The 93403-nt window shown below is 58.6% G+C and carries 85 protein-coding genes, 3 pseudogenes and 1 riboswitch (1 of these 89 cut by a window edge); of the genes and pseudogenes, 25 read left to right on the top strand and 63 right to left on the bottom strand.

Annotated features, from left to right (window positions below):
- Nucleotides 1-1414, bottom strand: partial view of a succinate dehydrogenase flavoprotein subunit gene (gene sdhA / locus PV407_RS28310; protein ID WP_332093359.1) — the 5' portion only. 347 nt of this gene lie to the left of the window's left edge; only the first 1414 of its 1761 coding nucleotides appear in the window; its start codon is at nucleotides 1412-1414; the stop codon falls past the left edge of the window.
- A 16-nt stretch (nucleotides 1415-1430) separates the two neighbouring features.
- Complete coding sequence (locus tag PV407_RS28315) at nucleotides 1431-2096, bottom strand: succinate dehydrogenase cytochrome b558 subunit (protein ID WP_332093360.1); 666 nt, start codon at nucleotides 2094-2096, stop codon at nucleotides 1431-1433.
- 320 nt (nucleotides 2097-2416) lie between these two features.
- On the opposite strand from PV407_RS28315, the gene PV407_RS28320 reads away from it, so the two are divergent.
- Complete coding sequence (locus tag PV407_RS28320; protein ID WP_442951720.1) at nucleotides 2417-3322, top strand: LysR substrate-binding domain-containing protein; 906 nt, start codon at nucleotides 2417-2419, stop codon at nucleotides 3320-3322.
- A 14-nt stretch (nucleotides 3323-3336) separates the two neighbouring features.
- Here the strand turns inward: PV407_RS28320 and PV407_RS28325 are convergent, their stop codons facing one another.
- The 3 genes from PV407_RS28325 to PV407_RS28335 are packed head-to-tail and all read right to left on the bottom strand — an operon-like array spanning nucleotide 3337 to nucleotide 6647.
- On the bottom strand, nucleotides 3337-4590 hold the full coding sequence (locus PV407_RS28325; RefSeq protein ID WP_332093361.1) for a cation:proton antiporter: 1254 nt from the start codon (nucleotides 4588-4590) through the stop codon (nucleotides 3337-3339).
- A 24-nt stretch (nucleotides 4591-4614) separates the two neighbouring features.
- The gene (locus PV407_RS28330) at nucleotides 4615-5283 is read right to left on the bottom strand and encodes a potassium channel family protein (protein WP_332093362.1); all 669 of its coding nucleotides are present in this window, start codon (nucleotides 5281-5283) and stop codon (nucleotides 4615-4617) included.
- Nucleotides 5284-5297: 14 nt separating this feature from the next.
- A complete protein-coding gene (locus PV407_RS28335; RefSeq protein ID WP_332093363.1) occupies nucleotides 5298-6647 on the bottom strand; it encodes a TrkH family potassium uptake protein in 1350 nt (449 codons plus the stop codon).
- Nucleotides 6648-6762: 115 nt separating this feature from the next.
- A riboswitch (cyclic di-AMP (ydaO/yuaA leader) is annotated at nucleotides 6763-6912 on the bottom strand.
- 277 nt (nucleotides 6913-7189) lie between these two features.
- On the opposite strand from PV407_RS28335, the gene PV407_RS28340 reads away from it, so the two are divergent.
- Nucleotides 7190-8800: a CPBP family intramembrane glutamic endopeptidase gene (locus PV407_RS28340; RefSeq protein WP_332093364.1), complete on the top strand. Its 1611-nt coding sequence runs from the start codon at nucleotides 7190-7192 to the stop codon at nucleotides 8798-8800.
- Nucleotides 8801-9079: 279 nt separating this feature from the next.
- Here the strand turns inward: PV407_RS28340 and uvrC are convergent, their stop codons facing one another.
- Nucleotides 9080-11080, bottom strand: a complete 2001-nt coding sequence (uvrC, locus tag PV407_RS28345) for an excinuclease ABC subunit UvrC (protein ID WP_332093365.1) — start codon at nucleotides 11078-11080, stop codon at nucleotides 9080-9082.
- Between the two features lie 154 nt (nucleotides 11081-11234).
- Nucleotides 11235-11552, bottom strand: coding sequence for a thioredoxin (gene trxA, locus PV407_RS28350; protein WP_332093366.1), 318 nt, complete (start codon nucleotides 11550-11552; stop codon nucleotides 11235-11237).
- Between the two features lie 325 nt (nucleotides 11553-11877).
- On the opposite strand from trxA, the gene PV407_RS28355 reads away from it, so the two are divergent.
- Together PV407_RS28355 and PV407_RS28360 are read left to right on the top strand one after the other, a co-directional pair.
- The gene (locus PV407_RS28355) at nucleotides 11878-12012 is read left to right on the top strand and encodes a YqzM family protein (RefSeq protein WP_332093367.1); all 135 of its coding nucleotides are present in this window, start codon (nucleotides 11878-11880) and stop codon (nucleotides 12010-12012) included.
- A 305-nt stretch (nucleotides 12013-12317) separates the two neighbouring features.
- Nucleotides 12318-13127, top strand: coding sequence for a helix-turn-helix transcriptional regulator (locus PV407_RS28360; RefSeq protein WP_332093368.1), 810 nt, complete (start codon nucleotides 12318-12320; stop codon nucleotides 13125-13127).
- 347 nt (nucleotides 13128-13474) lie between these two features.
- Here the strand turns inward: PV407_RS28360 and PV407_RS28365 are convergent, their stop codons facing one another.
- From PV407_RS28365 to PV407_RS28395, 7 genes are all read right to left on the bottom strand, one after another.
- Complete coding sequence (locus tag PV407_RS28365; protein WP_332093369.1) at nucleotides 13475-14833, bottom strand: ABC transporter substrate-binding protein; 1359 nt, start codon at nucleotides 14831-14833, stop codon at nucleotides 13475-13477.
- A 210-nt stretch (nucleotides 14834-15043) separates the two neighbouring features.
- Nucleotides 15044-15202: a hypothetical protein gene (locus PV407_RS28370; RefSeq protein WP_332093370.1), complete on the bottom strand. Its 159-nt coding sequence runs from the start codon at nucleotides 15200-15202 to the stop codon at nucleotides 15044-15046.
- On the bottom strand, nucleotides 15199-15585 hold the full coding sequence (locus PV407_RS28375; protein ID WP_332093371.1) for a hypothetical protein: 387 nt from the start codon (nucleotides 15583-15585) through the stop codon (nucleotides 15199-15201). Before PV407_RS28375 ends, PV407_RS28370 begins: the two co-directional genes overlap by 4 nt.
- Nucleotides 15586-16508: 923 nt before the next feature.
- Nucleotides 16509-17468: a primosomal protein DnaI gene (gene dnaI, locus PV407_RS28380; RefSeq protein ID WP_332093372.1), complete on the bottom strand. Its 960-nt coding sequence runs from the start codon at nucleotides 17466-17468 to the stop codon at nucleotides 16509-16511.
- A gap of 96 nt (nucleotides 17469-17564) precedes the next feature.
- Nucleotides 17565-19061: a DnaD domain protein gene (locus tag PV407_RS28385; RefSeq protein ID WP_332093373.1), complete on the bottom strand. Its 1497-nt coding sequence runs from the start codon at nucleotides 19059-19061 to the stop codon at nucleotides 17565-17567.
- Nucleotides 19062-19242: 181 nt separating this feature from the next.
- Nucleotides 19243-20130 (bottom strand): alpha/beta fold hydrolase, encoded by an 888-nt coding sequence (locus tag PV407_RS28390; RefSeq protein WP_332093374.1) that lies wholly within the window; start codon nucleotides 20128-20130, stop codon nucleotides 19243-19245.
- Nucleotides 20131-20238: 108 nt separating this feature from the next.
- Nucleotides 20239-20553 (bottom strand): YuiB family protein, encoded by a 315-nt coding sequence (locus PV407_RS28395; RefSeq protein ID WP_442951721.1) that lies wholly within the window; start codon nucleotides 20551-20553, stop codon nucleotides 20239-20241.
- A gap of 190 nt (nucleotides 20554-20743) precedes the next feature.
- On the opposite strand from PV407_RS28395, the gene PV407_RS28400 reads away from it, so the two are divergent.
- Entirely contained in the window at nucleotides 20744-21370 is a 627-nt protein-coding gene (locus PV407_RS28400; protein ID WP_332093376.1) for a DUF3298 and DUF4163 domain-containing protein, read from the top strand.
- A gap of 134 nt (nucleotides 21371-21504) precedes the next feature.
- Nucleotides 21505-22251 carry a hydrogen peroxide-dependent heme synthase gene (gene hemQ / locus PV407_RS28405; RefSeq protein ID WP_332093377.1) on the top strand — a complete coding sequence of 249 codons (747 nt, stop codon included), beginning with the start codon at nucleotides 21505-21507 and terminating at the stop codon, nucleotides 22249-22251.
- Between the two features lie 73 nt (nucleotides 22252-22324).
- Here the strand turns inward: hemQ and sda are convergent, their stop codons facing one another.
- Both sda and PV407_RS28415 read right to left on the bottom strand, forming a co-directional pair.
- The gene (sda, locus tag PV407_RS28410) at nucleotides 22325-22462 is read right to left on the bottom strand and encodes a sporulation histidine kinase inhibitor Sda (RefSeq protein WP_332093378.1); all 138 of its coding nucleotides are present in this window, start codon (nucleotides 22460-22462) and stop codon (nucleotides 22325-22327) included.
- Entirely contained in the window at nucleotides 22459-22692 is a 234-nt protein-coding gene (locus PV407_RS28415; protein ID WP_332093379.1) for a hypothetical protein, read from the bottom strand. The genes sda and PV407_RS28415 overlap by 4 nt, the downstream gene beginning before the upstream one ends.
- Before the next feature lie 679 nt (nucleotides 22693-23371).
- Between PV407_RS28415 and PV407_RS28420 the strand changes: the two genes are divergently transcribed.
- Entirely contained in the window at nucleotides 23372-24367 is a 996-nt protein-coding gene (locus tag PV407_RS28420; RefSeq protein WP_332093380.1) for a helix-turn-helix transcriptional regulator, read from the top strand.
- Between the two features lie 91 nt (nucleotides 24368-24458).
- Here PV407_RS28420 and PV407_RS28425 read toward each other — a convergent pair whose 3' ends face one another.
- Nucleotides 24459-24635 (bottom strand): hypothetical protein, encoded by a 177-nt coding sequence (locus PV407_RS28425; RefSeq protein ID WP_332093381.1) that lies wholly within the window; start codon nucleotides 24633-24635, stop codon nucleotides 24459-24461.
- Nucleotides 24636-25797: 1162 nt separating this feature from the next.
- On the opposite strand from PV407_RS28425, the gene PV407_RS28430 reads away from it, so the two are divergent.
- Genes PV407_RS28430 through PV407_RS28440 form a run of 3 tightly spaced genes read left to right on the top strand, consistent with a single transcriptional unit; the run spans nucleotide 25798 to nucleotide 28669 of the window.
- On the top strand, nucleotides 25798-27033 hold the full coding sequence (locus PV407_RS28430) for a sensor histidine kinase (RefSeq protein WP_332093382.1): 1236 nt from the start codon (nucleotides 25798-25800) through the stop codon (nucleotides 27031-27033).
- Nucleotides 27030-27689, top strand: coding sequence for a response regulator transcription factor (locus PV407_RS28435; RefSeq protein ID WP_332093383.1), 660 nt, complete (start codon nucleotides 27030-27032; stop codon nucleotides 27687-27689). The genes PV407_RS28430 and PV407_RS28435 overlap by 4 nt, the downstream gene beginning before the upstream one ends.
- Nucleotides 27690-27691: 2 nt before the next feature.
- On the top strand, nucleotides 27692-28669 hold the full coding sequence (locus tag PV407_RS28440) for a polyprenyl synthetase family protein (RefSeq protein WP_332093384.1): 978 nt from the start codon (nucleotides 27692-27694) through the stop codon (nucleotides 28667-28669).
- A gap of 11 nt (nucleotides 28670-28680) precedes the next feature.
- On the opposite strand, the gene PV407_RS28445 is transcribed toward PV407_RS28440, so the two are convergent.
- Together PV407_RS28445 and PV407_RS28450 are read right to left on the bottom strand one after the other, a co-directional pair.
- Nucleotides 28681-29547, bottom strand: coding sequence for an AraC family transcriptional regulator (locus tag PV407_RS28445; RefSeq protein ID WP_332093385.1), 867 nt, complete (start codon nucleotides 29545-29547; stop codon nucleotides 28681-28683).
- A 76-nt stretch (nucleotides 29548-29623) separates the two neighbouring features.
- Entirely contained in the window at nucleotides 29624-30523 is a 900-nt protein-coding gene (locus PV407_RS28450; protein WP_332093386.1) for an alpha/beta hydrolase family protein, read from the bottom strand.
- Nucleotides 30524-30795: 272 nt separating this feature from the next.
- Between PV407_RS28450 and PV407_RS28455 the strand changes: the two genes are divergently transcribed.
- The 3 genes and pseudogenes from PV407_RS28455 (at nucleotide 30796) to PV407_RS28465 (ending at nucleotide 34683) form a co-directional block, all read left to right on the top strand.
- Nucleotides 30796-32844, top strand: a complete 2049-nt coding sequence (locus PV407_RS28455) for an alpha-galactosidase (RefSeq protein WP_332093387.1) — start codon at nucleotides 30796-30798, stop codon at nucleotides 32842-32844.
- 448 nt (nucleotides 32845-33292) lie between these two features.
- A pseudogene (locus PV407_RS28460) lies at nucleotides 33293-34233 on the top strand (SulP family inorganic anion transporter); the annotation flags it as partial.
- A 228-nt stretch (nucleotides 34234-34461) separates the two neighbouring features.
- Nucleotides 34462-34683 (top strand): sodium-independent anion transporter, encoded by a 222-nt coding sequence (locus PV407_RS28465; RefSeq protein WP_332093449.1) that lies wholly within the window; start codon nucleotides 34462-34464, stop codon nucleotides 34681-34683.
- A 91-nt stretch (nucleotides 34684-34774) separates the two neighbouring features.
- On the opposite strand, the gene PV407_RS28470 is transcribed toward PV407_RS28465, so the two are convergent.
- From PV407_RS28470 to PV407_RS28525, 12 genes are all read right to left on the bottom strand, one after another.
- Nucleotides 34775-35278: a hypothetical protein gene (locus PV407_RS28470; RefSeq protein ID WP_332093388.1), complete on the bottom strand. Its 504-nt coding sequence runs from the start codon at nucleotides 35276-35278 to the stop codon at nucleotides 34775-34777.
- A 40-nt stretch (nucleotides 35279-35318) separates the two neighbouring features.
- Nucleotides 35319-36008: a response regulator transcription factor gene (locus PV407_RS28475; protein ID WP_332093389.1), complete on the bottom strand. Its 690-nt coding sequence runs from the start codon at nucleotides 36006-36008 to the stop codon at nucleotides 35319-35321.
- A complete protein-coding gene (locus tag PV407_RS28480; RefSeq protein ID WP_332093390.1) occupies nucleotides 36005-37528 on the bottom strand; it encodes a sensor histidine kinase in 1524 nt (507 codons plus the stop codon). The genes PV407_RS28475 and PV407_RS28480 overlap by 4 nt, the downstream gene beginning before the upstream one ends.
- Before the next feature lie 61 nt (nucleotides 37529-37589).
- Complete coding sequence (locus tag PV407_RS28485) at nucleotides 37590-38342, bottom strand: ABC transporter permease (RefSeq protein ID WP_332093391.1); 753 nt, start codon at nucleotides 38340-38342, stop codon at nucleotides 37590-37592.
- Nucleotides 38326-39072 carry an ABC transporter ATP-binding protein gene (locus tag PV407_RS28490; RefSeq protein WP_332093392.1) on the bottom strand — a complete coding sequence of 249 codons (747 nt, stop codon included), beginning with the start codon at nucleotides 39070-39072 and terminating at the stop codon, nucleotides 38326-38328. The genes PV407_RS28485 and PV407_RS28490 overlap by 17 nt, the downstream gene beginning before the upstream one ends.
- Before the next feature lie 182 nt (nucleotides 39073-39254).
- Entirely contained in the window at nucleotides 39255-40217 is a 963-nt protein-coding gene (locus PV407_RS28495) for a hypothetical protein (RefSeq protein ID WP_332093393.1), read from the bottom strand.
- A 220-nt stretch (nucleotides 40218-40437) separates the two neighbouring features.
- On the bottom strand, nucleotides 40438-41847 hold the full coding sequence (locus PV407_RS28500; RefSeq protein WP_332093394.1) for an MATE family efflux transporter: 1410 nt from the start codon (nucleotides 41845-41847) through the stop codon (nucleotides 40438-40440).
- Between the two features lie 93 nt (nucleotides 41848-41940).
- Entirely contained in the window at nucleotides 41941-43053 is a 1113-nt protein-coding gene (locus tag PV407_RS28505) for a Ger(x)C family spore germination protein (protein ID WP_332093395.1), read from the bottom strand.
- A complete protein-coding gene (locus tag PV407_RS28510) occupies nucleotides 43050-44150 on the bottom strand; it encodes a GerAB/ArcD/ProY family transporter (RefSeq protein ID WP_332093396.1) in 1101 nt (366 codons plus the stop codon). Before PV407_RS28510 ends, PV407_RS28505 begins: the two co-directional genes overlap by 4 nt.
- A 5-nt stretch (nucleotides 44151-44155) precedes the next feature.
- On the bottom strand, nucleotides 44156-45640 hold the full coding sequence (locus tag PV407_RS28515) for a spore germination protein (protein WP_332093397.1): 1485 nt from the start codon (nucleotides 45638-45640) through the stop codon (nucleotides 44156-44158).
- 125 nt (nucleotides 45641-45765) lie between these two features.
- Nucleotides 45766-46353 carry a DUF975 family protein gene (locus PV407_RS28520; protein WP_332093398.1) on the bottom strand — a complete coding sequence of 196 codons (588 nt, stop codon included), beginning with the start codon at nucleotides 46351-46353 and terminating at the stop codon, nucleotides 45766-45768.
- A 227-nt stretch (nucleotides 46354-46580) separates the two neighbouring features.
- A complete protein-coding gene (locus tag PV407_RS28525; protein WP_332093399.1) occupies nucleotides 46581-47879 on the bottom strand; it encodes an ABC transporter substrate-binding protein in 1299 nt (432 codons plus the stop codon).
- A 279-nt stretch (nucleotides 47880-48158) separates the two neighbouring features.
- Here PV407_RS28525 and PV407_RS28530 point away from each other — a divergent pair, with 279 nt between their 5' ends.
- Entirely contained in the window at nucleotides 48159-49052 is an 894-nt protein-coding gene (locus tag PV407_RS28530) for an AraC family transcriptional regulator (RefSeq protein WP_332093400.1), read from the top strand.
- A 119-nt stretch (nucleotides 49053-49171) separates the two neighbouring features.
- Here the strand turns inward: PV407_RS28530 and PV407_RS28535 are convergent, their stop codons facing one another.
- The 8 genes from PV407_RS28535 to PV407_RS28570 form a co-directional block, all read right to left on the bottom strand.
- Nucleotides 49172-49882, bottom strand: a complete 711-nt coding sequence (locus PV407_RS28535; protein ID WP_332093401.1) for a PIG-L deacetylase family protein — start codon at nucleotides 49880-49882, stop codon at nucleotides 49172-49174.
- A 54-nt stretch (nucleotides 49883-49936) separates the two neighbouring features.
- A complete protein-coding gene (locus tag PV407_RS28540; RefSeq protein WP_332093402.1) occupies nucleotides 49937-50896 on the bottom strand; it encodes a GNAT family N-acetyltransferase in 960 nt (319 codons plus the stop codon).
- Nucleotides 50897-50963: 67 nt separating this feature from the next.
- Nucleotides 50964-52145, bottom strand: coding sequence for an exo-beta-N-acetylmuramidase NamZ family protein (locus PV407_RS28545; RefSeq protein ID WP_332093403.1), 1182 nt, complete (start codon nucleotides 52143-52145; stop codon nucleotides 50964-50966).
- 274 nt (nucleotides 52146-52419) lie between these two features.
- Nucleotides 52420-53286 (bottom strand): MurR/RpiR family transcriptional regulator, encoded by an 867-nt coding sequence (locus PV407_RS28550; RefSeq protein WP_332093404.1) that lies wholly within the window; start codon nucleotides 53284-53286, stop codon nucleotides 52420-52422.
- 34 nt (nucleotides 53287-53320) lie between these two features.
- Nucleotides 53321-54031: a PIG-L deacetylase family protein gene (locus PV407_RS28555; protein ID WP_332093405.1), complete on the bottom strand. Its 711-nt coding sequence runs from the start codon at nucleotides 54029-54031 to the stop codon at nucleotides 53321-53323.
- A 51-nt stretch (nucleotides 54032-54082) separates the two neighbouring features.
- The gene (locus tag PV407_RS28560) at nucleotides 54083-54958 is read right to left on the bottom strand and encodes a carbohydrate ABC transporter permease (protein ID WP_332093406.1); all 876 of its coding nucleotides are present in this window, start codon (nucleotides 54956-54958) and stop codon (nucleotides 54083-54085) included.
- Nucleotides 54958-55860 (bottom strand): carbohydrate ABC transporter permease, encoded by a 903-nt coding sequence (locus PV407_RS28565; protein WP_332093407.1) that lies wholly within the window; start codon nucleotides 55858-55860, stop codon nucleotides 54958-54960. The genes PV407_RS28560 and PV407_RS28565 overlap by 1 nt, the downstream gene beginning before the upstream one ends.
- A 370-nt stretch (nucleotides 55861-56230) precedes the next feature.
- A complete protein-coding gene (locus PV407_RS28570) occupies nucleotides 56231-57556 on the bottom strand; it encodes an ABC transporter substrate-binding protein (protein WP_332093408.1) in 1326 nt (441 codons plus the stop codon).
- Between the two features lie 549 nt (nucleotides 57557-58105).
- Here PV407_RS28570 and murQ point away from each other — a divergent pair.
- The 4 genes and pseudogenes from murQ to PV407_RS28590 all read left to right on the top strand — a co-directional run bounded on the left by murQ (nucleotide 58106) and on the right by PV407_RS28590 (nucleotide 62367).
- Complete coding sequence (murQ, locus tag PV407_RS28575) at nucleotides 58106-59041, top strand: N-acetylmuramic acid 6-phosphate etherase (RefSeq protein ID WP_332093409.1); 936 nt, start codon at nucleotides 58106-58108, stop codon at nucleotides 59039-59041.
- Between the two features lie 600 nt (nucleotides 59042-59641).
- Nucleotides 59642-60079 (top strand): annotated as a pseudogene (locus tag PV407_RS29710) (RNA polymerase sigma factor); the annotation flags it as partial.
- Nucleotides 60080-60602: 523 nt separating this feature from the next.
- A complete protein-coding gene (locus tag PV407_RS28585; RefSeq protein WP_332093411.1) occupies nucleotides 60603-61154 on the top strand; it encodes a hypothetical protein in 552 nt (183 codons plus the stop codon).
- 154 nt (nucleotides 61155-61308) lie between these two features.
- Nucleotides 61309-62367, top strand: coding sequence for an ABC transporter substrate-binding protein (locus PV407_RS28590; protein WP_332093450.1), 1059 nt, complete (start codon nucleotides 61309-61311; stop codon nucleotides 62365-62367).
- A gap of 62 nt (nucleotides 62368-62429) precedes the next feature.
- Here the strand turns inward: PV407_RS28590 and PV407_RS28595 are convergent, their stop codons facing one another.
- Together PV407_RS28595 and PV407_RS28600 are read right to left on the bottom strand one after the other, a co-directional pair.
- Entirely contained in the window at nucleotides 62430-63767 is a 1338-nt protein-coding gene (locus PV407_RS28595; RefSeq protein ID WP_332093412.1) for an FAD-dependent oxidoreductase, read from the bottom strand.
- The gene (locus PV407_RS28600) at nucleotides 63764-65083 is read right to left on the bottom strand and encodes an ABC transporter substrate-binding protein (RefSeq protein WP_332093413.1); all 1320 of its coding nucleotides are present in this window, start codon (nucleotides 65081-65083) and stop codon (nucleotides 63764-63766) included. Before PV407_RS28600 ends, PV407_RS28595 begins: the two co-directional genes overlap by 4 nt.
- 285 nt (nucleotides 65084-65368) lie before the next feature.
- Here PV407_RS28600 and PV407_RS28605 point away from each other — a divergent pair, with 285 nt between their 5' ends.
- Nucleotides 65369-66181 (top strand): AraC family transcriptional regulator, encoded by an 813-nt coding sequence (locus PV407_RS28605; protein WP_332093415.1) that lies wholly within the window; start codon nucleotides 65369-65371, stop codon nucleotides 66179-66181.
- A 218-nt stretch (nucleotides 66182-66399) separates the two neighbouring features.
- On the opposite strand, the gene PV407_RS28610 is transcribed toward PV407_RS28605, so the two are convergent.
- The 5 genes from PV407_RS28610 to PV407_RS28630 form a co-directional block, all read right to left on the bottom strand.
- Entirely contained in the window at nucleotides 66400-66714 is a 315-nt protein-coding gene (locus PV407_RS28610) for a hypothetical protein (RefSeq protein WP_332093416.1), read from the bottom strand.
- Nucleotides 66702-67034, bottom strand: a complete 333-nt coding sequence (locus PV407_RS28615; protein ID WP_332093417.1) for a hypothetical protein — start codon at nucleotides 67032-67034, stop codon at nucleotides 66702-66704. The genes PV407_RS28610 and PV407_RS28615 overlap by 13 nt, the downstream gene beginning before the upstream one ends.
- Before the next feature lie 727 nt (nucleotides 67035-67761).
- Nucleotides 67762-69027 carry an alpha-L-fucosidase gene (locus PV407_RS28620; RefSeq protein WP_332093418.1) on the bottom strand — a complete coding sequence of 422 codons (1266 nt, stop codon included), beginning with the start codon at nucleotides 69025-69027 and terminating at the stop codon, nucleotides 67762-67764.
- Between the two features lie 28 nt (nucleotides 69028-69055).
- Nucleotides 69056-71350 (bottom strand): glycoside hydrolase family 95 protein, encoded by a 2295-nt coding sequence (locus tag PV407_RS28625; RefSeq protein WP_332093419.1) that lies wholly within the window; start codon nucleotides 71348-71350, stop codon nucleotides 69056-69058.
- Nucleotides 71351-71564: 214 nt separating this feature from the next.
- Nucleotides 71565-72734: an ABC transporter substrate-binding protein gene (locus PV407_RS28630; RefSeq protein ID WP_332093420.1), complete on the bottom strand. Its 1170-nt coding sequence runs from the start codon at nucleotides 72732-72734 to the stop codon at nucleotides 71565-71567.
- Nucleotides 72735-72839: 105 nt separating this feature from the next.
- Between PV407_RS28630 and PV407_RS28635 the strand changes: the two genes are divergently transcribed.
- Nucleotides 72840-73439, top strand: coding sequence for a helix-turn-helix domain-containing protein (locus PV407_RS28635; RefSeq protein WP_332093421.1), 600 nt, complete (start codon nucleotides 72840-72842; stop codon nucleotides 73437-73439).
- Nucleotides 73440-73772: 333 nt separating this feature from the next.
- Here PV407_RS28635 and PV407_RS28640 read toward each other — a convergent pair whose 3' ends face one another.
- Together PV407_RS28640 and PV407_RS28645 are read right to left on the bottom strand one after the other, a co-directional pair.
- Entirely contained in the window at nucleotides 73773-74030 is a 258-nt protein-coding gene (locus PV407_RS28640) for a hypothetical protein (RefSeq protein WP_332093422.1), read from the bottom strand.
- Nucleotides 74031-74075: 45 nt separating this feature from the next.
- Complete coding sequence (locus tag PV407_RS28645) at nucleotides 74076-75266, bottom strand: NAD(P)/FAD-dependent oxidoreductase (protein WP_332093423.1); 1191 nt, start codon at nucleotides 75264-75266, stop codon at nucleotides 74076-74078.
- Between the two features lie 322 nt (nucleotides 75267-75588).
- On the opposite strand from PV407_RS28645, the gene PV407_RS28650 reads away from it, so the two are divergent.
- Nucleotides 75589-76590: an NAD(P)/FAD-dependent oxidoreductase gene (locus PV407_RS28650; protein ID WP_332093451.1), complete on the top strand. Its 1002-nt coding sequence runs from the start codon at nucleotides 75589-75591 to the stop codon at nucleotides 76588-76590.
- A 144-nt stretch (nucleotides 76591-76734) separates the two neighbouring features.
- Nucleotides 76735-76986 carry a hypothetical protein gene (locus PV407_RS28655; protein WP_332093424.1) on the top strand — a complete coding sequence of 84 codons (252 nt, stop codon included), beginning with the start codon at nucleotides 76735-76737 and terminating at the stop codon, nucleotides 76984-76986.
- 61 nt (nucleotides 76987-77047) lie between these two features.
- On the opposite strand, the gene PV407_RS28660 is transcribed toward PV407_RS28655, so the two are convergent.
- From PV407_RS28660 to PV407_RS28680, 5 genes are all read right to left on the bottom strand, one after another.
- Nucleotides 77048-78190 carry an ABC transporter permease gene (locus PV407_RS28660; RefSeq protein WP_332093425.1) on the bottom strand — a complete coding sequence of 381 codons (1143 nt, stop codon included), beginning with the start codon at nucleotides 78188-78190 and terminating at the stop codon, nucleotides 77048-77050.
- 38 nt (nucleotides 78191-78228) lie between these two features.
- Nucleotides 78229-79194: an ABC transporter ATP-binding protein gene (locus tag PV407_RS28665; RefSeq protein ID WP_332093426.1), complete on the bottom strand. Its 966-nt coding sequence runs from the start codon at nucleotides 79192-79194 to the stop codon at nucleotides 78229-78231.
- A 64-nt stretch (nucleotides 79195-79258) separates the two neighbouring features.
- A complete protein-coding gene (locus tag PV407_RS28670; RefSeq protein WP_332093427.1) occupies nucleotides 79259-80044 on the bottom strand; it encodes an ABC transporter permease in 786 nt (261 codons plus the stop codon).
- Nucleotides 80041-80754: an ABC transporter ATP-binding protein gene (locus PV407_RS28675; protein ID WP_332093428.1), complete on the bottom strand. Its 714-nt coding sequence runs from the start codon at nucleotides 80752-80754 to the stop codon at nucleotides 80041-80043. Before PV407_RS28675 ends, PV407_RS28670 begins: the two co-directional genes overlap by 4 nt.
- A complete protein-coding gene (locus PV407_RS28680) occupies nucleotides 80751-81158 on the bottom strand; it encodes a GntR family transcriptional regulator (protein ID WP_332093429.1) in 408 nt (135 codons plus the stop codon). The genes PV407_RS28675 and PV407_RS28680 overlap by 4 nt, the downstream gene beginning before the upstream one ends.
- 239 nt (nucleotides 81159-81397) lie before the next feature.
- Here PV407_RS28680 and PV407_RS28685 point away from each other — a divergent pair, with 239 nt between their 5' ends.
- Entirely contained in the window at nucleotides 81398-82117 is a 720-nt protein-coding gene (locus tag PV407_RS28685; protein ID WP_332093430.1) for a queuosine precursor transporter, read from the top strand.
- Between the two features lie 211 nt (nucleotides 82118-82328).
- On the opposite strand, the gene PV407_RS28690 is transcribed toward PV407_RS28685, so the two are convergent.
- The 3 genes from PV407_RS28690 to PV407_RS28700 all read right to left on the bottom strand — a co-directional run bounded on the left by PV407_RS28690 (nucleotide 82329) and on the right by PV407_RS28700 (nucleotide 84660).
- Entirely contained in the window at nucleotides 82329-82934 is a 606-nt protein-coding gene (locus tag PV407_RS28690) for an RDD family protein (protein WP_332093431.1), read from the bottom strand.
- 80 nt (nucleotides 82935-83014) lie between these two features.
- Nucleotides 83015-83917, bottom strand: a complete 903-nt coding sequence (locus PV407_RS28695) for an amidoligase family protein (protein WP_332093432.1) — start codon at nucleotides 83915-83917, stop codon at nucleotides 83015-83017.
- A 95-nt stretch (nucleotides 83918-84012) separates the two neighbouring features.
- Complete coding sequence (locus PV407_RS28700) at nucleotides 84013-84660, bottom strand: TetR/AcrR family transcriptional regulator (protein WP_332093433.1); 648 nt, start codon at nucleotides 84658-84660, stop codon at nucleotides 84013-84015.
- A 223-nt stretch (nucleotides 84661-84883) separates the two neighbouring features.
- Between PV407_RS28700 and PV407_RS28705 the strand changes: the two genes are divergently transcribed.
- Complete coding sequence (locus PV407_RS28705) at nucleotides 84884-85642, top strand: SDR family oxidoreductase (RefSeq protein ID WP_332093434.1); 759 nt, start codon at nucleotides 84884-84886, stop codon at nucleotides 85640-85642.
- Nucleotides 85643-86605: 963 nt separating this feature from the next.
- On the opposite strand, the gene PV407_RS28710 is transcribed toward PV407_RS28705, so the two are convergent.
- The 4 genes from PV407_RS28710 to PV407_RS28725 form a co-directional block, all read right to left on the bottom strand.
- Nucleotides 86606-87292, bottom strand: a complete 687-nt coding sequence (locus PV407_RS28710; protein ID WP_332093435.1) for a class I SAM-dependent methyltransferase — start codon at nucleotides 87290-87292, stop codon at nucleotides 86606-86608.
- 86 nt (nucleotides 87293-87378) lie between these two features.
- Complete coding sequence (locus PV407_RS28715; RefSeq protein WP_332093436.1) at nucleotides 87379-88407, bottom strand: MerR family transcriptional regulator; 1029 nt, start codon at nucleotides 88405-88407, stop codon at nucleotides 87379-87381.
- A 59-nt stretch (nucleotides 88408-88466) separates the two neighbouring features.
- Nucleotides 88467-88613 (bottom strand): sporulation histidine kinase inhibitor Sda, encoded by a 147-nt coding sequence (locus tag PV407_RS28720; protein WP_332093437.1) that lies wholly within the window; start codon nucleotides 88611-88613, stop codon nucleotides 88467-88469.
- 551 nt (nucleotides 88614-89164) lie between these two features.
- A complete protein-coding gene (locus PV407_RS28725; protein ID WP_332093438.1) occupies nucleotides 89165-89347 on the bottom strand; it encodes a hypothetical protein in 183 nt (60 codons plus the stop codon).
- 129 nt (nucleotides 89348-89476) lie between these two features.
- Here PV407_RS28725 and PV407_RS28730 point away from each other — a divergent pair, with 129 nt between their 5' ends.
- Nucleotides 89477-90418: a dienelactone hydrolase family protein gene (locus PV407_RS28730; RefSeq protein WP_332093439.1), complete on the top strand. Its 942-nt coding sequence runs from the start codon at nucleotides 89477-89479 to the stop codon at nucleotides 90416-90418.
- Between the two features lie 59 nt (nucleotides 90419-90477).
- Here the strand turns inward: PV407_RS28730 and PV407_RS28735 are convergent, their stop codons facing one another.
- The 3 genes and pseudogenes from PV407_RS28735 to PV407_RS28745 form a co-directional block, all read right to left on the bottom strand.
- Nucleotides 90478-91032 carry an HXXEE domain-containing protein gene (locus tag PV407_RS28735; protein ID WP_332093440.1) on the bottom strand — a complete coding sequence of 185 codons (555 nt, stop codon included), beginning with the start codon at nucleotides 91030-91032 and terminating at the stop codon, nucleotides 90478-90480.
- A 373-nt stretch (nucleotides 91033-91405) separates the two neighbouring features.
- Entirely contained in the window at nucleotides 91406-92032 is a 627-nt protein-coding gene (locus tag PV407_RS28740) for a TetR/AcrR family transcriptional regulator (RefSeq protein WP_332093441.1), read from the bottom strand.
- Nucleotides 92033-92540: 508 nt separating this feature from the next.
- A pseudogene (locus PV407_RS28745) lies at nucleotides 92541-93403 on the bottom strand (sugar-binding protein); the annotation flags it as partial.

Here is a 93403-nt window from a genome sequence, read left to right on the forward strand (position 1 = left end):
GCTTGGCGTTCGTGCGAACGACCGTCATATTGTTCGTCATCCACTCGCCCAGTTCTTTATGCAGCACGTAGGCGTTTTCGGTGCCGTCCATTTTGAGCAGGCTTTCGTATTTGTCGACATTGCGCTTCGTTTCGCGGTCGAAGACGGCGCTCGACACGTCTTCCGCGGACTTCTTGAGACCCTTGATATATTCGATCGCCTTCGGACCGGCGACCATGCCGCCGAAAATGGCCGACAAGAGCGAGTTCGCGCCGAGTCGGTTCGCGCCGTGATATTGGTATTCGCATTCGCCGGCGGCGAACAGGCCCGGAATGTTCGTCATTTGGTTGTAGTCGACCCACATGCCGCCCATCGAGTAGTGAACGGCCGGGAAAATTTTCATCGGAATTTTCCGCGGGTCGTCGCCCATGAACTTCTCGTAAATTTCGATAATGCCGCCGAGCTTGACGTCGAGCTCCTTCGGATCTTTATGGGACAGGTCGAGATACACCATGTTCTCGCCGCCCACGCCGAGCTTCATGTCGACGCAGACGTGGAAAATTTCCCGGGTCGCGATATCGCGCGGCACGAGGTTTCCGTACGCCGGATATTTTTCTTCGAGGAAGTACCACGGCTTGCCGTCTTTGTACGTCCAGATGCGGCCGCCTTCGCCTCGCGCCGATTCGGACATGAGGCGCAGCTTGTCGTCTCCCGGGATCGCCGTCGGGTGAATTTGAATGAATTCGCCGTTCGCGTAATGGACGCCTTGCTGGTATACCGCGCTCGCCGCCGTACCGGTGTTGATGACCGAGTTCGTCGTTTTGCCGAAAATGATGCCGGGGCCCCCGGTCGCGAGAATGACCGCATCCGCGCGGAACGTTTGAATTTCCATGCTGCGCAGGTTTTGCGCGCAGACGCCGCGGCAGACGCCGTCGTCGTCGATGACGACCGACGTGAACTCCCAATGCTCGTACTTCGTCACGAGCCCTTCCGTTTCCCGGCGGCGCACTTGCTCGTCGAGCGCGTACAGCAGCTGCTGGCCGGTCGTCGCGCCCGCGAACGCGGTGCGGTGATACTGCGTGCCGCCGAACCGGCGGAAGTCGAGCAAGCCTTCGGGCGTACGGCTGAACATGACGCCCATCCGGTCCATCAGGTGAATGATGCCGGGCGCCGCTTCGCACATCGCCTTGACGGGCGGCTGGTTGGCGAGGAAGTCGCCGCCGTAAACCGTATCGTCGAAGTGCTCCCACGGAGAGTCGCCTTCGCCTTTCGTATTGACCGCTCCGTTGATGCCCCCTTGGGCGCAAACGGAGTGAGAACGTTTAACCGGAACGAGCGAGAACAGGTCGACGTGAACGCCGGCTTCGGCCGCTTTGATCGTAGCCATCAGCCCGGCAAGACCGCCGCCGACGACGATAATTTTGGAATTTGCCATTGCAGTTCAGTCCCCCTTAATGTTTGCCGGCCGCATCCAGCACGGACGTATCCTGGAACGAAGCGTCGGTGAAAGCGACCATCGACAAGATGAACATGATGGACATGACCACGAATACGCCCATCCAGATGACGCTCGACACGCGCTGCGCGCGAGGGCCGATCGTAATGCCCCAGCTGACCAGGAACGACCACATGCCGTTCGAAAAGTGGAACGTCGCCGCCAAAACGCCGATCAAATACATCGTGAAATAAACGGGGTTCGTGAAAACTTCGTGCATCAGCACGCCGAGCGAATCGTGCGTTTGGTTGCCGAGCGTCACTTGGAAGCGGGTCGTGAAAAAGTGCCAGGCAATGAAAATAAGCGTAATGACGCCCGTCACCCGCTGCAGCGTAAACATCAGGTTGCGGAAATAACCGTACCGGCCCACGTTGCTGTTCGATTGGAACGCCACGTACAGCCCATAGACGCCGTGATACAAAATCGGCAGCCAAATGCCGAACAGCTCCAAAAAGAAGATGAGCGGCAAACTGTTCAACCACCGGACGGAATCGATGAACGCCTGGTGTCCGCCGTTGAAAGCTTCATAGTTCGTAATCAGATGCTCGACCAGGAAAAAGCCGACGGGTATTACTCCGAGCAAGGAATGAAGCTTTCGGTAGTAATAGGAATTACCGGTCATGGAAACGAGGTCCCCCCTAGAGAAATATGACAACGTGTGCAATGCAAACCATCTCTCATTGTACTCCCGAGTCTGACAAGCGTCAACAAATTGTGAACGTTTCGGACAAAATGCGCATACACGCTTAGTTTGCCATCGAACGGTTCGTTTAAAACCCGGAATGTGAACAATGTTCGAATTTTTGCTCCCTTGACAGCTTTCATGTTACTCCCATTGGCCTTATAATGGAAGTGCCGTTTTTTTATAATTCGTTATACAATAAACGCATAAGGTAACGACAACGCGCTCATCTCGCAGCGCTCGGAAAGGAAGAGGTACGCATGCTGCCGAATATGGACGTATTTGCCGACGTCGTCGAACACGGAAGCTTGAACCGGGCCGCCCAGGCGCTCAACATTTCGCAGCCGGCGCTGTCCCGCAAAATCGCCCAGCTGGAGGAGGAGCTCGGCATCCTGCTGTTCGACCGCAAAGGCAAAAAGCTGGAGCTGACCCGCCTCGGGCAAATCGCCTACGAATACGCCGTCGAAATGCGCGAGATGGAACGGAAGCTGCTGCAGCGCATCGCCGAGCATCATTCTTCCTTTAAAAGCATTACGATCGGCGCGAGCCTGACGACGCTGCAATCGACGCTGCCGGACCTGATCGCGCTGTATACGCGGGACTTTCCGGAGACGGACATTAAAGCGATTACCGGGAAAACGCACGAAATCGTCAGCCTCGTCAAAGAAAATAAAGTCGATCTCGGACTGGTGGCGTCCAAAATCGACAATCCCGACTTGACCTGCATTCCGCTGTTCGACGATCATTTGTGCCTCGTCCTTCCCGCGAACCATCGCTGGGTCGACAAGCCGGGCATCGAAATCGGCGAGCTGCGCGAGCTGCCGATGATTTTGTTTTCCAAAGGCACGTGGTATCGCATCCTGATGGACGAGCTGTTTCACCGGTACACCGTCTACCCCGACGTGAAAATGGAAATCGATTCGTTCGAGGCGATTCTCCGGCTCGTCTCCACCTGCAACGTCGCCACGCTGCTGCCGAAATCGTATTTGCGGCCGTCCGTGCTCGACAACAACGGTCTCGTGCTGCGCAACATTCCCGAGCTGCAGGAGACGACCCGGACGACGTCGCTGCTGTTCGGCCGCGAATCGTCGCTGAACGCCTCGACGCGCGGCTGGATCCGCAAAGCGAAGGAGCATTATTCGCCCGGCGGCTCCGGATTGCTGTAGCGCCGGCTCCGGCCTTACGTCGCTCGGCCCTCCGCATGTCCGTCGGAAACTTCCAGGCCGAGCTTTTTGGCCGCATAGGCGGTCGTGCTCGCCTGCACGACGATCGTCATCAATATCGCCATGAACGTGACCGCCGATATGACGTCGGCATGGGCGATTCCCGCGCCTGCGATCATGCCGGACAGCGCCGCCGGAATGACGCCGGTTTCGCGCACCCAGCACATGAACAGCAGCTCGCTGCGCCGCCAGCTCGCCTTCCGGTCCGGCCATGCGCAGACGAACACCGTAATCGGCCGGGCGACGAACATGAAGACGGCGATCACGGCAAGGCCGGGCAGCAAATAGGCGAACACGACGCGGAAGTCGACCTGGCTCCCGAGCAAAATGAAAATGAGCATCCGCATAATGACGGTGACGTTATCCGAGAAATGATCCATTTCCCGCAGCTTGTCCTCCATCTTCAGGCCGAACGTCCCGGAATTGCCCCAGATGAGACCGGCCGTAAACGTCGCCATAAATCCGCTCACCTGCAGCTGCTCCCCGAGCAAATAGGCGCCGAGCGCCGTAACGACCATCGCGATCGTCGTATAATCGCGCAAAATGCCGAGGCGGAAATGCGCCACCAAATAGGTGAGCAAAAAGCCGACGGCCAGTCCGAGCAGAATGCCTCCCGCCGCCGATACGACGAAGTCCGCCGCCGCGCCCCCGAGCGTCACCCGTTCCGTGCCGAGAATGACGGCCATGACCGAGAACGTCAAAATCGAACCGGTCGCGTCGTTGAACGCGGATTCGCTTTCCACCGTCTCGCGCACCTTTTCCCGGATGCGGACTTGGCGGAACACCGGGATGATCGTCGCCGGATCCGTCGAGCTGATGATCGCTCCGAGCAGCAGCGCGTACAGCCACGGCAGGCCGAGCACATAATGGGAGGCCGCGGCGACGATCGCCGCCGTGATCAGGACGCCCGGGACGCTCAGCATCGTCAGCGTCACCCACACCTTTTTCAGCCCGGTCAGCTTAATGTTGCGGCCGCCGTCGAACAATATAAGCGCCGAGCCGACGGTCAGGATGAATTGGTTCGTGAACGAGCCGCTCGTTTCCGTAACGAGATGCAGCCCTTGCCCGACGACGATCCCCGCGACGAGAAACAGGGCGACGTCGGGTATTTTCAGGACGGAGGCCAGCTTGCCGGACACCATGCCGAGGCCGAAGATAAGGACGAGCAAAAACAGGACGTGATGGATGACCAGTTCGGTGCCGTTTTCCATGACGGGCGCTCCTTTCGCCGGACGCTACGCTTCTTCCCCGAGCTCTTCCTCGAACGATTCGATCTGCTTGTTCGTCCCGATGATGACCATCACGTCGCGCTCGTTGATGACGTCCGTGGCGGCCGGAGCGATAATGACGCCGTTCTTCTTGTTGATCGCGACGACGCTGCAGCCGTATCTCGCCCGCGGATCGAGCTCCTTGAGCGAAACGCCGTTCAATCGTCCGGGTACGGACAGCTCGGCGATCGTATAATCTTTCGACAGCTCGATATAGTCGAGCAAATTCGGATTGGCCAGCTGGTGCGCCACGCGGATGCCCATATCGCGTTCGGGATAAATGACCCGGTCTACGCCGAGCCGTTCCAGCACTTTGCCGTGCAGCTCCGTCAGCGCTTTCGCCACGACCGTTTTCACCCCGAGATCCTTGAGCAAAATGGCGGTCATGATGCTCGCCTGGATGTCGTCGCCGATCGATACGATCGCGCAGTCGAAATTGCGGATGCCGATCGAGCGCAGCGTCTCCTCCTCCGTCGAATCGGCGACGATCGCGTGCGTCAAAATATCGGCCATTTCGTCCACCGCTTCCTCGTCGCGGTCGATGCCGAGCACCTCGAGACCCTGATTGACAAGCTCCCTCGCCAGACTGGCGCCGAACCGGCCCAAGCCGATGACGGCAAACTGTTTCATTTTCATCGCATTCGCAGCTCCTATCCGATAATGATTTTGCCTTCCGGATGTCTGTACAGCTCTTTATCCGGCTTCGGCTGCAGCGCGTAGGCGAGCGTTACCGGCCCCAGCCTTCCCGCGAACATCGTAAGCATGATCATGATTTTGCCGAAGGTCGTCAAATCGGGCGTCAGTCCCATCGACAGGCCGACCGTGCCGAAAGCCGACGTCGTCTCGAACAAGATCATCAAAAAGGGATGATCCTCCGTCGTGGACAGCAGCATCGCCACGAAGATGACCAAAAAGATGGCGAACAGCGTAAGCGTAATCGCTTTATAGATGCGGTCTTTCGCAAGACGGTTATGAAACAGCACGATGTCTTCCTTGCCGCGAATCATCGCGACCATCGCCCCGATCAGCGTCGTAAACGTCGTCGTCTTGATCCCGCCGCCCGTCGAGCCGGGAGATGCGCCGATAAACATCAGGATGATGATGAAAAATTGCGTCGCCTGCCGCAGTCCGGCGATATCGACGGTATTCGCCCCCGCCGTCCGCGGCGTCACCGATTGGAAAAACGCGGCGAGCACTTTGCCGGTTCCGTTCAACGAGCCGAGCGTGCGCGGATTCGTATATTCGAACAGGAAAATGACGATGGCGCCGAACACGATCAGAAAGCCGGTCATGCTGAGCACGACCTTCGAATGGAGCGACAGCTTTCGTTTCTTCCTGAAATCCATCGCGTCGGACATGACGATGAAGCCGATCCCGCCCAGCACGATCAGCGACATCGCGACGACGTTGACCAATACATCGTCGGCGTACGGCATCAGGCTGCGAAATTCGCCGGACAAGTCGAAGCCGGCGTTGTTGAACATCGAAACCGCATGGAACAAGCCGCGGTATACGGCTTCGCCGACCGGAAAATCAAGCGACCAGCGGATCGCCAGCAGCAGCGCCGCGACGAGCTCGATCGTCAGCGAGTAGACGAGCACTTTGCGGATGAGCCGGACGATCCCTTCCATCGATCCTTGATTGAGCGCTTCCTGCAAAATGAGCCGTTCCCGCAGCGAAATGCGTTTGCGCAGCACGAGCGCGATCAGCGTCGACATCGTCATGAAGCCGAGTCCGCCGACCTGGATGAGCGCCATGATGACGATTTGCCCGAATACGGAAAAATAAGTGCCCGTATCGACGACGACAAGCCCCGTTACGCAGGTCGCGGACGTGGCCGTAAACAGCGCGTCGACGAACGGCAAGCCTTGGCCGTTCGAAGTCGACACCGGAAGCGACAGCAGCACGCCTCCGAGCACAATGATCGCCGCGAAGCCGATAACGAGAATTTGCGGCGGCGTAAGCCGTTCGAATACCGTTCTGGTTCGGTTGCTTTTCAAAGGGGTCACCTCCGGCGGTTGAACGAGCTCGAATCGGTGCGGGTCCAGGGAGAAAACCGCCTTTTTGGGAACAACAAAAAAAGGCACTGGAAGACCAGGTGCCGTTTTCGCGGATTGGTTTCCTGACTGGAGCCTACGAGGTTAGCTGACGGATTCGGGTTGTTAGGCACCCTATTCGCGACGGCCGCCGGAGCGGCTTATGCGAAATTCACCCCAAAATACATGGTTCCCCCGTTTTCGCAAAGAAATTCGGCTCGTTATGGTTGATAAGGTCTGACGAAGTGATTATAATCCTGCGGCGGCAATAGTACAAAGCCGCAATTTCATGAAAAAACCGTTGAAAACGCGAATGAAGTCAAATTCCGGAGCGTGTCGGACCGTTTTCGCGGTCGGCACCTTCCTTGCTTCCGTTTAAGTGGCATTTCGAAATAAAGTGTGTTACGTTAAGGAGAACGCCCCAAAATTCGGGCCTTCGAGGTTCGCTTCGATCGAAGGCGCTTGCGGGGATACGATACGGAACCTTATTCGCGGGGAGGTCACGCATGCGGCAGCACCCTATTACCCGGCTCGGAACGTGGGCGATCGTCGGCATCATCCTGTTCGTCGTTACGAACTGGTGGCCGTCGATCGCGGGGAAGGACGAATCCGCGGTCATCGCCGAAACGCGCCCCGCCCTCTCGAAGCAGGCGGCCGCGGCGGCGGCCGAAGCCTACATAGCCGGCCTAAACGGCGGGTCCGTGCAGGCGACGCTCGTCATGTACGAATCCGATCAGCTGCTGAGCGGCTACGTGCAGAAGGAGCGGCTGGTCAAGCCGTATAAAGCGGAGTTCGAGAAGCTCGTGCCGATCGACTATTACCGGGTCGAGCTCGGAGGCGGCGGGAAAACCGGCTTTTTGGTCGACGTCGACCTGAAGAGCGGCGAAGTGATCGGCTGGCAAAAACGCAGCGACGGCGCGGCGCCTTCCGTGCGCGAAGGTCGCCGCATCGCCGAATCGTATATGCGTCAGGCGGGCAAGCCGCTGGAGTCGTACGAGATGCTGCTGCCGAACAAGACTCAGCCTTATCAGTTCGCGTTCGAGCATCGGAGCGCGAAGCTCGGGGAGGCGAAGCTGCGGCAGGTCGTCGAAATTCGCGGCGGCGAGGTGACCGCGTACCGGACGGAGCTGCGCGCGCCGGACAGCCATATCGCCTGGGTCGAGCGGCAGGATCGCGCCGCGGCGTCCATGACGTCGTGGAACCTGATCATTTCGGCGGCGATGGGCCTCGCGGCGATCGTTCTCATGATCGTCCACCGGAAACGGATCGCCTTCGTCCGCGGCTTGTGGCTGACGTTTACGTTTCTCGTCCTGTACTGGACGAACAATTCCAATATGGCGCCCGCCTTCAAAACGTTGTCGTCGCCCGGAGCCGATCCGTTTTTGTCCGTCGACGCCGCGCCCGGCATGGTAATCGTCATGAACGTCGTCGTCACCTTGATGGGGCTGATCGGCTACGTTTCGCTCGCCGCCGGGCAGCCGCTATGGCGCGATCACGGCATGCGCCCGTGGCCGAGATGGCGGGAGCCGGCGTTCGGCGTTCATACGACGGATAGCATGAAGCGGGGCTATATGATCGCCTGCTTGATGCTCGGCCTGCAATCGCTGCTGTTTTTCGTAGCCGAGCAGCGGTTCGACATGTGGGCGGTGACCGATCCGTCCGGCTCGCTGTACAACCTGTACAGGCCGGAGCTGTTTCCGCTCATGGCGTGGACGGCCGCGATATCCGAAGAAGCGATATACCGCTTTTTCGGCATCGCGCTTTTCAAGAAGCTGCTGCGCAGCACGTTTCTCGCCGTGCTCGTGCCGAGCATGATCTGGGCGTTCAGCCATACGCAATATCCGATCTATCCGGTATATACGCGATTCGTCGAAGTGACGGCGCTCGGGGTTTTGCTCGGATACGCGTTTTTGAAATACGGCTTCGCGACCGTCCTGTTCGCGCACGCCGTCATGGACAGCCTGCTCATGAGCTTCTCGCTGATGAACATCGGCACGGCCGCGGACATCGCGCTGGGCTTGGTTTACATCGTTTCGCCGGCCTTGCTGGCCGTGCTGCTCCGGATGCTGCACCGGCGGTTTATCGCGCGGCGGGGCGTTTCGGATTTTCGGACCTAGCGGCGGCGAATGGCGTCGGTCGGGTATGCGTGCCGGAGTTGCGGAACCGATTTCCGCTAATTCGGCCCCATACGCTGCGTTAACCTCGGCAAACGAAAAAAATCCGCTATTTCGTCCTATTCGGCTGTTTGAAGCCGGAATCGGTCGGAATAGCGGAATTTTTTTTCTTTATTTTAACGAAAATGCCGGGAAAATTGCGTAGTGACGGAAATCGGTTCCGCTATGATGCGTCAGGCGAACCGGCGGAGCACTTTCGATCCCGGGGCGCGAACCTGCGCGCTATTCGGCGGCATCCGCCGATTCGTCCGGCCCGTGCAGCGCGGCCAATATGTCGCGGGCGAGCTTGTCGCCGATGCCGATCGGCCGGAAATCGTCGACGGACGCCTCCTTGATTTTTTTCAGCGAGCCGAAATGCTTCAGCAGCAGCTTGCGCCGCTTCTCCCCGATCCCCGGGATGCTGTCCAGCTGCGAAACGACCATCGATTTCGCCCGCGTCTCGCGGTGAAACGAAATGGCGAACCGGTGCACTTCCTCCTGGATGCGCTGCAGCAAGTAAAATTCCTGGCTGTCGCGCGGAATCGGCACGACCTCCGGCGGATCGCCCATCATCAGCTGCGCCGTCTTATGCTTCGCGTCCTTGACGAGACCGCATACCGGAATGTACAGGCCGAGCTCGTTTTCGAGCACGTCGATCGCCGCCGATATTTGGCCCCGCCCCCCGTCCACGACGACGAGATCCGGCAGCGGCAGCCCTTCCTTCAGCACGCGCTCGTACCGCCGCCGCACGACCTCGCGCATCGTCTCGTAATCGTCCGGACCTTTGACGGTCCGTATTTTGTATTTGCGGTATTCTTTCCGGTCCGGCTTGCCGTCGACGAATACGACCATCGCCGAAACCGGGTCGGCGCCTTGAATGTTCGAGTTGTCGAACGCCTCGATGCGGCGGACGGCGCCGAGGCCGATCCATTCGCCGAGACTTTCGACCGCTTTCACCGTCCGCTCCTCGTCCCGTTCGATCAAGCGGAACTTTTCTTCGAGCGCGACGCGGGCGTTGTCGCACGCCATGCCGACGAGCTGCTTTTTCCTGCCGCGCTGCGGCAGGTGCACCTTGATGTGCAGCCATTTCTCGAGCAGCTCGGCGACCTCGGGATCGGCCTGCCGCTCCTTCGCCTTTCCGTCGGCGCCGTCCTCACCCTCGTCCGGCCGCTCCGCGATCGAAGCCGCCTCAGCCTCGCCCTCGCCGTATTCGGCCGCGCCCTCCCGCACCGTCGCCGCGGCTTCGGCGTGTCCGGCCGGCTGCTCCGGCTTCCGCTGCGTCCCGGCCGGCAAAAACACTTCCTTCGGCATCGCCGGATTATCGCTGTAATACTGCGTGACGAACGTGATGAAATCGTCGTACTCGTTGCCGTAGTACGGGAACAGCGAGACGTGACGCTCGATCATTTTGCCTTGGCGCATGTACAAAATTTGCACGCACATCCAGCCCTTGTCGACGGCGTAGCCGAACACGTCGCGGTCGACCGCGTCGTTCATCGTGATCGTCTGCTTCTCCATCAGCGCGTCGATGCCCGCGATCTGGTCGCGCAGCTCTTTGGCGCGCTCGAAGTTCAGCTCCTCCGCGGCCGCGGTCATTTTGCGTGTCAGCTCTTCCTTGATCGCTTCGTGACCGCCGTTCAAAAAGCGGGTAATTTCCTGCACCATCCGCTCGTATTCGCCGGCCGGCACCTCGAACTCGCAAGGCGCGACGCACTGGCCGAGATGGTAGTACAAGCAGACGCGATCCGGCAGCGTGTTGCATTTGCGCAGCGGATACAGCCGGTCGAGCAGCTTTTTCGTTTGCTGCGCCGCAAAGGCGTTCGGGTACGGGCCGAAATATTTGCCTTTGTCCTTCAGCACTCTGCGCGTCACCTCGAGGCGCGGATGCTTCTCATGCGTAATCTTGATATACGGAAACGACTTGTCGTCCTTGAGCAGGACGTTATAGCGCGGATGATGCTGCTTGATCAGGTTGCACTCGAGAATGAGCGCCTCCATGTTGCTGGCCGTGACGATATATTCGAAATCGCAAATTTCCGCGACGAGGCGCTGCGTCTTGCCGTCGTGGCTGCCGGAAAAGTACGACCGCACCCGGTTTTTGAGCACCTTCGCCTTGCCGACGTAGATGATCGTGCCGTCGCGGTTTTTCATCAAGTAGCAGCCCGGCTTGTCCGGCAGCAGCGCCAGCTTGCGCTTGATCGCTTCGGCGATTTTGTCCGCTCCCCCGCCTCGCTCTTCCGTCATGCTTCACCCCTCCTTCGGTAACCCCGACACCCCGACCGTACAAAAAAAGCTCCGTTGTCGCAAACGCGAAACGGAACTCCCGTTCGTTCCTTATCCAATTATACGACGAGCGGGACTGTTCGCACAATCCCGCTCCGGCCGGTACGTATCGCGATTACAGATGACGGCCTACGACGTTTTTCAGCGCGTCCTTCGGCTGGAAGCCGACCACTTTGTCGACCGGCTGGCCATCCTTGAAGACGATCAGCGTCGGGATGCTCATGACGCCGAAGCGCGAAGCCGATTCCGGGTTGTCGTCCACGTTCAGCTTGGCGATCTTCAGCTGCTCGCCGACTTCTTTATCCAAATCTTCCAGCACCGGGGCGATCATTTTGCAAGGTCCGCACCACGGAGCCCAAAAATCTACAAGAACCGTTCCGCCGCTCTCGACTTCGCTTTTGAACGATTGGTCGGAAACTGTAACGATAGCCATCGAATTGTCCTCCCTTGTACTAACAAAAAGTGTGTCACTATAATTATTTTAATTAATTTTGTCCAACATGTAAAGTATACCACAAGTCGCACCCGTTTCATAACTGAAAACATATTCCGCACGCATCCCGCGCATACTATGCCGGAACAAGGATACGGTCGCTCGGGACGGCTTCGCCCCGGGAGGTTTCTTGCCCGGCGAAAAATGCGTTCGGGGTTCGCCGGCGCAATGTTTGAAGTTTTGTCACTTGTTTTCCTTTACAACCCATTCGGCGATTCGGTATACTGAACATAGCCAATTTTGCCAAGCTCGGGAGGAACATGGAATGACGGACCCTAGAATGCATATTAACGAAGAACCGAGAAACGATTTTCTCGATGTCGCGATCGGCTTCGGCGCCACGTTCGGATTTTTCTTTCTCGTTGCGCTCGTAGCTACGATCATTGAACTGTTCGTTTAAAATGACGCGCGGTTTTATGCCGCGACCGTACGAGTAAAAAGCTCTTTCGCCCGATGCAGGCGAAAGGGCTTTTTTTGTATGTGTCAATCAACCGGCGGTTGAGAAGCATATCGCTCCTCGATTACCAAATATAAGATATCGTTATATGTCGGGTATCGGAAACGGCTTCGGCTCCCGTTTGCCGCGTTTCTCGTTCAGACAATCCATATTCATGTCGGATATCCCTCCGTCAAGCGCGAATTTGCACAAAATGATGAAACGGGATGCTATAATTAAAAAAACGTCATGATGGGGACGGTGTAACGATGTCCGTCATCTCCGTACAAAACGATTACGATTTTTATATTTCCGAAATCGAGTATTTTAACGAACGCGAGGCGAATCCGGAATGGAGAATCGACGGACTCGTCTACCACAATTTTTACATTATCGCCTTCTGCAAAAGCGGCGAGGCGATTTATCGGTTCAACGGTACCGAGCATACCGTACGCAAGGGCGACCTGCTGTTTTTCCCGAAAGGACTCGTTCGCTCCGCCCATTCCAATCCGGACAATCCGTGGTCGTTTTATACGATCACCTTCGACGTTCGTTTCCAAAACGAGCAAGCCCGCGAGCTGTTCGACCGGTTCGATTACGTCATTCGCAGCCCGCAGCTGTACAAGCTGCAGACGATTTTCACCGAATTCAACCAGGTGTGGACCGGCAAGCGCAACGGTTTTACGATCCAATGCAAAAGCCTCATTATGAACATCCTGTACGCGATGATCCGCGAGCGGGATCGGCAGACGCACGGCTCGGCGCATTACAATGCGATCGAGCAAACGACCAACCACATTCTCGCCCACTACACGGACCATTTCTCCATCGCCGAGCTGGCGCGGCAGACAGGGTTAAGCCCCTCCCATTTCCGGCTGCTGTTCAAAAAAATTACCGGCATGACCGCGGTGCAATACCAAAACCATATCCGCATCAACAAGGCGAAAGATTTGCTGATGAGCGGCGAATGCAACGTGACCGAAGCCGCTTTGTCCGTCGGCTTCCAAGACATTTATTATTTCAGCCGGCTGTTCAAGCAGCTGACGGGCGAATCGCCGTCCCGGTACATCAGGGGGTAGGCGGCGTTCCCTGGGGAGACGGCCGCCCCAGCGAAACCGGATTATCGCGGCAAATCGTAAATGCCGTTGCGGTACGCCTCCACAAGCGCGAACATAAGCGGCGCGAAGCTGTGTACCTCGTCGCGGTGCGGCAGCTTAAGCGTGACGTACGCCCGGACACAGGCAGCCCGGACAGCTGAGCTCCGTGGAAAAGCCACAGCCGTGCGTTTGGACTGGTGCGGCAGCAGTGCCGCCGACAGCGCCTTGAAATAGGCTTCCGCCTTCGGCCGATGCGCCGAACGATTTGCGCCACAGAAAACGGAACCGACTGCAGGACGGCAGCCGGTTATCCGTTTCGGTTAAGCGCTTTATTTGCCGCTTTTGGCGTTGTATTCGTCGATCGCCTTCTGCGAAGCCTGCTCGGCGGTGCGGAACGCCGAATTGATGTCTGCCTCGCCTTTCAGGATCGAAAGCGCGGTATTGACGTTAATATTAATTAGGCTCGGATCGATGGCGGGCGTGTATACGATCGGCGCCGGCTTGTTCATAAACAGCGCCTTGTAGTTTTTGTCCTTGAACGGCGTATCCTGCGCATATTCGTTGCGCACCTTGTCCGCAGTGAGGACGGACATCCAGCCTTTGCGGGCGAGCGCGATCTGGTATTCCTCGGACACCATAAACTTGATCACCTTGAGCGCCGCATCTTTGTTTTTCGCCATCTTGGTCGGGCCGAAAAACATCGGGTACAGCTGAGAGCTTACGCCGGGCTTTTCCTTGAAGGCGGGTAAGGAAACCAAATCCCAGTTCATCGTCGAAAGCTCCGTCGGGTTGGTCAAATAAAGCTGCGCGAAAAAGGCGAGCGTCGCCACGTTTTGATCTTTGATAAAGCTGTTGATGCCGTTAAGCGCCCCCCCTTGAAGAAAGCTTTGCTTGTATGCCTCGCCGCCCATCATTTTGCCGAGCAGCGTTTCGTACAGCGTTTTCCAGCCGGGGTCGGTATTGATCAGCGGCTTGCCGGTCACTTTGTCCACCCGGGCTAGCGACAGCTGGTTGGCGCGCAAAATGTGGCTGAACGTCGTGGCGAAGCCGTAATATTGCCGGTCGCCGTCGAAACGCGTCATTTTTTTGGACAGCTCGGCCGCTTCGTCCCACGTCATACCGTCCTTCGGGTACGGCACGCCGAATTTCCCGAACAAGTCCTTGTTGTAATAAAGCGCTTCAACATTGCTCTGAACCGGCAAGCCGTAAATCGGGCCGCCCGTGTTGACCTTCATCGCCTCGAGCAGCGTCGGTTCGAACTTGCTCGTGTCGATCGCTTCCGTCTTCATCCAGTCGGTAATGTCCACCTGCAAGCCGTAATCCAGTAAAGCGCTTTCGAAGTTGCCGATCGTCGCGTAATAAATGTCGATCGTCGTGCCGGCCGCCACCAGCTCGGGCAGCGTCGTCGCTTTGTTGTTCGGGTCCACCCGGATGTAAGTCAGCTTGTAGTTCGGAAACTTTTTGCGGACCGGTTCCCCGTAATAGCGGTCGAAATATTCCTGCGATTGCTGCGAGTTGCCGAAAAACGCCAGTTCCGCCGCTTCGTTGTAATCGTCCGCCTTCGGGACGTTAGATGTCCCCGGCGGCGTGTCCGTGGAAGCGTTTCCATATCCGCAAGCGCCAAGCATGAGAGTGGTTGCGCACACGAGCGGAACCGCCAATGCCATCCTGCTTTTTCTGTTTCGCAAACGAATCGAGCCTCCTTCTTGCATTGATAACATTTGTTTCTTTTCGGGCAGACCGGTCGGACGGGTGTACCGCGATCGGTCCCAACAACCTACTGCTCCATTCTATCCGTTTGCGGCATCGCACGACATGCAGGAAACAACTAAGTATTAATCCGATTCGCTTACAATTCCTCCCACGCCCGAAGCGGCCTTATTCTCCCCGCCGCTTGATCACTGCAGCAGGACGCCCAACGCGATCGTCGGATGCTCGTCGATTTCGATCGCTCCGCCCCGCGGGCAAATTTTTCGCCTCCGGGCTGAGCAGGCAGGACGGGTGCGCTCGTACTCCGGCATGCTGTATCCGCCGTCCAAATTCGACCACAAGCTCATCCCTGCCTCATCTCGGCCCCCATATCGCCTTCCATCACCAGCTCCTCGCCGCTCGCCAACTCCCGCCGGACGATTAGCGGCTTGTCAAGCGACCCGCTTTGGTAATACACGTATTTGCCGTCCGGACTCCATGTTTGCCAATACCCGGTATGGAAATAGCCCGAATGCAGAGCGGCGCGGCCGAATCGGTCGAGCACCCGGCCGCCGCTCGATACAATCAATACTTCGCCGGTCTGCGTCTCCAAATTCCCGCCCGCCATCAGCACCCGTCCCGAACCGTCCGGCGCATAAGGACTCACCGTATAATAGCTGTGCACGCACCAGCGGTCCGCGACAGACAGCGGGCGGACGAGCAGTTCGTTAATCGTCCGGATCGAATTCATGGCGCGGCTCCTTCGCTCCCAAAATGTCGACGCCTTCAAGCATACCCTCATTATAGTCGGAGCCGCCGCAGGGGCACCATTCATGAAATGACCAAGGTTTGCACAAAATGATTGTTTCCGCAAAAAAATGCTTTCATCGGTCCGCTATACGTTCGACGCCTGCAAGGCGGCATTCGGCGAAGCGATCGACGCGTTCGGCAGATAAAAAAAACTGCCCGCCACGAATCGAGCAGCGTCAAAGGGACGGAGCCATGCACCGAGCGCCCGTCGTCAGGCTGCATCCGGGGGAGATCGATTTTGTCGGAGACACACTAACGAAACATATTTTATTAATAGTGAACGAGATTTGCTTATTTGCCATCTAGTTCGAGGAAATCCGACGATAGTACCCTGCATTTCACTATTACCGAACTTAAATTCGGCAATAGTGAACTTGCGTTCATAGATCGCCCGAAATCTCGTTTTTCGCACCAATAGCGCCGTCGCGTTTGTTAACAATGAAATTCGGTTCACTATCGCCGTAACCGACCCATATCGGGACGCCAGAACGAACGCCGAATGCACGGGCGAACAAACCCGCACCCGAACGCAGGCACGGACGCACGAACGCATGGACACACGCTGTCACTCCGGCGAAACTAGAACTTTCGGCACATAAGAAAAGCATGCGCTCGAAGCCTTTCGGTGATGTACATCCGTGTTTTAGCAGTAGCTTATTCTGTTAAAGAATGTCACACTTTGCTTTAGCGAAGTTAAACCAAAAAAAACCAGAGGCTCTGCCTCGGGTCTTTGGCGTATCCGTTTCGTTTGCGCGTAAGGAGGGCATGGGAAAGGGCTCGACCGCTGTTGAAATCGGCCTCCTTGGATTGTCATGGACTGCAGTCGGAATCCGATTTCAAAGCCGGACAAAAAAAACGGGGGCTTCAGCTCCCCGCCTTCCCCCGCTTGTTCGTCCCGTTGACGACGATCACGTCGACGAACGGCCGAATCCGGTCCATAATCCGCTGTCCTTTATACTCCTCGTCCCCGTCCTTGCTCGTAAAGCTGAAATGCTTCTCCAGCTCGTCCGGTTCGTGGTTGGACGTGAAAAACGTCGGCTTCCGGTTCATCCGGTAATTGAGTATCGCGCCCATGACGTGATCGCGCACCCACGGGTTCAAATTTTCCGCGCCGATGTCGTCGAACACGAGCAGGTCGGTTTCCTTCAGCAGCTCGATCGTCTCCTTGATCCGCTGCGGCTCGGCGAACATCGACTTCAAATCTTCGACGAAGTCCGGCATGTAGACGATCGCCCCGGTATGGCCGCTTTTCGCCAGCTGGTACAGCATGTAGCACATGAGAAACGTTTTGCCGGTGCCGAACGGGCCGACCAAATACAGCCCTTCCCGCTGCAGCCCTTCGGCTTGCGTCCGGCGAATATATTTCAGAATGGCGCCGACCGCCTCCACCCGCTCCGGATCGATGTCCACGATTTCGTCGGTCGAATAGCCGTGCGTCAGCGCCGTGTTGTCGATGTAGAAGCTGCGAATCCGGCCCCGGATCGCGTCCTGCGCCTGCTGCGCGATCAGCTTCCGGCACGTCACCTTCCGGTCGTGAACGTACGTCCGGCCTTGGACCGATTCGACCGCGATCATCGTATAATGCCCTTCGAAATCGTTCGGACATTGCTCGAGCCCCGGGCAATTCGAGCAGTTGCGATGCTCGGTCACGTACTGGTACAGCTTGTTCATGTTGAGCTTGACCGTATGGTCGTCCAGCTCCGGATGGGCGGCGCGCAGCTTCCGAACGAGCGGATCTTCCAGAAGCAGCTTCGTTTTTTGTTCGGCCGCCCGGGCGAACGAGGCGCTTCGCCACTGGCCGAGCACGTCGGATAACGATTCCATGTCGATCGGCACGCTCCTTTCGTTCGTCTCCCGTTCAGAATGGCCGCCGCGCGAAATGCGGCCCGAAGCCGCGGCCTGTCAAAGCCAAAGTCAACGTCAAGTGCCTTTGCCGTCGATTTCGCGGGCCAGCTTGCGAATTTCCGCCAGCTTCTCCTCGCTGACCGGCTTTTGCGCGGGTATGTCGGTAATGATCGCGATTTTCGGCTTTTGCTGGCGCATGCCGCGGCTTTTGCCGGCAAGCGTTCCGGACCTGCCCTCCGCTTTGCCGGAGCGCTGCTTCCGTTTGAGCGTCTGTTCGCGTATGTAGGCGACTGCTTGTTCGTAGCTCGAAATTCCTTTCGCCAGCATGTTGGAGGCGACGGTATCGATATAATTTTTCGTCCACGACGATTCCTTGTACACGTGCAGATGGTGGATCATGACATTGATCACTTCGTCCGGCATCCGGTAGTTGACGTCGATTTTCTCGAAAATTTCGGACACCGTCTTCGGGACGGACCCTTTCTGGAAAAACCGTTCGAGCACCTTCGTGTACGGCTCGTTGCGCATAATCAGGTTGTACTGGTGCTGGTTGCACTGATTCATGAACATCGGCGGCACTTCGAGGTAATATTCCATCTCCACCGGCTTTTCCTCGATCGCGTCTCCCGGGGAAGACCTCGCCATGCCGGCGATTTTGTGGAACAGCCGCTCCCGCTCCTGCTCGCGGTCCTTGTCCTGGCGAAAATATAAGTTCGCTTTATATTGCAGCATATCGACCTCGAGCTTGCCGTCCTCGGTAAACATGCCGTCTTCGTCCAGCAGCCTGCACGTTTCGCGCAGCGATAAGTTGAATTTGCGGGCGATCTTGTTAATTTCGAACATTTGATCGGGGTTGTGGCGCAAATTTTCGACGAATGGACGATTGCGGGACGTGCCTCGGGGAAACCGCTGGATGATTTCGCTGTAGTGGAACGCCTTCGACGTGACGTCGAGATGACGCTCCGTCTCCCGGGCCGGCGCCGTCTCCTGCAGCGCCTGCTCCAGCTCGTGGTCGAACATTTGCGTATTGAGCCGGAATATTTCGTAGAACGGCACCGACAAATCTTCCGACAACAGCCCCGGATCCTGCATTTCCTCCGGTTCGGGCGAATAAAACTGCTCCCGCAGCGACAATACCGCGTATTTGCCGACCTTATCGTGCAGCAGCATGACGAGATGCTGGTTTTTGAAAAATTCTTGCGGCGTGAGCGGCCCGCTCAGCACGTACTCGTACATGTAGTCGTCGGCCGCCGGCGAATATTTGCGGTTCGTCTGCAGAAGACCGATCGCTTCCAGCTTCGACGCCTGCTCCGCCAGCAGCTTGCGTCCCCGCTCGCCGGGCTCGAGGTCGAGCGCCAGAAACAGCTTCCGCTGCTGCTCCAACTCCGAGAAGCCGGTACGGTCGCCGGAAACTTGCTGATAGAGCGTCTGGTAGACGCTGATCGCGAACCCGCCGATCATCGGCGAATAAATACCGGCCAGCACCCGGTAATCGAGTCCGCTGAGCGCAAAATCCCGGTACACGCAAAACCGGTGATTTTCCGTAAAATGCAATAGATTCGTAATGCGCATGAACGTGTCTCCATTCCTGCCTGGGGCAACTCGGGACGGATGATCGAATCCGTTTCTCTATTCTATCATAAAATCGACCCGAGCGTGTCGAAAACCTTGCGCTTCGAATCTAGCAAAAAATGTCCGGCCGGACGCGACGAAGCCCGGACCGCTTTCCGGGCGTCCGGGCTTTTGTTTCGCCTTACGTATGGATTTCCGGCTGCCGCTGCGCCTCGGAATCCGCGCCGGGAAGCAGCATTTGCGCCATTGACGGGTCCGGCCGGGGGGCGTCCGCCGCCGTCCTCGGCTTGTCGATGCCGGGGCGTACGGACCGGATCCAGCGCCGGATGCTTTCGTTCATCGCGAGCGCGGCTTTTGTCGGAATTTGATGCTTTTCGTCCAATTCGACCGTCTCGCAATTCGGCAGCATCTTCTCGAGCTTGCGTCGGTACCGCTTGAAGCCCCGGTCTTTCCCTCCGCACAGAAGAAGCACCGGAGCCTTCAATTCCCTAAGACGGCCCGTGCAGTTATAGTTCAGACTGTATTTGTAATATTGGTGAATGTTCGCCATGTTTCCGCGAACGGCATCCTTCAGCAAATTGCGGAACGTCAGCCCGCTGTCCGCGTTCCCCCAGGCGATCGCCCACATAAGCAGCCGGGTCATCGGCTTCGTTTTGGACAAATAGCTCGCCAGGCGAATCCGGCTTTTGAGGACGAGGTCGCTCACTTCGGACATGGCGCTGACGAGAATGCCGCCCACGAACCGGTCGGGGTAGTTCAGCATCGCCTCGAGCGCGATCGATCCTCCCGTCGAATAGCCGCAAACGAACGCTTTCGGAATGCCCAAATCGTCGAGCAGCCGCTTCATGTCTTCCGCGATGAGGGCGTACGTCAGCGGAGCGTCGGATGCGCCGCTTCGCCCGTGTCCGCGTATGTCGAACGTCACGACGGTAAACTCGCCCGCCAGCTGCACCTGCTGGTAGCGGAAATTGGCGCTCGTGAGCAGCGGCGGGTGGATGAACACGATCGGCGTTCCTTTGCCGTGGACCTCGTAATGGATGTGCGCCCCGTTGATCGCCGCGATCGGCATAGATGTTTCCCTCCAAAGGAAAATGTCGTATGTTCCTTTGTACGATTCCCCGGAAGGCTCGCATTTATTTCAGAAAAAAAGCTTCCCCGCAAACGGAGAAGCTTCGTCTCAAAACATTTTGTAGCCGCGCACCCGCAGCGCCTGGATCGTTTTGCCGCTCAATATCGCGCCTGCGAGACCGCAGACGAACAGCAAATATTCGCCGAACTTCAGTCCGGCCAGGTGGGCCAGCAGCGAATCGGAATTCCACGCCCAATAGACGAGCATGCCGATCACCGCGGCGAAATACAAATAAATGGGAAAATGGGTCGTTTTCAGCAGCATGTTGAAAATGAAGCCGATGCCGAACATGAGCACGAAGACGAGCACCATCAAAATGACGAGCTGGATGATGTCGATCACGGTATTCCCTCCCGAGGCCATTCCCGAAACTTTCACGTCCATTGTAGTGGAAACGGGATTCGAAGTAAAGGCCTTCCCGTCATTGTCAGGAAAACGTCATACGTTTCGCCGCGATAAACGGTAACGCCCGCGCCCGGTGCGGAATACGCTGGACTATTATAGGCTTTCGCACATCCCCCCAGCGAAACCGAACCGAAAGGAAGGAACGCCCATGCTGAACGAACCGTATACGCTGCCGCTGCAGATCCAAACCGTGCACCGGGTCGGGCCGAAGCTCGACCTGTACGTCCCGCGAATCGTAAACGCGCCGGACGCGGCGGCGCAGACGATCATGAACAACGCGATCGCCGGCGAAGTGCAGTCGATGCTGAAACAGCTCGGGTACGTCCCGAATTCGAAGACGACGGAAATCAGCGGCTTTTACGAAATCAAGACGAACGAACGGGGGCTGCTCAGCGTCGCCTTGAACATTTACGGCTATACGGAGCATGCGGCCCACGGCTTGACGCTCATCCATTCGCTGACGTTCGACATCCGGACCGGCCGGTCATATGCGCTGGCGGACTTGTTCGCGAAAGGCGGCGATTACGTCCGGCGCATATCCGGCATCGTGAAGGCGCAAATCGCGGAACGCGGCATCGAAACGCTGGAGCCGTTCGTCTCGATTCGTCCCGACCAGGACTTTTACGTGGCCGACAAAGCGCTCGTCGTCTATTTTCAGCTGTACGAAATTACGCCGTATGTGTACGGCTTCCCGATGTTCCCGATTTCCGTCTATTCGCTGCAGGACCTGATACCGGACGACAGTCCGATTCAGCCCATGCTCGTCAACGGTTGAGCGGCGCCTTCCCGCCGCGGCGGCGGAGGCGCGTTTTCCCTTCCTCATTTGCCCATCGGCGGCCGATTCGATACAATGAAGGACGAAAGCCCGATCCATCGAAACGGACCTACTCAGAGAGGAGCCTTTGACCTATGAGCGAAGCGGTACAAACATTGGAGGGCTGGTACGCCCTGCACGATTTTCGCGCGATCGATTGGAACGCCTGGAAGCGGCTTTCCGCGGACGAGCGCACCAAAGCGGAGGACGAGCTGCAGACGATGCTGAGCGAATGGAACGGCATCGAGCAGCAGAAGAAAGGAAGCACCGCTTTTTATTCGATCGTCGGCCAGAAGGCGGATTTCGTCTTCATGCATTTGCGCGAAACGTTGGACGAGCTGAACGAGCTGGAAAATGCGTTCAATAAATCGGCTTTCGCCCAATATACGATTCCGGTTTATTCGTACGTATCCGTCGTCGAGCTGAGCAGCTACATGGCGAAGCCGGGCATCGATCCGATGGAAGATCCGGAAGTGGCGGCGCGATTGAAGCCGATTTTGCCGAAAACGAAACATATTTGCTTCTACCCGATGAACAAACGCCGCTCCGGCGAAGACAACTGGTATATGCTCAGCATGGAGGAGCGCCGCGGCTTTATGCGCAGCCACGGAATGATCGGGCGCAGCTATGCCGGACGCGTCAAGCAGATCATTACCGGGTCGGTCGGCCTGGACGACTGGGAATGGGGCGTGACGCTGTTCGCGGACGATCCGCTGACGTTCAAAAAGCTCGTCTACGAAATGCGCTTCGACGAGGCGAGCGCCCGTTTCGGCGAATTCGGCGCGTTTTACGTCGGCAACCTGCTCGACGCCGATAAATGCCGCAGCATGCTGCGCGTATGAGCGAAGCCCCGCGAAACGACGCGGAGCTTAAACATTAAGCCCGATCCGCCGTGGATCGGGCTTTGTTATATCGTCAAGGAAGGCAGACCGGTAATTGCAGCTTCCTTTTCTCGATTTCTTTGCGCAAAATCTGAATAAAATCTTCGTCGAGCTTCCACTGTACCGACCGGATATAGCACTCGACCAGATGCTCGTCCTTCAGCAATCTCATCGCGCACCCTCCCATAGCAAAGCGTTCGGATCGCTTTCCAGTTCGCGGATCGCCGTATCCGTTATACGCTTGAACGTCTGCGCTTTCTGCAATATTTCACGGGACATGTCCTGCAAAAACAAATCGCGCTCTCCGACATCGGCCGGCAAAGTGAGGCGGTGCTTGTTATTGTGCAACACGGTTTGAATCGCCAGTTCAAAGAAACGCTCGTCTCCTTGACTTACCTTCATCATTTGTCCCTCCCAAGCTGTCATCGTGCAGCATGACTGATGACACGACTTCCATTTATATACACCTATGTTACCCAGAAATCGGTCCGGCGTCAGCGCAAACTTGTTGCATTCGAACGCAAATCGATTTGCATTCGAATGCAACAGATCCGGAATTGCGGCTCCCCGGCTTCGTTACCGAGCGGGTAGAGGTTAGCGCCGCCGCTGCTAGCGAATCCTGATAAGCTTATTCGCAGGAAAACGGCTGATCCGAATTTGTAACGAACCCTGACATCGTTATTGAGCCTAAAAATGGAGAAAATGATCCGTTTCGCCGGCAATAACGTTACTGGAATTCGTTACAATTTCAAACGGCCGCATTTGGGGCGAATAACGACCGCTGAGTTCGTTAGCCTTATGCAGCTGAAGCTCGACCATCTGTGAGGGATTCGTCTCTCCTGCCGATCCTGATCCAAACCATACGGATCGGCCGCAAGATCGGGCGAAGCAAACGGACGAAACAGCCGCCCCGCACACCGGACGGGACGGTATTGGCTGCGAGTCGGGTTCGCAATCGCTCTATCGGTAAGAAATATGCCGGGTGCACCCCAATTCGACAAAAAACAACCGTGATTCCGTCGAAAACACGGTATAATGATGCTATGGCATCATTTTCATAGCAAAGGATCGGATTAACGATATGGCGAAAGCGGATCAGCTATTGACCGTGCTGTGGCTGCTCAGATCGAGAAGCCGCATGACGGCGGAACAACTTGCCGAACAATTGGAAACGAGCGTAAGAACCGTATACCGATACATCGACGCCCTGTGCATGAGCGGCGTGCCGGTCGAAGCCGAACCGGGACACGGCGGCGGCTACCGCCTGCCTTCGACGTTCCGGGACGCGCCTCTCTTTTTCAATATCGACGAACTGAAGGCGATGGTGCATGCGGGGCGCTTCGCCGAGCAGGCCGGCTACCCGTACATCGAGCCGCTCCGCCAGGCGACCGGCAAAATGCAAAGCCGGCTGAGCGAGGAGCAGATGGAGCAGCTGCAGCGGCATACGACCGGCTTCGAAGTGATGCAGCCGAGCTCCCTCCAGGTGGACGAGCAGCTGCTGCAGGAGCTGGAACGCGCCGTAGCGAGCGGCCGGACGGTTCGCATCCGTTACGAGAAATGGAAAGGAGCCGAGGCGGAGGAGCGGAGCGTCAATCCGTACGGGCTCGTGCACCGGATGTTCAAATGGTATTTGATCGGGCACTGCCATCTTCGCGACGATATGCGCGTCTTCCGCGCGGACCGGATCGTTTCCGCGGAAACGTCCGACGAAACGTTCGAGCGGCCGACTTCCTTTTCGCTGCGCGAGTTTATGGAGGACCGGTTCGATTTCGGGCATTACCCCGCGGATCCGGATGAGGAGCGGACGGTTCGGCTGCAAGGCGAGGAGCACGTCATCTCCATGCTTTGCGACAATTGGTTCGTACGCAACCGGATCGTGTCGCAGACGAGAACGGAACTGACGATGACGATTGACTTTACGGGGATGAACGGCTATTTTGCCCGCTACTTGATGTCGTTTGGGAAGTCCATACGGATTTTGGAGCCTGTCGAACTGCGTCAGCTAATTGCGAAGATTGCGCGCGAAGTCGCGGATTTTCATGGCGGGGACGGGTATGGGGCGGAAGGAAGCAATTAATGTCGAACCATCTTCCTTCCTGCAATGAATAAAAAAAGAGACTGTATACCTAGTATACAATCTCTTTTGAAAGGTTTTGCTACTTAAGATATTAGTCCCACCACTGTTTGACTTCTTTGGATTTCGTACCGATTGCCTTCTTGATCGCTTTGATTTCGGACTGCAGGAGGTTGCTTTGTTTCGCGATGACACCGTTTACAAGGGAATTGTTCTTTTTACCGCTTCTTACGGCAAAACCGATTTCCGTAGACCAAACTACAGTTTGCATATGTACCCCTCCTAATTTTTAAATCTAGGAATATTGTATCATAAAAATACGAAAAAAGGAGAATTTTATGAAAAAAACACGACTGATTTTAATAGTCAGCATAGTAGGATTTATACTGGTCCAAAGCTGGTTTATTTATTTAAATATTCGTTATCCTTATATGGGCGTGAATCTCGAGCAAAATCAATCCGGAGAGTGGGTCGTTTCGACCTTCGATCCCGACGGCATTCAAAACAAAATCGACATTCGCTTAGGGGATCAGATCGTTGCGATTGACGGAATTCCTGCAAATGAATTTAAAACGGTCCTGAAATGGAGATCACTCGAGCAGGCCGATGCGGTCGAAATCGCAAGGAACAATGAGCGAATAACGTTATCAACGAAAAATGTCAATAACCCGCTTCAGTTTACTCTTCTTCCTCTGGTTGCCGAAACGATTTGTTTGGTTATCGCCGCTATTTTGTTGAGAAAAATTCCGAACTCCGTTTCCGCCAAGCTGCTCGCATATGTTTTTTTAAGCGTCGGGGGCACGTTTTTGGGCTTAATTGCGTCCATACGCGGTGATGCATTGGGGAAGATCATGATAACTTGTTTTCTTCTGCTTGTTCCCGTATTATTTTTGCACTTCCTGATCGTCTTTTTTAAGGAAAAGGGCGACAAGCAGCTTCCTTCCTATTTATTGAAATATATGTATTCGATCGTTCTATTAAATTTCATCGTACGATTGTCTTTCTTCTTCAAGGACGTGCACGTCTATGACATATACCAATTAACTTCCGTAGCAAGCATCGTCTTTTTCATTCTCTGTACGATGTACGTTTTCGGGCTGCTCATCAAGCTATATATCGAGCATCGAAATGAAAACTCTTATTTGTCGACCGTTATACGGTTTGTTTGGATCGCGCTGCTCGCTTCGTTCAGTCCGATCGTCATCTCTTCGTTCGTACCAAGAATTTTTTCGAAAGCGGAGATCATTTCTTCTCTGTATACCGGATGGTTTGTGCTTATTTTCCCACTATCCTTTGCTTATTTAATGCTGACAAGACAATTATACGACATTCAGATCGTAATGCGGCGCATTCTATTTACCATCATTCTCGCCATTCTGCCTAGTACGCTTGTCGTTATATTGAATGCTTTGATTTTCCAGGAAGCTTACAGCTTGAAACAATTTTTATTTTCGTTTTGCGTTGTCCTGATCATTTTCACCTTCTTCCTTTACTCGATCGAATACATGTACACGCGACTGGAACGGTTCATGTTCCCCCGCAAACATTTGCTGCAGGCGGCGCTCAAAAAAATATCGAAAGATTTGACGTCGACGTTCAGCTTCCGCGAGCTGAAAGACCTCATTCTCCTCGATATCGTCAATACGCTGCAAGTGTACGGCGGAGCGATCGTGTTCAAATACCGCGACAGCACGGAAATCATCCACGAGGGCGAGATCGACACGAAGGAAGTCGAACGGCTCGTGGCCGAGGACGTCCCGGACGAGCATCCGGAGCTGATGAGCTTCGAGATCAACCGGCACGAGGAATATACGAGCTTTCTCGTCATGACCCGCAAAAAGTCGAACACCCGGCTCGGGCTCGAGGAAGTGCAGTGGCTGAACCTGATCATATCGTACCTCGCGGTCAGCCTCGAAAACGTCTACTTGATCCGCAAGCTGACGGACAAGCTGAACCGTCTCGCCTCGCAGCTGCCGGGCGAGCAGGAGGCGCGCGATTTCAACTGGTTCCGCAAGCTGTCGTTCGAGCTGCAGGAACGGGAACGGGTGCGCATCGCCACCGATCTGCACGATACGACGATGCAGGATTTGTTTTTCCTCAAGCGGAAGCTGGCGGCGGTCGGGGCCAAAGACGAGCTGTCCGCGGAAACGAAAGAAACGATTCGCGGCCTCGTCGAGTACATCGAGATCATCAACGTCAATTTGCGCCAAAGCTGCTTCGACCTGAATCCGTACTTGCTGCAGGAAGTCGGGCTCGTGCGGACGATCGAGAAAATCGTCGAGCGGGAATCGTACTCCTGTCCGTTCCAAATCAAGTTCGACGCCTCGCACGTTCAGGCGATCGAGCGGAAAGATTTGGAATTTAAGCGACATTTATTCCGAATCGTGCAGGAATTGCTTAATAATGCGAAGAAACATTCAGAAGCGTCTCTCGTCCATGTCCGACTGACGACGCTCGGCGGCAAATTCGTCCTGCACTACCGCGACGACGGCGTCGGCTTCGATCCCGAAAGCCTCGACGCGCCGGATATGGGCGCGTCCGGAGTCGGCATGGAGCAGCTGCGCAGCCGCATTTTGCATATGCAGGGCCAACTGGAGCTCGAAGCCGGCCAAGGTTCCGGCGTCGATATCCGCATCTCGTTTCCGATGAAAGAAGGGTTGACGGCATGAAGCGCGCGTTTCGTACGATCGTCGTGGACGACCATCCCGTAGTCGCCCGGGCGACCAAACATATTCTGGAGCAAATCGACGGCGTCGAGGTCGTCGGCATCGCCGCAAACGGCGAAGGGTGCCTGGCGCTCGCCGAGGAGCACCAGCCCGATCTGCTGTTCCTCGACTACCATTTGCCCGACTTTTACGGCAGCGTCGTCGCCGAGCGGGTCCGGCGCGTTTCCCCGGGCACGCACATCGTCATTTTTACGGGAATCGACGTGGCCGACATGTACAACCATTTGCTCGAAATCGGCGTCAGCGGCATTTTGTCGAAGGAAGCCAGCGAAACGACGATCCAGAACATCGTCCGCTGCATTTTGGACGATCATACGATGATTCCGCTTCCGATCTACCGGCAAATGCGTTTGTCGACCCGGCAGCAAGCGTCCGAGGCGGAGCCTATCGATTTGTCCGCCGACGAAATCGTCATTATGACGATGCTCGTCAAAGGGGCCACGCACGAGCAGATCGCCGAGCATATTCACGTCAGCAAGCGGTCGGTCGACAATTATTTGAAAAAAATATACGAAAAAATCGACGTATCGAGCCGCATTCAAGCGATCGAGAAATTCGTGAGAAGCCCGCTATACGCCGAGCGACAGGAGGATCATTGACGATGGAAGCCGCCATTTTGCGCGAAACCGAGCTTTGGATCGACCGGCTGGTGCCGGTGCCTTCCTTCAACGACCTGCTGAAAACGTTCGTCCGCGACAAGGCGGCGGAACGTTCGCGATGGGGCGAGATGACGCGCCGCGTCCATTTCATGTTCGGCGGCGACTCGCCGCATATCGACCGAATCGCGGCCATGACCGAGCTGATCGTGCTGGCGCTCGACATCGCCGACGACCTGCAGGATAAGGACAATACCGAAAAAAGCTGGATGCAGTGCCCGAACGAGCTGTCGCTCAACGCGGTCATGGCGCTGCTGATGGGGACGCTGGGCGAGCTCGGCCGGCTCCGGGCGGAGCATCCCGGAGAGCCGCTTCCCGATCCGGGCGAAGCCGCACTGATCGTAATGAACGCGGTGAACGGCCAATACCGCGACCTGATCGGCGATATCGTCACCGAGCAGGACTACATCGCCGTCGTGCAGCAAAAATCGTGCATGCTGCTGAAGCTGGCGTATTACATGGGCTACGGCGGCCTGCCGGAGGCGCGGTCGATCGAGCCGCAGATGGATTTGCTGGCGGGCTACCTGGGCGTCGTCTCCCAGCTGGCCAACGATCTTCGCGACGTCCTGCGCTATGACGTCAAAAACGATCTGCTGCATAAAAAAAAGACGCTGCCGATCTTATTCCTGCTCGGCGACGAGGACGGCGAGTTCACCGTCATCCGCCGCTATTACGAGGGCGCCGTCGGGCGGGACGAGTTTTTGAAGCAAAAAAGCGCCTGTCTGGATTACATTCGGGACTCGGGCTGCGTCGAGTATACCGAAGTGATCAAGACGCTGTTTTTGCAAAAGGCGGAGGAGACGTTCGAGGCGATCGAAGCGGCCGAGCCGGCCTGGAAAGAGCGTTTCCGCGAGCTGGTCATCGGGCCGCGCGAAGACGCGGAGGGCGAAGCGCAAGCCGAATCGACCGAGGCGGCGACCTGAGACACGCCCGGTCAATAAATCCGCATGACCGAGGAGGCCGGCTCGTGCTTGCTTTCCCTGTATTCGGTCGGAGTGCCGCCGACGAGCCGCTTGAACACTTTGGCAAAATAGCCGGGCGTCTCGAAGCCGGTCATCCGCGCGACGTCGGCGATCGACAGCGACGTCGTCGACAGCAGCGACACCGCCTCCTCCATGCGCACCTTGTTCAAGTACGCGACGGGCGACATTCCGACAACCCGGCGAAACTGCTTGCAGAAATGATACTTCGACAGCTTTTCGGCGTCCGCGATATCTTGAAGCGCAATCGCCCGGCCGTAATGCTCCTTCATGAACCGAATCGCGTCCGAAAAAGCTTCCGCATGCGGCGGCGGCTCGGATTTCCCCGCCCGGCCGGCTTCGTCCCAGGCGTTCAGCAGCCATTCGTAAATGCGGACCGATTGATCGACCGCGCCGCCGAGTCTCCCGCTTTTCGCCTCCCCGTACAGCTGGAACAGCAGCCGAATCGGCTTGCTGTCCTTGCCGAACGGCAGCACGCGGCCGCGGCCGCACAGCTGCTGCCAATACGGGGCCGCCGTATCCCCGCCGAAACGAAGCCAGAGCACTTCCCACGGCTTGCCGCTCGCCGGATCGTAATAATAGCGGTGGTCGCCGGGGATTTCCACCAGAAACGCATGTCCTTTCGGTACCGGATAAAGCGCGTTTCCGGCCTCCAAGTAGCCGGTGCCGGACAGCGTATATTGAAACAGCATCCCTTCCGCATGGCGCTTCAGCCCGTGAAAATCGTAGCCCGGTCCGGTCACGACCTGGTGGCCGACCGTATAAATGCGCAGCAGTCCGGGATTCGGATCGGTGTAGCGGAAACCGAACGAAGACAGCACAATCTGTTGCCCCTTTATGACGAAATACCGTTGTCCTTGGAAAGAGCCTCCGGTACGAAAGCGGAACCTCGGAAGCTTAGAAGCTTTTTTGCAAGAAATCGTATCCTTGTTCGAGAACGTCCAGCGGCGGACGATGCCCGCTTGCATGATTGATGAAAAGATACTGCGACGAATCGGTATAGCCGGCCCGCTTTATGAAGTCCAATGCATCTTCGTTGTCGTAAAGTCCCGCGATCAGAACAAACGGCTTAAGTCCGCCAATGCGGAGCAGCTCCGCATGGTCCATATGGGCCGCTTTCAATTTATCGAGCTTTTCTCCCCAATACCAGGGTTCCGACCAATTCGTCCTATCCCAGTCCATCCCGAAATCGCTGCATAGTATCGCTTTAATCCGGTTGTCCAAACACCCCGTGTATAAAGCCATTTTTCCTCCAAGCGAATGTCCGACTATACCGATACGCTCATTATCGACGCGAGGGTCGGAGCACAGGAGGTCCACCAGAAGCCGGGTATCCGCAATCAGCTTGCCAATGCCGGTCCACTCCGGATGATCCCGTAGCAGGCTGTCGGCGGATAGCCGCCAACGCGAGAAATCTTGGCGTTCCAGGTCGAGGTCCCGGTAGGTCAGGTGATAGGCTTCCGCTGTGACGGCAACATATCCGCGGCGCACAAGATGCAGAGCCATCGAAACGCCGGGTTCGTCGGTCGGCTCGAGTGTGTCGAGGTTATACCCAGCCGCCCGGTCGGGGTAGTAAAACGGAACGACGACAGCCGGCAATTTTTCGTTGACGGTTTTCGGAAGCATCAATAATGTCTGTTGCACCGTACCCGGCCCGTTTGCTTGCTCGTACAACTCTCCGTCAAAATCGGGCGTCTCGAATTTGCGAATAAGCCGCAGATGACGCTTGTACTCATAGCGATCCGGCTTGCCGATCAGATCAAGCCATTTTCGAGTAAAGTCATTGAATTCGTTCATTTCGGTTCTCCTTGAACATTTATCCGGATAGAAGGACGTTTAACCTACCTTCAAAATCTAAATTCTCCAAAAGGAAGGCAAACCCCTCCTTGGCCGTCTGCTTTGGCCGACGCCGCCGAATAAACAAGCGATCACGCAGCGCTATCGTGTAATCGCAATATTTTACCCCTTTATGACGAAATATCGTTCTCTTGCGCGCCCGATCGATGTTTCATACACTTGCTGTATGAAGGACGGCAACAATATTTTATCATAAAGGCGGGACAACGGTCATGAAGCTCGAACCATCATTCCCCTGCTTTGCGGACGTTCGCGACGGCGTGCTGACCGTCGGCAATTCGCGGATCGAGCGCAAATGGGCGCTCCGGTCCGACGGCGTCTTTCCTTTATCCGTCTCGGACCGGCTTACCGGAACCGAATGGCTGGACCCGAAAGCGGCGGGCGCCGCTCCGGCGTTTCGGCATCCTGCACTGGCGGGCCCGCCGACGAATATCGACGTCGACCGGCAGCGAGTCGTCGCTAGCGGCCGCGTGCCGGAACATTTGCTCGTAACCGTTGCGGCCAAGTGCGGCCCGATCGATGTCCGATGGCATATTCGCGTTTATCCGGACGCCCCGGTCATCCGCCAAACGTTATGGTACAAAGCATCCTCCGCCGAATCGGGCGGCGCCGACGAAGCGCGGCCGACAGGCGGGCCCGCCGCGAACGCCAAGCTGCCCGCGGACTATACGGACTATATTCCGCTCGCCGCACTGCACTGCCGCTGGAAGTCGGTTGCGCTGCTCGACGTGACGGATACCCACAACAATCTCGTCCGCGCCGAGGAAGGTCTGCTGTATACGGACAGCGAGAAGCGCTCGCAGGACGGCAATTTCTTGACCGTCCACAACAATTTGACCAAGAACGGGCTGCTCCTCGTCAAAGAAAGCCCTACCGCCTTCGGTCAGTTGAACCGTGCGGCCGGCGACTATTATATCGCGGGCAAAGCATGCTGGGTGACCGGCTCCGGCGTCTCCGAGCGGGACCTCGAGCACGGGGAATGGGTCGAGTGCTACGGGAGCGCCGTCGGCTTGTATAGCGGCGGCGAGCTGGAGCAATGGCGGCTCATCCGGCGCTATTACGACTGCCTGGAAGCGCGCCGCCCCGAAAGCGACACGTTCGTCATGAGCAATACGTGGGGCGACCGCTCCCGCGACAGCCGGGTATCGGAATCGTTTATGCTGCAGGAACTCGAGCGGGCGGCCCGGCTCGGCGTCACCCACGTGCAGATCGACGACGGCTGGCAAAAGGGCGTGACGGCCAACTCGTTCATTACCGGCGGAACTTGGGCGGACTACTATTCGAAAGCGACCGATTTTTGGGACGTCCATCCCGAACGGTTTCCAAACGGTCTCGCTCCCGTCGTGAAGCGCGCGAAGGAGCTCGGCATCGAGCTCGGCCTCTGGTTTTCCCCCGACTCGACGAACGATTTCGCTTACTGGCGCCAAGATTTCGAGCTGCTGCGGAACATGTGGGACGAATTCGGCATCCGTTCGTTCAAGCTGGACGGCATCTCGATCGGCAGCAAGCTCGGGGAAGCGCGGTTTTTGCGCATGCTGGACGAAATGACGAAGCATACGTCGGGCGACGTCTACTTCAATCTCGATACGACGAACGGCCGGCGGCTCGGTTATGTGTACCATACGACGGGCGGCTGCTTGTTTTTGGAAAACCGCTATTCCGATTTCAAAAGCTATTATCCGCATTGGACGCTGCGCAACCTGTGGATGCTCGCCCCGTACGTCCCGGCGGGCAAGCTGCAAATGGAGTTTCTCAACCCGGCGCGCAATGCGGCGCTGTACGGCGACGACCCGTTATCGCCGGCGGCATGCGGCATCGCTTACGGCTTCGCGGCGACGATGTTCGCGAATCCGCTCGCCTGGATGGAGCTGTCGGGCTTGTCCGAGGACGACGCCCGGTCGCTCGAGCCGCTGGTCGCGCTGTTCAACCGGCTGAAGCCGGAGACGAGCCGCGGCCATGTGCTGCCGGTCGGCAGCGAGCCGTGCGGGACCGGCTGGACCGGGCTGCAGTGCGCCGTCGATGAGCGCCAAGGTTATTTGCTCGCGTTCCGCGAATATACGGACGAAGCCGTCGGCTCGTTCCGGCTGTGGGGCGAACGCGGCGCGTCCTTGCGGCTCGAATGCCTCGTCCGCTCGGAGGGGCGCGACCGGCTCGATTTCGCCGGCGACGCCGCCCTGCTGCAGCCGGACGGCGACGGCCGCATCGCCGTATCGCTCGGCCGCCCGCTGAGCTTCGGGCTGTACCGGTATACGCTCGCATGACGGTTTAACCTTACCGTCGCTGACGGTACCGTTGCGTTCACGGCGCCGAGGCCGGATACGTTATGATCTTGTATTGGAAATCTTCGCGGATACGCCGAAGCCGAAGGGCATACAACGCAACCTCCGCCATCCGTCCCGGTTCGATCGGAATCGGGGCGGATTCGCTTCGCGTTTTCCCTCTCCCTCTCCCTCTCCTTCTCCCGATGCAATTAGGGGTAGACCGATTCCCGACCGACTGTGTATAATGATAAACGTTGACTATCGGACCCGACTTTTCTGAAAGTGGAAAGTCATTGTTTGAACGAAATTTATAGCGTTGGATCGGACCCGCGACTTTCTCCGGAGAGAGAAGTCCACCTAAAACAGAACGGGAGTGGATTGTTTTTTGCTGTACCGAAAACTGAAAAGCGATTGGCTGTTCAACGTTCATCGCGACGTGCTTTCCGGCATGACGGTCGCTCTGGCGCTCATCCCGGAGGCGATCGCCTTCTCCATTTTGGCGGGAGTCGACCCGATGGTCGGCTTGTACGCTTCGTTCTGCATCGCCGTGACGATTTCGTTCGTCGGCGGACGGATGGGAATGATCTCCGCAGCGACCGGGGCGATGGCTTCGCTGATGGGGCCGATTATCGCCGGCTACGGGATCGAATATTTGTTCGCCGCGACGATTATGACGGGCATCATTCAATACGTAATGGGCTTGCTCAAATTCGGGAAATTCATTACGTTCATCCCCCATTCCGTCGTGACCGGCTTCGTGAACGCGCTGGCCATCATTATCTTCATGGCGCAGCTTCCGAACTTCCGCGGGGCGAGCTGGCACATGTACGCGATGGTGGCGGCCACGTTGGCCGTCATTTACTTGCTGCCGCTGCTGACCAAAGCGGTTCCGTCCGCCCTCGTCGCCATTATCGTCATGACCGCTTTGTCGATGACGCTGCCTTTGGATCTGCGCACCGTCGGCGATATGGGGGAAATCAAGCAGGCGCTGCCGTTTTTCCATATTCCGGACATCGAGCTGTCCTTCGCGACGCTGGTGGGCCTGCTGCCGTTTTCGTTGGCGCTCGCCGTCGTCGGCCTGACGGAGTCGTTGATGACGGCGACGATCGTGGACGAAATGACCGATACGAAAAGCGAAAAAACAAAGAAGTGCGCGGCCAAGGCATCGCCAACATCGTCTCCGGCTTTTTCGGCGGTATGGCGGGCTGCGCGATGATCGGCCAAACGGTCATCAACGTCAAGTCCGGCGGAAGGTCGCGCCTGTCGACGTTCGTCGCCGGCGTCTTTTTGCTCGTGCTCATTCTGGCGCTCGGCGGCGTGGTGAAGCAAATTCCGATGGCCGCGCTCGTCGGCGTCATGATTATGGTTTCGATCGGAACGTTCGACTGGGGCTCGGTGAGAACGATCCTGAACATTCCGCGCAGCGACGCGCTGGTCATGATCGTGACGGTAGCGATCGTCGTCGCGACCTCCGACCTGGCGATCGGCGTCGTATCCGGCGTCGTCTTAAGCGCCCTGATCTACGGCTGGAGAAGCGCGAAGATCGCGGCGAACGCCGTAGTCCAGCCGGACGGAACGAAGGTATACCGGATCACGGGCCAGCTGTTTTTCGGGACGATGTGGCATTTTGCCGATTTGTTCGATTACAAAAACGATCCCGAATCGGTCGTGATCGATTTTTCCGCGTCCCACGTTTGGGACCATTCGGCCGTGACGGCGATCGCGAAGGCGACGCTCAAGTACGAGAAGGCGGGCAAACGGGCGGCGATCGTCGGCTTGAACGAGGAAAGCCGGAAGCTCGTCGAACAGGTCGGCCTCGCCGCCGCGTCGGGGCATTGAGGCGAAGCGGCGTGCCTGTTTGCCCGGACGGGCATGCCCCGCCTCGCTTGGGCCGGGAACCGGCGGGCCCGGTCCGCATGTCCGCCCGCGGCTACCGGCGGGCGCGTTTGCCCCACGGCTTGTAGACGGACAACAGAAACATGCCGGCCAGCGAAACGATTTGGAAGACGACGCCGGCGAACAAATAAACGCGGTTCGCCAAAAACGCCGGATCGTGCAGCGCGTCCATCCCGAGCCGGCCCGACAGGTCGGCCGCCTTCAGCGTCCAGACATAGATGCCGACCATGCCGATGCCGATCGCCGCGACCGTCAGCAGCTCCTTCGCGATGATCCAGTAATAGCGCAGCAGCCCCCAATGGGTCAGCACGGACAGCAGCACGCCGGTGACGACCGTACCGATCGTCGAGGCGCGAACCGACGAGCGGGCGAGCACGAGCATAACGGCGTAGCATGCTTGAAACAGCTCGGGGTTGCGCGTCCCCGCGGCCGTAATGTTCATGACGAGAAAGATGACCATGCTGCCGAGCATGATGGAGGCGAACAGCAGATGGACGGCCAGCAGCAGCTTTTTTTGCGAGTTTGTGATTTTATTCACATAAATCCCTCCAACCGGGCGCGAACCGGCTCTCCTCCCGTTACAGGTTGAACCGGTAGCCGACGCCCCAAATCGTTTCGATATATTGCGGCCTGGACGGATCGGACTCGATTTTTTCGCGCAGCTTGCTGATATGCACCGTTACGGTGGCGATATCGCCGAGCGAGTCGAAGCCCCATATTTTCTGAAACAGTTCGTCCTTCGTGAACACCCGGTTCGGATGCATGACGAGAAACAGCAGCAGGTCGTACTCCTTGGACGTAAACGTCACCTCCGCTTCGTTCACGTATACGCGCCGGGACAGCTTGTCGATGCGGATGCCGCGCAGCCGGATTTCGTCCGGCTTCGGCTCGCCGCCGCCGACCAGCCGCTCGTAGCGGGCCAAATGCGCCTTCACCCTCGCCACCAGCTCGCCGAGGCCGAACGGCTTGATGATGTAATCGTCCGCGCCGAGGCCGAAGCCGCGAATTTTATCGACCTCTTCCTTTTTCGCCGATACGATCAAAATCGGAACGTTCGACGCCTCTCGGACTTGGCGGCATATTTCGTACCCGTCCGTCTTCGGCAGCATCAGATCGAGGATGATGAGATCGTACCCGCCTTTTAACGCGAGCTCGAGCCCGACGTCCCCGCTCGACGCGACATCGGTCCGGAATCCGCCGGCCTCCAAATAGTCGCGCTGCACTTCCGCAATGACCGGATCGTCTTCGATGATGAGCACTTTTTTCATCCTGGTTCTCCTCCCGTCCCGCTTTGCGGCGCTCTCGGCAGCGCGATCGCGATGACCGTCCCTTCGCCGGGGACGCTGTCCGCCCATACGCGCCCGTCGTGTTCCTCGACGATTTGCTTCACGATGGCGAGGCCGAGACCGCTCCCGCCTCCGTTGCCGGTTCGCGACGGGTCGGCCCGGTAAAACCGGTCGAAAATGTGCGGCAGCGCCTCGGGCCCGATGCCCGCCCCGTTGTCGCGAATGCGCAGGATCGCCTCGTCCGGGGTGACGGACAGCTCGAAGCCGATTCGTTTCGGCCGCTTATCCAAATATTTGATGCTGTTGTCGACGACGTTTTGAATGACGCGGTGCAGCTTCTCGCGGTCCCCTCGCACGTAGACGCCGGACAGTCCCCCGGCCTCGACCGTAAATTCGATGTCCGCGTTTTGCGGCTGAAGCCGGAGCTCCTCCGCATGCTCCTCCGCGTACGCAACGAGCTCGAGCTTCTCGAAATGGAACGGAACCCGCTTCAAGTCGAGCTTCGAAAACAAAAACAGCTCGTCGATTTGCCGGTCCATGTCGGCCGCTTTTTTGGAAATCATCCGCATATATTTGTTCCGCTTCTCGGGCGTATCGGCAATGCCGTCGAGGATGCCCTCCACGCACCCTTTGATCGCCGTGATCGGCGTCTTCAAATCGTGCGAAATGCTCGACAGCAGCTCCTTGCGGTTTTCCTCGTACTGCAGCTGCAGGCCGATCGACCGCTTCAGGCGCGCCCGCATTTCTTCGAACGCCTCGGCGAGCTCCCCGAATTCGTCCTTGCGGGAGCTTAGCTGCACGCCGCGGTCGAGATCGCCGTCCTTGATTCGCTCCGCCGCGTCTTTCAGCGCGTACAGCGGCCGGATGAAGCTGCGCGAGACGAGCAGCGTCAGCACGCCGTTCGTCAGCACGAGGATGAGCAGAAGCGTGACGATGGCGACCGGAACGATTTTCGGAAACAAGCGGGCCATCGGGCTCATATCGGACAATACGTAGGCGGCGAGCCGGCTGCCGTCGGCGAACGTCCCCTCGTACCGCACGACCGAATAGTCCCGGTCGCCGGCCCGGAAAAAGATTTCGCCTCCCCGCCCTTCCGACCCGTGGTGCCCGCTCTCCCCCGAAGCTTCCAGCTGGGCGAAGTCGACGCCTTGGACGTACGACGATACGAACGTCGGCGTTCCGCCGCGCGCGACGACGAGGCCGGCCTTCAGCTCGTCGAGCCTTCGGCTCATCTCGTTCAGGAAGCCGCTATCGCTCAGCTTTTCCGGCTCGTATTCGGTCAAAAACTGAATGCCCGAAATCAGCACGTTCTTTTTCTCAAACTGTTGGTGAACGTAAGCAAGCCCTCTTCCGCCGACTTCCGTATCCCCGTAATATTCCTTGATGCCCCGAATGTCGCGCATAAACACGGCATACAGCAGCATGATGCAGACGAAAAACAGCACGATCGGGATGAGCACCATGCCGAAATTGGACAGCAGCAGCTTTTTGCGGATCGACATCGGCGTTCCCTCCCGTCGCAGGTTGATTGGACTGCGCTTATAGCGTCCGTGTCCGGTATCCCTAGAACGCTTTTTTCTCGAACAAATACCAGCCCGCCGTATAGCTTATCATACAACTCGCGAGCAAAAAAACAAAAATTTGCAGCAGCTTGCCGGAGGCGACGGCGCCGCCGACCCACAGCGAATGCCAGTCGGCATACGTCACGAACGACCAGGCGGCCGCTTCCGGGAAAAAGAACGGCAGCAGCTTTGCGCCGGCGTACAAGACGACGCACAGGGCGAGCGTGCCGACGCCGCTGCGCAGCCATTGCGCCACGAACGCGGCGGCCGTCCCGATCGCGGCCATCGCCACGAAGGCGGCGGCATAGGCGACGATCGAGTCCGGCAGCCCGGCCAGCGCCGCTCCGCCGTCCAGGACGAGCGCGGCGGCGGTCGAGACGAGCCAGACGACGGCGAGCAGCGCCGCGGCGTACAGCAGCAGCGCCGCCACCTTGGAGGCGAACGCCTTCGCCCGCGATATCGGCCGCAGCAGCACGAGCTTGATCGTTCGGTCGGCGTATTCGCCGGAAAACGACTCGGCGGCGGCCATAAACAGAAACAGCGGCAGCAGGGCGGTCGCGAACAGATCGAGCATCAGCTGCGGGAAATCGCGCAGCGGCCCGAGACCGATGCCGGTGCGCAATCGGCCGAGCAGAAGCGCCGCCGCGACCGGCACGAGCGCGGTCAGCGCGACGGCCAGCTTCGTCTTCGTCTGCGCCAGCAGCTTGATCGTTTCGTTGTGCGCGTTCGCGTACAGGCTATACCACTCCGACATGCGCGATCCCCTCCTTCGCTTTGCGGATTTCCGCCAAATACGCTTGCTCCAGGCCGCCCGCTTCCGCCGTCAGCTCGCCGATCGCCGCTTCGCGAAGGAGGGCTCCGCCGTACATGAAGCCGACCCGGCTGCACATCCGCTCCATCTCGTCCAGCATATGGCTGGAGACGAGAAACGTCGTGCCGCGCTCGGCCGCCAGCCGACCGATCAGCTCCCGCAGCATGACGGTTCCTTCGATGTCGAGCCCGTTCGCCGGCTCGTCGAGAATGACCAGCTCGGGATCGTTCAGCAGAACGGCGGCCAGCGCGAGCCGCTGCTTCATGCCGAGCGAATAGCTCCCCGCCTTTTCCCGCCGGTACGGGGCGAGGCCGACCCATTCCAGCACCTCGTCGATGCGCGTATGCTTCAGCCCGGGATAAAAGCGCGCGGCAAGCTTCAAATTCATATACCCGCTCATGTACGGATACACGTCGGCCGATTCGACCATGCAGCCGACCCGCCTCATGGCGGACTCGAACCGGTGCGGCATCGGCTCCCCGAACAGCGCGACGTCGCCGCCGTCGGCCCGGATCAGTCCGGTCACGAGTTTAAGCGCGGTCGTTTTGCCGGAGCCGTTCGGGCCGCACAAGCCGAATACGTCTCCGCGGCGCACCGTGAAATCGACGTTCCGGACGCCGCGCCCGTTGCGGTACTTTTTGTTCAGCCCGCGCACTTGCAAAACTGCTTCCATTGGCGAAACGCTCCTTTCGGTCGGTGCGGGTGGCGGCGGAAGCGGGCGGCGGTCCGCCGATCGCCGAAGCCGGCGGGCGCTGCCGGCCATCGCCGGTCGTACGATCCGGCGGAGCCCGCGCCGCGTCCCTGCCGCGACCGGCGCTTGGCCCTGCTCGGACGGCGCCAGGCCGCGTCAGCGAATCAGCGGCCGCCGCGCTCCCCTTTTTTCGGCTCGATCGGCTCCACCGTCTTGCCGGTCAAGTCGACCGAGTCGGCTTTCGTCGCGTTGACGCCGCTCAGGTCGAGCTTCGCCGCGATGACGACGGTGTGCGCCGCCCCGGAGTCGTCTTTGCCGGAAATTTGGATTTCCGCCGATTGGTCGTCTACGTAATTGTTCGCGTCGATCGTGGCGTTCAGCTTGATTTCGTCGATGCGGACGTCCTGCGTCAGCTTCGGCAAGTTCGGCATCGTGTCCGGCGCGAACAGCGGACCGGCGCCGGGATCCGAGCCGTCGTTCCCCCGCCCGTGACCTTTCGCCCAGCCGTGCGCGCCGCCGCGCTCCCCGTGCTCGCCTCCGGCATGGCCGATGAGCAGCGAGCCGATCGCGTTGACCGCTACCGGCACCTGGTTGCCGCTCAGGCTGAGCGCCACCCGCTTGCTGCCGTCGGCGTTTTCGTCAAGCGTCACCCGGTCTTTCAAATTGCCGACGAGCGCATCGAACACCCGCTCCAGCTTTTGCGCCAATTCGGGGTCCGGGGCATGCGCCGCGCCGTTTTTCGGACCGTGCCCGCCGCCTTCGCCCTTGCCGTGCTCCACGATGCGGTATACGTCGCTGTCGCCCGGCTTCAAAATCGTTTTGCCGTCCTGGACGTATACGTTCATGCCGTGCGACGCGCCCCCGGCGCTTACCCGGACGTCCCCGCTTGCGGCGGCGCCGTCTTTTTTAAATGCCGTTTGCGCTTCGATCAGCTTCGTGCCGCCGTCGGAAACGACGACGCCCGCCTGCGCGGCGAAGCTGGTCGCCGTATGCGTCTGCTTGACCGCCGATTTCCACGCGTCGTAGCCGGATGTGCCCGCCATCGCCGACAGCCCGCTGACGGTCAGCATGACCGCGCCGATGCCGAGGCCGGCTCCCATCGCGATCCATTTTTTGTTGTTGTTCATTTCTCATCCCTCCTGGTTGGTTGCTGCATCTTTAGAATAGCCGGGAGGTCTAAAACCGCCGTAAACGAAATGTAAAAAAAGTATAAAATTCGGTCCGGCCGCCAAATCGCGAAAATAGGCAACGTTAGGCGACGGCGCGAAGGCTTCGTCAGGCGCCTTCCGCGGACCAAAAAACCGGCTGCATCCGCAAGCCGGTTCGGCTGCCGCACGATGCGGCCGTTCACGTCGATGTCGCCGCCGAAGCCGGCTCCTGCGCCCCGCCCCGGTCGACCAACCCTTTGTTCGCCCACGCCCGGCTTCTCCATCGGAAAAACATAATGACCGCGCGCAGCCATTCGTCCGCCGCTATCGCCAGCCATATGCCGACTAGCCCCAAATCGAGGCGGAACACGAGCCAATAGCCCAGCGGCAGGCTCATGCACACCATGGACAGCACGCCCATATAAACCGGGAACGTCGCGTCGCCGGCCGCCCGGAGCGAGTTGATGATGACCATGTTGCACGTTCGTCCCGTTTCGAGTACGATGCTGAGCAGCAAAACTTGCGCGCCGAGCCGGACAATGTCCGGGTCGTCCGTAAACAGGCCGAACAGCGGCACGCGAAACGCGATGACGAGCGCATCGATCAGCACCGTGATCGCGAGCGCCCATCGGACGCTCGACCATACGCGGCGGTACGCGTCGCCGTGCCGCTCCGCCCCGACGAGCCGGCCCGTCACGATCGCCGTTCCCATGCCGACCGCCGCGCTGAACAAATAAATGTACATCGACATGTTCGAGGCGTACTGCTTGGCGGCGAGAGCGGTCGCCCCGAGAAACGTCGTGTAGAAGACGAAGACGAGCTGGCAGCATTGGTACATGATTTGCTCGAAAGCGGAAGGAAGGCCGATTTTCAATATTTTTCGAACGTACGCTTTCGGAAATTCGAAATAGTGCCCGAAGGCGATCCGTACTTCCATGACCCGGTACATCAGCCCTATGAAAACGACAAGGCAAACGAACCGGCTGGCCACCGTCGAAATCGCGGCCCCTTGGACGCCCAGTTCGGGAAAGCCCCAATGGCCGAAAATAAGCGCGTAATTCAATGCGACGTGAATCAGGTTCATGCCGAGCGACACGAGCATCGTTTCTTTCGTAAACCCGTACGTCCGGACGATCGCCGCCATGATATTGATCAGCGCCTGCAGCACGATGCCGCCGCCCACGATAACCAGATACGCATCGGCGTACTCGAGTATGTCGCCCTGCAAATTCATCGCCGTCAGCATCCGTCCGCTCCCCGCGAGAAACGCGAGACTGAGAAAGAGACCGACGATCGCGTTCAGCGCGACCGCCACGGCGGCGATGCGCGCCGCTTCGTAATGCTGCCGCGCCCCGATATATTGCGACAGGACGATCGCCGCGCCGTTTCCGATCACCTCGAGCACGAGTATCGCGATCGTAATTATATGGTTGGACGCCCCGACCGCCGAGACGGCATTGTCGGATACGCGGCTGAGCATGAAGAGATCGACGCTGCCCATAAGCAGAAACAGCAGCATTTCGAGAAAAATCGGCCACGTGAGCCGAAACAGCCGCATGTCGCGGCTGCCGGAAGAAGCGGGAATGTCCGAGGAGCTGGAGTGCTTCATGATGTCACCTTTCCTTACACGAAAAAGAATGTCGCCGACTATCGGCAACTGCATCATAGCATACGTTCGCCCTTCGCGACTACGGGATGGCCGTTATTGCACTTTTCCGAAATCTTTGATTTTCACGTCCGCCACGACGCGGATATCCGCTTTGGAAAAAACGTCGTTCCATTCCAGCCGTTTCCACTGCTCATAGCTTACTTTGTTTCTCGCATGCTGGCCGATGCCGATCGAATCGGCGCCGCATTTTTGCATCAGCTCGAGCAGTTCCTGGCATCGGCGCCGCACGAATTCCGTCATTTCCGCTTCGAGCAGCCGCTGGTCGCGAAAATTTTGCATCGAGCGGTCGCCGATATACTCGAGCAGGGAGCCTCTGATTTTCAGCCGCACCGTCGCCTTCAGCGGCTTATCCTTCCGCTGCGGATCGAACGAATCGATCGTCACCTTTCTGTCGCTTACCAAATAGTTCAGCGACACCTTGTCGCCATGCCCGTTGTTCGCCGACAAATCCATAAACATTTTGCCCGTCCGCACGTTGCCGTACAGCAGGCCGAACAGCGTTTTGTCGTCCGGCTCCACCCGGCCGACCATGCGGTCCCGCTTGAACAGGGCGATGCCGTCGATGACCAAATGTTTCGCCGTCCCTCGAATGATCGTCGCGACCGGTTCGATGCCGTCGTCGTAATAGTCTCTCATGAACCGGTGGATGTTCGTATCGGGAACGTCCCCGGTATGAACAACGGTTCGTATCAAATTATCGATATATTCGCCGGCCGTCGAGTGATGCGCGTAGCTTCGCGACAGGAGCTTCTGCGTATCGCCTTCCACGACGATGACGTGAACGCGGCTTCCGACCGAAGGATCGCGCATCAGCAGGCCGACGTGCTCCCAGATTCCTTTTTTGGCGAGCGTTTCCCCGATCAGCACTTGGCGCAGCTGCCCTTTTACGATTTCCCGGTTATTTTGCCGATTAAAGACGAGCATCGCCTCTTCCGACGTACTCGCGATCGTGGAGTAAATCACCGTTTGCTTTTGATTCGACAACGGGATGCTGACCGTTACCCGCAGCTTGTCGGGCTCGTCTTCCCCCGCCGTATCGTAAGCGATGCTTCGCAAGAAGCCGACCTTCTCCAACACTTTTTCGTCCGTACAGCCGGTCGCCAGGATCAAGACAACGGTCGCCAATAGTGCCAGGACGCTCCTCATGATGTCGCGTCGCCTCCCTTTTTCGTCCGGTACCGCCAGGCGAGCGGTATGAGCAGAACGGGGATGACGAACGCCAGCCCCATCTCGGTATAGAACATGAACCGCAGCAGCAGCATCGACTGTCTGAGAATTTGCGGAATCCAGCCGATGCCGTAAGCGGCGCATACGACGGAAGCTTCCAGCAGCTTGCGCCTGGCCCGCGGGAATACCCGCCGAAGCGTCGTAAGCCCGGCGAAGCAAAACATGACCGTCGACATCAGGTTGGAAAACAGGAAAAAGGTAAACACCAAATTTTCAACCCGGTTGATGAACGGAAGCTCGATATATTCGAGCATGCTGATCAGCGGGTATTGCAGCATCTTCAGCTGCTCGAAGCTGAAAAAACCGAAGGCGACCCACGTTGTAACCAGCAGGACGAACGTAAAAGTAAGATGGCCGATGAAAACCCCGCGAAACAGCCTGCTTTTGGCGTCCGTAAACGGAAACAAAAACATGCACAGCTCGTAGCCGACGAAAACCGCGTACACCTCCGCCCAGTTGTGAACGATCCCTCCGTTCTCGGCCCCTTGGAACCAAAAATTCGTAAACCGGAGCAGCTTCCAGTCGCTCCAGAAATAAACGATTAGAACGAGCATCCAGATCGACAAAAAAAAGAAGACGGTGCTCGCCTTGCTGATGCCGTATATCGTCTTCGTCAGCAGCGCGTACACCATAAAGCAGAACAGGACAAAAATAAGCATCGGGTTCGTCGTCTGAAACGAGATTAAGCGAAAAATCAAAATAAAATGTTTGCCGATCATCGCCCCGAGCGCGACCCAAAACAAGGCAAGCAGCACGTACAGCGGGACGAGCAGCGGCTTCGGCACGGACGCCTCGGCCAGCTCGAACACCGAGGCGCCTTTACCGAGCCGGTAGACGATCCGGTACAGCAGCAGATTAAGCAAGACGATGCCGGACAGAACAATAAGCCCGAGCCAGCCGTTCGTGCCGAAATTTTCCGCGACGAGCCGCGGGACGGCGAACGCCGTAACGTCCAGCTGAATCATGTAAATGAGGAGCGCGATATGGAAGCTGCTCAGTTTTTCTTTAACGTGCATTCGGGTTACTTCCTCATTTTATTTTTGATCGGATTGTCCGTCCTGCTGATGGACGGCCGTTTTCGGATCGCCCACAGCGGTCCGCGTACGAACGTATCGAGCATATCCGTAACGTTCACCGGCGCTACCGGCGTCAAATAAGAGGCGCCGAGGTTCGTTATGCCGGCCAAATGAATGATGACCATGCCGATCCCCATCATAAGCCCCAAATTTCCGAGCATTCCCGCCAAAATGATGAGTCCGAACCGGATCAGCCGAATGGACGCGCTCATGACGTAGCTGGGAATGACGAACGAGGCGATCGCGGACGTGGCGACGGCGATGATCAAAATGTTGCTCGTAAAGCCGGCCTGCACGGCGGCTTGTCCGATGACGATACCGCCGACGATGCCGATCGTCTGCCCGATTTTCGTCGGCAGCCGCGCTCCCGCTTCCCGCAGCAGCTCGATCGTCGTCTCCATCAGCAGCGCCTCCATAAGCGGAGGAAACGGAACCTTGCTCCGCGATTCGGTCAAGTTGAGCAGCATCGTATGCGGAATCATTTCGTAATGGAACGTCGTCACCGAGACGTAAAAAGCGGTGAACCCGATCGTCACGATGAAGCCGACAAACCGGAGAATGCGCAACGAAGTCCCGAGCAGCCACCGCTGGTAGTAATCGTCGGGCGAAGAGAAAAAGTCGAAAAAGGCGGTCGGGCAGGCGAACAAAGACGGGCTGCCGTCCACGATGCCGGCAATGCGTCCCCCGATAATTTTGGAAGCGATCGCATCGGGACGCTCCGTCGTCATAAATTGCGGGAAAACGGAATTCGGGTTGTCGTCGATCAGCTGGACGAGCATATTCGCCTCGAAAACGCCGTCGAGTTCGAGATTGGCGATTCGTTCTTGAAGCAGCCGGACATAGTCCGGATCGACGATGCCGTCCATGTATACCAAAATGACTTCCGTTTTCGTCACTTCGCCTACCGACAGCCGGATCGTTTTCAAATGGGAGCTGCGGATTCGCTGTCGCAGCACGCTCAAATTTTGCATCGCATTTTCGACAAACCCGTCGTGCGGTCCGGCGATGACCGTTTCCGTCTCGGACTGTTCGACCGATCGGCCTGTCGCATGGGCGATATCGACCAAATACGTCCGGTCGCGGTGAAAAATCGCCGCCTTGCCGAACAAGATGCCGTTGACGCACTGCTTCGCATCGTAAACCGGCGTAAACGGCGAGCTGCCGAGCAGGTCGGATATATCGCTTTCCGTCGCGCGGGAGAGCGGTTCGACGACGTCGCGAATCAGCTCGTCGTTGCCGACCAGAACGTTAATATAAAGCACATCCGCGCCGCACTGCGGATAACTTCGATGCGCCAGATCCGAGCAATTCTCGAACTGGCGGACGATATGCCCGAACGTCGGCTTTTCGTCCGAGCCCACGGCTTTCACCGTAACCCGTTCCGGGTGTTGCCCGTTCAGCTTTGCAAACCAATGACGGAACAGCCTCATGGCGCCCCTCCCTTTGCCGAATGTCACGCTTATACTTTTCCCCATCGATTGGCATCGTACCCATGAATTCGCCGATACAAAAAAAAACACCGGGATGCTCCCGGTGCCGATTCCGTTGGCGGGCGTCACACCGCCGGCGTACGCCCCTTCAAATCTTCGTAAAACGCCGCCTGCGTCGCCATCATGTACGGAGTCAGCCATATAAAGCCGAGTCCGAACGGGATCGCCGCCAAAATCGCCCAGCCGATAAACGTCAAATACAGCACGAACAGCCGTCCTTTGTGCCCTTTCATCATTTGCTTGCTTTGGCGGATCGCCTCCATCGCTTCGATGTTCGGGTTATCCTTCAGGATGTAGAACGATTGCGAATACCGAAGCGCCGCGATAATGCCCGGGACGATCAGCAGCAGCGTCCATAAAAAAACGAAAATTTGCACGAGCAAGTAGACGAGAAACGAAGGAGCGAAGCGGTCGAACGAGCCGAACAGCACCCCGACTACCGGCTTCTCGCCGCGATGAAGCTGCAAAAAATAAGTGACGAGACCGAGCGTAAGCGGTCCCCCGAGCACAAGCACCGCGATTCCTCCGATGTACGGTATGTACGAGAGCACTCCGAGGATGATGGCAAACAACAGCGCAATGCCAATCGCGGGAAGCCAATTCCCGCTCAGGCTTCTCCTTGCGGTCGCCCGCAGTTCGCTACTTGTCGGCATCGGTACGATTCCTCCGTTATCGATTATTGTCGCCGCGGGCGATCCGGCCGCTCGTTCCGGACCGGACCCGGGGACGGATCGTCCCGCAACTTCAATTGGATTATATTCGTACCGTATTGTCCTCTATGCTATAAAACCCCAAAAAGTGAAGTTTGCCTTCGAAGCTTAGTCCGATTACTTTTCGGGGGCCCCGATCCCCTCCCCCCAAAAGTGAAGCGAAGCTTCGATCACTTCGCCGCCCCTTTGCTCGCCTCGATCCCTTTGTTGCCTTCCTCCTCCGCTTCCCGCAGGGCGGTGTTCAAATCTTTTCCTTTCATATACTCGGCAAACTTCTTCTCCAGCACGACCCGGACATTGCCGGAATACACGCTTTGCGCGGCAAACGGCGCGGGCTTGCTTTTCAAAATGCCTTCGACGTTTTTCCCTTTCAGGATCGGCATGTCGGCTCCGAAATATTTGTGCAGCTCCGGATTTTTCAACGGAGAAAGAACCGCCGCCTTTTTCGTATACGCCATCTGCACGTCGTCGGAGGTCAGCACCTGAATGACCTTCAAAGCCTGATCCGGATTGGCGCTGTTCGTCGTGATGCATAACGCATACGCCTGCACCATCCCGTACGCGTTCGGCCTCTCCCTGTAGCTCGGATATTGGACGACGTCCCAATTGAGATCGGACTGCGCCAAGCCGCCGAGAACGCCGTGGGACGGATACATCGCCACGTTTTTGTCTTTGACGAAGCGGGCGACCGTGCCGGCGTGATTCGATATGGTGTTTTCGTTGCCGGGAATCGCGTAGATCGTTTTCGCCAGCTCGAACACTTTTTTCCATTGGTCCGTATTGACGCTCGCCTTCGACGTTTTCGGATCGACGAATTGCAGCGACAGCGGATTGCCGAGCTTCTCGATGCCTTCGGGATCGAGCCCCTTGTATTGAACGCCGGCTTCGGTCCGGGTCAGCTTTTTGGCGAGCTCGATGGCGTCCTCCCAATACATGCCGTCCTTCGGATAAGGCACGCCGAATTTATCGAAAATGTCCTTGTTGTAAAACGTGGCGTAAAAATCGACCCCGAACGGGAGCCCGTATAAAATGCTCTTGTTGTCGTTGTCCCTGAGCCCGTCGACGATCAGCGGATCGAACCGGTTCAAATCGATTTGTTCCGTCTTCAGCTTCGGCGTGATGTCGGACAGCAGCTTCAGGTTCGTGAACTGCGGCAGCACCGAATTCCACGCCATGATGATATCCGCGCCGCTTCCTCCGACGGCCAGCGTTTCGGGCTGCGTGTCTTTCCCTCTCGTAATCGGCTCCAGCGTAATGTGCGGATATTTCTTTCTGACCGGCTCCGCAAAAACGGATTGGAACAAATCTTCGTTGACCGGGTCCCATAAATAAATGCGGATCGTCACCGGCTCCTGCTTGGCCGGAGCCCCGCCGTCCGGCGTTGCGGCCGTCTCTTTGCCGCCGGAGCAGCCGGCGAGTGCAAGCGAACTCGCCAAACCGACCAGCAGCATCGTTTTTCCGTTTTTCATCCCCGTCTTCGCCCCCGTCTTCCATAAATAGCGTGCGATTGGCCGTTTCTCAGTTTGATTGTATAGAAATCGGCGGCCGGAAACCTCTCCGATGCTGGCTTTTTTCTCGCGAAAAGTGTCCTCCGGAACCATGGCCGGCCGTCGCCGCGCCCCATCATTTTTTGCCTTTGTTGTGCTATAATGGATACCATCCGCAAAATTCCGCGACCCCGACCGGTTTAACGCTTACTCCGCATACGCCGGGATGACGGGAAAACGTAAAGCTAGTGGAGGTCGATCATGCAGCTGGACGATCAATCGCGCGAATGGTTTACGTACGAAAATCCGTTTCTGTCGCTACGCGTGTTTCCGCTCGCCTTCGAACGGTACGACGCCGTCGAATTCGGGGCGTGGCATTATCACCCCGCGATCGAGGTTATCGCCGTTTCGGAAGGTACGCTGACCATGGAGACGAAGGAACGTTCGTATCGGCTGAAAGCCGGGGACGTCTGGATTTTGGGGTCCAACGAGGTTCACCGGTCGCTAAGGCAGGAGCCGACCCAATATATCGTCCTGCAATTCGACGTTCCCCGGTTTTTCGATTCGAGCACGATGCCTTATTTGAAAGCGTTTTCGGATTCGTCCGTTCCTTTAAGCCAGCTCAACTATATTTGGGAGCAAAATCGGACGGTCCGGGAAGAGACGTTCCGTTTGGTCCGGTTTATTTACGACGAGATGGCGCATAAACGAAAAGGGTTCGAACTTGCGATCAGCGGCGCGATCAAGCAATTTTTGTTTCTGGTGATACGCCACGACGTGTCGGACATGATGGGGACGAAGCCTTCTTCGGAGCTGAACCGTCTGCGGCCCGCCCTCGATTATATCGAAAGCCATCTGGGCGAAAACATCGTCTTGGCGGACGTCAGCCGGCTGGTCAACTTCAATTATCATTACTTTATGAAGTTTTTCAAAAAAACGATGGGCATGTCCTTCACGGAGTATATTCAGCTTAAACGGATCCGCAAAGCGGAAACGCTGCTGCTGACGGAGCCGCTCAGCGTGACGGAAATCAGCGGACTCGTCGGCTTCGACAATCCCGCGCAGTTTTACAAGCTGTTCAAGCGGTACAACGGAAACACGCCCAAAGCGTTTATCAAGCAAATGAACGCGAGAAGCTATGGCTCGTCCGTGTAACGGGCTTCGGTTTGCCCGGCCCGCAACCGGCGCGCAGCAAAAAAAGCCGTCTCCGCAGCGGATGCGAAGACGGCTCTTTTTCGGGCCGGCGAACGGGTCGCGCGGCCTCTTTTTGCGCATTAATCGAACCATTGCAGACGCTTGTTCAACGCGCCTCTCGGTACCATGAAGCCTTGCGCGCGCTTGAAATATACGGGAGCGCCGCGTACGACGGTAAGCGCCTTGTAGTAGTCGATGTACGGGAAGCCGTACGTTTCCCCGCGGGCGAACGCGTAGACGCCGAGCGCCTTGATCCACGCCTCGAACGCCTCCTCCGGAATGTCGACGAACACTTCCGGCACGAACTCGTGCATATCTTCCCAGTTTTCCGAGTAATATATTTTTTTCGCGTAATGGCTCGGCAGGTCGCGCTCGATCGTTTTCAGCGCCGCATAGAAATGCGCGTCCTCGACGATTTTGTGCGTGTTCGCATGGTCTTTATGAATGCTGTTTTTCCAGTGCGTAATGATGATGTCCGGCTTCAGCTCGCGGATAATGTCGGCCACTTCGTACTTGATCTGGTCGTTGACCGGAATTTCCGCGTCCTTGTACTGCAAGTAGCGAACGTCGGCGCCGAGAATGTCCGCCGCCTTGTACGATTCCTCGATTTTTTGCTTCGCGTATTCGTCCGGGCTCAGCCGCGGATGGCCTTTCTCGCCCGGCGACAAATGCAGAAACGTCGCTTTGTGGCCCGCCTGCGTATATTTCGCGATCGTCGCTCCGGCCGTCAGCTCCTGGTCGCCCGCGTGCGCGCTGATCGCCAAAATGTGATGCTTTTGTTGTTCCGACATGTGTAACGTTCTCCCTTCATCACCTATAGCCGTGCGTAACGAAACGGGGACGACTCAGTTTTCGAAGCTTTTTTTGCAGACGTGGAACCGGCGCGTAATTTCGAAGCCGAGCTTCTTGTACAAATGCCCGGCGGTCGTCGTTTCGCCCGTCCACAAAAACCAGGCGCCGTGCAGCCCTTGCGCCCGCATGTTCGTCAAGCAGTCGTGCAGCAAAATTTTGCCGAGCCCTTTGCCCTGCTGCGACGGATCGACGCCGAACGGTCCGAACCGCTCCGCGACTCCCTCATAGCCGGCGTGCATGCAAAAGCCGACGAGCCTGCCGTTTTCGCGGGCGACATGGATCGCCGAAAGCGGCAGTCCGCGCAATACGCCTTCGCGAATCGCGCGCCCCCAGTCGGGGTTGAACACGTCGCCGGCAAACCGGATCACGTCCACGAGATCGCGGTCCTGCGCCAGCCCGAACGCGTACCCTTCCGCTTCGCGCGCGCGCTTCAGCGCTTTGACGTCGTCCGGCATCGAGTACCGGACGAGCGAATAGTCCATCGCGACCGGCGAGTACAGCCGGGCAAAGCCGTGCTTCAGCAAAAACGCGTACCCTTCCGGGTAGCTTTCCTCGTCGACGCCCGGAACGAAATAGTTCGGAGCGTAGGAGGAGAAAAAGACGTGCTTCCGGCCGTGGCGGATCAAAAAGTCGAACGCCTCGCGCACGAGCCGGGAGCCGATCCCTTGCCGGCGTTTGTCCGGCGCCACGGCGAAAGCCGTAATCCAGCCGTTGTCCGGCTCCAGCTCCGTTCCGACCATCGGCAGCAGCCGTCTTACGCTGTAAACGAAGCCGACAAGCCGCTCGCCTTCGAACGCGAGACGCAGCCCTTCCGGATCGAAGTTCGCATCGAGCAGCACCATGTTGCGGAAACGAAGCGGCGTAATCGGATCGTGATGCAGGCAGTCGTTCCACAGCTCCACGATCGCCTTCTCGTCGCCTGACGCGTAATGCCGGTAAACGACCTCGGTCATTTGAATCTCTCCCTGCCTTTTTAACGTTACATGCACATCGTCGAATGTCTTCGGTCAAATGCCTTATTTATTCGTACAGCAAATACGGTTCGCGGGTTTTGGCCCACTCGGCCGCTTCCTTGTCCCATTCGTCCGCGATTTTCTCGCCGGCTCCCGGCTCGTGCAGCGTCTGCGGGACAACGTCGCTCCCGGTCAGCAGCTGGATGAACGACTTCGAGCCTTCTTTAAACGGCGGCAGCCAAGCGAAATGGTCCGGGTGCATCTTCTGCACCTGCTCGACCAGGTACAGCCCGGTGCGCACCGGCTGATACGTCTTCGGATCGGTCACATACACCTGAATCCCGCTGCATATCGCGCCTTGATGCTTGGAAAACATCGGCGTGAAATAGACCGGATGGAACACGACTCCCGGCAGGCCGCGCTTGTTCATCGCCTCGGCGACCCGCTTGCCGTTCAGCCACGGCGCTCCGATCTGCTCGAACGGACGCGTCGTCCCTCTCCCTTCGGACAGGTTCGTTCCTTCGAACAGGCATGTGCCGGCATAAACGCGCGCCGTATCCATCGTCGGCATGTTCGGGGACAGCATCGTCCACGGAAGCCCCGTTTGCGGAAACTCCATGTCCCGCGTCCAGCCTTCCAGCGGCACGACCTGCAAATTGCAGTTCATCCCCGACTGGTCGTTAACGAGCCGGGCGAATTCGCCGATCGTCAGTCCGGTGCGGAACGGGATTTTCCAGCCGCCGACCATCGATTGGAACCCTTCGCGCAGCAGGCCGCCTTCGACCTGCAGGCCGCCGAGCGGGTTCGGCCGATCGAGCACGATCAGCTCTTTGCCGGCTTTCGCGCACGCCTGCATCGTATAAATCAGCGTAGTCAAATACGTAAAAAAGCGAACGCCCAAATCTTGGAAGTCGAACACGATGGCGTCGAGCGGTTCGAGCATGTCCGGCGTCGGCGCCCGATGTTTGCCGTACAGGCTGTAAACGGTAATGCCGAGTTCCGGGTCGACCTCATCCTCGAACAAGACTCCCGCCTGCCGTTCCCCGCGAATGCCGTGCTCGCAGGCGAACATGGCGGTCAGCTTCCCCGCGCTCTGGCTGGCGCACACGTCGATCGTGGAGCGGAAATCTCTCGTAATGCCGGTATGATTCGTAAGCAAGCCGAAGCGCTTGCCGTCCAGGTACTGCGCCGCGGAGCGGGCCAGCCGGTCGGCTCCGGAGAAAACAGGCTGCCGATTCGATCGTTCCAATTGAGTGTTCCTCCATTCGATTCCGATATTCGTTTGCGACGTTTCCGTCGGCGTACAGCCCCATTATAGCACTACGAAACATTATTTCAACAAAAATAAGTTCATATAAAATAATATTTTAGAGGCTGCCTTTCCTTTATTCGGAAAAGGCGATGAAGGCCAACGCTTCGAAACCGCCGCCCCTATAGTGCGCCTTCGAGCACTATCCGGCCGAAGTCGGCGCCGTCACGGGCGGATTACGCTCTTTGGCGCACTATCCGCCCGAACCGCCGTTCTAATTTTTCCGCACGGACTCCCCGATCTTCTCCATATCGCCGAGCACGTTGCGGCTCCGCTTCAAATATTGGACGGCTTCCTCGTAATTGGAGCTGGCGACGCCGAGATACAGGATGTCGATCAAATTCAGCTGCGCGATGCGGGACGCCATCGCCCCGCTGCGAATTTCGTTTTCCGTCGACGCGATATGCAGCGGGATCGAAGCAACGCCGCTCAGCGTCGTATGGCCGTACTTCGTTATGCCGATCGTCGTCGCCCCGGCTTCGTTGGCGTAAATCAAGCTTTGGATGACCGGCTTCGTCTCCCCGGAATAGGAGATGCCGACCGCCACGTCGTCCGCTCGCGCGGTAACCGCGGCCGTCAACTGCACCGTCGGATCGGCGAACGTGAACGACGGCTTGTTGATGCGCAGAAACTTTTGCTGGGCGTCCTGGGCGATCAAGTTCGAAGCGCCGGTGCCGTAGAAAAAAATGCGGCTCGCCTTGCTCAGCGCCTCGACCGCCCGCTGCAGATGGTCCATGTCCAAAATTTTCATCGTATCGCGGATCGACTGCATGTTGTTGTACGACACGTTCTGCACGATCGTCGCGATCGGGTCGTTCGGACGAAATTCGCGGTACTCGTAGCTTTCTTTCGACTGCAGGTCGCCGATCACTTTCATTTTCAGCTCCGGGTAGCCCTTCAGCCCGAGCGACTTGCACAGACGGATGATGGCCGCCTGGCTGCCGCCGCTCCGCTCCGCCAAATCGGCGACGGACATATGCGCCACCTGTTCCGGATGCGCCAAAATATAATCGGCGATAATACGCTCGGATGGCGTAATATGCCCTACCATTTCCCGTAACCGAACCAATCCGCCGTTCAATTGCGATTCCACCCTTTGCCGGTTGCCGGCCGTCCTACTCGAGCCATTGGAGCCGCTTGTTCAGACCGCCCTTCGGCACCATGAACCCTTGCGCCCGCTTGAAATAGACCGGCGCCCCGCGGACGACCGTCAACGCTTTGTAATAGTCGATATAAGGGAAGCCGTACGTTTCCCCGCGCGCGAACGCATATACGCTCAGCGCTTCGATCCACGCCTCGAACGCTTCCTCCGGAATGTCCACGAACACCTCCGGCACGAACTCGTGCATGTCCTCCCAGTTTTCCGAGAAGTACACTTTGCGCGCGTAATGCGCCGGCAGCTCGCGCTCGATCGTCTTGAGCGCCGCGTAGAAGTGCGCGTCCTCGACGATTTTGTGCGTGTTCGCGTGGTCTTTGTGAATGCTGTTTTTCCAGTGCGTAATGATGATATCCGGCTTCAGCTCGCGAATGACGTCGGCCACCTCGTACTTGATCTGCTCGTCGACCGGAATTTCCGCGTCCTTGTACTGCAAATAGCGGACGTCCGCGCCGAGAATTTCCGCCGCCTTGTACGATTCCTCGATCTTTTGCTTCGCATAGTCGTCCGGGCTTAGCCGCGGATGGCCTTTCTCCCCGGGCGTCAAATGAAGAAACGTCGCCTTGTGGCCCGCCTGCGTATATTTCGCGATCGTCGCTCCGGCCGTCAGCTCCTGATCGCCCGCGTGCGCGCTGATCGCCAAAATATGATGTTTCGCTTGTTCGCTCATAGCCAAGCTCTCCTTTTCAATTGTATCCGTTTCAAGATGCGCCATACAACGCTATTCCTTCAGCCCCGAGTTCATCATGCCGCGCACGTAATATTTCTGGAGGAAAATGAACACGAGCAAAATCGGGACCGTGCTGATGACGAGCGCCGCATTGACGAGCGGCTGCGTCATGTTCGAATCGAGATGCGATTTCAGCTGCTGAATGCCGACCGGCAGCGTCGCCAAATCTTTGTTGACCGTATACATCAGAAGCGACCAGATGAACTCGTTCCAGCTGCCGATAAATTCGAATATCGCCAGCGTCGACAGCGCGGGAACCGTCATCGGCAGGATGAGCTGGAAAAAGATGCGCAGCTCGGAAGCCCCGTCGATGCGCGCCGCTTCGATATACGCGTCGTTGATCGTCATGATGAACTGGCGCATCAAAAAAATGCCGAACGCGCTGACCGTAAACGGCAGTATAAGCGCGAGCGTATATTTCGCCATCCCGCCGTCGCCGCCTTCGCCCATCCAGTCGTTGCCGCCGACGAACGGGAAATGGACCATAATGTAGAAGTTCGGGATCAGAAACAAAAACGCCGGAAACATCATCGTCGCCAAAATGAAGCGGAATATCGTCTTCTGTCCGCGAAACCGCAGCTTCGTCAGCGCATAGCCGGCCAGCGAGCTCGTGAGCAGCACGATCGCCGTCGTCACGACGGACTTGATCAAGCTGTTTTTGAACAGCAGGCCGAGCTTCAGCTGCTCGAACGCCGTCTCGTAGTTGCTCGTCTCGAACGTTTCGGGAAGCAGCGAATAGGTAAGCCGATTGTAGTCCGCCGGCCCCTTGAAGGAGGAAAAAATCATTTCGAGAAACGGAAATACCATCATGATGCTCCCGATAATGATGACCGTGTACGAAAACCATGGAAATTTTTTCGGTTTCATCAGTAGCTTTCCACCCCTCCCCGGCGAAATACGGTCAATTGCACGATCGTGACGATAAAGACGCAGATGAACAGCACGAACGCCATCGCGCTCGCCGTCCCCCAGTTGCCGTACGAGAACGCCTGATTGTACATTTCCAGCCCGCCGACGTTCGTCGAATTGCCCGGCCCGCCGTTTTTCGTCATGACGAGCGACAGCGTGAACGATTGCAGCCCGCCGATAAACGACGTGATCAGTACGAACAAAATCGACGGCTTCAGCAGCGGCAGCGTAATTTTCGTGAAAATCGCCGTCAGTCCGGCGCCTTCGAGCGTCGCCGCTTCATAGTAATCGTCGGATATCGCCTTCAGCCCCGCCGTCAAAATCAGCACCGAGCTGCCGATGCCGAGCCAGCCGCCGACGACGATGATCGAAGCGAGAGCCGTGTTCGGGTCGTCGAGAAATTTGATCGACGAAACGCCGAGCTTGTTCAAAATCGCGTTGATCAGCCCGTTCGTCGGATTGTACAAGTACAGCCAGACGTTCCCGATGGCGACGACGGTCGTTACGGTCGGCAAAAAATAGAGCGTCCGCCAAAAGCCTTCGAACCTCAGGCGCGTGATCATGTAGGCCACGATCAGGGCGATGACGAACGACATGGCGACCGTGCCGAAGGCGAAGACGAACGTATTTTTGATGATCGGGTTCAAGAACGTCGACCCGTCCGCGAACAGCGCCTTGTAGTTTTTGAGGCCGACCCATTCGATCAGCGTCAAATCGAAGCCGCCCCATTCGGTGAAGCTCAGAAACAACGAGAAGCAAAGCGGCACAAGGAAAAAGATCGCGTAAAACACGACGACCGGCGATAAAAACAGCCAGCCGAGCACTCCTTGGCCGCGGTTTAATTTGCCGTTACCGCTCATGCCAAACCTCCATTCCGTTCTGCCCGCCCGTTTCGTCCGGAAGCCGTTTTGCGCGGTCCCGAGCCGCTCCGCTTGGCGGCAAAACGCCATTACATGGAAAACCTCATGCTATTCGGGGAAAGTTATCGCTTTGGATCGATTTAGATGGAAAACCGCACGGCAATATGGCCCGGGACCGGCATTTCCTAAGCTTTCGTCCGGATTAGAGGGAGGTTTTCCGGTTCAATGTGTTACGTCTCTTCCATGACGCTTTTTAAAGGGAGCTTTTCCCGGCAATGCGCCGCCCCCCAAGCGATTCGAAAAACGGCGGGGCCGGGTTCGCCGGCCCGCCAGTCGCTTATCGGAGCTCCGCAGCCGTCCTCGCTCGCGGTCAGTCCGCGCCGAGCTTCGCCTGAATGTCTTTTTGCGCCGCCTGCACGGCCGCTTCCGGCGTCGTTTGCCCGGTCCACGTGCTCTCGATCTGCTTGAACAGGATGTCCTGGATTTCCGTTCCGGCGGCCGGATTCGGCTCGGGCAGCGCATAGTTCAGCGCGTCGACGAACGTTTTCAGAACGGCGTCTCCGGCCAGCTTGTCTTTGATCGGCTTCGCGTCCAGGTCGGCTTTGCGGGTCGACAGCGAGTTGAACGCGTCGAGCAGGAAGCCGCCTTCCGGCGTCAAGCCGTCTTTGACCGATACGGTGTTGAACCATTTGAGAAATTCCCAGGCTTCCTTCTGATGCTTCGACTTGTTGTTGACGCCCCACATCCACGTGTAGGCGATCGATCCTTTCTTCGTGCCGTCCGGGGACGGAAGCGGCGCCGTGCCGATATTTTTGTACGCGTCCTTCATCGTGCCGGCCAGCGAACCGGCGTACCAGCCCGCCTGGATCGTCATCGCCGTCTGCTCGGCCGGGAACGTTTTGCTTACGCTGAACGAAACGTCGGCGAGCCCGTCTTTGTAAAACTTGGCGGCGTATTCCATCGTCTTTTTGCCGGCGTCGGAGTCGAGCTGCGCTTTTTTCAAATCGTCGCTGATCAGCTGCCCGCCCGCCGTCGCCATCAGCGACATGAACGGCTGGTCGACGATCGACGCGTAGCCGCGCACGAAGCCGAACCCTTGCTGCGTAATTTTGCCGGAGGCGTCTTTTTTCGTCAGCGCCTTGGCCATGTTGTACATTTCATCCCACGTTTTCGGCGGGTTGTCGAAGCCGGCCTCCTTCAGCAGCCGCTTGTTGTAAAACAGCGCGTAGGCGTTCACCTCGGTCGGGAAGCCGTACACTTTGCCGCCGATCGAGGCGCCTTTGACGGACGCTTCCGGATAGTTTTTCTTGATGTCGTCGACGACGTCGGCCGGCGGCTCGGCGAGCACTTTGTTTTTCGTGAGCTGGCCGCCCCACAGCGAGTAGACGTGCATAATGTCGGCGACCTGCCCGGCGGTTTGCTTCGCCTGGATCGTTTTCAGCAGCTCGCCGAAATCGACCGGCTCCAGCTTCACCTGGATGTCCGGATGGTCTTTGTTCCACATGTCCACGTACGGCTTCAGCTTCTCTTCCTGCGCGCCGGCGTAATGGGACAGCAGGGTGAGCGTGACCGGCTCTTTTTTGCCGCCGTCGCCGCCTTCCGCATTGTTTTTGCTCGAGCCGCAGGCGGTCAAACCGACGGCCAGCGCCGAAATGGCGGCCAAGCTTACTGCGCGAGTTGCCTTTTTGCTAATCATGAATGAGACCTCCCGTAACTGTTTGTTGTATCATTCCAAGCTGCCGGCCAAACGCCGCTCGGGCATGCCGGTCGCTTTTCCTGCCTGCGCGTTCGCGCCGATGCCGCGACGCCGTGTCGCCGATTCATTCGATACCGCTTTCATCCCGAAAAGGCTTTGGTTCGAACCGATCGCAGCCTGCCGCTGCTGAAATTGTTTCAGAAAACGCTTTCAGACGTCTTTTACGTCCTCGGCCGGCATCGTACCGGGCGTTTTCGTTTCGCTATCGCATTCCGGCGCCACGGCACCATTATAGCACCGTAAAATTTAATTTCAAGAAAAATATTAATTCATAAAAATTTATTTTACAAACATGGCGTCATCGTTTATAGTTTAAGAAACCGCGCCAAGCGAACGGGCGTCATCGGGCGCATCCCCGCCGCTTGCGGGATCCGAACTGTTGCGGTGCCGAATAGAGTCTGTCCGTCGGTCGCTTGACGCCGTCGGGTGGCTCGAAATCGAACTTTCGCCCATCGACGTACCCGAGAGAAAACTTGTGGAGGAAGCTTTATGCAACGTTCTTTGGAGCATCTTGTTACGGAACGGCAAAACGAACGCACGCGCCATATCGACCAAGCGTCGACGGCCGGCATTCTTGAAATGATGAACGACGAAGACCAACTGATCGCCTCGGCCGTCCGGAAAGCGATTCCGGACATCGCCAAGGCGGTCGACGCGATCGTCGCCCGCTTCCGTCTGGGCGGCCGGCTGTTTTATGTCGGGGCCGGCACGAGCGGCCGGCTCGGCATCCTGGATGCGTCCGAATGTCCGCCGACGTTCGGAACGGATCCGGATATGGTGCAGGGCCTCATCGCCGGAGGCGATACGGCGATACGCCGGGCCGTCGAAGGCGCGGAGGACAACGAGGCGCTCGGCGCGGAGGACATCGCCGGCCGCGGCGTCGGCAAGCACGACGTCGTCGTCGGCATCGCCGCCAGCGGGCGGACGCCGTACGTGATCGGGGCGATGAAGCGGGCCAAGGAGGCCGGAGCCGCGGTCGTCTGCGTCTGCAACAACGCCGAATCGGCGATGAGCCGACACGCCGACATCGCGATCGAAGTCGTCGTCGGCCCGGAAGCGGTGCTCGGCTCTACCCGGCTGAAGGCGGGCACGGCGCAAAAAATGGTGCTGAACATGCTTACGACCGCCTCGTTCATTCAGATGGGCAAAGTATACGGCAATCTGATGGTCGATTTGCGGGCGACGAATTACAAGCTCGTGCGCCGGGCGAAGCATATGATCCGTCTCGCCACGGGCGCATCGGACGAAGCGGTGGAGCGCGCCTTCCGGGCGACCGGCGGCGACGTCAAAACGGCGACGGTCATGATCGCCACCGGCTCCTCCTGCGAGCGGGCGCGCGAGCTGCTGCGGAAATCCGGGGGATTCGTCCGGAAAGCGATCGAAATCGGCCAGTCCGCGAACTATGCGGACAAATCGGGAACGTAATATCCAAGCCGACACACGGCTATTTTCCGGCAATGCAATGCGAAGCTTCGTTCGGGAGAAGCGACAGTCGCCGGCTTCGGCTTCCGCCTCCGTATCGGGGATAGCGGAACCGCATTCCTTTATTTGGCAAAATCAGCTTGGTACAAGCGGCTTAGCGGAACGAAAATCCGTTATTCGGCAAGTAGCAAAACGAATCCCGTCGTTTCGCCCAAAATAACGGAACGCAATACCTTTATTTTCGGAAATGCCGGGAAATAAGCGGCATATCGGAACGCGGTTCCGTTAACGCCAAAGCGCCATCCTCGCCAAGCTCGCCAAGTCAACCGTCCGGCCGCCGGACGGTTTTTTCGTATGCCAAACCCGGGATTGGCGAAGCATGTCCCAAACGATTAGATTGATCGGAGTTGTTGTGAAAGGGCCGGCGAATGGCATCTATAATAGGGGGAGAAGGATGTGGTTGCGATCGAATCCGTTCGAACGACCGAACAGGAACGAATCGAAGACGAGGAGATGGCCGAAAGAGCACGCTCGGGCGATACGGAAGCGTTCGGGCAGCTGATCCGAAAACATCGGGAGCGGGCGTTCGGCTGGGCGCGTTCGATGTCCGGGGACGAAGCTCTTGCGGAAGATATCGTCCAGGAAGCTTTGGTGAAAGCATTTTTGCATATGGGCCGGCTGGTGGAGCCGAACCGCTTCCTCGGCTGGCTCCGGCAAATCGTCCAAAACGAAGCGAACATGAAGCTGCGCCGCGGAGGGCCGTATCGCCGGGAAAGGCCGCTTTCCAGCTTTTCGGTCGCGGGAGTCGATGCGGAAAACGGCGAATCCGACGAGCGCGTGCTTGAACGATTGCCGGACCGAATCGGCGAAACCGCAGCTGACGGGCCGAACGAACACGATCCGATGCGGCGATTTATGCGCAACGAATCGACCCGCTTCATCCGTTCGCTGCTCCACTGCTTGAACGAACGGGAACGGGGCATGTTCGAAGCTTACTTCTGGATGCAATGCTCCGCGGAGGAAGTCGCCGCCTTGTACCGGACGACGCCCGGAAGCGTTCATACGTACCTGCATCGCTCTAAAAAGAAGTTGCGGCAGGCCGTGTACCGGGAGCGAATCGGCCAGAGCAATCCGGACGCGGAATTCGCCTCGCCGAGGAAACGGTCGGTCTCGATCGCGACCGGGCGGCCGGATGCGGGCCTTACGTTCGTCGACCGGATCGCCAAGCTGCTGCGAAGCCGCGGCGAGCGCGCATCGACGGCCGATGCCGCGGGAAGAAGCGGACATGCGTTCCGGCTCAAGCTGTCCCGGAAAACGACGTATGCCGACGGCGTATTCGTTTTCGACTGGATGCGGGACATTACCGATCTGATCGCTCCTTACGGGTACGATCCGATGTTCCTGACCGGCCCGCTGGAAGGCAGCCCGTTGCCGCTGCATGCGGTATCCATGCGGTTCGGCGTCGTTCGCGCGGACGAGGAAGCGGTGTTGTCCCTTCGTTCGCGGCTCCGTCGACTCGGGAAGCCCGGTGCTGTTTTTCGATACATACGCCCGGAAGCCTTGCGTGCACGAATGGAATTTGATTTACGCATACGACGATGCGGAGCAGACCGTAGAAGTAACCGACACCTCCCCGCCTTACCGGAAAACGTTAAGCTATGCCCAGCTGGCCGCCTCGCCGCTTCGCTTCCTTTGCGCGGTGAAAAAGACGAACCGGCCCGCGCAGCCCGACGATCCGCTGCGGTCGCTAAAGTCCGTCATCCGCTATATGCGCGAAGGGGACGGGACGTTTCAGCAAACGATGTATACGTCCTATGTTTCGGGGCTCCGGGCTTACGACGCCTGGATTCGGCATCTGCGGGAAGGGCCGCGCGTCGCCAACGGCTACGGCCATCGTTACATGGCTTACGCTTATTCCGGCGCAAGATCGTTCGCCGGACCTTATATTCGCTCGCTGGTTGTCGAAAGGTTCGCGGAAGGGCCGATCGGACTCGCCGCTTCGTTGTTCGGGCAACCGGCCGGCCGGCTTTCGGAAGTGAGCCGCCTGTGCCCGCTGCACGGCGAATCGGAGTGGAACGAGGAAGCGATAGAGGCGTCGATCGGGCTGCTCGGGTAAGCCCGGCAAGCCGAGGAGCGCGCATTGGCCCATCTGGAGGAGGCGGTTCGGATGATGGAAATGAAATCGATACGACAAGAGGAGACAAAACGATGAGCGAAACGATCGAGTTAACGATAGTCACCCAAGCGAACGGCGATAGTTTGAAGGCGCTATCGGCAAGGCGGAATCGTTCGAAGCCGGCACGGGGAACATCCGGATCCGGATCGAGCAGGCGAACGGCAATTTCGAGGTGCTGAACCGAATCCGAAGCGGCGAACCGGGCGATCTGATCCATTTATCGGAAAGCGTGTTCGCGCCATATTTGCGTCAAGGGCATATTATCGACCTGATGCCGTTTTTGCGGGAAGATTCGCGCTTGTCCGCGGACGATTTTTATAAGGGAGCGCTGGAAGGGCCTTCGGTCGACGGCAAACTGGCGGCGCTGCCGGTTGACATGCAGGTGCCTCTGAACTTTTATCGCAAACGGGCGTTCGAGGAAGCGGGGATCGCCGAGCCGGCGAACGACTGGACGTTCGGGCAGTTTTTGGAGACGGCGGCCCGGCTGACGAACGAGAAGCGATACGGGTTTCGCCTTGGGATCGATCTCGAGTGGTTCGAGCCGTTCGTCAAACGAAGCGGCGGCGCCTATTTGTCGGCCGACGGCGCAACCGCGAAAGGATATGCCGACAGCGAAGCGACGGCCGAAGCGCTTCGGCGCATCGTCGACTGGTTCCGGGTTCATCGTATCGTTCCCCGCTCCGTCGAAGGAGGCGGCTTTGGCGAAACGTTCGCCATGGCGTTCGATTTTTCGTGGTGCCTTCCTTATGTCCTGCGGCACCATGCGGACGAGTACGGCGTCGTCGGCCTGCCCCGAACCGCGGAAGGCGCCGATACCAATATGGTGTATATGGGCGGGTACGGTATTTCCGCCGCGTGCAAACATCCCGAACTCGCATGGCTGCTGCTCAAGGAGCTGTCCGCGCCGGAAACGGGCGGCCCGCTCAGCCTGTTGCCTGCCACCAAGCCGATCGCCCGCCGGCTCCGCAAAACGGATCACCCCGTCTGGGGGCAAGCGCTCGCGGAGCTCGACAAAGCGTCGAAAAGCGCGTTTTACGTCAGCCGGAAGTGGAACGCCAACCGGCAAATTTTCAATCAGGATCTCGTGAGATGGATCGATGAAGGCGCCGACGTCAAAGCTTCGCTGAAGCGATGGGCGGAGCTGACGGGCTGAATCGCCGGATCGGGGGGCGGAATAAAGCGGCGCGCTTTGTTTCCGCCCGGCTCCGCCCCGGCCTATTCGTCCGTCCGGGCCGCGGCGGTACCCCCGCCCGTCGGAACGATGGCGCCGAACCGTTCCAGACGCTCGCGCAGCAGCCCGACCGGCACGTCCCGCACCGAGCAGTTCCGTTCGGCGGCGATCGCCGCCGCCATGCCGGCCGCCTGTCCGGTCGCCATGCAGCTCGCCTGGACGCGAAACGCCGAATTCGCCATCCGGTCCCCGGATACGCAGCGGCCGGCAACGAGCAGATCGTCGCTTCCTTTCGGAATTAACGCCCGGTACGGCAGCGTCGGCACGATGCCGGGCTCGATCATTTTTTGCTCGATATGGTAGCCGCTGTGGTGATGCAGATCGATCGGGTAAAAGCTGTAGCATACCGCATCCGGCCATACGTAGCCGGAAAGGTACGACCGCTCGTCGACTTCCGTCTCCCCTTCGATGCGCCACGTCTCGCGTATGCCGCATTCGTTCGCGAAGTAACGGACCTCGAGCCGCTCGCATCCCGGCACCCGGCGCAGCATCGCGAACGTGTCCAGCAAATGCCGCCGCGCCTTCACTTCCGCGGCCGTTCTCGTCTCCGAATCCGAACCGTCGATGTCCTGGACGTGCATGTTGATCCGTCCGGCCTTCAAATCGTTGTACAGGCCGAAGCGGCTGCGGACCGCTCCCCCGTTCCGGAGCGCCTCCTCGTACAGCCGGTTCAGCTCGCCTTGATCGACCGCGGCCGGATCGTAGCCGCCGATATCGTTGATCAGCGTCCCCGGCTGAAGCCGCTCGCCTTTTTTCCGCGCGTATCCCATCATGCCCGCCACGTCGGCGTCGCCCGTCGCATCGATCAGCTTGCTCGTCTTGAACCATTTCAAGCCCGACTTGCCGACGACCGCGACATAAACGCCGTCTTTGCCCTTCAGGACGGCAGCGGGCATTTCGTGCAGCCGCAGGCGTACGCCCGCTTCGAGGCAAAGCCGGTCCAATACGGCGCTGTAAATAAACCGGTTCACCAAAATTTGATGCATCCAATGCTTCGGCGGGACGACGGAGAAATCCGGCAGCTCCGCTCCGCCCAGCTCCGCGGTCCGTTCGACGATTTCCCAGCCGATGCCGCGAATGACCTGCTTCCCCCAGGCGTGAAACAAGCCGGGGAAATTGACCGAGGCTACGATCGTCGTGCCGCCGAGAACGCCGTTTTTCTCCACGAGAGCCGTTCGCATGCCGGCACGGGCCGCCTGAATGGCCGCCGTGCATCCCGCCGATCCGCCGCCGAACACCATGATGTCGTATTCGCCCCGAACTTCGTTTCCCGCCGGCAGCGGGATCGCCGCAGGCCGCCCTCCTCCTGGCCCGCCGCTCATTTGCGCACCGCCTCTTCCAACGCTTTGTTCGCCTGCTCCTCGCTCACCCGCAGCGCCGTGTTCAAATCCATCACGCCTCTCATGACTTTGGCCAAATTCGCCGCCAGCGGCGTCAGCACCAACCCTTCGTTCGCGGAACGCGCCATCGGGGCGGCCGGCTTGTTCGCATACAGCGCTTCGACGATTTGCTTATCCTTAAACGCGGTGTCCTGCGCGTACGCATCCCGGACCGCCTTCGTTTTGACGACGGGAATGAACCCTTTCCGCGACAGCTGCATCTGGAATTCGTCCGACACCAAAAAATGCAACACTTCCATCCCTTGATCCTTATACTTGCTCGAGCTCGTAACAAACAGGCCGTTCGGGTAAGGCTGCGAGCCTACGCCGGGCAAATCGCCGAAAACCGGCAGGCTGACGATGCCCCAGTCGAACGTGCCGAAGTCCGGCTGCAGCTGCAAATAAAAATTCATGACGAACATGGCCAAATGTTTGTCTTTCATGAAATTGTCGTTGGTGATCGATTTGTTCGACGCGATTAAATAGTGGCGGTACCCGTCCGCCTCGGTCGGCTCGAGAATCGTCTTGCCGACGAGCTTGCGGTAGGCGTCGGAATCGATCGCCGCCTTGCCCGTCGTTTCGCTAACGAACGGCAGCGAATACGGATTCATCGTCAGCATGTGATTGACGGAAACGCCGAGGCCGAGATACTGGACGCCCCCGTCGAAGCGGGTCAACCGTTTGCCGAGCGCGATCGCTTCATCCCACGTCATGCCGTTCTTCGGGTATTCGACGCCGAATTTATCGAAAATGTCCTTGTTGTAATAAAGCACGAGCCCGCCGTCGTGCAGCGGGAAGCCGTACAGCTTCCCTTTGTCGCTGAGCGCATCGAACACAGGCTTTTCGAACCGGCTGGCATCGATTTGATGCGACTTCATGAGCGGAGCCAAATCGAAGTTCAGCCCGTTGTCGATAATATTGGTGCGCATGCCGCCGAGCGAATCGTGGACGAGATCGACCGTCTGTCCCGCCGCGATATGATTTTGCAGCGTATTTTTGGCCGACCCCTGGATGTAGGTGAATTTGTAGTTCGGAAACTTCTGCTTAAGCGCGTTCCCGAATCGTTCGTTCCATACTTCCTCCGTATTGCCGACCGCCCCGAAAATCACGAGCTCCGCCGGCTCGTCCGCGTACGATTTCGGCGAAACGCCCGGCGCCGGCGGTTCTTCCTTGTCGTTCGCCGCTCCGCAAGCCGCGGCCAGCAAGGCGACAGCCACGCCTATCCCCGTTACGATCGGTATTCGTTTGGTCGTTCCCATTCAAGCGCTCCCCTTTTCTTTTTCGGGTCCAAGCAGGCCTGCTTCCCATGTTTATTGTAGGAGAAAACGCTTTACTTCCTCCATGCACTTTTGTAAGCTAAACCATATACAAAAAATCGCCGCCCGGCGCTGCAAGGTTCTTCCGGCCGTTGCGGCAGTTCGGCCGCTCCGGAAGAGGAACGCGGCTCGGGATATATCGTGGATCGCCGTCATGCGGCGCCACGCCGCAATCGGCGATGAACGGGCGGGATCGTTGTACCGACAAGCAGACGGGGAGAGGTGCGGATGTCTTTTCCTTTATGCGGACATATACCGCGGTTGACGTATTTTCGGCACGTCGTCCGGCGCGAGCAATTTTTTCAATTCGAAAGCGTACAAAGCGAATGGCTCGTCTTTGCGGTGGAAGACGGGTCGTTTTATTATGAAATCGGAGACCGGAGCGCGACCGCTACGTTCGGCGATCTCGTGTTTTGTCCGCCGGGCGTCGCCTTTCGCCGCGTCGTCATTTCGCCGGTTACTTTGTTCGTTCTCCGCATGGGCTGGACGGACGATCTGGGAAACGAGCTCGATCCGCTCCGCCTGAGCCGCCTTCCGGTCGGCAAGGTGAGCCTGCGCAATACGGAGAAGCTGCTGGACGATTACGCCGCGATGAAGCGCCACAACTTCCTTGACGAGCGTTGGAGCATGGTCGGGCGAAATCATTATTTGCACCATATTTGGCTGATGTACTGCGAACAGGCGGAACAGCTGCCGACCGACGAAGCGGACCGGTCGTCCGATCCGTTCATCCGCAAAGCGACCAAGCTGATCGAGGAGCATGCGTTCGAGCGGTTCAGCCTGAATGCGATAGCCGTCTCCCTCGGCGTCAGCCGCATGCAGCTGTGCCAAAAGTTCCAGGCCGAGCTCGGAACGACCCCGATCAAATACGCGACCGCCCTCCGGCTCGAAAAAGCGAAGAAGCTGCTCGCCGAAACGAATTTGACGCTGGATCAAATATCCGAATGCTGCGGCTACCAGAACGGATTTTATTTAAGCCGAGTGTTCAAAAACAATTGCGGCATGACTCCGAAGCAGTACCGGCTGGAGCATCGGCTGTAACGAACCGGAAGTTTCCCGGCAAAACGGCTCGCATGGGGCAACGGGGTACCATTTTGCAGGAGGTTTTCACGGTAATCCAGGCTAAGCTCCGCTCGGCCCCTGCGGGGCCATCGCCAATGCGGGGCTGCGGCGGTCCGACTGCGAACGCAGCCGAGCGCCCGCTTTTCCGCACAAAGCCAAACAGCCATCCTCTCCGGACGGCTGCGTGAATCGACGGGCTACTTCGCGCCCGCCGCCTTGATCGCTTGATCGGCGGCGTTTTCGGCGTCCCGCAATATCGTGTTAATGTCCTTGCCTCCGGCAGCTAGATCTTTTACCGCCTGGTAGAGCACGGAAGACGCTTTGCCGTCGTGTTTGCTCGGTTTATGCGGGAGAACCGGCTTCGATTTGAATACGGCTTGAATGTTTTTGCCTTTGAAGGCGTCGTGCGCCGCCGCGAAATCGGTTTGCCATTCCGGCTTGTTCAAGACGGACACCCGTCCCTGCCTGATGAGATCGAGCTGCACTTCGTCGGAAGACGTCACAACCTGCATGACCTTTTGCTCGACAGCATCAAAATATGCGCATCGGTTTCCCGGCCTTTGCCGGCGGAACCTTCGAAGTTGGGCAATTGCGCCAAATCCCAGTTGATTCCCGACGCCTCCCGGACCTGATTGACCACCATGTCGAGCCAAGGCGTATACATGGCCATGTTCCGGTCCTTCGTAAACCCGTTGATGCCGTAGCTGTATTTGCCGTTCTGCACATAACCCGGAATCGCGAACAGATCGCCGTACAATCGCAATATTTGGGCCCACTGGTCGTTCTGGAGCGTCGGCTTGCCGCTGGCGGGATCGACAAGAGACAGACCCAATCCGGAGCCGATCGCCGTAATGTTGTACGGGTCCAGACCGATAGAGGATGGGAATGGGGATTTGGAACGGGAAGAGAACGGGAAAACGACGAAATGGAAAAGCGACTCGATCGAAACGAACTTGACACGAGTCCTGCGGCTTCCGGACACGGTTATACTTGAGCGGCGTATACAGAACCGTTAGCGGCATGACCCCGGAGCGGTATTTGCCGAAGCGCGGAACAATTACCGTGAAAACCTCCAGCTAAATGATTGCGGTTCACTCGCTTCGGCCGCTTAACGGGAAAACCTCCCGCTATTTTTGCCGAAACCGCGTTTTTCACTGCTGCAGCCCCGAATTACCGGGAGGATTTCCCGCTAGAACGGATCCAATGCCCGATACGAGACGAAATAGCGGGAGGATTTCCCGCCGGTAAGAAGAGTCGGACTACAGATAAGATCCACGCCCGGAACACCGCGAACATACCGGATTGCAGTACCGCTTGCTTGTGCAGAAATCAAAGTTACTCAACAGTCTCAAAAATTCCGGTTGCTGCGCGGACGATTCGGTTACAGGCGGCCGTTTCCCTTCCTAAATGCGCAGCCGAAAAAAACGACCTGACCTTATACGGGCCAGATCGTGTTTTCCGGCATCCGGGCTTGCCGCCGCCATTTGTACCGGCCGCCTCCGCCTTCGCCTTCGCCTTCAGCCTTGCAGTTTCCGGTCCGGGTCCGTGCACCCGTCCCTTTACCGCTCTCCGGCGCGGCAGATCGACAGCTCGGCGATGACCGGCTCGCCGTCGCTCTCCGTGATTTCCAGCTCGATTCCCCGCACTTGGACCGGCGGGATGCGCACGATCGCTTTGTGCCCGATATTCCGGCCTTCGTATACCGGAAACGTCCGGCGCGATTTGGCCGTCACGATCGACAAGGTGAACCGCCGGACGCTCTCGCCCTCCGTCAAATCTTCGCCGAGCACGATGCAGTCGATCAGCTGCGGCTCCTTCGCCTCGTACGTCCATTTGCCGCCGCCCGAACGCTTGCAATCGGCGATCGTCGCGAGCGGACGGCCGTAGCGCCGCCGTATTTCCGCGCCGAATTCCAGCAGACGCCCGGCGTCGATGTCCGGCAGCAGCCCTCTCCGGTCCGGCCCGATATTGAGCAGCAAATTCGCGCCGCGTCCGACCGAATGCTCGTACAGCCCCATCAGCTCGTCGACGCTTTTGAGCGTATCGGCGTCGCTGTCGCTGTAAAACCAGTTGGCCCGCATTTGCACGTCGCATTCGGCGGGCAGCCACAGCCGGTCCCCCAGCTTCTCCTTGTCGTCCGTCAAGATCGAGAAGCTCGTCGAATCGACGACGTTCCAGCACGGCACCGGGGCAATCCCGTCCTCGTTGCCGACCCAGCGGAAATCCGGGTCGCCCATATTGAAGATGAGAATGTTCGGCTGAAGCCGCCGGATTTCGCCGATAATGCGCGGCCAGTCGTATTCGTGGTTTTCGGAGCCGCAGCCGTCGAACCATAAAATGTCGATGTCGCCGTACTGCGTCAGCAATTCGGTAATTTGACCGACAAAATAGTCGTCGTACGCCTTCGCATCCTGGCTGTAAAAATCGGCCGAGCCGTCGTACGGCGAATAATACAGGCCGGGCTTGACGCCGTATTTGCGGCATGCCTCGACGAATTCCCGGATCACGTCGCCCTTCCCGTCTTTCCATGGGCTGCGGGCTACCGAGAATGTCGAGTACCGGGTCGGCCAGTTGGAAAATCCGTCGTGATGCTTCGCGGTCAGCACCGCGTAATTCATTCCCGCTTCCTTCGCCGTGCGAATCCACTGCCCGCAATCGAGTGCGGCCGGGTTGAAGGCGGACGGCGTCATCGGCCGTTTGTCGAAATCGACGTACCCTTCGTAAAACGTACGCAGCCCGAAGTGGAGAAACAGGCCGAATTCCCAGCTCTGATAAGCGAGCTGCTTCGGAGTCGGCTTCAGTCGTTTGGCATTGGCGGCCGTCATCGGCATGCCCTCCCGTATATACGAAATTTTACGCGGGATATACCCGGTAGCTTACGCCGGGCGCCGCGGCGAAACGAACGAGCCCGTCGCCTTCGGCGGCGATCGCGCCCGGCTCCCCGTCCGCGCGGACCGTTATCGGCCGGTCGGTCCGGATCGCGCATTCGCCGCCGCGCTCCGAACGAATGACGGCGGCGGTCAGCCGGCCGGCCGCCCATTCGATGTCGACCTCGAAGCCGCCTCTCGCCCGCAGGCCGCGGACGGCTCCGCCCGGCCACGCCTTCGGCAGGGCGGGCAGCAGCCGCAGCTCGCCGCCGTGCGACTGCAGCAGCATTTCCGCGATCGCCGCCGTTCCGCCGAAGTTGGCGTCGATTTGGAACGGCGGATGGTCGCCGAACAAATTCGGATGCACCGCATGGTTCAGCAGCGCGTACAAGTTGTCGTACGCTTTGTCCGCCTCCTCGAGCCGGGCCCAGAAGTTGATGATCCACGCGCGGCTCCACCCCGTATGGCCGCCTCCGTTCGCGAGCCGCCGCTCCAGCGTAACCCGGGACGCCTCGGCGAGCTCGGGCGTGCCGCGCAGCGTAATTTGCTCCCCGGGATGGAGCGCGAACAAATGCGAGATGTGGCGGTGGCCCGGCTCGGGCTCGTCGTAGTCGACCGCCCACTCCATAAGCTGCCCGTGCTTGCCGATCGACGGCTTCGGCAGTTTGGCGATCGCCGCCTCCAGCTTGCCGCGGAACGCCTCGTCCGTCCCGAGCAGCCGGGACGCCTCGATGCAGCCGCCGAACAAGGCGTACACGATCTGGCTGTCCATCGAAGGCCCGACGCACAGGCAGCCGGTGTTGCCGTTCGGCAGCAAATACCGGTTTTCCGGCGACAGCGACGGCGCCGTAACGAGCCGGCCTTCGCCGTCCTCGACCAAAAAGTCGAGGAAAAATTCGGCGGCCTCCTTCATGATCGGGTAGGCGCGCTCGGCCAAAAAATCGAGAGACAATCCGAACCGGTAATGCTCCCAGGCGTGCAGAGCGAGCCAGGCTCCCCCGGTAGGCCAAAAGACGGCCGGGACGTAGGCGCCTTGAATGGCGGTGTCCGCCCACAGGTCGGTCGCGTGATGCGCGACGAAGCCCCCCGCGCCGTATACGATTCTCGCCGTCTCGCGCCCGTTCTCCCGCAGCCGGTCGAGCAGATCGAACACCGGCCCGTGGCATTCGGCGAGATTCGTCGTCTCGGCCGGCCAATAGTTCATCTGCAAATTAATGTTGATATGGTAGTCGGCTTCCCACGGCGGCGTATGGCTGTCGCTCCAGATGCCCTGCAAATTGGCCGGAAGCGTGCCGGGACGGGAGCTGGCCATCAGCAAATACCGTCCGTAATGGAAAAACAGCGCCTCGAGGCCGATGTCGCGCTCGCCGCCGCGCACCCGGTTCAGCCGCTCGTCGGTAGGCGCGGAAGACGCCGGTTCGCGGTCCGGGGCGTCCAGCGTGAGCCGGACCCGGTCGAACAAGCTCCGGTGCTCCGCCGCATGCCGGTCGCGCAGCGCCGCATAGCCGAGCCGGGCCGCTTCTTCCGCCTGCTTCGCGGCGACGGCGGCCGGATCCGCATGACGGAACGACGTTTGCGCGGTTACGATCAGTGTAACGGCGTCCGCTTCCTCCACGGATAGGTAGCTTCCGACGACTTTCGCCCGGCCGCCCTCGCACTCCGCCCGCAGGACGGAGCTGTACGTAATTCCGTCCGCGCCGCACGTTCCGGTCATCGAAATCGCGGCCGGACCGACTCGCGCGATGTCCCCTTCGAACGGTCGGCGGCTGAGCTGGGCGCTGAACGTGAGACGGCCCGGAGCGTCGGCCGTCAGCCGGACGACGATCGCCTGATCCGCCGCGCTGGCGAACGATTCGCGGCGGTACGTTACGCCGCCGCAGCCGTAGCGTACGGTCGCGATCCCGTCCGCCAAATCGAGCTCGCGCTCGTAATCGGCCACCGCCCGCTTCCCGTGATCGAACAGCAGCTTCAAGTCGCCGAGCGGCTGATACGGCGAAAAATGCTGCGGCAGCGACGTCATCGCCATTAAGGCGAGACGCTCCGCTTCCTGCGGTTTGCCTTCGAACAGCAGCCGGCGCACTTCGGCGAGATGGGAAAGCGCTTCCGGATTGTCGCGCTTGCGCGGCCCTCCGTACCAGATCGAGTCCTCGTTCATCTGGATTCGCTCGGCTTCGACGCCGCCGAATATCATGCCGCCAAGGCGGCCGTTGCCGATCGGCAGCGCTTCCACCCACCGCTTGGCGGGCTGCTTATAATACAGTTTCGTTTCCGCGCCGTTCATGACCGTTCAACTCCTTTTGTGGTAAGGTTACCGGTAACCTTACTGTAATCGCACTTTCCCGCCCTGTCAATACAAAAAATCGGAGTGCCGCCCGCGAGCCCGATCGCCAGCCCGATTCGCCGCTTGTCCCGGCTATGCGACGTCAAGCGAAAGGCCCCGCCCCCGGCGCATCGATGCGTCAGAGAGCGGGACCGGGCGTTCGCGGACCGTCCGCTTATTTGGCCGCGCTGTTCAGCTCGGCGATTTTTTTGTTGACCGCTTCCTCCATGTTCCGCAGCCCCGTATTGATATCCGTTTCGCCGGTAAACACTTTGAGCAAAGGCGTCCAGTAGCTCGCCTGCGTCTGCCCCGACCATTTCGAGACGGGAGCCGGAGCGGCCGGCTGCGCCGGAATGGCGGCTTTTGCGTTTTTCCCTTTCAGCTCGGGCACGTCGGCGCCGAATACGTCGTTGACCGCTTTGTTTTGCAGGGCGGAAATCGTCCCTGCCCGCGACATCATCGTCTGGAATTCGTCGGACAGCAAAAAGTCGATGACGCGGAACGCCTCTTTCGGATGCTTGGCGCTCGACGTTATGCCGATATACGTGGCCGGCGATTGCGATCCCGTTCCGGGCTTGGACGAAAACGAAGGCAGCGCGGCGTAGTCCATGCTGAACAAATCTTTCGTGACGGTAGCCGGGTAAAACGTCGTCGCCTCCATCGCCGTAATCCCGTTCACGCCGAACCGGTTCCAGTCCATAATTTCTTTCGCCTGCGGGGTGCCGACTTCGTTGCCGGGAATTTTGTAGAAGCGGTCGATGTTTTGGATCAGCTCGGCCCACTGCGCATTGTTGACGCTGGCTTTGTCCGTCTTCGGATCGACCCAGCCGAGCGACAGCTGGTTGTAGTCGATGACGTGCGCGGAAAAATCCATCCCCCGATACTGAACGCCGCCTTCGGTGCGCGTCATTTTGCGGGCAAGCTCGTACACGTCGTCCCATGTCATTCCGTCGCGCGGCGGAGCGACGCCGAACTTGTCGAACAAGTCCTTGTTATAATGAAGGACGACGTTCCGCATGGCGAGGGGCAGTCCGGTCACGCCTTGGCCGAACGTATCCCGCATGACCTGGATCGGCCCCTGGTACAGCCGGTTGGCGTCGAACTTGAACTCTTTCATCAGCGCGGTCATGTCGTAGGCAAGACCGAATTGCGCCACATCCCGGGGATAGGCGACCGGATCGGCGTAAAAAATATCGATCGGCGAACCGGCGGCGACGATATCGGCCGCGTTTTTGTTGCCGTAGACGTTGAAGCTGATGTGGGGGTATTTTTTCTGAATATGTTTGCCGTACGTTTCCATGAACGCTTCCTCGGACACGTAGCGTCCCCCGTAAATGTTCAGCACGACCGGCTCGAGCTTTTCCTGCGCGGCGCCGGCATTCCCCTTCTCCTCCGCATTCGACCCGTTCGCGCCGTCCCCCGAGGAACAGGCCGTCGCGAGCGATACGAGGTGCGGCTGGATCAGTCTCCCGCTCGCAAATACAACTGCATGTTCGACATCAACTTGCTGTTTCTCAGCCCGTCCGACCGGGAGTTCGGCAACTACTTGCTGCAAACCGGCCAGCAGCTTCCTTCGCATTACGAGCTGAACGAAGAGCAGACCGTTTATATGCAAGAGTGGTTCGACGCGATGAAGCTCGAATACGAGAGCGAGTTTTTGGCCAAGGAAACGTCGCTCCGGTCCAAGCTGATGGAAGGACTCGTCTATTTGAGCCGGACGCGCTTCGCCGCCGCTCCGCCGGACGCGACGTCGGTCCAATCGCAGAGCAACATTGTGGAGCTGCTCAACTATACGCATCTGCATTATACCGACGAGCGGCTGTCCTTGTCTTCGCTCGCCGACGGCTGCGGCATGAATGCGTCTTATGTGAGCCGTCTGTTCAAGCAGCATACCGGCCGGACGTTCATCCATTATTTGCATCGTCTGCGCGTCGACCGGGCGGCGAGCCTGCTCGCCACGACCGATATGGACATCGTCGACATTACGGTCGAGGTAGGCTTCGACGACGCCAGAACGCTGCGGAGAGCGTTCAAGAAGCTGAGCAGCTGACGCCGAAGCAGTATAGTATCGCGACAAGTTCCGGTCCGACGCGGAGGCGAAGCCGGGCGAACGGCAGGCGTAAGCCGGCGACTGTTTTGAGAACAACCGTCCGGGACAATTATCGGACGGTTCTTTGGCATGCGGCGCGGCTGACGAACCGAGAGATCGGTATCGGAGCCGAAAGCGGGGGTTTGAAATTGTAACGAATTCCCGTATCGTTATTGCCGGCGAATCGGATCGTTTTCTTCCCTTTTCGCCTCGATAGCGATACTTGTGCCTAAAGAGGCCGGCGCCGGCGCGAAAAAACCGCCGGGCATTCGGCCCGGCGGCTAGCGCCGCTTCTCACTCGTCGTCATCGTCGTCATCCGCGTCGGCGAGCTTTCGCAAATATTCCTCGTCGGCCCGGTCGCGGGCGCGGCTTTTTTCTTTCAGCCGTTCGATGGCCGGCATAATGAGCAAATCGACTTCCTTCTGCACCGTATACGCGAGGTCGTGGCGGCTCTGCGACTCCAAATACGAACCGACTTCCATAAGCGCGTTGTAACGGTCCAGCTCCTCGCGGGTCAGAAGCCCGCGCACTTGCACGCTGCAGTGTCTCACAGGACGAGCCGCCTCCTTCGGGACAGACGCTTGCACCGTCTCCCGTCAAAACTTGCCTTTGCGCAGCACGAGCGGAATGCCTCCGATCATGAACAAATAGCGCAGGTCGATCAACTTTTTCATCATCGCGGCTTTGCGGCCGGTCATTTTTTTGCCGTACACGATGCCGATCGCCTCGCCTTTGCCGAGCGACGCGACGACACCTTTATGATCGTATTTGAACTCGCGCAGCGGCTCGCCGCGAATCGTCGCCACCAAGTTGCGGGCGCACGCGATCCCTTGCTGCATCGCCAGCTGGGCGGTCGGCGGATACGGCTTGCCCTGCTCGTTCATGACGAGCGAGCAGTCGCCGACGACATAGACGTTTTCGTGCTGCGTCGTCCGCAAATACGGATCGACCTTCACGCGGCCCCGCATCGCCTCGAAGCCGGCCTGCTCGACGAGCCGGTTGCCGCGGATGCCGCCCGTCCATACGATCGTCGTCGACTTGATCGTTTCCCCGGTCGCGAGCTGAACTCCGCCGGGCGTGCATTCCTTGATCGCCGTGCCGATTTTGAACGTTACGCCTTTGTCCGTCAGCACCCGCATCGCGTATTCGACGAGTTCGGGATCGAAGCCGGGCAGCGCGGTCGGCGCCGCTTCGATATTGACGATGCCGACCAGCTTCGGATCGACGTCGAACTGCTTGCACAGCTTCGGGATGCGGTCGGCCAGCTCGCCGACGAACTCGATGCCGGTAAAGCCCGCCCCGCCGACGATGAACGTCAAGTAGTCCTTACGGTGCGGCTCTCGTTTGAACTTGGCGAATTGATATTCGATATGCTCGCGGATGAGCCGGACGCTGTTGATGCTGCGAATGTTCAGCGCATACTGCTGCAGGCCGGGAATGCCGAACGTCTCCGCTTCGCCGCCGAGGCCGATGACCAAATAGTCGAACGACAGCGTTCCGTCTTCGAGAATGACTTTTTTCTCGTTCGGCTTGATTTGGACGACGGTCGATTTGACGAAATCGATTTTGAATTCGTCGATCAGCTTCGCGATATGGATTCTCGCGTTTTCCGGATCGTCCGTTCCGGCCGCCGGCATATGCAGGTGCGTCGTTATATAATGATAGTCGTGCTTGTTCACCAGCGTTACGTTCGCCTCGTTATACCCGAGCTCCTTCTGCAGCCTTAGAGCGGTCAGCACGCCGCCGTAGCCGGCGCCCAATATGACGATTCGTGGAACTGTACTCATCTCTGATCCTTTCCGTATCCGGTTCGGTATTCGTTCTCTCTCTATGTTGTGAAAAAAAACACAACCTATTTTGCGTCAAAACTCCGCCTTTCGCCCGGGAAGCCGTTCGCTCCGGACGAAACGTGTCGACGGATCGCTTCAAATAGAATGCAGAAAAGCGATGATATCAAGAGCAATCATATATCTTCCCCTATGAAAATTCAAGCGACAAACTGTCTAAAATTTGTCGTTATTTGTGACAATTTCGCTTTCTTTCGCATAGGCGGACGATTATAATAGTAAGGTGTGGTATAACCATTTGGAGGTGTCTTTTTTCGTGTCAGTGCCAGTACAGGAGCAGGGTCAAGACTTGACGGACATCATCATCATTGGCGGTGGACCTGCCGGGATGTTTGCGGCGTTTTACGCAGGAATGCGCCAAGCCTCCGTGAAAATAATCGAAAGCATGCCTCAATTGGGCGGACAGCTTGCAGCGCTCTATCCTGAAAAATATATTTATGACGTAGCCGGCTTTCCGAAAGTAACCGCTCAGGAGCTCGTCAACCGGTTGAACGAGCAAATGAGCCATTTTCCGGTCGACGTGCGGCTCGAAGAAAAAGTGCTGAAGGTGACCAAAAAGGACGAGCGTTTGTTCGAGGTCGCAACCGACGCGGGCGTCCATCATGCGAAGGCGGTCATCATTACGGCCGGCGTCGGCGCATTCGAGCCGCGCAAGCTGGAGCTGCCGGAGGCGGCTCGGTACGAGAAAAAAAACTTGCACTATTTCGTCAGCGACCTGAACAAATTCGCCGGACAAAAGGTGCTGATCAGCGGCGGAGGCGACTCCGCGGTCGACTGGGCGCTCATGCTCGAGCCGATCGCCGAGCAGGTGACGCTCATTCATCGCCGCGATAAATTCCGCGCCCACGAGCACAGCGTAGAGCTGCTCATGAAGTCGAAGGTCAACGTCGTGACGCCGAAAGAAATCGTCAAGCTGAGCGGCGCGGACCGGATCGAAACGGTTTCGATCAAGGACATCAAGTCCGGCGAAATCGAGGAAATCGCCATCGACGCCGTAATCGTCAATTTCGGCTTCGTTTCCTCGATCGGCCCGATCGCCGAATGGGGGCTCGATATCGACGGCGGATCGATCGTCGTCGACTCCCGGCAGGAAACGTCGATTCCCGGCATTTTCGCCGCCGGCGACATTACGACGTATCCCGGCAAGCTGAAGCTGATCGCCGTCGGCTTCGGGGAAGCGCCGACCGCCATCAACAACGCGAAAGTGTATATCGATCCGGACGCGAAGCTTTCGCCGGGTCACAGCAGCAACATGAAATTTTGACCCGATCAAAGGTAAAGGTACTCCGCGGCGCAGGCGGAGTACCTTTTTTCGTTCGTCCGGGCGTCCGCCCGCGAATTCCGGCGTCCGCCGCGGGGCAAGATAGCGGTAATATCCGCTTCATCGCAAAGGAGGAAACGTTTCGTCGTGTCCTATATCTGCTTATACTGCAACGGAATGCGCGCGCTGGACCGAAGCTGCCCGCAATGCGGCGAAGGGCTCGTCGACGCCGGTCGTCTCGACGACTATTCCGGCCCTTATTCGCCGTACCGTCCGATCGACGACAGCAAGCTGACGAACGGCTATCCGGACTTGGCCGAGCATTTGTGCGTGCACCAGACGTATTGTCCCGATTGCGGGTATTCGGACGTCATCCCGCTCAAAGAATCGACGCAATAGACGGCGGTCGGTCCGCTTCGCGGCATAACCGGCCCAACCGTGACAACGGGCCGGCAGCCCGTCAGCTTGCCGCCGTGCGCAGAAAGCCCGGCAGCCGGAAGAAGGCGAGCGCCAGTCCGGCGAGCCCGAACGTCAGCAGGACGACGACCCCGCCGGCCACGTCGGCGATATGGGCGTTGTGCGCGATTACGTTCACGAGCGAATGCTGCGCCCAATACTGCGGAGTGAAATGGCCGATCGTCTGCACGAATTGCGGCAACATGTACGAAGGCACCCACAGACCTCCGAGCATCGCGCCGCCCATCGAGATAAGCTGCGTGACGACCATCGCCGCCCCTTCGCCCGGCATGACGAACGACAGCCCGAGCCCGAGCCCGGTGCCGGCGACGCTGAGCGCGGCCACGATGAGGGCGAGCGCCGACAAATCGCCCAGATTCAAGTCGTAGACGAGATGACCGAACGCGAACAACACGGCGCACTGCGCGACGACCGTCAGCGCGAACGGAATCCACATGCCGATCAAGTAATGGAGCGGCTTTATGCTCGTGCTGCGGATGCGCGACAGCAAGCCCGTCTTCTTCTCCTCGAAAAACCGCCGCGACATCGTGATCATGATGAAGAAGACGAACATGACGGTCATGCCCGGAACGACTTGATCGACATAGTTGAACCGGTCGGACGCCGTCGACACGTTTTCGATTCGGATCGGCGAAGCGAGCGTCCGCTCCGCTTCCGCTTGCGATTGTCCCATCGAAGCGAGCGCGCCGGCCAGCTTCTGCTCGCGGTAGCCGTTCGAAATGCCGTTCAAAATCGCCTCGATCGGCGCGAGCGACGCCGCGGCCGCCGGATCCCGGTACAGCTTCACGTCGGCCGGCACACCCTGCTTCATCGCCGCCTCGAACCCGCTCGGAATGACGAGCAGGGCGGAAAATTGGCCCTGCCCGATTTTGCCGATTTGCTCGTCCAGCTCGGACGCGTCCGCCGCTTTCACATCGATAATTTGCCCGGCCCGCTCCAGAAACGACCTCGACGCTTCCGTCCCGTCCTGATCGACGACTCTTAACGTGATGCCGCCCGAATCGCCCGTGCCTCCGAACACGGACCCGAACATGACGATGAACAGCACCGGCATAAGCAGCAGAAACAAAAAGCTGCGCTTGTCTTTGCGGATCAGCTTCAATTCCTTCAAAATGATCGCTTTCATCGCTTCGTTCTCCTCTCTCATCCGTTGTCGAGCGGCTTTCAATCGCGCAGGGCGGTGCCCGTTACCGTCAAAAAGACGTTTTCGAGCGACGGTCTGACGACCTCGAGCTGCTTCAAGTCCCAGCGTTGCTCCGCCGCCGCTTGCAGCAGCCGCTGCATGACGGCGCCGACCTGCTCGGTTTCCAGCAGCCAGCCGGAGCCTTCCTTCTTCGCCCGGCCGACGCCGGGGCATTGCGGCGGTTCGGTCATGCCCGCCGCCTCCACGTAAACCGCCCTGCGCCCGTACGTTTCCAGCAGCTCGCCGAGCGGGCCGCTCGCCTTGACCGTCCCCCGGTCCATGATGGCGATCTCGTCGCACAGCGCCTCCACTTCCTCCATGTAGTGGGTGGAATACAGGATGGCGACCCCTTCCTCGTTCAGTTCGCGTATCATCTCGAATATATGGTTGCGCGACTGCGGATCGATGCCGACGGTCGGTTCGTCCAGGATGAGCAGCTTCGGCCGGTGCAGCAGCGCCGCCGCGATGTTGATTCTCCGCTTCATGCCGCCGGAAAACGTTTCGACCGCGTCGCCCGCCCGGTCGGTCAGGCCGGTTTTGTCCAGCACCTCGCGGATGCGGTGCTTCAGCTCGATCCCGCGGACGCCGTACGCTTCGCCGAAAAACAGCAAATTGTCGTAGGCGCTCAGCTTTTCGTACAGCGTAATGTCCTGCGGCACGTAACCGATAAAACGGGCGACTTCGCCGATCTCGTTCGTCACGTCGCGGCCGAGCAGCTTGACGGTGCCGCTGTCGGCTTTGACGATGCCTGTCAATATTTTCATCGTCGTCGACTTGCCGGCTCCGTTCGGTCCGAGAAAACCGAACGACGCGCCCGCTTTGAGCGAAAACGTCGCTTGCCGCAGCGCTTGCTTTTTGCCGTACGATTTGCTTAGCCCCGACACTTCCAGCAGCGGTTCGTCGCCGGCGGTCGACGCGAGACTAGTTTTCGTGAGCAAGCTGTTCATATCGTAATCCCTCCCGAATATTCGCGTTGCACGATGCATGCTGCGATTCGGCCTTCGCAGGCCGCTACACCCGCAGCTTCCGCTCCAACAAATAGGCGGACAGACGGACGACCAAGTAGGCGAGCAGCGCGCCGAACGCCATCATGACGGCGATTTGCCACGGCTGGGACAACAGCGACCGGGCCGTTTCGCCGCCCGTCCGATCATCCATGCCGGCAATGTTCAGCCATGCCGTCGACATCGAAAACAGCGTTCCGCCTCCGCCCATAAAGACGACCCACAATATCGGCGTAATCGGGCGGATCGCCGTATACTGCGCCGTAGCCGTAAACAAGCCGAGCGCCATAATAAGCGGGCTGAAGCCGAGCAAGGCGGCGAGCCAGCGGAGCCCCGTCGCCATAAACGCGCCGACGTCCGCGAACGTGTACGTTTCGAGCGCTAGCGCGATAATCGAGGCGTACAGAGCGGCGAAGACGAGCACGCCCGCCCAGACGAGAAGCACGCGCGCCATGCCGGCGGCCCATTTGGCGCCGACCAGCCACAGGCGCGGATACGGCAGCGTCAGCCACCAGCCGTACGTGTCGTTCTCCCATTCCCTTCGAAAATGGCCGAAGCCGAAAAAGAAAATAAAGTAGGGCAATCCGAAGGTGGCGAACCATAGCCGGTCCAGCTGTTTCGTATCGACGATCGCAAAATAGGTCGTGATGCCGAGCGCGGCGGCCAAAACAACCGCGACGTACACGATCCTCCAAAACTTGGGGAACGGGGTGCGGGCGGCTTTCCGCCAGCTCCCCTTTTGCTTCAATTCATGGCGCACGAGCGCCCAAAATGTCGCGGATGGCGCGTTCAACGTCTCCACTCCTTTTTGTACAAAGTGCGAAATACGTTTTGCAGCGAGCCGTATTCGGCCCGCAAATCGTCCGTCTCGCCCGACCAGATCGCCCGGCCGTTCTCCATCATGACGGTATAGTCGAACAGCCCTTCGACCTCCTGAATGTCGTGCGTGCTGATCAGCATCGTCCGGCCGCGGTTTTCCAAATGATCGATAATGCCGGAGACGATCGCTTCCCGCGAGATGACGTCGATGCCGGCGAACGGCTCGTCGAGGATGATGAGCGGCACGTCGCGCGAAATGCACAAAATGAGCGCCACCCGCGCCTCCTGGCCGCGGCTCATGCCGGCGATCTTCATCTCCGGATCGATGTCCATCCATTCCGCGAACCGGATCGCCGTCTCTTTGTCGAATCCCGGCAAAAACGAATGTCCCCATTCGATCGCCTGCTGTACCGTATGGCTCGGATACCAGCGGGCGCGGTCGGGCATGTAGGCGATCGCTTCGTTCGTTTTCCAGCCCGGCCTGCCGCCGAGCACCTCGATGCGCCCTCCGTCCGGCTCGACGAGCCCGGTCATGGCGCGAAACAAGGTCGACTTGCCGCAGCCGTTCGGCCCGAGAATGCCGACGATCCGGCCGGACGGAATGACGACGTCCAGCCCGCCGAGCGCGACTTTTTTGCCGTACCGCTTCGTTACGTTTTCGCATACGACGACAGGCTGCGTCATGGATTCGTCCCTCCTTCGGCTTCGGCCGATTTTTGCCTCACGTACCGTTCGATATCTTCCCAAGTCAGTCCCAAGCTTTCCATTTGCGACAAAAACGACTCGATATATTGCGACGCGAACTCCGTCCGGAACGTTTGCACCCGCTCGGGCGACGACGTGACGAACGTTCCTTGCCCCCGCCGTTTTTCCGTCAAGCCGTCCCGCTCCAGCTCCTGATAGGCGCGCATGACCGTATTCGGATTCATCCGCAGCTCCTGGGCCAGCTCGCGCACCGATGGCATTTTGTCTCCCAAGCCGATTTCTCCTTTCGCGATGGCGCTTCGCACCTGATCGAGTATTTGTTCGTATAGAGGCTGGCTGAAGTCGATCTGAAATCGGAGCGAGCCAACCCGCTGCCCTGTCATAGGCGTTCCTCCCGTCTATCCCGATTGCGGCCGCAATCGTTCCGAGGCAATTGTTTGATTCGATCTAAGTGTATTATATCACTTAATACACTTAATGCAAGTGGCAGTTTCATCATGGACGTTCGCCGCGATCGAATGATGCGGGATTGCCGCGAATCTGGTATGATGGCTCAGTCGGATATGCGTCCGGCCGCGGTTCGAAACCATCCCGCGCTACCAAAACTATGGAGGTCCGCACCATGTTCAACTTGATTTGGGGCGTTGCTTTCGTCATCGTTAATTTCTCCCTGTTTCTGCTCTGTTACAAGCTGTTCGGCAAAAAAGGGCTGTACGCGTGGATCGGCTTCGCCACCGTGCTGGCCAACATTCAGGTGACGAAAACGATCGGCCTGCTCGGCATCGCCATGACGCTCGGCAACACGATCTATACGTCGATCTATATGGCGACCGACCTGCTGAACGAAAAATACGGCGCCGATGCGGCCAAGCAGGCGGTCTGGTTCGGCTTTTTCAGCCTGCTCGCCTCGACCGTCATGATGCAGATGACGCTCGTCTTCGTGCCGCTCGGCGACGAGCTCGCGCAGTCGACCCAGCAGGCGATGGAAACGATATTCGGGCTTATGCCCCGTCTCGCGGCGGGAAGCCTCTGCGCCTACTTCGTCAGCCAGTTTCTGGACGTTCGCGTCTATTCGTATTTGAAAAGCAAGTTTTCGTCGGCCGGCCAGTTCTGGATTCGGACGAACGGCAGCACGGCGCTCAGCCAGCTGGTCGATTCGCTCGTGTTCTGCACGATCGCCTTCGCCGGGCTTTATTCGCTATCGGTATGGCTGCAGCTGCTGATCACGACGTATTTGTTCAAATTCGTCATTACGGCCGCGGCCACGCCGGTCATGTACATCGCCCGCGGCTTCAGGCATGCGGAGGACGCGGAGCCGGGTACGGACGGGCGGGCGCGGTAATGCAGCTAGGACATGAACGTTACGGCATTGCCTTCTAAGGCATATTCGTCGAGTGCCGATATCCGGCTTTGGCGTTTTGTTACGGAGCGGCAATGCTTTTTTTAACTAATAACCGACAATGCATATCTTTAATAACCATAATGGAAAATGGCGATTCCGGAAGGGTCGCAACGGAATACTTGGCCTGAACGGAGAGGAAGCATGGCGAGGGTTACTTGCTGTACGTTACGACGGTTCCCGCGATCGAGTCGTAAATCGTTTGTCTCCTGGGGTTCCAAAAAGGGCTTATGACGTACGCGAAAACAAGGACGTAGACCGTCGCGAGCGCCGTATACACGAGCGAGGCGGGCAATTCCGACGGGATGACGATATGCCAGACGGCGAAATGGGCGAGCTCCCAAGGAGCCAATTTAAGGGCGGACCGCAGCAGCGACGTTCCGAGCCCGACGGGCCGATCGCGCACGCCCGCGACTGCAATGCCCATCTTCCTTTTGCCCCATGTCGCGTGCGACTTCGATCCCTCGCATACGGCAAAATAAAGATATACGGGAAGCGTTATGATCAAAAATCCGGAAAGCTCCGCCGTCAATGGACTCGTCGTGAACAGAGGCTTTATTAACGGCTGCGCCGGAAAGGAAACGACGAACAGCACCGCCAGGTAACCCGCGATCAGAACGTAATCCAACAAAAAAGCGACGATGCGGGCTCCGATCGATACGCGTTCGCTGCGCTCCTGCAGCTTGCGTTCCGCCACTTCCTCATCCCCTTCCGAATCGAACGGTTTGGATCGGGACCGCTCCGTCCAGCTGCGGATCAAGGCTGCCGGTCCGAACCGGCAGCCCTTCGAACGGTCCCGCTTTGTTGCAGATCGGGCGGAACCGCGCACTCCGCACCCCGTTAACGGGTCCCGCACCACTCCCAGCCCGTCGCGCCCGGACGGTACACGTACCGGCTCAACGCTCCGCTTCCGTCCTCCACGGCGACCAGCAGGCCGTCCGCCGTCGGAACGATATGATGAACCTCGCCGTCCGGCACAAGGCCCGCCGCGATCGGCGCGAATACCGGCAGCAGCAGCTCCTCCAGCCACATGCGTTCCTTGAACCACCGAGGAGGCTCGGCCGTCGGCGGATAGCCGTCCGCAGGAGCGCCCAGCTCGGCGGCCAGCGGCCGCGGCTCGTTCGGCAGGCGCCGGCCGGCGCCGACCGCCGCGACGAAGCGGAGGCACAGCTCGACCGTGTTCAGGATTTCGCCGTAATCGAGCGATCCGTTCGCGTACCGGATTTCAATCGTCCCGGTATCGTACCAGGCCGCCGCGTTGATGCCGCATCGATGCGATTGCGGTCTTCCTTTATGGCGAAGCGCCTCCGGCGTCGGGTCGGCGGCGAACCGTTCGGCCATCTCCCGCGTGATCGGGGGACAATACAGCAGCCGGTGCTCGCTCGTTCCGACCAATTGCCGCAGCGCGTCCTGCGCCGTCAAGGCCGCTTCGACCATCGCCGGGACGATCGGCGGGCCCCACCGCTCCGCGCCGACGTGCACGTGCAAGCCGCAGCTCCAATTCGCCTCCGCGCCTTGCGCCTTCAGCCGGTCCAGCATGACGCGAATTTGATCCCGCTGCTCCCATCGAAGCGGAGGCGGCTTCAGCTCGCTTCCCGAATCGGCGCCCGTCATGTCGACCTGCTTCTCGTCCAGCGACATGACCCAGCCGGGCAGCAGCTCGACCCGCTTCGGGTCGCATCCGACGAATTCGATTTCCACGCCGAACTTCAGTTCGGTCCAATGCAGTTCCATAGCTCCCATGCGACTCCCTCTTTCGCTCTGTAATCGTTTGACTTCAAGCGGAAAGCGGAAGCGGCGGGGCGGGCCGCGGGCTTACCGGGGCACTTTTTGCGGTTTCATCGGTTTTCCCTCCTGTCGCCTGCCCGGTCCGTTCGCGGCTTGCTGCCGCGTTTGATGTATATTTTGTCCGGCCGCAGGTTAACGATAAGCAGTAGCTGCTTCGCCATATAGTCCGGCGTATGCCGAAACCCTTGCTCGACCCAATGAAACGTCAGTCCGAGCAGCGCATGGATTTGGTAAACGGCTTGGAGCTCGGGATCGGCCTGGGCTTGATGACCGGAAGATACGTCCAAATCTTCCAGAACGATCGTTTTGAAGCTTTCGATTACTCGATCCCGGAAATCGGGCCATACTTTTCCGTTCTGCAGCGTGCGAAACAGCGAAGCGTTCCGGTACATATGATCGAACAGGACGACGGCCGTATGGGGCAGCTCGTGGACGGAGAAAACGTCTTTGTCCCGGTACGGCTCCCTGAACGCTTCCGCCAAGCCGTCCGCCGCTTCTCGGATGACGTCGGCGAGCAGCGCTTCCTTCTGCTCGTAATGCGCGTAAAACGTGCCGCGGTTGCAATCGGCCCTGTCGACGATTTCGGTGATGGTGACGGCTTTGAACTCTTTTTCGGCCAAAAGATCGAGCAGCGCCCGCTTGAGCGCCCGTTTGCTTTTGGAGATTCTTCGATCCGTTTTGCGTTCCGTTTCGGACATGGCGACACTCCGCATCCTAAAGGTTGCCGCAGTTGCTGAACAAAACCGGGCGAACTGTCCGTTACCGCACAAAGGGCGGTTTTTTAATGATTGTACGCTTTTGCGGGCAGGACTATACTTTTCTTGTACGACGGTTCGTTCGCGACCGCGTATGGATTTCAAAGCGTTACATTTGTATTGTACTTCATTTGTTCGGCGAAAAAAACGATCGGGAGGCATTCACATGAGACTTGATGGAAAAGTTGCAATCGTAACGGGAGCCGGGTCGGGAATGGGCAAAGAAATCGCCGTCCTGTTCGCCAGAGAAGGCGCGAAGGTGGCCGTGTCCGATATCAACGAACAATCCGCGCAGGCGACGGTTTCGCAAATCGAAGCCGCCGGCGGCTCCGCGGTCGCCATCGTCGCCAACGTAGCCAATGAAGAAGATATACAGCGTCTGATCGACGGCGCGATCGATACGTACGGCAAGCTGGACATTTTGGTCAATAACGCGGGCATCATGGACGGCATGGTGCCGGCTCACGAATTGACCGACGCGTTGTGGGAACGCGTATTCGCCGTCAATGCGACCGGACCGATGCGCGCGATCCGGAAAGCGCTCCCCCATTTTATGGAAAAAGGCAAAGGGACGATCGTCAACATCGCCTCGGTCGGCGGCTTGTACGGCTCCCGGGCGGGCGCCGCTTATACGGCCGCCAAGCACGCCGTCGTCGGCTTGACGAAAAACGTCGGCTTCCAGTACGCAAAGCTCGGCATCCGCTGCAATGCGATCGCGCCGGGCGGCGTCAAAACGAACATCGGCGTCGGCAGCTCGTCTCCGAACGAATTCGGGCTCGACAAGGCGATGGCCGGCATGGGCATCAACCCGCGGACCGGCGATCCGGACGAAATCGCCGCCGTCGCGCTGTTCCTCGCCTCCGACGAGTCCCGCTTCGTGAACGGTACGGTCATTACGGCCGACGCCGGCTGGACCGCGTATTGACAAGAAAAGACCGTCAGACGACGGTCTTTTTTGCGCAAACCGGCAGCAGAGCGGGAAACGGGATGGAAAAGCTCCCGCTATTTTCGGTCGTTTCCGGTTTCCGGGCAAAACAACGGGAAAACGTACCGTTATATTCGTCCATGCCGTGCTTTTCGCCGATACAGCGACATTTATCCGGAGCTTTTCCTGGTATTACGAAACGACGCTTATAGATGGAGCAAGTTAACCGGAGGTTTTCCCGTTCGTTCTTGTCCATCGCGTTCAGCGCGACCGCCACGGCGGCGATGCGGGGCCGGACACCCCGTACCCTTCGCCAGCCGCAGCATCGGTAAAGACAACAGTTTCAATCATCCGCAGTGCCCCGCTTGGCAGCACGCTTATCCGACTTTTTCAAGAAAAACGCGAACTTGTTGGATCACTCGGGCTGTTGGTTCGCGATCAGCGGGCTGTCGACTTGCTTTCGCGGGCGGTTGATTTGCCCTTCGTGTCCATGTTGGGTCGCATCCGTCGGCTGTTGTAGCGACTTGTCGGGTTCATAATTTGTTGATTCGTGTTCGAGAACCCTCTCGTCGACCCAGGCTTGAGCGGAACCCGGCCATGCGAGGGAGCGAAGCCGACGTTTATAGAGACATCATGGAGCTGTGATCATGGGGAGGGAGCGGGGACTAGGCTCCAATGTCTAAACGAACCGAGCGATCGTTATCCGAGCCGAAAGCGGCGGCTTGAATTTGCAGCGAATTCCGGTAACGTTATTGCCCGCAAATCGGATCGTTTTCTTCCCTTTTCGGCCCGATAACGATATACGGATTCGTCAGCCTTGAAAAACGATCGTTTTTCCGCCAATAAGCGTCGTAAGGTTCGTAAGCCGTCGATCCGGATCCGCCCGGTTGCCGCGGACGATCGGCCGTCCTTCGGGACGGCCTTCCGTCTTTCGCAGACACAGGGCGCGAACGTCGCCCCTCGCTAGACGTGCTTCCACCACATGCCCGCCCATTCCGGCACCCGCGACCAACGGTTCGCCCGCACCCGTTCGGCCATGTCCGCACCGAAAAAAAATCCGGCGAGCTCCTCCGCCTGCCTGACGCTGTCGAATGCGTAATCGAGCCGCACCGTCTTGTGCGAAAAGCGGTACGTTTCCGTCAGCAGCGAATAATAGGGCCGCAAAAAGCCGGGAGCGCAGGGGGTCTCCGCGCCGGTCCCCATCGTTTCGAAAATGACGATCGTCCCGCCCGGTCGAAGCACGCGCTCCATTTCGCCGATAATCCGGCTCACGTTGGTTTCCCAATCCGGGACGCCGTCGTTCGTCAAATAGCAGATCGTCCAGCCGGCCGCGATCAGGTCGGCGCTCCGGTCCGCGAGCGGCAAGCTGCGATGGTCGGCGACCGCCGTGCGCCATGCGGCCGCTCCCGTACGCCGAAGCTTGTCGGCCGCTACATTCAGCATCGCCTGCGACGCGTCGAGCAGGACGAGCGATTTCGCTTTCGGCGCCAGCACCGTCGCCAGCCTCCCCGTCCCCGCCCCGAGATCGACGACGTCCAGCCCGTCGAACGGGCGGATCGCCTCGATATGCGGCGCAAGCGACGGCTGCCTGGAGACGAGAAGCTCGTACGTCTCCGCGTTTTGCGCATAAATGGTTTCATGGTTGGGCATCTTGCCGGCCTCCTTCGTCGTAGTCGTCCCCATCCTAACGGTTGACGCTGCGCGAAGGTCAAGCCGCGTTCGCAAAAAAAGCGCCGTCAGCGAATCGGGACGGCGTAGACGACGTGCAGCAGGTCGTTAAGGCGCTTTATTTTGACGACATAATGGCGGGCTTCGAAAAATTCGGCGATCTCCGTTACCGAAGCGAGCGGATTTTGCCCGTCCGGAGGACGTTCCGGCCTTCCTTCCCGCTCCGGCGTCCGTTCGCCCGCCGGCATCCGATCGGCGATGCAAATGCGGCCGCGCGGCTTTAGCACGCGGATCGTTTCCTCGAGCGCCAGCCGCCTTTGTCCGTCCTCCAGATGCCGCAGCGCAAAGCTCGAAACGACGAAGTCGAATTTTTCGGACGTATACGGAACCGCCAGCAAATTTCCGACCTTCGTCTCCATCTCGGGAAACTTCGCCCGGCACCGGTCCAGCATGGCGCGCGACTGGTCCACGCCGGCCATTTTCGCCCCCCGGCGCATCAGCCTGCCGGCCAAATTGCCCGTTCCCGTTCCGAGATCGAGCCCTTCCTCGCCCGGTACGGCGGATATCCACGTGACAATCAGATCGAGCGCGCGGTCGTAATCCGTATATTCGCCGGAGTTGCTCCCGACGACGCTGTCGTGCGTGTCGGCCAGCCGGTCGTAGTCCCATCGGTCCCGCCAGCCGCCGCGCAGCTCGCGCACCCGCTTCGCCTCCTGCGCCAGCCGAAACATCGCCTCGACCGGCAGCGCCTTCTCGCGGGCGAGCAGCGACAGCATCGAGTCGGCCGTCTCGATCGTCTCCTTCAGCTCGATCCAGGCGGCCGCCATCTCGGCGCGCTTCAGCTCCAAATGACGGATCAGCTCGCCTTGAGCGGAGCCCGGTTCTCCCTGGGCCGGCAGCGCCTGACGGATATCGTCGAGCCCGAGCCCGGCTTCCCGGAGCGCCACGATCATTTGCAGCCGCGCCATGTCGTCGTCGTCGAAGCGGCGGTATCCGCCCGCCCCGTCTTTCAACGGCGCGATAAGCCCTTTTTGTTCGTAAAAACGGATCGCTCTCGGCGATATCCGCAGCTTTTCCGCCGTTTCCTTGATTCGCATTCCGATGGCCCTCCGTCCTTTGACGCCGCGTCAACGTTCGCTTCCGCAAACAAAAAAGCTCAGTTCGCCTGAGCTTCATAGTACTTTATAGTCAATTTCCGTCTTTTGATTTCGGCGAGCAGCAGCGTTACGAAATCCCGGTCCAGCTTGAGATCGACCGCTTTGTAGTACGTCTCGATCAGCGCTTCGTTGCTTAGCGTTTTCATCGTCCATCACCTTACTTTGTACCTAATTTTCTATATCGTAACATGGCGTCCGAAGCTGAACAACAGCACCCTTGTCCACATAAATTTGTGGATATCTTGTGGGCATTTTGTTGACAACTGTCAAAACATGTCTGACGGTCAGGTCGAATGATGTGAATAAAGTTATACACAATGCAGGGGACCGCCTACTCTATAAAAACATTTTATGGATAATTCCCAACTAGCAGATTTCGGTAATAGATTCATAGCGTTAGCGCCTGCGAGAAAGGAATAACAGGCGAATTTCCGCCAAACGGCGAACGTTCGGTTCGTTATGTAGCGTAAAGGACCGAATATTCCGTTATCGTTTCGAACGGGTCGTTTCCGAATGAGATCGGCTCGGTTAGCGGAAGAAGGCTTCCGTTATTTTGCGGAAGCTTGGCCCGGATGCGAAAATAACGGAACATTCGTTCCGCTATTGGCCGGGCGGCCCGGGCGGCATCCGACCGGCGGGGCGAAGCGTACCGCTCTGCGAGCGCGGCTTTTCAAATAAAAAAAAAGGCGGCCGGCCGTCACTCCGGCTGCACCACCTCCCATGCGATGCTCAGCTTCCGATCCGCCCACCGGCGCACGACCGCCTCGGCGGCCGCCGCGACTTCCTCCTCGGACAGCTCCGCCAGCTTGTCGTCGTCGATTTCCACGACGTCTTCCTTCACCTCTTGCCCGTCCACGGACAAGCATACTTTGATTTTCATCCCGCTCCTCCAATCCGGCGTTCGAGCCGTCTGCCATCCATTATAACTGTTTTTTCACAAAAAAAGACAGATTCGCGTTTTCCCCCCGGCCTCACATCCGTTACAATAGAGCATGGAGGGGAACGAACGATGGATACTGATATACTAGAGCCATTTCTCGAACAACAGCGGGGCGACCGCAACAAGCTGTATGCGCTGCTGGGCCGGCTTCCCGCACGCAATCGGCCGATATCGGCGGAGACGGTATTAACGGAGGACCGGGGAACGTTTACGCTCGAGAAGCTTTCGCTCGATTTGAACGGGATCGAGCCGGTGCCCGCCTATTTGCTGCTGCCGAAGCAGCCGAGAGGAGGACGGAAGCCGCCGGTCGTCGTTTATCATCATTCGCACGGCGGATTTTACGGCGTCGGCAAAGAAGAGCTGCTTCGTCCCGCCCCGTACATGAGACAGCCGGGATACGGCGAAGCGCTGACGGAGCGCGGGTATGCGGTACTGGCGATCGATTCCTGGGTTTTCGGCGAACGGAGCGGCCGCAGCGAGCTGTCCGTCTTCAAGGAGATGCTGTGGCACGGCCGGTCGCTGCTCGGCATGATGCTGTACGACGCGATCAAGGCGATCGACTATGTCGCGACGCGGCCGGAGGTCGACGGCAATCGAATCGGGACGGTCGGCATGTCGATGGGCAGCACGATGGCGTGGTGGCTCGGCGCTCTCGATACGCGGGTGCGGGCGGTCGCCGATATATGCTGCTTGACCGATTTCCACGCGCTGATGAAAGAAGGCGGTCTGGACCGCCACGGCATTTATTATTACATACCGGACCTGCTGACCCATTTCAATGCGGCGCAAATCAACGCGCTGATCGCGCCCCGTCCGCATCTGAGCGCGGCCGGGCTGCACGATCCGCTTACGCCGGTCGCCGGGCTCGACCGAATCGAGCAGGAGCTGAACAAAGTATACCGCTCCGTCGGTGCGGCGGACGCCTGGAAGCTGCTCCGCTACGAGACCGGGCACGTGGAAACGGCGGAGATGCGCCAAGAAGTGCTCGATTTTTTCGACCGCGTTTTATAAGAGGAAAGCTTGAAACCGGAAAGGCTGCGCCGCGCAGCCTTTTTCGTCCGTTAAAGGCGTCATGCGCGCTTTCGGTAGGGCGCGACCGTTTTCCCGAGCGAAAGCCCGCCCCATACGAAAATCAAGGTTGCGGGAAGCGCGAAGGCAAAGCCTGTCGCGATCGTCGCGAAGTTCGCCGCCCCCGCCTCGCAAAACCGGTATAACGCGTACGCCGCATACGGGATTTCGACCAGCGCCGCCGTAATGACGCCGGACGTATATGTCCCGAGCGCGACCGAAATTCCGACGTGCTTGATCCCGTCGAGCAGCAGCACGGCCACGGCGCCGGTGAACACCGCAATCGCCGGGCCCCCGCCGTCGACGCTTTTCGCCGCGAAGTACGCCGCGAGCATGAGCGCCGAGCCGAGCAGGAGCACCGCCGTCGCGAATTGGACCGTCACATTTTTGTCCCAATCGATCAGGCGGCGTTCCGCGGCGATGCGGGGATGCGCCTTATTGTTCCGCAGCCATTTCTCCACCGTCGCAATTTCTTCCCCGTCATGGATGAAAAAGACGATCGGCAACAGCCAGATCAAAGCTTCCAGGCCACTCGATTCCGCGATAGTCGACAGCATGGTCATCGTCCTCCGTTCGCTTTTCAGTTTGCGAAAGGCGTCGGCTTTAGCCCTTCGGGCGGCAGCCGACGAGGCCGCCGTACATGAGGCGACTATGGCGCCCCGGTATGACGGGCGTTTTTTCCCCGATTGGCGCAAAGCGGACGCCGTTTCGGCCGACATAATCATCCAGCCGATATCGCCTACGCCGATAGAAGCGCCGGCAGCGAAGGCTCCCGGACGGTTCGATCGGATCTTGAAACGCATGCGATCACTCCCGGGAATGATTTGAGTATATACTCAATTTTAGGGCAAAAAAAATGGTGTAACGTCAGGCGGCATCACGGCGCGGCGCAAGATCGGTTTCGAATGCCTGCGACCGATCCCGGCCGACTTATTCGGCCCCGGGCTTGCCGCCCGATTCAACCAAACCGTACAGCAGCAGCCGGACAAGCCGCCGAACGTACGCCTCGTCATCGAGCGTCTGCACGCTGCGTCCGTAGCGGGATTGGAGCATGAAGTATACGAGAATGGACGATGTGAGCATCGTCATTGCGATTTCGGGCGTGCCTTCGCCCTGCCGATCGCCAGCCCCAGCCAATCGCCGCCCGATCATCGTTCCGCCGACGGCGCCGATATTTTCGATCAGGTGCAGCACCTCACGGGAAACCGTCTCGTCCCGAATCATGTCCGGCGACCAGATCAGCCTCAAGTAATCGATATGTTCGTTCAAAAACCGGAGATAGCGAAGCCCGTACTGCGCGAGCGCTTCCTCCAGAGGCAGCTTGGCCCATTGCTCCTCCGCCTCTTGGATGCGCATGAAAAAGGTGAAATGGGTGACGACTTCGAGCAGCAGCTTCCGTTTGTCGCCGAAATAGTAGAAAATAAGCCCTTCCGCGACGCCGCACTCGCTTGCGATCTCTTTCGTCGTAGTGGCATGGAATCCTTTTTGCGAAAAAAGCTTCAGCGCCGTTTCGAGAATGCGCTGCTTTTTCGAATGGTTGCCGTCTTTGCCGGCCATGCGATTCGCCTCCGTCCGCGTCGAATGCGGTAACGCGCGAGTTTTGAGTGTTTACTCAAATTATACTCGCGGCTCGAACGGTGTCAAGTCGGCCGGACCGCCGATAGTGCGCTTTGGAGCGCTATTTCGCGGGAATGGGCGGTGGCCTCCCGCCGATAATGCGCTTTTGAGCACTATTCGGGCCGATGCCCACGCTCATGGCGGCGATTTTGCGCCGATAGTGCGCTTTTGAACGCTATTGTCGCGAAAACGACCGCCGCCTCACGCCGATAATGCGCATTGGAGCACTATTCGGGCCGATGCCCGCGCTCACAGTAGCGGTTTTGCGCCGATAGTGCGCTTTTGAACGTTATTGTCGCGAAAACGACCGCCGCCTCCCGCCGATAGTGCGCTTTGGAGCACTATCCGGGCTGCTGTCTGCTCTCTCGAAGCCTATCAAAGGCAAAAGGAAACAGACCGCCCCCAGCCGGGATGGCGATCTATTCCAACGCGATACATGCAAATTACATTACCGTTCGATCCGGACGCTTCCTTGCAGCCGCTCCCCCGAGCGGACGAATACGGGAGCCGACGACAAATCGGTTCCTTTCCATACGGCGAGCGTGACGGTTCCGTCCCGGGCCATCAAACGGACCGTATGGACGTCTCCCTCATAGACGGCAACCCCCTGCGCATAAACGCGCTCGCCGTCAAGAACAAGCCAGTCGAACGCGGATACGGTCCAATCGGCGCCTTGCGGCTCGGCGTGAACGCGCATCGTCCCCTGCGCGACGCCCCGGCCGTCGGCCGTCACCCGGCTTTCGACGTGCAGCTTGTTCGCCCGCGTCCCGATAAGCGGATCGCCGCCCGGCGTCAGGTCGATATGGCCGTTGACGCCCGCCGCTCCCGGAGCCGACTCGAACACGGCGATATCTGCCGTCGTCTCCGACGGCGTGTAGTAGCCGTTGCCGAGCAGCCGCGCCTTCACTTGGTACAGTCCGCTCGGCAAGCCGACCGCAGCGGATGCGACCCCTGCCGCATCGGTCGCATAAACGGCGTCCGCGACGGCGGCGACCGGCGATAAGCTGCCGTCCGGATTCCACGCCGATACCGTGAACCGGACGGGCAGTCCCGCCAGCTCGCCCAAGCTCCCGTCCGGCTCCTGCACGACCTGCGCCGACAGCGTCACGCCGCCGCTGCCGCCGCCCGTACCCGCTCCCGCGATCGCGAACTTGCGCGCGCCCGTATACGCGAGCGACGCCTGCTCCGCGCTCGCCGCCAGCCGGCCGGCCGCTTCGTTGCCGCGGTAAAACGCCGCCGCGTCCCCGGCGAACGCCGCCTGCACCGGCTGCCCGCCGCTCCCGCCCCCGCTCTCGCCCGCATCCGCGCCTG

Origin of the sequence: Paenibacillus sp. GYB003 (assembly GCF_036577625.1) — a bacterium.
GTDB lineage: Bacteria > Bacillota > Bacilli > Paenibacillales > NBRC-103111 > Paenibacillus_AB.

Coding starts and splice junctions, on each gene's coding strand:
- PV407_RS28735 (WP_332093440.1), bottom strand. CDS start 91,032: ATGCTGTCGACTATCGCGGAATCGAGTGGCCTGGAAGCTTTGATCTGG.
- PV407_RS28680 (WP_332093429.1), bottom strand. CDS start 81,158: ATGACAGGGCAGCGGGTTGGCTCGCTCCGATTTCAGATCGACTTCAGC.
- PV407_RS28610 (WP_332093416.1), bottom strand. CDS start 66,714: ATGCAGGTTGTGACGTCTTCCGACGAAGTGCAGCTCGATCTCATCAGG.
- PV407_RS28490 (WP_332093392.1), bottom strand. CDS start 39,072: ATGGAAGCAGTTTTGCAAGTGCGCGGGCTGAACAAAAAGTACCGCAAC.
- PV407_RS28730 (WP_332093439.1), top strand. CDS start 89,477: ATGGATACTGATATACTAGAGCCATTTCTCGAACAACAGCGGGGCGAC.
- PV407_RS28515 (WP_332093397.1), bottom strand. CDS start 45,640: ATGAGGCTGTTCCGTCATTGGTTTGCAAAGCTGAACGGGCAACACCCG.
- PV407_RS28330 (WP_332093362.1), bottom strand. CDS start 5,283: ATGAAAATGAAACAGTTTGCCGTCATCGGCTTGGGCCGGTTCGGCGCC.
- PV407_RS28665 (WP_332093426.1), bottom strand. CDS start 79,194: ATGAACAGCTTGCTCACGAAAACTAGTCTCGCGTCGACCGCCGGCGAC.
- PV407_RS28480 (WP_332093390.1), bottom strand. CDS start 37,528: ATGTCGATCCGCAAAAAGCTGCTGCTGTCCAATTTCGGCATGGTGCTC.
- PV407_RS28500 (WP_332093394.1), bottom strand. CDS start 41,847: ATGAAGCACTCCAGCTCCTCGGACATTCCCGCTTCTTCCGGCAGCCGC.
- PV407_RS28570 (WP_332093408.1), bottom strand. CDS start 57,556: ATGATTAGCAAAAAGGCAACTCGCGCAGTAAGCTTGGCCGCCATTTCG.
- PV407_RS28435 (WP_332093383.1), top strand. CDS start 27,030: ATGAAGCGCGCGTTTCGTACGATCGTCGTGGACGACCATCCCGTAGTC.
- PV407_RS28390 (WP_332093374.1), bottom strand. CDS start 20,130: ATGCCGATCGCGGCGATCAACGGGGCGCACATCCATTACGAGGTCCAC.
- PV407_RS28520 (WP_332093398.1), bottom strand. CDS start 46,353: ATGCCGACAAGTAGCGAACTGCGGGCGACCGCAAGGAGAAGCCTGAGC.
- PV407_RS28685 (WP_332093430.1), top strand. CDS start 81,398: ATGTTCAACTTGATTTGGGGCGTTGCTTTCGTCATCGTTAATTTCTCC.
- PV407_RS28600 (WP_332093413.1), bottom strand. CDS start 65,083: ATGGGAACGACCAAACGAATACCGATCGTAACGGGGATAGGCGTGGCT.
- PV407_RS28395 (WP_442951721.1), bottom strand. CDS start 20,553: ATGGCCTCGGGAGGGAATACCGTGATCGACATCATCCAGCTCGTCATT.
- PV407_RS28660 (WP_332093425.1), bottom strand. CDS start 78,190: ATGAAAGCGATCATTTTGAAGGAATTGAAGCTGATCCGCAAAGACAAG.
- PV407_RS28725 (WP_332093438.1), bottom strand. CDS start 89,347: ATGAAAATCAAAGTATGCTTGTCCGTGGACGGGCAAGAGGTGAAGGAA.
- PV407_RS28540 (WP_332093402.1), bottom strand. CDS start 50,896: ATGACCGAGGTCGTTTACCGGCATTACGCGTCAGGCGACGAGAAGGCG.
- PV407_RS28415 (WP_332093379.1), bottom strand. CDS start 22,692: ATGAAGGTAAGTCAAGGAGACGAGCGTTTCTTTGAACTGGCGATTCAA.
- PV407_RS28370 (WP_332093370.1), bottom strand. CDS start 15,202: ATGAGCTTGTGGTCGAATTTGGACGGCGGATACAGCATGCCGGAGTAC.
- PV407_RS28385 (WP_332093373.1), bottom strand. CDS start 19,061: ATGCGCATTACGAATCTATTGCATTTTACGGAAAATCACCGGTTTTGC.
- PV407_RS28485 (WP_332093391.1), bottom strand. CDS start 38,342: ATGTCGGAGTGGTATAGCCTGTACGCGAACGCGCACAACGAAACGATC.
- PV407_RS28340 (WP_332093364.1), top strand. CDS start 7,190: ATGCGGCAGCACCCTATTACCCGGCTCGGAACGTGGGCGATCGTCGGC.
- PV407_RS28710 (WP_332093435.1), bottom strand. CDS start 87,292: ATGCCCAACCATGAAACCATTTATGCGCAAAACGCGGAGACGTACGAG.
- dnaI (WP_332093372.1), bottom strand. CDS start 17,468: ATGGAATCGTTATCCGACGTGCTCGGCCAGTGGCGAAGCGCCTCGTTC.
- PV407_RS28375 (WP_332093371.1), bottom strand. CDS start 15,585: ATGAATTCGATCCGGACGATTAACGAACTGCTCGTCCGCCCGCTGTCT.
- PV407_RS28700 (WP_332093433.1), bottom strand. CDS start 84,660: ATGTCCGAAACGGAACGCAAAACGGATCGAAGAATCTCCAAAAGCAAA.
- PV407_RS28440 (WP_332093384.1), top strand. CDS start 27,692: ATGGAAGCCGCCATTTTGCGCGAAACCGAGCTTTGGATCGACCGGCTG.
- PV407_RS28325 (WP_332093361.1), bottom strand. CDS start 4,590: ATGGAAAACGGCACCGAACTGGTCATCCATCACGTCCTGTTTTTGCTC.
- PV407_RS28425 (WP_332093381.1), bottom strand. CDS start 24,635: ATGCAAACTGTAGTTTGGTCTACGGAAATCGGTTTTGCCGTAAGAAGC.
- uvrC (WP_332093365.1), bottom strand. CDS start 11,080: ATGACGGAAGAGCGAGGCGGGGGAGCGGACAAAATCGCCGAAGCGATC.
- PV407_RS28510 (WP_332093396.1), bottom strand. CDS start 44,150: ATGCACGTTAAAGAAAAACTGAGCAGCTTCCATATCGCGCTCCTCATT.
- PV407_RS28455 (WP_332093387.1), top strand. CDS start 30,796: ATGAAGCTCGAACCATCATTCCCCTGCTTTGCGGACGTTCGCGACGGC.
- PV407_RS28695 (WP_332093432.1), bottom strand. CDS start 83,917: ATGGGAGCTATGGAACTGCATTGGACCGAACTGAAGTTCGGCGTGGAA.
- PV407_RS28605 (WP_332093415.1), top strand. CDS start 65,369: ATGTCTTTTCCTTTATGCGGACATATACCGCGGTTGACGTATTTTCGG.
- trxA (WP_332093366.1), bottom strand. CDS start 11,552: ATGGCTATCGTTACAGTTTCCGACCAATCGTTCAAAAGCGAAGTCGAG.
- PV407_RS28565 (WP_332093407.1), bottom strand. CDS start 55,860: ATGAGCGGTAACGGCAAATTAAACCGCGGCCAAGGAGTGCTCGGCTGG.
- hemQ (WP_332093377.1), top strand. CDS start 21,505: ATGAGCGAAGCGGTACAAACATTGGAGGGCTGGTACGCCCTGCACGAT.
- PV407_RS28495 (WP_332093393.1), bottom strand. CDS start 40,217: ATGAACAACAACAAAAAATGGATCGCGATGGGAGCCGGCCTCGGCATC.
- PV407_RS28420 (WP_332093380.1), top strand. CDS start 23,372: ATGGCGAAAGCGGATCAGCTATTGACCGTGCTGTGGCTGCTCAGATCG.
- PV407_RS28620 (WP_332093418.1), bottom strand. CDS start 69,027: ATGACGGCCGCCAATGCCAAACGACTGAAGCCGACTCCGAAGCAGCTC.
- PV407_RS28715 (WP_332093436.1), bottom strand. CDS start 88,407: ATGCGAATCAAGGAAACGGCGGAAAAGCTGCGGATATCGCCGAGAGCG.
- PV407_RS28560 (WP_332093406.1), bottom strand. CDS start 54,958: ATGAAACCGAAAAAATTTCCATGGTTTTCGTACACGGTCATCATTATC.
- PV407_RS28315 (WP_332093360.1), bottom strand. CDS start 2,096: ATGACCGGTAATTCCTATTACTACCGAAAGCTTCATTCCTTGCTCGGA.
- PV407_RS28475 (WP_332093389.1), bottom strand. CDS start 36,008: ATGAAAAAAGTGCTCATCATCGAAGACGATCCGGTCATTGCGGAAGTG.
- PV407_RS28675 (WP_332093428.1), bottom strand. CDS start 80,754: ATGACGCAGCCTGTCGTCGTATGCGAAAACGTAACGAAGCGGTACGGC.
- PV407_RS28535 (WP_332093401.1), bottom strand. CDS start 49,882: ATGTCGGAACAACAAAAGCATCACATTTTGGCGATCAGCGCGCACGCG.
- PV407_RS28450 (WP_332093386.1), bottom strand. CDS start 30,523: ATGAACGAATTCAATGACTTTACTCGAAAATGGCTTGATCTGATCGGC.
- PV407_RS28595 (WP_332093412.1), bottom strand. CDS start 63,767: ATGAGCGGCGGGCCAGGAGGAGGGCGGCCTGCGGCGATCCCGCTGCCG.
- PV407_RS28705 (WP_332093434.1), top strand. CDS start 84,884: ATGAGACTTGATGGAAAAGTTGCAATCGTAACGGGAGCCGGGTCGGGA.
- PV407_RS28720 (WP_332093437.1), bottom strand. CDS start 88,613: ATGAAAACGCTAAGCAACGAAGCGCTGATCGAGACGTACTACAAAGCG.
- murQ (WP_332093409.1), top strand. CDS start 58,106: ATGCAACGTTCTTTGGAGCATCTTGTTACGGAACGGCAAAACGAACGC.
- PV407_RS28400 (WP_332093376.1), top strand. CDS start 20,744: ATGCTGAACGAACCGTATACGCTGCCGCTGCAGATCCAAACCGTGCAC.
- PV407_RS28530 (WP_332093400.1), top strand. CDS start 48,159: ATGCAGCTGGACGATCAATCGCGCGAATGGTTTACGTACGAAAATCCG.
- PV407_RS28320 (WP_442951720.1), top strand. CDS start 2,417: ATGCTGCCGAATATGGACGTATTTGCCGACGTCGTCGAACACGGAAGC.
- PV407_RS28740 (WP_332093441.1), bottom strand. CDS start 92,032: ATGGCCGGCAAAGACGGCAACCATTCGAAAAAGCAGCGCATTCTCGAA.
- PV407_RS28625 (WP_332093419.1), bottom strand. CDS start 71,350: ATGAACGGCGCGGAAACGAAACTGTATTATAAGCAGCCCGCCAAGCGG.
- PV407_RS28505 (WP_332093395.1), bottom strand. CDS start 43,053: ATGAGGAGCGTCCTGGCACTATTGGCGACCGTTGTCTTGATCCTGGCG.
- PV407_RS28645 (WP_332093423.1), bottom strand. CDS start 75,266: ATGAGTACAGTTCCACGAATCGTCATATTGGGCGCCGGCTACGGCGGC.
- PV407_RS28465 (WP_332093449.1), top strand. CDS start 34,462: ATGTGGCATTTTGCCGATTTGTTCGATTACAAAAACGATCCCGAATCG.
- PV407_RS28355 (WP_332093367.1), top strand. CDS start 11,878: ATGACGGACCCTAGAATGCATATTAACGAAGAACCGAGAAACGATTTT.
- PV407_RS28360 (WP_332093368.1), top strand. CDS start 12,318: ATGTCCGTCATCTCCGTACAAAACGATTACGATTTTTATATTTCCGAA.
- PV407_RS28525 (WP_332093399.1), bottom strand. CDS start 47,879: ATGAAAAACGGAAAAACGATGCTGCTGGTCGGTTTGGCGAGTTCGCTT.
- sda (WP_332093378.1), bottom strand. CDS start 22,462: ATGAGATTGCTGAAGGACGAGCATCTGGTCGAGTGCTATATCCGGTCG.
- PV407_RS28555 (WP_332093405.1), bottom strand. CDS start 54,031: ATGAGCGAACAAGCGAAACATCATATTTTGGCGATCAGCGCGCACGCG.